A 113,589-nucleotide genomic window follows, 5' to 3' on the forward strand; every position below is an offset into this window, starting at 1 on the left:
TCGGGAATGTGTCGCTGATCCATGTCACCGATATCCATGCGCAGCTCAAGCCGATCTATTTCCGCGAGCCGGAAATCAACATCGGCGTCGGCGGCAACAAGGGCGCGGTGCCGCATGTCACAGGCGCGGATTTCCGCAAGCTCTACGGCGTCGAGGACAACTCTCCCTCCGCCTATGCGCTGACCTACAATGACTTCACCGCCCTGGGCAAAGCCTATGGCAAGGTCGGCGGGCTCGACCGCGTCTCGACCGTGATCAACTCGATCCGCGCGGCGCGGCCCGATGCGCTCTTGCTTGACGGTGGCGACACTTGGCACGGCTCCTACACCTGCTATCACACCGAGGGCCAGGACATGGTCAATGTGATGAACGCGCTCAAGCCCGATGCCATGACCTTCCACTGGGAATTCACCCTGGGGTCTGAGCGTGTGCGCGAGATCGTCGGCGATCTGCCCTTTGCGGCTTTGGGCGCCAATATCTACGACGCGGAATGGGATGAACCGGCGGAGGATTTCGCGCCCTATAAATTCTTTGAGCGCGGTGGCGTGAAAATCGCCGTCATCGGTCAGGCCTTCCCCTATATGCCGATCGCCAACCCGGGCTGGATGTTCCCGGAATACTCTTTTGGCATTCGCACCGAGCGGATGCAGGAGGTGGTCGACGAAGTGAAGGGGCAGGGCGCCGAGCTCGTGGTGCTGCTGTCGCATAACGGCTTCGACGTGGACAAGAAGATGGCGTCGCTCGTCAAGGGCATTGATGTCGTCCTCTCGGGCCACACCCATGACGCGCTGCCGGAACCGGTGCTGGTCGGCGAGACCATCATCATCGCCTCCGGCTCCAACGGCAAATTCGTTTCCCGTGTCGATCTCGACGTGCGCGACGGCCGGATGATGGGGTTCCGTCACAAGCTCATTCCGATCTTCTCCGACGTGATCGAGCCCGACAAGGCGGTGAGTGCGCTCATCGATGAGCAACGCGCCCCCTATGAGGACACCATGTCCGAGGTGATCGGCGAGACCGACAGCCTCTTGTACCGTCGCGGCAATTTCAACGGCACCTGGGACGATCTGATCTGTGACGCGCTGATGTCCGAACGTGATGCCGAGATCGCCATGTCTCCCGGCGTGCGCTGGGGTCCCTCGATCATGCCGGGTGACAAGATCACCCGCGAGGACATCTGGAACGCCACCTCGATGACCTATGGCAAGGCCTACCGCACCGAGATGACCGGCGAATACATCCATACGATCATGGAGGACGTGGCCGACAACCTGTTCAACCCCGATCCCTATTACCAGCAGGGCGGCGACATGGTGCGCATGGGCGGGCTTGGCTACGCCATCGACGTGACCAAGCCGCAGGGCGAGCGGATCACCGATATCGTGATGCTCAAGACCGGCGAGAAACTCGATCCGGCCAAGACCTATTCGGTCGCCGGATGGGCCTCGGTCAACGAGGGCACCGAAGGGCCGCAGATCTGGGACGTGGTCGAGGATCACATCCGCAAACAGGGCACGGTGCATATCGAGCCGAACACCTCGGTGAAAGTGACGGGCGCCTGAGTTGCGGCGCCTGCAATTGAAAGAGACTTGGGCCGACAGGCCTGGAACGCACAACCTCAAAAGGGAGACACAAGAATGAGTGACACCCCCAATGACATCTCGCAAGGGCAGGGCGAAGGCCCCTCCCGCCGCGCTTTCCTGCGCGGGGCGGCGGCCACGGGCGTCGGGCTGGCAGCCTCGGGTGCCGCAGCACAGAGCGGCCCCGATCCGCTGATCACCGAGAAACAGGACTGGGCCATGTCCACCGGCGCCGGCGTCGATGAGACACCCTATGGTCTGCCGATCAAATACGAAGGCGACGTGATCCGTCGCAACGTGCCCTGGCTGACCGCAGATCCGATCTCCTCGATCAACTTCACGCCGATCCATGCTCTGGACGGCACGATCACGCCGCAGGGCTGCGCGTTCGAACGTCACCACTCCGGTGCCATCGAGCTGAAGAAAGAAGACTACCGCCTGATGATCAACGGCCTCGTCGATCAGCCGCTGGTCTTCACCTATGAGGATCTCGAACGCTTCCCGCGTGTGAACCACACCTATTTCCTGGAATGTGCTGCGAACACCGGCATGGAATGGGCCGGCGCCCAGCTCAACGGGTCGCAATTCACCCATGGCATGATCCACAACATGGAATATTCCGGGGTGACCCTGCGCACGCTTCTCGAAGAGGCGGGTCTCGATGCCGCGGGCGAGTTGAAGGACAAATGGGTCTACGTTGAGGGCGCGGATGCCTCCTCGAACGGTCGCTCGATCCCGATGGAGAAAGCGCTCGACGATTGTATCGTCGCGTTCAAGGCCAACGGCGAAGCCCTGCGCATGGAGCATGGCTACCCGGTGCGTCTCGTCGTGCCCGGTTGGGAAGGCAACATGTGGGTGAAATGGCTGCGTCGCATCGAAGTGACGGCCCAGGCCGTGCAGTCTCGCGAGGAAACCTCGAAATACACCGACACGCTCGCCGACGGCACCTCGCGCAAATGGACCTGGGTCATGGATGCGAAATCCGTGGTCACCTCGCCCAGCCCGCAAATGCCGATCACCCATGGCAAGGGCCCGCTGGTGATCACCGGTCTCGCCTGGTCCGGTCGCGGCGCCATCACCGGTGTCGATGTGTCGAAAGACGGCGGCAAGACCTGGGAAAAGGCCCGTCTCGCCAAGCCCGGCGAGAAAATGGCGCTCACGCGTTTCTATCTCGACACCGAGTGGAATGGCGAAGAGATGCTGCTGCAATCGCGCGCTCATGACGAGACCGGCTATGTCCAGCCGACCAAGGCGCAGCTGCGCGAAGTGCGCGGCGAGAACTCGGTCTATCACAACAACTGTATCCAGACCTGGCATGTCAACACGAACGGGGAGGCAGAGAATGTCGAAGTTTCTTCCTAAACTGATGACGGCGACGGCGCTCGTCGCAACGCTCACCGCCCCGGCTTTCGCCGAGAAACTCGGCCTTGGTCGTCCGGCCCTGCCGGAAGAGATCGCGGCCTGGAACCTCGACGTGTCGCCGAATGGCGATGGTCTGCCGGTCGGCTCCGGTTCTGTCGAAGATGGCGAGATGATCTTTTCGGAAAACTGTGCCGTCTGTCACGGCGAGTTTGCCGAAGGCGTGGGCAACTGGCCGAAACTCGCAGGCGGCGACGGCACCTTGGCCGACAAGGACCCGCTGAAGACCGTGGGCTCCTACTGGCCGTATCTTTCGACCGTCTATGACTATGTCCGCCGCTCCATGCCGTTTGGCAATGCCCAGACCATGACGGATGACGACGTCTATGCGATCACCGCCTATATTCTCTATTCGAACTATATCGTCGAAGACGATTTCGTGCTTTCGAACGAGAATTTCCTCGACGTCGAAATGCCCAACGCCGGCGGCTTCGTCGTCGATGACCGGGGGGAGTCGGAATACGGGATCTTCACCGAGGCGAACGCCTGTTATCACGACTGCAAGGACACGGTCGAGATCACCAAGCGTGCGACCGTTCTCGACGTGACGCCGGAAGAGGAGGGCACCGATCAGGCCGCCGCCGAACCCGCCGCTGCGACCGAGACCGAAGTCGCCGCTGTCGCCGAGACACCGGCTGAGGCCCCGGCCGCGGTCGAGGACGCCCCCGCCGAGGTGGTGACCGCCATGGCCTTCGATGCCGATCTCGCCGCCGAAGGCGAAAAGGTCTTCAAGAAGTGCAAGGCCTGCCACCAGGTCGGCGATGGTGCCAAGAACCGCACCGGTCCGGTGCTGAACGGTGTCTTCGGTGCTCCGGTCGCCCATGTCGGGGATTTCAAATATTCCTCTGACATGATGGGTGCGCATGATGCCGGCACGGTCTGGGATGAGGCGCATCTGGCCGAATTCCTCGCCAAGCCGAAAGGCGTCTACAAGAAGACCAAGATGACCTTTGCCGGTCTGAAGAAAGACGATGAGATCGCTGCGGTGATCGAATATCTGAAATCGGTCTCGCAATAAGCGAACCGGATGTGCGAAAGGGCGGCTTTGGGGCCGCCCTTTTTCTATGCTACCGTCGGGAGACACTCTCGGGTAGAGTGAATTCAGGGAGGATTTTCACATGAAAACAACGTTCAAAGCGACGGTTCTCTGGGCCTTTCTGGCTGCGCCCGCGTTTGCCAATGAGGCTGCGATCACCTTCGACTATGATGGCTCATTCGAGGATGCGGCCTTTGCCGTCGAGGATGCGATCATCTCGAAAGGGCTGGTGATCGACTATCGCAGCCATACGGGTGAGATGCTCGAGCGCACCCGCTCAGATGTCGGCTCCGATGTGGTGCTGTTCGATGCGGCGGATGTCTTCCTGTTCTGTTCGGCCACCGTGTCGCGTCAGGTGATGGAAGCCGATCCGGGGAATATCGTGCATTGCCCCTATTCGATCTACGTCGCCGATCAGGCGGGCAAGGTCACCATCGGTTTCCACGATTATCCCGACGGTCCGATGCAGGCGGTGGAAGATTTGCTGACAGAGATTGTCGAAGAGGCCACAAGCTTCTAAATAGTCCCCTTGCACCCCGAGCGCGAAGGGAAAAGGGATGGATTGGATCGAACGGTTTGAAGGGCTGGCAAATCTGGAGCCCAGGGTGCGCGAGCGGCTCGTCGCGCAGTCCCAGATCGTCCATCTGACGCCCGGCACGCTCCTGTTCGGACCGGGCAAACGCCCCGAGAATCTCCTGATGCTCCTGGAAGGCACGGTGCGGGTGCAGCAGACCACCGAGGGCGGGCGCGAGATCGTGCTCTACCGGGTGCATGCCGGCGAAAGCTGCGTGATGACCACCGCCTGCCTGTTGGCCTATGAGGATTACGCGGCCGAAGGCGTGGCCGAGACCGATGTCGAAGCGGTTGCCATTCCGCGTCGGGTGTTCGATGATCTGGTGGCGAAATCCCAGAGTTTCCGGACCTTTGTCTTCTCTGCCTATTCGCGCCGGATCACCGATCTGTTCCATGTGATCGAGGAAATCGCCTTTCAGAAGGTTGATATCCGTCTGGCACAGAAGATTCTGCAATTGTCTCTGGGGGCGGGCGAGCTCAAGGCGACGCATGCGCAATTGGCGGCCGAGCTGGGCACGGCGCGCGAGGTGATCTCACGGCAATTGCAGGAGTTTCAGCGCCGGGGCTGGGTGGAAACCGGACGCGGGCTGGTGCGTCTCACCGATCGCGAGGCGCTTGATGCGCTGGCGCATTCCGGCTGAACGTGGCTTCGATCCCTTACTAGATATTGGTCACGAGGGCGTGCGCTGGACCGTGGGCTGGCGCAGCAACGCTTGAACGCTGCGCTTTATGTCTGCCACACCCAAAAGAGATCCGAGCGTTGCACGAAGATGGCAATGCGCCTGACCGCCGGGACGGTCCGGCGCACGCCCGGGCAACTACGTTGCTATTCCGGGCGGTGGTGCAAAGTTCGAAGGTCCCCTTCGTCCCGCAAAGGGGACAAAACATGCCTCGCGGGGAGGCGGGCCCTGAGGCCCGCGCGTTCGCTTATTTCTTGCAGGTGTTGATCCCGAGGATCGTATAGAGCAGGCACGAGGACATCAGGCCGGTGGCCAGCGGGATGATCCCGAGCAGGTAGAGCCAGCGCATCGAGGCCTCGGTGTTGACAAAGAAACCGGCGATCAGGGCGAGGCCCACAACGATGCGCAGGATGCGGTCCAGCCCGCCGACATTTTTCTTGAGCATGGGAATTCCCTTCAGGATAGAATTGTTAACCACCCTCAGATTAGGCGCTTCCGGACGGCCTGTCAGTGACAAACTCACCGCTTGCCGAATTGCCGCAGCGCGGAGATCGCCATGGAGATTACTGCGGGCTCTGGACCCAAAGCTCCATCTCGCCAAGAGGGTCGAGGAGCGATGCCGCGACGGTTTCGACCTCTTCGATCCGATGCGACCAGTTTGGTGCGCCGTCCTTGTCGATCACGCGGGCGCGGATGCCTTCGAGGAAATCGCTCTGCCCGATGGCACGGGCGGTATAGCGGAATTCGCCGGCCAAGGCCTCTCTCAGGCTGTCATGCTGGCGCGCCTCCGCAATCAGCCTCCGTGAGGCGGCCATTGCGAGCGGGTCGTTCTTGTCGATCAGGCGCAGGGCTTTGGCGGCCAGCTCTCCGGGCGCCTCGGAAAGTGCGGTGCGGAGCTCTGCCAGGCTGTCTTGCGCGAGCGCCGGAGAGAGGGCCTCGACCGCATCGAGGAGCTCTGGCCGGGTGAAAGGTTTGGCAAAGGCGTCGATCACACAGAGATTGCCGCTTTCGCACAGGCGCGTCAGCATCGGCTCCCACAGGTCCTGCGGCACATAGCGGTCGGCGAACCCGGCGCTGATCGCCTCAAATGGCCCCATGCGCCAGGCGGTCAGCGCGAGAAAATCGCCCAAGCGTCCCGGGGCGCGGGCCAGAAGCAATGTGCCGCCGACATCGGTCACAAGCCCGATGGTGCATTCCGGCAGGCCGATCTGGCTGGTCTCGCAGACCACGCGTTTGTGCGCATGCCCGCCGATACCGACCCCGCCGCCAAGCGTGAACCCGTGCATGAGGGCGACAACCGGTTTTGGGAACTCGGCCAGTGCCAGATTCAGGTGATATTCGTCGCGCCAGAAATTCTGGGCGAAGGAGGCGTCGCCACGGGTGCCATGGGCGTAGACCTCGGCAATATCGCCGCCGGCGCAAAAGGCGCGCGGCCCCGCGCCGTCGATCACCAGGCAATGCACCTCGGGATCATCGCGCCACAATGCGAGCGCGTCGCGGATGCCTTTGCACATGCCGGGGGTGAGCGCGTTCAGGGCCTCGGGGCGGTTGAGCGTGATCCGTCCGGCCACGCCCTGTTTGCGGAGAATAAGCTCTGTCATGGGGCCAGTCTCGCCAGCTTGTGCGCCCGGTCAAGGGGGAAGGCGGAATTGCTTGAAATGTATAAGAAAGCGGGGCCCAGAAACTGGACCCCGCTCGATATTGTTCGAAAACCCTGTGCCGTCGGCGACACGGGCAGGGGGATCAGTCGATCGACTTGAAGTTCAGCGCTACGCCGTCCTTGATGCCGGAGAACCAGCGGGCCGAGACCTTCTTGGTCTTGGTGTAGAATTTGAACGCATCGGGACCGTATTGGTCGAGATCGCCGAAGGCCGATTTCTTCCAGCCGCCGAAGGAGTAATAGGAGAGCGGCACCGGGATCGGGAAGTTGACGCCGACCATGCCGACCTCGACCTTGTTGACGAAATCGCGGGCGACATCGCCATCGGCGGTGTAGATCGCCGTACCATTGCCATATTGGTTGTCCTGGATCAGCTCGAGAGCATCCTCGTAGCTGTCCTTGCGCACCACCGAGAGCACCGGGCCGAAGATCTCCTGTTTGTAGATCTCCATGTCCGGGGTGACATTGTCGAACAGGGTCGGGCCGACGAAATAGCCATCCTCATAGCCCTGAATGCTGAGGCCGCGCCCGTCGGTGACCAGCGTCGCACCGGCGTCTTCGCCGGAGCTGATCAGCCCTTCGATCCGTTCTTTTGCCTGGGCGGTGATCACCGGGCCGTAATCGACATCGTCGCCGGCGGTGTAGGGCGCCACTTTCAGTTTCTCGATCTTCGGCACGAGACGTTCGATCAGCGCCTCTGCAGTGTCAGCGCCGACCGGGACGGCGACCGAAATCGCCATGCAGCGTTCGCCCGCCGCGCCAAAGCCGGCGCCGACCAGCGCGTCAGCGGCCTTGTCCATATCGGCATCGGGCATGATCACCATATGGTTCTTGGCGCCGCCGAAACATTGCGCGCGTTTGCCATTGGTGGCGGCGCGGCCATAGATGTACTGGGCGATCGGGGTGGAGCCGACGAAGCCGACGGCCTGAATGGTGTCATTGTCGAGGATTGCGTCCACGGCGTCCTTGTCGCCATGCACCACCTGCAACACACCGTCCGGCAGACCGGCTTCCTTGAAGATCTCGGCGAGCATCAAGGAGGTCATCGGCGTGCGCTCGGAGGGTTTCAGGATCATGGCATTGCCGGAGGCGATCGCCGGCGACATTTTCCACAGCGGGATCATCGCCGGGAAGTTGAACGGGGTGATGCCAGCGACGACGCCAAGCGGCTGGCGCATGGAATAGAGATCGATGCCGGTGCCGGCATCCGAGGTGAACTCGCCCTTGATCAGCGACGGCGTGCCCATGCAGACCTCGACCACTTCGAGGCCGCGCTGCACATCGCCCTTGGCGTCCGGGATGGTCTTGCCATGTTCGCGCGAGAGGCATTCGGCGAGGCGGTCCATGTTCTCGTTGATCAATGCGCCGAATTTCATGAAGATGCGAGCCCGGCGCTGCGGGTTCACCTGAGCCCATTCTTTCTGAGCGGCGGCGGCTTTTTCGACGGCGGCGTCGAGCTCGGCCGGGGTCGCAAGCGGCACTTTGGCGATGACCTCGCCGGTGGCCGGGTTGCGCACTTCGGAGAAGCGCCCGGAGGTGCCGGCGACATAGGCACCGTTGATGAAATGTTTCAGCTCTTGCATGGAATTCTCCCCGAGATTCTGACCGAAATTTACGTCTTGCCCTCAGTCTAGTCTTGCGAAATTTTGTCAAACAGAGCGAAGATTTCAAAAACGTTTTGCATTCATGCAAAGCCCTGGAACTGGATCGAAAGCGAGCATGGCGATGAACTGGGATGATCTGCGGGTGTTTCTGGCGGTGGCGCGGACCGAAAGCCTGTCGGGGGCCGGGCGACAGCTCAAGATCGACCCGGCCACGGTCGGGCGTCGTATCGCCCGGCTGGAAGAGGGGCTCGGTGTGACCCTGTTCGCCAAATCGCCCCAGGGCTACGAGCTGACGCGCGACGGCGGGCGGCTTCTGGCCCATGCCGAAGCGGCGGAACAGGCCGTGTCGCTGGGGGCCGAGGACGTCTCGGGCGAAGGTGACGAAGGGCTCAAGGGGGTGATCCGCATCGGTGCCCCGGATGGCTGTGCCAATTACGTGCTGCCCAGGGTGGTGGCGCGAATCGCGCAGCAGCATCCGCAGCTCGAAGTGCAGATCATTGCCCATCCGCGGCTGTTCAACCTGTCGAAACGCGAGGTGGACCTGGCGGTGAGCGTCTCGGCGCCGACATCCGGGCGGTTTCTGGTGCAGCGGATCACCGATTATCACCTCTCGCTGGCGGCGATGCGCTGGTATCTGCGCCAACATGCGCCGATCGAAACGCCCGGGGGGCTCAAGGGCCACAAGATGGTCGGCTATGTGCCGGATCTGATATTCGACAAGGAGCTCGATTATATCGAGGAGATCGGGCTGGGCCGTGTGGATTTTTCCTCCAACTCGGTTTCGGTGCAGCTCAACATGATCCGCGCCGGGCTCGGCCTCGGGGTCATCCATGATTTCTGCCTGCCCTTCGTGCCGGGTCTGCAGCGGGTTCTGCCCGAGACCATCCGGCTCAAACGTGCCTTTTGGCTGGTGCGTCACGCCGATGATCGCAAGGTCGAGCGCCTGTCGCGGTTTTCCGAGCTTCTGGTGCAGATCATGCGCGAGGAGGTCGCCGGGCTCGAGAGCGGGGAGTAACCGAGACTTATAGGGAGCTTGACAGATTGTCGCAGTCAGTGAACGCTAACAGTCAGGGAGACGCGTAACTGCTGGAAACGGCATTGATCATTTAGGGAGGAACTATGATTGTTGGACAAATCCTGAAAGCCAAGGCCATTGAGGAAACCATCACCATTCGGCCGGATATGACGGTCGGCGAGGCGGCAGAGCTTCTGTCGTCGCGCAAGATCGGTGCGGTGATCGTCGCGACAGATCCGAAGAAACCCGAGGGCATCCTGTCCGAACGCGACATTGTGCGCGAGCTGGGCAAGATCGGCAGCGAGGTTCTGGTGCATAAAGTGTCCGACTTCATGACCTCCAAACTGACCAGCTGCAAATCCGATGATACCGCCTTGGCGGTGCTCGAGCGGATGAGCACGGGACGGTTCCGCCATATGCCGGTGATCGAGAATGGCGAGATGATCGGCCTTGTCTCGATCGGCGATGTGGTCAAGGCCCGGCTCGATGAGCTGGCGATGGAAAACAATGCGCTCGAAGGCATGATCATGGGGCATTGAGCCCGGGTGTCACCACCGCTGCATTTGTGCAGGCGAGGAAGGCCCCGGGGCCTTTCTCCAATTCGGGTGACGCATTTATGACGGATGACGGAGCGTTTGCGCCGCAAGCCCCTTGATTTCGCAGTCGCAATATTGTTGCGTGCACTGCAGAAAGAGGAGGAGCCGCCACCATGCAATCAAAGATGCGCATCGGATTGTACCCTGGGACGTTTGACCCGGTGACCCATGGCCATGGCGACATCATTCGCCGGGCCTGTGCCCTGGTGGACCGTCTGGTGATCGGGGTGGCGATCAACCGCGACAAGGGGCCGATGTTCACCCTCGAAGAGCGGGTCGAGATGCTCAAGGATTACACCGCCGGTCTTGCCGAGGACACCGGCTGCGAGATCGTGGTGCATCCGTTCGAGAACCTGCTCATCCAATGCGCCCGCGACGTCAATGCCACGATCATCATCCGGGGTCTGCGCGCGGTGGCGGATTTCGAATATGAATATCAGATGGTGGGCATGAACCGGGCGCTCGACAATACGATCGAGACCGTGTTCCTGATGGCCGATGCCCGGCATCAGGCGATTGCTTCGAAACTGGTCAAAGAGATTGCCCGGCTCGATGGCGATATCTCGAAATTCGTCGCTCCCGAAGTGGAGAAACGGCTTTTGGAAAAGTTCACCGGCTGACCTCTTGGGGCCTTAGGGAGCCTAGGGCCGTCCTTAGGGCGGTCTCATCACAGGGCGTTCCCGCAAATGGCTGCTGCAAAATGAAAAGCCCCGCCGGGAGGAGAGGCGGGGCTTTGTGCGTGAAGCCGGTCGCGGTGCGCGGGTGCCGATCAGCCGTAGATCGCATCCCGGGCCAGCGCACAGGCGCGGTCGTGATCGAGATCGAGGTCTGCCTTGACCTTGGCGGGCAGGGCGTCGAGTTCGGCGAGTGTGCGGCGGTATTCGGCCCGTTTGCGGGCGGCGGAGGCGAGGGAGACGAGGGTTTTCATCGTGCCGATCCTTTCGGGGCTTGAGCGTTTCGATGCCCCGGTTATGCGCCTGTATGGGCGCTAACACCAATGCCGGTTCGCCAGATTGGATATGCGTTCAGCGCATGGGGGGGGCGAAAGGCGCATGGGCGCATTGCGCCCGGCCCGGATTGATCAAAACTCCGGGATAACTCCGATGGCGACAAAGCCTTTGAGCACCGCATCGACGGCGACGGCGGCGAGGATCATGCCCATGACGCGTGACACGATGGCGGCCCCGGTTTCTTTCAGCACTCTGAGGATTGGTTGCGCAGCGATCAGGATCATCAGCGTGATCAGGAGAACGACCGTCATCATGGAAGCCGTCATGGCCTGATGGGTGATGGAGAAGCGATCATTGTCGGTGAGCATCACCACCGCCAGCATCGCGCCGGGCGAGGCGATCGACGGCATGGCCAGCGGAAATACGGCGACGCGCCGCGCCTGCATCTGTTGGTCGCGGAGCGGTTTCTCGACTTGGGCCGTCTCGTGCGAGGGTTTGCCGTCGCCGAAGATCATGGTGAGCGCGAACAGGAAGAGGACGAGCCCGCCCGCGATCTGGAAGGACGGCAGTCCGAGACCGAGCGCGTCAAGCACGATCTGGCCCAGCAGAATAAAGGCCAGAAGGATGAAAAAGGCGATCAACACCGCCCGTGCCGCGACCATGCGGGCGTATTTCGGCGACAAGCTCGCGGTGGCACCGATAAAGACGGGCAGGGTGCCGATCGGGTCGATGACCACCCACAGGGTGATGAATTCGCTCAGGAGTGTCGAGAGGTTGGGCATGGGGGAACCGGGTGTGTTGGGCTCTTCTGTGTTGAGAGGGCCTTTGTGAATAGCGCGTGGTGAAGAGGAAATGCGGGACAGGGATGTCTTTCACATATCATTCCCGATACGGGTCACAAGCCTGATGGTGCGTCTTCACATCAAAACGCCCCGAAGCGTGAGCTCCGGGGCGTCCTTCTCCCGTTCGCGCGGGATAACTGCGTTTCGTGCGCGAGCGTATCAGGTTCGGCCTTGCAAGGCCAGATGAGCGCAGGCGGGATATGGTCCCGCCCGATCCGTGTCAGAGGAATTTCGCCATGGCGACAGCGGTATCGCCCATGCGGTTCGAGAAGCCCCATTCGTTGTCGTACCAGGTCAGGATACGGACCATGGTGCCTTCCATGACCTTGGTCTGGTCGGTGTGGAAGATCGAGCTGTGGCTGTCATGGTTGAAGTCCGAGGACACCAGCTTGCGGTCGGTATAGCCCAGAACGCCCTTGAGCGGGCCATCGGCGGCCTTGCGGATCGCATCGTTGATCTCTTCCACGGTGGTCTCGCGCGCGGCCTCAAAAGTCAGGTCGACCACCGAGACATTCGGGGTCGGCACGCGGATCGCGACACCGTCGAGCTTGCCGGCGAGTTCCGGCAGCACCAGCCCCACGGCTTTCGCAGCACCGGTGGAGGTCGGGATCATCGACAGGGCAGCGGCGCGGGCGCGATACAGATCCTTGTGCATCGTATCCAGGGTGGGCTGGTCGCCGGTGTAGCTGTGGATCGTGGTCATGAAGCCTTTGACGATACCGATCTCGTCATTGAGGACTTTCACCACCGGCGACAGGCAGTTGGTGGTGCAAGACGCGTTGGAGACGATGATGTCATCGGCGGTGAGCACGTCATCGTTGACGCCGAAGACCACGGTCTTGTCGGCACCGGCGGCAGGGGCCGAGACCAGCACGCGCTTGGAACCGTTCTTCAGGTGCAGCGCGGCTTTTTCCTTGGCGGTGAAGATGCCGGTGCACTCGAGCGCGATATCGACATCGCCCCAGGGCAGTTCCTCGGGGTTGCGGATGGCGGTCACCTTGATCGGGCCGCGACCGGCGTCGATCGTGTCTTCGGTGAATTTCACCTCGGACGGGAAACGGCCATGCACCGAGTCGAATTGCAGCAGATGGGCATTGGTCTCGACCGGGCCCAGATCGTTGATTGCGACCACTTCGATATCGGTGCGACCCGACTCGATAATGGCACGCAAGACATTGCGTCCGATCCGACCAAATCCATTGATTGCGACTTTCACGGCCATAACAGCACCTCCTTGACGCGTTGGCAGGAGAGGGAACGGAGGATGTCCCCCCTTTATATGACCCGTGCAGCTCCAGGGAGACGCACGGTTGAAACAAGCATGTCGCCCGATGATCTAGCGCGATGTTAGCGTAAACACCATCAAAATTCGCGCCGAATTGCCGACAGTCTTGCCGGCGGGCAAAATGAAAATGTCAGCGCCAGAACGCGACCCAGTGGATCAGCCTGAGAATTTTCCGGGCGAGGAACAAAGTGCCTTCTCCCCCGGTCATCCCAAAATCGAGGCCGAGTGCAATCGCAATAACTATGGCGAGCCCGACGGCGATTTTGTCAGTCATGTTCCGTGCCAACACCTATCTTGGCCGCACAATGCGTCAGAGGGGGCGAGAAAAAAAGGGGGCAGATCAAAAAAAACACAAAAGGATCCGAAGGCTGGCCTCCGGATCTCGGTTTTCGTGAGAAATGAACAAGGCGGGGGTCCTCCGCCCCCGCCCTGAAAGGCGCGCCTGGGACTGGCTTAGTTCAAACGCCCCATTGCGGCGGCGACATCGGCCATGCGCGCCGAGAATCCCCATTCGTTGTCATACCAGGCCAAGACCCGCACGGTGCGGCCGACGACCTTGGTCTGATCCGGGGCAAAGATCGAGGATTCGGTGGTGTGGTTGAAGTCGATCGAGACTTTCGGTTCCGGGTCATAGCCCAGCACCGCGCCCATGTGACCGGCGGCGGCTTCGCGCACCACCTCGTTCACGTCCTCGACGGTGACGTCTTTCGAGGCCTGGAAGGTCAGATCGACACAGGAGACGTTCGGTGTCGGGACGCGAATGGAAGTGCCGTCGAGCTTGCCCTTGAGTTCCGGCAGCACCAGACCCAGCGCTTTCGCGGCGCCGGTCGAGGTCGGGATCATCGCCATCGAGGCGGCACGCGCCCGGTAGAGATCCTTGTGACGACGGTCATGGGTCGACTGATCGCCGGTGTAGCTGTGGATCGTGGTCATGATGCCGCTCTCGATGCCGATGCCGTCATTGAGCACCTTGGCCAGCGGAGCGAGGCAGTTGGTGGTGCAGGAGCCGTTGGAGATGATCTTGTCCTCGGCCAGAATGTCGCGGTGGTTGACGCCGAAGACCACGGTGCGCGCGACATTGGTGGCGGGCGCAGAGATCAGCACCTTTTTGGCGCCATTGCGCAGGTGCACCGAGGATTTCTCACCGTCGTTGAACTTGCCGGAACATTCGAGCACCACGTCGACACCTTCCCAATCCAGCTCTTCGGGATTGTAGGTGGACATGACCTCGATCGGACCCTGGCCGAGATCCATGGTGTTGCCGGCGACCTTCACATTGCCGGAGAAGCGCCCATGCACCGAGTCGTATTTGAACAGGTGCGCGTTGGTCTCGATCGGGCCGGTGGCGTTGATCTTGACGACCTCGACCTCGTTGAGGCCGGCCTCGGCGATATGGGCAAGGGTACAGCGTCCGATCCGGCCGAAACCGTTGATACCGAGTTTGATGGTCATGTGCGTCTCCAGGCTCTCTATAGGTCAGGAATGGGAGTCCGGGCCGGTATACAAATGTGTGCTATGGCGGAAAAGCATTTAACGCCAACATGTTAGCGAAAACATGCCTGTTAGCGCCAACATTGCGCAGCATTCAACATCAGCTCCAAATACTGCCGCATTTACGGAGCTTGCACGTCTTCCTAATCGCGCGGAGACGCCTTCAAGCGTCACGCCTTTAAGCCTTCCTCATCAGATAAAGGCGAGGCGCGTGCAAGGCTTAGACTTCGTACTGCGCTCCGCCAAAAGCTGTGTCTCAGTTTTTTGGCGGAACGCTTTAGATCCTAGAGACCCGTCACCGGTAGAACACAGTCGTTCGAGGACATATCCTGCACCGGGTCACCCGGCGCACAGGTCTCTTCGGAGAGCGGATATTCTGTCGGGGTCATGGTCTCGCAGCCGATCAACAGCCCGAGGCTCAAAAGAACGAGAAACAGTCGCATGACATCCTCCTTTCAGTCTTCGCAAAGGAGTATCGCACGGGGCGGGCCAGCGCGCCATGATCGGTGTCAGGACGGGAGCTTTTGCGGCATCCGGGGCGCGGACAAAGAAAAACGCCCGCCGAAACGGCGGGCGTTCAAAATGCGCTCGGTCGGGGCTTAGCCCAGCAGCGCCTTGACCTGTGCCACGACATTCGTCGCGGTGATGCCGAATTTCTCGTAGAGCTCCTCGGCCGGGGCTGAGGCGCCGAAACGATCCATGCCGACGAAAGCCTGCTTGGCCTCGCGACCGCGCTCGCCCAGGAGCCAGCGATCCCAGCCGCCGGCGCGCATGGCGGCCTCGATGCCGACGCGCACCGGACCGGCCGGCAGCACCTTGCGGCGATAGGCCTCGTCCTGTTCGGCGAAAAGCTCCATCGACGGCATGGAGACGACGCGGGTGCCGATGCCGTTTTCCTGCAAGAGCGCGCGGGCCTCCATGGCAATCGCCACTTCGGAGCCGGTGGCGATCAAGATGGCTTCGCGTTTGCCCTCGGCCTCGGCCAGCACGTAAGCGCCTTTCGACACGAGGTTGGAGTTCTTGTGCTCGGTGCGCAGCGTCGGCACGCCCTGACGGGTCAGCACCAGAACGGTCGGGGTCTGTTGCGCGGTGAGCGCGATTTCCCAGGCCTCGGCCGTTTCCACCGTATCCGCCGGGCGGATGGTCAGCGTGTTGGGCGTGGCGCGGCAGATCGCCAGATGTTCGACCGGCTGGTGGGTCGGACCGTCTTCGCCAAGACCGATCGAATCGTGGGTCATGACATAGGTGGTCGGGATCTTCATCAGCGCCGACAGACGCATCGCCGGGCGGGCGTAATCGGTGAAGCAGAAGAAGGTGCCGCCATAGGGGCGGATACCGCCATGCAGCGCCATACCGTTCATCGCCGCGGCCATGCCGTGTTCGCGGATGCCGTAGTAAACGTAGCGGCCCTTGCGGTTGGTCTCGTCAAACACGCCCATGTCGCCGGTGAGCGTGTTGTTCGAGCCGGTGAGATCGGCGGAGCCGCCGATGGTCTCGGGCATGATCGGGTTGATCACTTCGAGCACCTTCTGCGAGGAGGCGCGGGTGGCCATTTTCGGCTGCTCGTCCGAGATCTGTTTCTTGAACGCCTTGATCGTGGCGGAGAGTTTCTTCGGGGCTTCGCCGGCGAAGACGCGGTTGAATTCGGCCTGACGGCGCTCGCTTTGTTCTTCGAACCGGGCTTCCCAGGCGGCACGCTCTTCGCGGCCTTTGGCACCGATCTCTTCCCACTGGGCCTTGACGTCGGCGGCGACCTCATAGGCGCCCCAGTTGACGCCGTAAGCGGCCTTGGCGGCGGCGAGCTGATCGGCGTTGGTCAGAGCACCATGGCCTTTCGAGGTGTCCTGCGCCGCGTGGCCGAGAGCGATATGGGTCTTGCAGGCGATCATCGACGGTTTCTTGGATTTCTTCGCGGCCGCGATGGCGGCGTCGATCTGGTCCGGGTCATGGCCGTCGATTTCCTGCACATGCCAGCCGGCGGCCTTGAAGCGCATCGGTTGGTTCGTACGGTCGGCGATGTCCACGGTGCCGTCGATGGTGATGTTGTTGTTGTCCCAGAAGACGATGAGCTTGCCGAGCTTCTGACGCCCGGCCAGCGCGATGGCTTCCTGAGACACGCCTTCCATGAGACAGCCGTCACCGGCCATCACATAGGTGTGGTGGTTCTGCAGCTTGGCACCGAAACGGGCGCGCAGCGCCTCTTCGGCCATGGCGAAACCGACGGCGTTGGAAATGCCCTGACCCAGCGGGCCGGTGGTGGTCTCGACACCATCGAGGAGGAAGTTTTCCGGGTGACCGGCGGTCTTGGCGCCCATCTGACGGAAGTTCTTGATCTGCTCGAGCGGCATTTCCTTGTAGCCGGTGAGATACAAGAGCGAATAGATCAGCATGGAGCCATGGCCCGCCGACAGGATGAACCGGTCACGGTCCGGCCATGTGGGCGCGGAGGCGTCGAACTTCAGGTGTTTCTCGAACAGCACGGTGGCGACGTCGGCCATGCCCATCGGCATGCCGGAGTGACCGGAATTCGCACCGGCGACAGCATCGAGCGTCAGGGTACGGATGGCGGCAGCACGCAGCCAGTGATCGGGGTGCGCCTCGCGCAGGGTAGCGATATCCACGAGCAGGTCTCCTCTAGGCTCCCATAGTCGGCCAAACCCCCGGGTGTTTCTCAACGCCTTGCGGGGGACGGCTTTCGGGACCCTGATAACGATGTCAGGGAAATGTGCAAGCCATGCGGGGCCCGCCGACCCCTCCGAAATGGCGCTTGATGGCGGTTTTCCCGCGTAAATGCGTCGCATGTTGGACATTCCCGCGCCATCGGGTAGGCTCTCGAATCAAGATGCATAGCATGAGGTCTGTACGCTTCGCCCTTGAGGACAAAGGAAGTTTCGGCTTTCATGTCGGATACGGGGCGCCGGCGGCGGGGCTCATGAACACCTAACGCTGTATAAAGCTGTATAAACCTGTCTGTGACAAAGCAGGCCAGAGAGAAAACAGCGAGAAACAGAGCAGAATGTGAGAACACGGCGATGAGCGAGATTTCAGATTTCGAAGCCCGGATCACGGCGGCCTTGGAGCGGATCGGGCGCGCGGTTGCGGTGGCCGAAGAACGGGCCGAGACGGCACAGCCCGCAGAGGACGCCACGGAGGCCGCGGCGGAGGCGGAAATCAGCCGTCTGACCGCCGAGCTTGAGGTGCAACAAGCGACCAATTCCCAGCTCGAAGCCCGGGTCAAGGCCATTCATGATCGTCAGGAGGGGCATGTCGCCTCGCTCGAGGAAGAGATCGAAACCCTGCGTCGGCAATTGATGGATCACGACCAGGAGATGCAGAAGCTGCGCCATGTGACGGCTCAGCTGCGCGATAACAATGCCGCCCTGCGCGCGGCCAATGCCGAAGGGCTCGCGGATGCCGGGCTGATCGATGCCGGGATGAAGGTCGAGCTGGACTCGCTGCGGGTGGCGCGCGAGGCCGAGAAGACCGAGCTCGACGCCATTGTCACAGAGCTCAGAGCGGTGATGGCGCGCAATGGCGCCCTGCCGTCGACCGCAGGGGAGGTATAAGAGATGCCCGAAGTGAAAATCTCCATCGGCGGACGCGAGTTTGAAGTCGCCTGTCAGGCGGGCGAGGAACATTTCCTGAAATCGGCGGCGCAGCTTCTCGACAATGAGGCCTCGGTGCTGGCGAGCCAGATCGGGCGTCTGCCCTCCGAACGGATGCTGTTGATGGCCGGGCTGATGCTGGCCGACAAGACCGCCGGCATGGAAGAGCAAATGCAGGCGCTCGAAAGCAAGCTGGCAGCGCAGGAAGCCCTGATCGAAGAGCTGCGTGCGCGCCCCGAACCGGAGCCGCAGAAGCTCGAAGTGCCTGTCGTGCCCGCCGAGATCACCGACACGCTGGCGGAAATGGCGGCGCGGGCCGAAAGCATGGCGGCCGCCTTCGAAGAGCGTCTGGGCGTCACGACAAGCTGACGACCCGGCGAGGGGAAGGGGAGGTCCATATGACGGGACGGTTCACGCGCTTGGCCGCGGCCGCAGCTCTGATTGCTACCGGCTCTGCGGCGCTTGCCGAAGATATCGTCGAGGGGCGCTATGTCTGCGAAGACGGGGTGGTCCTGCCGCGGGTCTACCTGCCGATCGAGGAGACCGGCGACAGTTTCGTGATCCTTTATGCCGAGGACAAGCTGATGGTGTTCTATCCGCAAGGCGCGGGGCCGGACGGATCGTCGTTTTACACCCATTACGTCGGCGAGGAAGAAGAATACCTCTATTTCGAAGCCCCGGGCGATCAGACCCGGCTGATCCTGCAAAAAGGCGCCGATCAGCGTGTGCTGGCAAAGGGCTGCATGTTCATGCCGGAGAATTTCGGGACGGAATAGACCGTTCCAGGCCATTGGAAATGCAAAAGGCGCGCCCGGATGGGACGCGCCTTCTTAACTTTCGTGCCAGAGAGGCTCAGACGTTCGCGGCGCGGATCTGGTCGGCTTTTTCCTGATCGAAAGCGACGCCCTTGTCGGACAGCATCTGGTCAAGCTCGCCCGAGAGCGTCATTTCGATCACGATGTCGCAGCCACCGACGAATTCGCCTTTGACGTAGAGCTGCGGGATGGTCGGCCAGTCGGAGAATTCCTTGATCCCCTGACGGATTTCCTCATCGGCGAGCACGTCGACATCGGCGTAATCGACGCCCATGAAATTGAGGATGCCGGCAACTTTCGACGAGAAACCGCAACGCGGCATCATTTTCGTGCCTTTCATGTAAAGCACGACATCGTTGTCATTGACGATGGTCTGGATGGTATCTTTGGCGGACATATGTCTGTTCCTTTCGGTTGTCTTCGGCGGGCTGCTCCCTGAGCCCGCGAAGCCCGTATCTGAAAAGCCGGGGCAGGCGGTTGAGCACAATATAGAGTGCTTCGGCGGCTCCGGCCAGAAATTCCACGGGTTTCCGCGTTTACTCGGGGGCGCGGGTGGTCAGCGCCAGCGCGTGCAGCTCGCCGCTGGCAAGCTTTTCCTTGAGGGCGGCATTGACGGCGCGCTGCTGTTGCACCCGGTTCTGGCCGGCGAAGGAGGCGTCGACCACCTCGGCGGCGAAATGTTGACCGTCATCGCCTTGCACGATGATATGGGCGTCGGGGAAAGCCTCGCGGATCAGATGTTCGATATCGGCGGCGGTAATGGCCATTTAGGGCGCTCCTTGGCGTCGTGTCGGTATTCGGTGGAGAATGTAGGGCTTGGCGCGGAGTGCTGCAAGCGCTCAGGTGGGGCTCAGGCCTCTGAGAGCGGGACAATCGCGTCCAGAAACGCCTCGAAATCCCGGGCGAGCGCCGGTGTGTCGGCCCAGAGCCGGGCGCATTTCCGGAGGAGCCTTTGGCGTTCGGTCTCAAGCGCAGGGGGCAGGGCGAGCGCCCCGGCCTCGGTGAGCTGTTTCATCCGCTCGTGCAGCGGTTTCATTTGCTCGAAATCGCGGAGCATGGCGGGGAGCAGCGTCGGGTCGTCGCGCCAGCTCTCACCGTTGAAGCGCATCTGCACCACCCGCTGCCCGGCGCCGGCGCAATCATAGAGGACGCAGCCGCGATTGCCGATCTCTTCAAGCTGGCTGTGGCAGGCACACAGGTGACCCGACAGGTTGGGGCAGGGCGTGCCCGCCGGTTTGTCGAAGGAAAACAGATCGCCCTTGTCCAGGGTCAGCCCGACACAGCACAGGGCGGCGCATTGGGCGCAATCGGAGGTGAGGGTGGGCAGATCGGTCATGGAGACGTGATGCCGTGTGACGTGCAAGATGACAAGGGCGCAAAGAGGCCTTTGCGGACATTGGCCCTTTCGGCGCGGAACAAGGCCAAAGGCCGCCGCGCCTGCGCCTGCCCGTGTCACGCCGGAGGCGTGCTTCCAGCACGACCGGGCTGGCGCATTGTCATCCGCGCGCAAGAGATTGAGCTCTTGAGGATTTGGCTGGGATAAAGCTTAGACCGCCGTTGTCTAAGCGCCAGCCCACGGGCAGGCTTGTCACGGCGCGCGTCGGTAAGTGCAAAGGCCCCCTCCATCCACAAAGCCGACTTTACACCAAAGCAAAAGGCCCGCCGATGCGCGGGCCTTTCGGATGAGTGTTTCCGACAAAAAGGAAGATCAGCCGAAGATCTCGCCGAAAGAGCCACGGTAGATGGCGGAAAGATCGGCGAGCGGGGCTTCCGAGGCGCCGAACTTCACCGTGTCGCCGGAGAACTTGCCCACCGTGGTGATGGTGACCCCGGCCTGCGCGGCGGCGGCCATCAGCGCTTCGGCCTGATCAAAGGTGCAGGCGACGAGGTAACGCGCCTGATCCTCGCCAAAGAGCGTTGCGGTGTCGTCACTGTCGAGATGCACGGCCACACCGGCCTCGTCGGCCATTTCAAAGGCGGCGAGTGCCAGACCGCCGTCGGACAGATCGGTCACGGCGTTGAACAGCGCGCCGTTGCCGCGGATGAAGTCGCCGTTGCGCTTTTCCTCGGCCAGGTTGACATGCGGCGCATCGCCGTCCTGACGGTTGAACACTTCGTACAAGAGCGCGGATTGGCCCAGAAGGCCCTGGGTCTCGCCGATGAGCAGGGCGATGTCGCCCTCCTGTGCCAGACCGGAGATCAGATCCTCTTCCGAGGCGATGAGCCCCACGGCGCCGATGGTCGGGGTCGGCAGGATGCCCTCACCGTCAGTCTCGTTGTAGAGCGAGACGTTGCCCGAAACGATCGGCATATCGAGGAAGGCGACAGCCTGACCGATGCCATCGAGCGCGCCAACGAATTGACCCATGATCTCGGGCTTTTCCGGGTTGCCGAAGTTCAGGTTGTCGGTGGTCGCAAGAGGTTTCGCGCCGACGGCGGAGAGGTTGCGGTAAGCTTCCGCCACCGCCTGTTTGCCGCCCTCGACCGGGTTGGCCTTGACGTAGCGCGGCGTCACATCCGAGGTAAACGCCAGCATCTTGCCGGTGTCATGGACGCGGATCACACCGGCGCCCAGGCCCGGCGCACGCACCGTGTCGGCCATGACCTGGGTGTCATACTGTTCGTAGACCCAGGCCTTGGAGGCGTAGTTCGGCGAGGAAATCAGCCCCTTGAGACCGTCGATCGGATCGATCTGCGGCACATCGGCGACCTGTTCGGCCTCGGGGGTCGGCACCCAGGGACGGTCGTATTCCGGCGCCGAGGAGGCCAGCGTCGAGAGCGGCAGATCCCCCATGCAGGTGCCGTTGTGCATAATCAGGAATCGGTCTTCGGCGATGGTCTCGCCGACGATGGCGAAATCCAGATCCCATTTCTCGAACACGGCGCGGGCTTCGGCCTCTTTCTCGGGCTTCAGCACCATCAGCATGCGTTCCTGGGATTCGGAGAGCATCATCTCATAGGCGGTCATGTTCTCTTCGCGCTGCGGCACGTTTTCCAAGTCCAGTCGGATGCCGAGCTTGCCCTTGTCGCCCATCTCGACCGCGGAACAGGTCAGCCCGGCGGCGCCCATGTCCTGAATCGAGATCACCGCGCCGGTCTGCATCAGCTCGAGCGTGGCTTCCATCAGGCATTTCTCGGTGAACGGGTCGCCGACCTGCACGGTGGGACGCTTGTCCTCGATCGTGTCGTCGAATTCCGCCGAGGCCATGGTGGCGCCACCGACGCCATCGCGACCGGTCTTGGCGCCCAGATAGACGACGGGCATGCCGACGCCGGAGGCGGCCGAATAGAAGATCTTGTCGGTATCGGCGAGACCGGCGGCAAAGGCGTTCACCAGACAGTTGCCGTTATAGGCTTCGTGGAACCGCACCTCGCCGCCCACGGTGGGCACGCCGAAACAGTTGCCGTAGCCGCCGACGCCCTCGACCACACCATGCACCAGCTGTTTGGTCTTCTTGTGATCCTTGACGCCGAAGGACAGCGAGTTCATCGCCGCGATCGGACGCGCGCCCATGGTGAACACGTCGCGCAGGATGCCGCCGACACCGGTGGCCGCGCCCTGATAGGGCTCGATATAGGAGGGGTGGTTGTGGCTTTCCATCTTGAACACCACGCATTGCCCGTCGCCGATATCGACGATGCCGGCATTCTCGCCCGGGCCACAGATCACTTGCGGACCAGAGGTCGGCAGACCGCGCAGGTGTTTCTTGGAGGATTTGTAGGAGCAATGCTCGTTCCACATCGCCGAGAAAATGCCAAGCTCCGTGAACGTCGGCTCCCGGTTCAGAATGCGCAGGATTTCGGCGTATTCCTCGGGTTTGAGACCATGGGCGGCAATGATTTCCTCGGTGATGGCAGGCTCGGTCATGTGGGTCCCCTAAGCGGCAGCTTTGTCTTTCGCGTCCTATTAGGCTGTTTGTGCCCGTGGGGGAAGGGGGAATGGCGGTTTCCGGCCGGGATCAGAAGGGTTTTGAGAGGCTTTCTGCGCCCGCAAAACGCCCGCCCTGTCGTGCCCCGGGTGAAAAATCGGCGGTTTATACGCGAGAACAAAAAAAAGGCCGAGCAAAGCTCGGCCCAAGTCCAACAGGGAGGTAAAACCGCCAAGAGTTTCCTCTAATGGCAGCTTCAATGCTGCATTTAGGGGCAGTTTATGAATCGTTCAAGGTGTATTTCGCGCATGCGGCGCAATGCCGCCATGCAGAAAGTGCATAGCTTTCTGGCTGAATGCGCCCCTGGGATGCAGGGCTCACCTGCCGGATGGCCCGAGCTGCTGGTTCGGGGTTCCGCTTCGAACCTCTGTTCGAGCCTCTGGCCCGGGCCGCGGCGCGCGGCGGCGGTCCCAGGGTGTCTTGTGGTGGGGTGGGGAAGGGCGGAGAGAGCCGGCGTCCGGGGTTACTCGGTCTCTTCCTCTTCGCGCATGTTGCGGCGGTGGGCGTTGATTTCTTCGGTGATGAAGTCGCGGAACACCTCGATCCGCTTGGAATGGCGCAGCTCTTCGGGATAGGCGAGGAACACCGGCACTTCGCCCGATTGCAGATCCGGCAGCACCCGCACCAGATCCGGTGCGCTTTCCACCAGATAGTCCGGCAGCACGCCGATCCCGAGATCGTTCAGCACCGCCTGCAACACGCCGAAATAGTTGTTCACGAAGAGCTTCGAGCGAATGTCATATTCGTTCAACTCCTCGATCAGCCGGGCGCCGGCCGAGACCTGGTTGGCATTCGGGCTTTGGCAGATCAGCCGGTGGCTGGACAGATCGTCCATGGTCTGCGGCGTGCCATGTTCGTCGAGATAGCTGCGGGTCGCAAAGAGCCGCATGCGGATGTTCATCAGCCGTTTGCGGATCAGATCGGCTTGCGACGGCTCTTTCATCCGGATCGCCACATCGGCCTCGCGCATCGGCAGGTCGAGGACACGTTCCTCAAGCATCAGATCGATCTTCAGCTCGGGATATTTGTCGTAGAGCTTGGACAGGCGCGGCGCCAGCCAAAGCGTGCCGAAACCGGTGGCGGTGGTCACCCGCAACTCGCCATAGACCTCTTCCTCGCTGTCGCGGATGCGGGCGGCGGCGGCATCGAGCCGTTTCGCCATGGCGCGGGTGGCCTCGAACAGGAGCTCGCCCTGTTCGGTCAGAATCAGCCCGCGGGCATGGCGGTGGAACAGCGTGGTGGAAAGTGATTCTTCAAGTGCACGGATCTGACGGGAGACGGCAGACTGGCTCAAATGCAGCGTATCGCCAGCATGGGTGAGCGATCCGGCATCCGCAACCGCGTGAAAAATTCTCAGTTTGTCCCAGTCCATACCCGATACCTGCTGCGTTACTCGTGGCAATCATACCCCAAGATAAGGGCGCCGCGAGGGATTTTGGCCGCTTCATTCTCTTTTTATGCACAGATCGCAAGGGAAATGCTTTGCGCTAACACAAATTGGCAGGGTGACGTGAAGGATATGCAAAATTTTCAGGCAACATGCCAATTGACCGGCGGACAGCTGCCGTTGGAACGGCGCGTTTCGGCGCAAAACAACGTCTCAGGGATCTGCAATCCCCTTGCCGATCCCTGTGTGATCCGGGGTGCCTGGCTTGCGGATGGGGCAACGCCGAGCGGCCGGAGGGATTGGCGGAATTTCGAGAGGATGTCAAAAAGGTGATGGATTTTCGGACCATTGAGACCTATTCCCTATCCTCATCTTCGCAATCCCGGCATAGTCTGGAACACGCGTTCGAGATAAAACGATGCTCGAGGCAGGAAACGCCGTTTGGCGCGAAGCAGAATGAGACAGGTGGGATGCGATATCCCCGAAAGGGTCTGAAGGACCGGTATTGAGATGGCAGTCGGTATTTTTGACAGTGGATTGGGCGGGTTGACGGTGTTGGACGCGGTCACGAAGCGTCTTCCGGATGTGCCTTTCGTCTATTTCGGCGACAATGCGCATGCGCCTTACGGGGTGCGCGATGCGGATGATGTCTATAATCTCACCACCGCTGCCGTGGAGCGGCTCTGGGAGGCGGGCTGCGATCTGGTGATCCTGGCCTGTAACACCGCCTCCGCCGCGGCCTTGCGCCGGATGCAGGAAAGCTGGATCCCGCCGGAGAAACGCGTGCTGGGTGTCTTCGTGCCGCTGATTGAGGCGCTGACCGAACGGCAATGGGGCGACAATTCCCCGCCGCGCGAGGTCGAGGTGAAACATGTGGCGCTCTTTGCCACCCCCGCCACGGTTGCCAGCCGGGCGTTCCAGCGTGAACTGGCGTTTCGCGCCATCGGGGTGGATGTCGAGGCCCAGGCCTGCGGCGGTGTCGTCGATGCCATCGAAGAGGGCGACATGATCCTCGCCGATGCGTTGGTGCGCTCGCATGTCGATGCTTTGAAACGCAAGATGCCGACGCCGGACGCCGCCATTCTGGGCTGTACCCATTACCCGATCATGGAGCGCGAGTTCCAGGAGGCGCTGGGTGCGGATGTGAAAGTGTTTTCCCAGGCCAATCTGGTGGCCGAGAGCCTCGCCGATTATCTGACGCGGCACCCGAAGATGATCGGGCCGGGCACGCAGAGCCTGTTCCTGACCACCGGTGATCCGGCGAAAGTGTCGCGTGGGGCGACGCAATTTCTGCGACGAAAAGTCGAGTTCATCAAAGCGTGATCGCATTCGGCGCCCCTTCGAGGCCCTGCGCGCCCCTGCGCCGAGTGGTCGCAATTGCGATAGATCCAGAATTCTTCTAAATTGATGGTTCCCGCGCCTGATCCGTTGACCCGGATCAAGGGCAGAGCGGGGCCGATGTGAGAGACGACGACCATGAGCTATAAAATCGCCATTCTTGGAGCTTCCGGCTATACCGGGGCCGAACTTGTCCGCCTGATCGCGACCCATCCGTCGATGGAGATCGTCGCGCTCTCCGGTGATCGCAAGGCCGGCATGGAGATGCATGAGGTCTATCCGCATCTGCGTCACATGGATCTGCCGGCGCTGTGCAAGATCGAGGATATCGATTTCGCCACCGTCGATCTGGCCTTCTGCGCCCTGCCGCATGCCACCTCGCAGGCGGTGATCAAGGAGCTGCCGCCGACGACCAAGGTGGTGGATCTCTCCGCCGATTTCCGGCTGCGCGATCCGGCCGAATACGAGAAATGGTATGGCAAGCCGCATTCTGCCGTCGAGATCCAGAAAGAGGCCGTCTATGGCCTGACCGAATTCTATCGTGACGAGATCAAGACCGCGCGGCTCGTGGCCGGGACCGGCTGCAACGCCGCCACCGGGCAATTCATCCTGCGGCCTCTCATTGCCGCCGGGGTGATCGATCTCGACCAGATCATTCTCGATCTGAAGGTCGCCGTGTCCGGCGCCGGGCGCTCGCTCAAGGAACATCTGCTTTACGGCGAGCTCGAGGACAATGCCTTTGGCTATTCCGTCGGCGGCAAGCACCGGCATCTGGGCGAGTTCGATCAGGAATTCTCCAAAATCGCCGGTCGCGATGTGAAGATCCAGTTCACCCCACACCTCGTACCCGCCACCCGCGGCATTCTCGCCACCGCTTACGTGCAGGGCGAGGCCGCGGCCGTGCATTACGCGCTGGCCGACGCTTACATGAATGAGCCGTTCATTCAGGTGCTGCCCCTGGGGCAGGTCCCCGCGATGAAACATGTGCGCGGTTCGAATTTCTGCCATATCGGCGTGGTGGAGGACCGCATCCCGGGCCGCACCATCGTCATCGGCACGCTCGACAACCTGACCAAGGGCTCGTCCGGTCAGGCCATCCAAAACGCCAACCTGATGCTGGGCCTTTCTGAGACCGAGGGTCTTATGAATGTGCCCATGTATCCCTAAGTATCCGTAACGTCCCCGTATGCAATTGCGGTTCTCGGAGGAGGAGATCCCATGGCCGGCTTGAAGAACCTGAAGAAGAAGCGCCGCGTGCAGGTGCTCGCGCTCACCACGGTGGCGCTTGTCCTGTCGGTGTCGCTCATTGGCTACGCCTTCCGCGATGGCATCAACCTGTTCCGGGCGCCGGCGCAGGTGATGGAAGATCCGCCGCGTGCCGGTGAGATTTTCCGCCTGGGCGGGCTGGTCGAGGACGGCACTCTGGTGCGCGGCGAAGGCACCCATGTGACCTTTTCCGTGACCGACGGTGCGGCGACCATCCCGGTGACCTTCGAAGGTGTGCTGCCGGATCTCTTCGGCGAGAACCAGGGCATGATTGGCACCGGCTCGATGGTCGAGGGCACCTTCGTCGCCACCGAGATCCTCGCCAAGCACGACGAGACCTATATGCCGAAAGAGGTGATGGACGCGCTGAAAGAGCAGGGTGTCTATCAGGAACCCGGGAGCTGAGGCCGCGCGGCGTCGGGACGGTCATGCCGGAGGCATGCTTTCAGCCTGACCGCACGCCCGGGCAACTGCGTTGTTATTCCGGGCGGTTGTGCGATGTTCCCAATGTCCGCAAAGAGCTCAAACCGGTCTTTCGCCGCGACATGCAAACGCGATCACTTTCGGAGACCGCAGGACCGCGCCGATGCGGCCTTACCGCCCCTCGTAGCGCGGTTTGCGCTTCTCAAGGAAAGCCAGCACGCCTTCCTTGAAATCGCGGGTCTGGCCGCAGCGGTTCTGCAGCCTGGCCTCGAGCGCCAATTGATCCTTGAGAGAATTGTCATAGGAGGCGTGCATGGCCTCCTTGAGATGGTGGTATGACACCGTCGGCCCCTTGGCGAGATAGGCGGCCCGGGCCTGCCAATGCGCCGCGAAATCCGCGTCCGGCACCGCCTCGTAGATCATCCCCCATTGCATCGCCTGCGCCGCCGTAATCTCGTCGGCAAAGAGCGAAGCGCCCATGGCGCGGGCGAGCCCGACGAGACGCGGCAGCACATAGGTGCCCCCGGCATCGGGAATGAGGCCGATCCGGGAGAAGGCCTGCAGAAACACCGCCGATTGCGTCGCGATCACCACGTCGCAATTGAGCGCCAGCGACGCCCCAGCCCCCGCTGCCGTGCCATTGACCGCGGCAATGATCGGCACCGGGCTGTCATGGATGGCATGCACCATCGGCTCATATTCATCGCGCAGCGTGCGTTCGAGATCGGCGGTGGCGGCATCGACCCCGTCGCCGAGATCCTGACCGGAGCAAAAGGCCCGGCCCTCGCCGGTCAGGACGATCACCCGGGCAGATTTCGCGGCATCGCGCACCGCATGGGTGATCTCGGCCCGCATCTGGGTGTTGAGCGCATTCATCACCTCGGGGCGATTGAGCGTCACCGTCGCGATGTCGTTTTCAAGCGTGAAGCGGATCGTCTCGTAATGCATATGCGTCTCTCTCCCGATGTGCCTCCCCAAGATAGGGAGGCCCGCCGAGAAAGGAAGAGAGACGCTCCGTCAAAAGGCGATTTCTCCCGCGCTTGCCGCGTGCTTTCGGTGCCCTCACTGCGCCGGCGTACGGCCCGCCGCTTCGGCAGCGGCTTCCCGGCGCCGGGTCACTTCGCGGATGATCGCCTGTGCCGTGGCGTCGGGTCTGGCCTCGACCCGGGTATAGACCGAGCCATCGCGATTGCGGCTCAGCAGCCCGTCCTCGGCCAGAGAGCGCCGGATCTGTGCCGGGTCGCGAAAGCGGGTCATCGTGTCGAAGAGATCGGAAATCTCCCGTTCGGTGAAGTTTTTTCGCGGCGGCACCTGGGCCCAGAGCGCCCAGAGACAGAGCTGACGGATCTTGCGCTTGGTCGACCAGCTGTCCAGCAACCCGTCTTGCGTAAACCGCGCCAGCACCCGCGACAGGGCCCGGCCTTCGACCGGCGCCACCGGTTCGATCCCGACCTGGGTGGCCTTGAGATGCTGGAAATTGCGATAACCGCCGGCGCGGGCCACGGCATTCAGGATGGTCTGGTGACCAGGCGTCTGATCGCCCAGATCAGAAGCCAGATCGGTTTTGAGCGCCCGCGCAAAGGCGGACACATCGGGAAGGGTGAGTGAAATGATCTCACGGGTCATCGGGTTTCTCCGTTGATCGCGTCTGGCATATCATGCCTGTATCGTGCGGGGAGCTGCCCTTGGCCCACGCGGAAATTTGACGCGCGGAAGTCCGAAATGATGCGTATTTCAAAGCAGGTTCAGCATGGCCCTCGCGGGCTGGCAGCGACTCGGTGAACTGCGGACCGTGCCCGAGATATAGGAAACCCGCCGCTTTCTGTCCAGTGATGGGGAAAACGACGGGCTTACATGCTTTACCCAGAGAGGGCTCAGTCCTTCATGATCGCGGCCAGGCGCTTTTCCTCATCCTCGGACAGCGCATCGAGTTCCGGCTCGCTCTGGCGCCGACGGATAAAGCTGATGCCGATGCCCAAGGCGAGGATCAGCATCACCGGCCCGGCGATCCAGAGGATCTTGTTCGATCCGGTGAGCGTCGGTTTCAACAGCACGTATTCGCCGTAACGATCGACGATATAGGCCACGGTCTCGTTGTTGCTGTCGCCAGCCACGAGGCGTTCGCGCACCAGAAGCCGCAGGTCCTTGGCGAGTTTCGCATTGCTCTCGTCGATATTCTCGTTGCGACAGACGAGACAGCGCAGACCCTGCGAAATCTCCCGGGCGCGGGATTCCATCGCCGGATCGGGCAGGACCTCGTCGGGCTGCACGGCCACCGCGGGGACGGCAATGAGCAGTGCCAGGACCAGAAACAGGGGTTTCAGAAGCGCTTTCATTCCGCCGGCACTCCCTTATGCGCCTCTTTCGGCGACACCTTGGCTTTGCGCGCGCCCGCAGCGACGCGGTAGCGACGGTCCGACAGCGACAGCAGCCCGCCAAAGGCCATGATGATCGTGCCACCCCAGATCCAGTTCGCCAGCGGCTTGATATAGGTGCGCACGGCCCAGCCCCCATTCGACTGGATATCGCCGATCACCAGATAGACGTCACGCAGGAAACCGTTGTCGATCCCGGCCTCGGTGGTCGGCATCTGCGCCACCGGGTAGGAGCGTTTCTCGGGGTGCAAGGTGCCGACCTTCTTGTCGCCGTCGAACACCGTCATGGTGGCCATGGTGGTGATATAGTTCGGCCCCTGCCCGCGCTCGACATTGTCGAGCGAGATCGTGTAGCCCGCGACATCGAACATCTCGCCAACCTGCACCACGCGGATATCCTCGACGGTCCAGGCGGTCAGCCCGGCAATGCCGGCGATGGTGACACCGAGGCCGCCATGGGCAAAGAGCCGGCCCCAATCGGCCCGCGGCAAGCGCGCAAGACGCGACAGGTCGCGTTTCTGACCAAGGCGCAAAAGGATGTCCTGTACCGCCCCGGCGATGAGCCAGGTGCCCAGAGCCAGTCCGATCGGACCGAGGAGCGTGCGCTCCGTCTGGATCGACCAGATCAGGCCCAGCACCGCCAGAGCGAGCAGCATCGACGGCACGAGCTTTTTCACCGCCACGCCCAGACGCGCGCGTTTCCACGGCAGGATCGCCCCCACCGGCAGGATCACCGCCAGAGCGGTGAAGAACGGCGTGAAGGCGGCATTGAAGAACGGCGCCCCGACCGAGAGCTTGCGCGCCCAGAAGGCTTCGGCCACCAGCGGCCAGATCGTACCGGTGAAGACGACGAGTGCGGCGACGGCCAGCAGGATATTGTTCATCACCAGCGCGCTTTCACGCGACACCATGGAGAAGACGCCCTTGGCGGTCATCACCGAAGCCCGCGCGGTAAAAAGCGTCAGCGCCCCGCCCATGAAGAAGGCGAGGATCAACAGGATGAACACACCACGTTCCGGGTCATTGGCAAAGGCATGCACCGAGGTGATCACGCCGGAACGCACCAGGAAAGTGCCAATCAGAGAGAAACCGAAAGCCATGATCGCCAGAAGGATGGTCCAGCTTTTCAGCGTCTCGCGTTTCTCGACCACGATGGCGGAATGCAGAAGGGCTGCGGCAAAGAGCCAGGGCATGAAAGACGCGTTCTCGACCGGGTCCCAGAACCAGAACCCGCCCCAGCCCAGCTCGTAATAGGCCCACCAGGAGCCAAGCCCGATGCCGATGGTCAGGAACAGCCAGGCGGCGAGCGTCCAGGGCCGCACCCAGCGCCCCCATGCGGCATCGACCCGGCCCTCGAGAAGCGCGGCCACGGCGAAGGAGAAGGTCATCGAGAGACCGACATAGCCGAGGTAGAGAAATGGCGGATGGAAGGCCAGCCCCGGGTCCTGCAACAGCGGGTTCAGGTCATCGCCATTCATCGGCGGCATCGCCAGACGGGCAAACGGGTTCGAGGTGAACAGGATGAAGGCCAGGAAGGCCACGCCGATCGAGCCCTGCACCCCGATCACCCGAGCGCGCAAGGTTTCCGGCAGGTTGGAACCGAACAGCGCGGCAGCCGCCCCAAAGAGCGCCAGAATCAGCACCCAGAGGAGCATCGAGCCCTCATGGTTGCCCCAGACGCCCGAGACCTTGTAGAGCATCGGCTTGAGGGTGTGAGAGTTCTCCACCACCACTTTCAGCGAGAAATCCGAGGTAACGAACGCATAGGTCAGCGCGCCGAAGGAAAAGGCGATCAACACCAGCTGCACCATTGCCGCCGGGTCGCCCACCGCCATCAGGCTGCGATTGCGGGTCTGCGCCCCCCAAAGCGGCAAGATCGTCTGCGCGATGGCGACAAAAAACGCCATCACGAGGGCAAAATGTCCAAGTTCTACGAGCATGCGTGGCCTCCCTTTTAAAATCGTTCTACCCGCTCCGGGCAGTTCCGCCAATGGGCTGCGCGCGCATGTCGCAAGGAAAACCGGGCCGCCGGCGTCGCGCCCCGGGCGCGGTCGCTCCGAGCGATCCGGCGAAAACCGGAGAAACACATGCGTTTTATCGCATTTTTCCCGGATTTTGCCGCTTCACAGCAGGAAAACCGCCGCGAAAGACAGGAAAAACGCCCCCATGACCGGCCAGAGAAAGCTCAGCCCCGTGAGGCCGAATGTGCCCTGAATCACCGAAAAGTGAAGCACGGCTCCGGCGATCAACAGCGCGAGCGCGAGCAAAAGCAGGATGGTTTCACCGCCGGAGGCGTTGGAAATCCGCGCCACGCGGGCCCAGCACCCGCTCGCCCAGAATGCCATGGTGAGCCCCGATCCGGCCCAGGACAGCGCCATGCCCAGCGCCAGCGGTGTCGCGCGCTGCGACCAGAGCCACAGGAAGGTGGCGGAGATCATCAGGGCCATCAGGGCGATGGCGCCATAGCTCAACGCAAGCACCTGATGCGGCCCGAGGAGCAGGAGCATGAGACAGAGTGCGCCCGCCACGAGGGCATAAAGACCGAAGACCTGTTTCATGGTTTCAACATCTCCTTGACCGCCGCGTCGAGCGCATCGGCCGCCGCCTGATGGCGTTTGAGCGCGACCGTGAGATCCCGACTCATCCGTAGCCCGCGCAACTTTGCCCAAATCCAACCTGCGCGTTTCCCCGAGATCTTGCCCATCCCCCTCACCCGTGCGGCAGGCGTTCGCGGATCATCGTGGTCAGTTCCACGAGGATCTGGGTGTTCTTGTCGAGCACCGCGCGCGTCGCCTGATCCTTTTGCAGATCGCGATACAGCAGGTAGAACACCATGAGCACCCAGGGCCCGTGTTCCGCCAGAGCGGCAATCAACGTCTCACTCATCGCGCCCTCCCGCCCCGCTGGCCCGCCACTCCGCCAGAGCCGGGTTTAGCGCATCGCTCCCCGGCACGGAGGCCGGGGGGGCGGGCAGATCCGGCCCCTCTGCCGTCGCGCCGGCGCGCAAGGCCTCAAGCGCCCGGATATTCGTCGTCACGGTCGAGGCCCGGGCCATGGTGGAGGCGACAGAGCGCTGAAACTCCTGCGATTTCACCTGATAGCGGGCACCGAAATAGAACGAGACGATGGTGCCCAACAGCCACCAGAGCGGTTCCGGGATCAGAGCGACCCCCTGCATCCGCGCGGCAAACCAGACCGGATCGACCATGGCCGCGACACAAAGCCCGATGGTGCCAAAGGCCATCAGCGGCCGCGGCACCCGGTTGAGCGCATCCATGAACCGATCAAAATCCCCCTGACGCGGGGCGGCGAATTCGGTGGCGAATTGCTGCATCGCCGCTGCCCGCATCGCCGCCTCACGCGCGCCGGCGTTTTCCGAGTTTTCGAAAAAGACCTCCGCCGTGTCTTTGATCACATTTTGGCCGGAGCCAAACAGCAGCGCGAAAACCCGTTCGATCACCCCCATGTCGCCACCCGGGCGGCATGCTCGGCCTCCGTCAGGTGATAGCGCAGCGAGATGAACTCTTCGGCACGGGTGATCCAACCGCCCTTGCCGCCATCGCGACGGCGGGCGTATTTGCGGGCACTCGGACGACGATCCGCCAAAGCGTAATAGTAATTGCGCCGGGCAATGCCATAAGCATCGGCGAGATAGGCCGGCGCCAGAGATTGCGCGATGAATGCCGCCTCGATGGTCTGCGGCCCGATGGCGCCGTCGATCGCGATCCTTTGTCCCATGTCAGTCAAGAGACGTTGCAAGATCCGCACCGCATTGGCGCCGGCATTGACATACATGTCAAAGACCGACGGCTGAAGCACCGGCGGCAATTCATCGATCCGGGGCCGGTGGAAATACTGTTCGACATAGAGGTCGCACACCTGTTTGCGGCTGAGCCTCCGGATATCGCGGTTCTCGATCCGGCCATTGCCGTCGAGATCGAGGCCGAGGCGTTTCAGCGTCGCAAGGCTCAGCCCGTATTTCGTCGCGCCGCCCGGATCGTCCGGATCGTTCACGTAACCGCCCTCGCGGGTGATGATCTCCATGGCGAGTTGCTGAACTGATTTCATAGGCCCCACTCCCGAAAGGTGACGGGAGAGAGGGTCCTAGAAAGAGGTTAAGCCTGCCCGATCAGAGCGTGCGATGGGGAGAGGTGGAAGACGGAGGGGGACATGAGCCCATGTCGGACATTCGGAACATCGCGCAACCGCCGGGAACAGCAACGCAGTTGCCCGGGCGTGCGGTCAGGCTGAAAGCATGCCTCCGGCATGACCCGTCCCGGCGGTCAGGCGCATTTGTCATCCCCGTGCAACGGATTGATCTTTATCGGATTTGGCTGACATAAAGCGCGGACCTCCGAGAGCAGATGCGCCAGCCCACGGTCCGGCGCATGCCCTCATGTCAGTGCGGTAACCAATGTCCGCTCCGCCCGCATTTCTGCCTGACCTGCGCCCAGCTCAGCTCTCGGAGAGGTTGTCGATGGCCCGGGTGATCAGGGACATCAGTGTGGCGCGCTCAGCTGCGCTCATGCCACGTGTTGCCGCGATATTGACCTCCTGGGCGGCCTGAATGGCCGGGGCCTGCAACTGCCGGGCCTGTTCTGTGAGCCAGACGGTCTGCACCCGGGCGTCCCGGTCATGGGCGCGGCGGGTGATCAGCCCGTCACGTTCCATCCGTGCCAATGTATTGGCCATGGTCGCCTGTTCGACGCCAAGCTCGGCCACCAGTTCGCGCTGCGTACGCCCCTCCTTTTCCCACAGGGCCAGCATCACCGGAAATGTGCCGGTGGAGAGGCCCAGCGGTTTGATCCCGTCCTGAATGGCGCGGGCGAAGAGCCGGGCCATGTGGTTGACCAGATAGCCTTCGGAGCGGCTGCGATGAAATTGCGGGTCTGTGTCTGTCGGCGTCATGGGACTTGTCTTTCATAATATAGCTTGCTATGCAAATATATATAGCAAGCTATTTAAAAATGGAGATCCGCTATGCTGCCCAAATTCCATGCCGCCGCAGGGGCGGTGGCGCTTTTGACCATCGCCGGGTTCTGGACCGCCACGGTGACGACGCTTCTGATTGGCGACAAATATCTGATCGCCATGGTGAAACTGACCATTGCCTGGGGGCTTTTGGGGGTGATCCCGATGCTCCTGCTGGCCGGGCTGAGCGGCAACCGGCTGGCCCGGGCGATGCGCGGTCCGGTGATCGCCGCGAAACAGAGGCGGATGAAAATCATCGCCATCAACGGTGTCGTTTTTCTCGTGCCTTCGGCGCTCACGCTTCTGCCGCTGGCGATGCAGGGGCAGGGCGGGCTGGTCTATTATGGCATCCAACTCATCGAACTGGCCGCCGGCGCGACCAATATTACGCTTTTGGCGCTGAACATGCGCGACGGGATGCGACTGGCGCGACGGCGCGCCATGGTCGCCTGATCCGGTCGCGCCAGACAGGATCAGACAGACCAGACAAAAGACCCCGCCAGCCTGGCGGGGTCTGTCTCTCTAGGGGATCGTGAGAGGAAAGGCTCAGCCGATGCCGATGCCGCCACCGCCGATGTCGCCCGGATCGGCCAGCCCGATCACGGTGACGTCGACCGTGCCGGTGACGCCATTCTCGATCTCGTAGGTGAAGCTGGTGATGGTTTCCTCAAAGGCGCCCAGCGTGTCGAAATCGCCTCCGGCGTTGAAATCCACGGTGCCATCCGGGTAGATCGTCAGCGTGCCGCCATTGCTGCCGGCGACGGTGATCGCCTCGGTGATCTCCACCCCGTCCTGATAGATGCCCCCGTCATAGGCCGTGCCATCGGTGGTGTCATTGGCCAGAACAGACTCGGCGCCGCCGTCGATAAACTCGAAGCCGTCGGCATTGTCGGAGAACACCAGGATGCTGTCATCGACGGCTTCGATGACGGCGCTTGCGGGTGCTTCCGGCGCGGTGGCGCCGAGTTTGAGCGAGTCGTCGCGGGTCCCGTCTTCGGTGCCGACCGAGGTCAGGCGCACGCCGAAATCCTGCAGCGCAATGGTCTCGAGGCTGAGATCGAGACTGTCATGGCTCAGGGTGAAGGAGGTCTGGCGAATATCATCCTCGCCGATGCCCTGGGTGCCGAATTGCACGCCGCCGTCGAATTTGCCGTATTCCTGGACCACCTCACCGTTCATATTGGTGTAGCTGTCCACCTTGGTCACCGAATTGGCGTCGAAATTGTCATCGGTGATCATGTCGCCGGTGACCGAGAGGCCGCTGACCAGGCTGTCATCGAGCACGTCGAAGAACAGTGCATTCAGATCGCCGATCGATCCGGTGTCGTCGAGCACCAGAAGGTCAAAGACCAGATCTCCGTTCACCTCGGTGACCGTGACCTGCACATTCACCTCGCCCTCAATCACAAAGCTCATCGTCGCCATATTTTGTCCTCCTGCGGATTCTGCGAGTGTCTTTCAAAGTCGGAGCACAGAACCAAGACACCGGGGCGGAAACGGGGCAGGGGCACGGCAGAGGCGGGGCGCAAAGGCTTAATTTTCGAAAAACATCCCGTGGGTTGCCCAAAACGCACAAAAAACCCGCCGTTGCCGGCGGGTTTTGTCATTTCAGAGATCGAAAAGGCGCTTAGCCGCGGTCTTCGACATTCACATAGTCGCGCTCGGTGGCGCCGGTGTAAAGCTGACGCGGACGGCCGATTTTCATTGCCGGATCCTCGATCATCTCTTTCCACTGCGAAATCCAGCCGACGGTGCGCGACAGCGCGAAGATCGGCGTGAACATCGAGGTCGGGAAGCCCATGGCCTCGAGGATGATGCCGGAATAGAAATCGACATTCGGGAAGAGCTTCTTGTCGGCGAAATACGGGTCTTGCAGCGCCTGTTTTTCGAGCTCTTTCGCGACCTGAAGCGTCGGGTTGTTCTCGATGCCCAGCAGTTCGAGCACCTCGTCGGCCGACTGTTTCATCACTTTCGCGCGCGGGTCGAAGTTCTTGTAGACGCGGTGACCAAAGCCCATCAGGCGGAACGGATCGTTCTTGTCCTTGGCGCGGGCGATGAATTCCGGGATGCGATCCACGGTGCCAATCTCGCGCAGCATCTCGAGACAGGCCTGGTTGGCACCGCCGTGTGCCGGGCCCCAGAGACAGGCGATACCCGCGGCGATACAGGCGAACGGGTTGGCGCCCGAGGAGGACGCCAGGCGCACGGTCGAGGTCGAGGCGTTCTGCTCGTGGTCGGCGTGCAGCGTGAAGATCCGGTCCATGGCGCGCGACAGGATCGGGTTGACCTCGTATTTCTCGGCCGGAACGGAGAAGCACATGTTCAAGAAGTTCGACGCATAGTCGAGATCGTTGCGCGGATACACGAAAGGCTGGCCGATCGTGTATTTGTAAGCCATGGCGGCAATCGTCGGCATTTTCGCGATCAGGCGAATGGTCGCCACTTCGCGCTGATGCGCATCGTTGATGTCGATGGAGTCGTGATAGAAGGCGGACATGGCGCCGACCACACCGACCATGATCGCCATCGGGTGCGCGTCACGACGGAAACCGGTGAAGAATTTGAGCATCTGCTCGTGCACCATGGTGTGACGGGTCACCAGGCCCTCGAATTTTTCCATCTGTGCGGCGGTCGGCAGTTCCCCGTAGAGCAGCAGGAAGCAGACCTCGAGGAAATGCGATTTCTCGGCCAGATCGCCGATCGTGTAGCCACGGTGCAAGAGCACGCCTTCGCCGCCGTCGATATAGGTGATGGCGCTGTCGCAGGAGGCGGTGGAGGTGAAACCCGGGTCATAGGTGAAGACGCCAGCCTGGCCGTAAAGCTTGCGGATGTCGAGCACATCCGGGCCTGCGGTCGGAGAATAGACGGGAAGCTCGTAAGTCTGTCCGTCAAGCGTCAGAGACGCGGTCTTCTGAGTATCTGCCATGGTGGTTCCTTCGGTTGACAGCGTCCCTCTCACCACGTGGTGGGCACGTGAGGGGCCAAGGGCCGCTGATGGTCAAAGCGGGCGCCCGGGCGGTTCCCGGACACCTTTGGGGCTCGGGACCCAGTTTGACACGGGTCCAAATCTGGCCCGCACAAGACCACAGGACCGCACCGGGGATTGCCCCCGTGCGCATCAGCCTGTGACCCCTTTTACGGGCCTGTCCGCAACGTCGCCGCCGCGGTGAAATTCCTGTTGTGACCGTCAGGTGTCCTGGTCACTGCCTGGCCGTATCTCTCACCCGAGTGACCGGCCCTTATCCCTCTAGCTCTTTGACCATCGCCCGGAAATCTTCGATCCGGGCCAGGCTTTCCTCGCGTCCGAGGACGAGCATCATGTCGAGCACACTGGGGGTTGCAGCCCGGCCTGCGAGCGCCGATCTCAAAGGTCCGGCAACTTTCCCGAACCCGAGTTCCATGGCTTCCATCACCTGGCCGACCGCCTGCTCCAATGCGTCGCGCTCCCAGCTAGCATTTTGCAGGTGCGGCGTCAATTCTTCCAGTATACCATTGGATACAGAAACCAGCTGTTTTTGCGCTTTTTCATCCATGTCCACAGGCCGGGAAACCAGCGCAAACCGTGCTTTTTCAAGAAGTTGAGGGTAGGTCTTGGCCGAGCCTTTGAGGCAGGGCAGAGCCGCTGCGAGCCGGGTTTTTTGTCCCGGTTCGAGTGCCGTACCACCGGAAGCTGCAAGATATCCGTCAATTTCGCTCAAGATTTCATCATCCGCCAGGATCGCAATATGCTGACCACAGATATTCTCAAGTTTCTTGGTGTCAAATCGTGCCGGTGCCTTGTTGATTCCATCGAGATCGAACCATTCCTGAGCCTGTGCATCGGTAAAGAATTCGTCATCGCCATGCGACCAGCCGAGACGCGCGAGATAATTGCGCATGCCCGCGGCCGGATAGCCCATGGCCTGATATTCCTTGACGCCCACCGCGCCGTGACGTTTCGACATTTTCTTGCCGTCGGGTCCGAAGATCAGCGGGATATGGGCATAGACCGGCAGCGGCCAGCCCATCGCCTCGTAGATGGTCATTTGACGCGCGGCATTGGCCAGATGGTCATCCCCCCGGATCACATGGGTCACGCCCATGTCATGGTCATCGACAACAACGGCCAGCATGTAGGTCGGTGTGCCATCCGAGCGTAACAGGATCATGTCATCGAGCTGATCGTTCTTGAAGGTCACATCGCCCTGCACCTTGTCCTGCACCACCGTGGCGCCTTCGCGCGGGGCCTTGACGCGGATCACATAGGGCAGGTCCGGATGGTCCGCCTCGGCGACATCGCGCCAGGGCGAGCGATAAAGCGTGCTTTCCTTCCTGGCGCGGGCCTCTTCGCGGAAGGATTCGATCTCGTCCTGGGTGGCGAAGCACTTATAGGCCTTGCCCGCCGCCAACATCTCGCGCGCCACCTCGGCGTGGCGATCGGCGCGCTCAAACTGGCTCACCGCCTCGCCATCGTAATCGAGGCCGAGCCATTCCATGCCGTCGAGAATCCCCTGGGTCGCCTCCGGGGTCGAGCGCGCCCGGTCGGTGTCCTCGATGCGCAGGAGGAATTTGCCGCCGCGGCCGCGGGCGTAGAGCCAGGAGAACAGCGCCGTGCGGGCGGTGCCGATATGCATGTCGCCGGTGGGCGAGGGAGCGATGCGGGTGACGACAGGCGTGTTGGCGATCTCGGACATGGAGCAATTAACCCTTTGGTAACCATGATGGCGGAAGTCTTGTTGCTGAGGGGCATACGGGAAGGCGGAAAAGGACTCAAGGGTGCGGCCGCTCTCATCTCTGGCCATCTCCATGGCGCGGACCGGTGTCGATGTGATCGACGGTCAACGCGGGCGGCTGTTCCTGTGGTTGCCCGTGGGGTTCGGTACGGGCATCGGCAGCTATTTCGCTCTGCCGTTGGAACCCGGCCCGATCATCTGGATCGGGATTGCACTCATGGCCCTCGCGCTGCTGATCTCCCTGACGCGGCTGCCACCATTACTTGCCCCGCCTGCGGTCGCTGCGCTGGTCATTCTGATGGGCTTCGGCGCCGCCGGGTTGCGCGCCCATCTGGTGGCTGCGCCGGTGCTCGGTTTTCGCTATTACGGCCCGGTCGAGGGCCGGGTGATCAGGATCGACCGCTCCGCCAGTGACGCGCGGCGGCTGACGCTCGATCGGGTGGTGCTGACGGATTTCTCACTGGAGCGCACGCCGGCGCGGGTGCGTGTCTCGCTCCATGCCGCGCAGGAGTTCATCACGCCCGAACCGGGCATGCGGCTCGCCGTCACCGCGCATCTCTCGCCGCCGCCGGGGCCCGCGGAACCCGGCGGGTTCGATTTCAAGCGCATGGCCTGGTTCGACCGGCTGGGCGCCGTTGGCTATAGCCGCAGCCCGGCGCTTCGCGCGGGTGCGGCGGAGCCCTATGCGCTGCTCGGCGTGCATCGGCTGCGCCAGACCATGTCGGACGCGTTACAGACCCGGCTGCCCGGTCAACGTGGCGCCTTCGCCGCTGCCATTCTCACCGGCGACCGCACCGGGATCTCGCCCGCGACCTCAGAGGCGCTCAGAGGTGCCAACCTGTCGCATCTGCTGGCGATTTCCGGGCTGCATATGGGATTGCTGACCGGCGTGGTCTTCTACGCGCTGCGTCTGGTTCTCGCGCTCATTCCCGGTGCGGCGCTGAAATACCCGATCAAGAAAATCGCCGCCATGGGCGCCTTGATGGCCGGGGGCTTCTATCTCGCGCTCTCGGGGTTCAATGTCGCCACGGAGCGGGCTTTCACCATGATCTCGGTGATGTTCATTGCCGTGCTGCTGGATCGTCGGGCGATCTCGCTTCGAACCGTCGCCATCGCGGCGCTGATCATCCTCGCCTTTCAACCCGAGGTGCTGCCCGAACCCGGGTTCCAGATGTCCTTTGCCGCCACCACGGCGTTGGTCGCGGTGTTCTCGATCCTGCGCCGGATGCGGCTGATGGTGCGCTGGCCCCCCGCGGCCCGTGTCATCGTCAGCGTTGTCATCTCCTCGGCCGTGGCCGGGATCGCGACGGCGCCGGTCGCCGCCGCGCATTTCAACCGCATCGCCGATTACGGGTTGCTGGCCAATGTTCTGGCGGTGCCGCTGATGGGGGCCGTGGTGATCCCGGCGGCGGTCTTTGCCCTGCTTCTCCTGCCGATCGGGGCCGAAGGCGTCGCGCTCTGGGCAATGGGGCAGGGCATTGGCTGGATACTCGGGGTGGCCGGGACCGTCTCCTCCTGGCAGGGGGCTGTGACGCATATCGCCTCGCCTCCGGGGGCGAGCCTGCCGCTGATCGCGTTTGGCGGGCTGTTCGTGATCCTCTGGCGCGGGCGCTGGCAGGGGATCGGGATTGCGCCGGTGGCTCTGGGTTTCATGCTCTGGGCGATGGCGGAGCGCCCGGCGCTGTTGATCGCCGACGATGGCAGCCTGACCGGGCGGATGACGGCACAGGGGCGCTGGCTGTCCAAGGACAAGGGCTCGGGCTTTGCCGCCGGGGTCTGGCTTGAGAATGACGGCGATCTCCCGGATCAGGCCCGTGCCGCCGCACGTCCGCCCGTGCCGCTGGATCTGGGCGGGCTTCGCATCCGTCAGGTGACGGGGCGCGGCTGGCAGGAGGCGGCGCGTGCGGCCTGTGCCGAGGCCGACCTGGTCATTCTCAACCAACTCTGGGAGGAGGCGCCGCTCACGGACTGCCTGTTGATCGATCTGGGCTTTCTGTGCAAGAGCGGGTCGCTGGCCCTGAGCGCCTCGAGCGCAGGGGGCGGGGCCCTGCGCCTGACCAGCGCCTATGGTGCTTCGGGGCTGCGCCTGTGGAACACGCCGGCCTTGCGTTGGGACCCGCCGCGCAGGGCAGGTGAAGTGAAAGAAAAACTGCCCCCATATGTCATGGGGACAGTTTTCAATATCAGATGAGGCCTGCCAGATGAGGCATCTCAGATGAGAAATCTGGCTGTCAGTAGCTGCGGATCAGCCCGACGAGACGGCCCTGAATTTCCACCTGATCGGCGGGCAGGATGCGGGTCTCATAGGCGGGGTTGGCCGCCTCGAGCGCGACCATATTGCCGTGGCGCTGATAGCGCTTGAGCGTGGTCTCATAGCCCTCGACCATGGCCACGACGATATCGCCGTCCTTGGCCTGGCTGGTCTCGCGGATGACCACGATATCGCCGCTGTTGATCCCGGCGTTGATCATGGAATCGCCTTTGACCTCAAGCGCATAGTGATTGCCGTGACCGGAGAGCATGGAGCCCGGAACGGCGACGTTCATCGCCCCGTCCTGCACCGCCTCGATCGGGATGCCGGCGGCGATCTTGCCCATGATCGGCAGGTTGGTGGCGATCACCGCCTCGACGCCCATGGCCTCGGCCGGCTGTGGCGCATTGGGGCGATCGCCCTCGATCACCTTCGGGGCAAATCCGGTGGTCGGTGCAGTGGGCGCACCGCCGAGGCTTTCGGGCAGTTTGACGATCTCGATGGCGCGGGCACGATGCGCCAGACGGCGGATGAAGCCGCGCTCTTCCAGCGCGGTGATCAGCCGGTGAATGCCGGATTTGGAGCGCAGGTCCAGCGCTTCCTTCATCTCGTCGAAAGAGGGCGGCACGCCATCCCTTTGCATCCGGGTGTTGATGAAGTCCAACAGCTGAAGTTGTTTCTTGGTCAGCATCCGTTCGGTCCTCTTCCTGTCTTGTTTTCTCGCGCCGTTCACGCGCGTTATCGGCGTGATTGAAAGCGAATAAGACTAAAATGTTCCGAAAATGTTCTACCTGCGTTCCCGGTATGTGTCAACAGGGGGCTGCAGCAAAGCTCGAAGCTGTGGTTTTCTCGACTTAACGGGCAGCGTTTTGAGCCTCAGAGCCGGATCACCTCGACCGTGTCGCCGGCCTCGCGGGCCGGGTCCTGGGGGGCGCGCACCAGAAGGGCATTGGCACGCGACAGGATCGACATGAGCGAGCTGTCTTGCCGCTCAAACGGCGTGACGCCCTCCTCGGTCAGCTCGGCGCGCATGTAATGTTCGCGCGGGCCGTTGGCGGAAACGGGGGCCAGAAGCGTGGTGGTGATGCGCGCTGCCGGGGCAGGGGCGAGACCTTGCAACGCGGCCAGAGCCGGCAGGAGGAACAGCCGCGCCGTGACCATGGCGGAGACCGGATTGCCCGGCAGGCCGAGCATGATGGAGCCGCCGAGTTTGCCGGCCATCAGCGGTTTGCCGGGGCGCATGGCGACCTTGTAAAAGGCGCGATCGAGGCCGAGATCCGTGGCCACCTTGCCCACGAGGTCATGATCGCCCACGGAGGCCCCGCCGATCGAGAGGATCACATCGGCGCCCTCGGCCAGGGCAAAGGTCTGGCGCAGCATCTCTTCATCGTCGGGAGCGATGGGCAGCATCCGGGCCACACCGCCGGCCTCTTCGATCATTGCGGCAAGGCCGAAAGAGTTCGACGCGATGATTTGCGACGGGCCGGGTGTCTCGCCCGGCATGACCAGCTCGTCGCCGGTGGCGATGAGCGCCACCACGGGACGGCGATGGACCGTGACCTCGGGGATGTTCATCGCCGCCAGAAGGTTGATATCCTGCGGGCTGAGGCGACGCGGCGCCGTGATCCGGTCGCCGATTTTGAAATCGCCGCCCAGAGGCCGGATGTTACGGTTCTCCGAGAGATCTTCGCTGACGGTGATCGTATCGCCGTCGCGGGTGACATCTTCCTGAATGATCACCCTTGTGACGCCATTGGGCACCGGCGCACCGGTGAAAATCCGCACCGCCTCGCCCGCACCAATCGGGCCATCATAGCCATGACCGGCGGCACTTTCACCGATCACGCTGAAGCTGTCGCCGATCTGCGGGTGATCCGCCGCGACGCCATAGCCATCCATGGCGGAGGAGGCAAAGGGCGGTTGATCGCGCTTGGCCACCGCATCCTCGGCCAGGGTCCGACCCGAAGATTCGCGCAGCGGCACGGTCTCGGTGTCCAGTGGGGAGCAGAGCGAAAAGACGTTCTCGAGGGCCTCAGCGACGGAAATCATGACTGGGCCTCACCGGAAATATCGTACACCCCGGATTTGCCGCCTTCCTTGCGCAACAGCCGGGTCTGGACGATCTCCATGCCCTTTTCGGCGGCTTTCAGCATGTCATAGACGGTGAGCGCGGCGACCGAGGCGGCGGTGAGCGCTTCCATCTCGACCCCGGTCTGACCCGATGTCTTGACGGTGGCGCGAATGCGGATGCCGGGCAGGCTTGCGTCCGGGGTGAGATCGAGCGTCACCTTGGTGATCGGCAGCGGATGGCAGAGCGGGATGAGATCGGAGGTCTTTTTCGACCCCATGATCCCGGCCAGACGCGCGACGCCCAGAACATCGCCCTTTTTTGCCGTGCCTTCGGTGACGAGTGCCAGGGTCTCCGGCGTCATTTTCACCGCGCTCTCGGCGGTGGCGAGACGGTCGGTGACCGCTTTGCCGGACACATCGACCATATGGGCGTTGCCGCCCTCGTCGAAATGGGTGAGCTCTGCCATGTCGTCTCCTCCCGACTGGATAGGGTTAGGCCGGAATCAGGCCAAAATCAGGCTGGCACCGGGTTGGCCAGAAGCGCTTTCGTGGCCGCCTCGACATCGTCCTGACGCATCAGGCTCTCGCCAATGAGGAAGCTGCGCGCACCGTAAGTGGCCATGTCGGCGAGATCTTCGGGTGTGAACAGCCCGCTTTCGCAGACCAGTGTCCGATCCGAGGGCACCCGTTTCGACAGCACCCGGGTGGTGTCGAGCGTGGTCTCGAACGTCTTCAGGTTGCGGTTGTTGATGCCCATGAGCGGGGATTTGAGCTTGAGCGCGCGCTCCAGCTCCTCGGCATCGTGAATTTCAATGAGCACATCCATGCCCAACTCGAAGGCGGCGGCTTCCAACTCGGCGGCTTGACCGTCCTCGACAGAGGCCATGATGATCAGGATCGCATCCGCGCCCCAGGCCCGGGCCTCGGCCATCTGATAGGTGTCATACATGAAATCCTTGCGCAGAACCGGCAGGCTCACCTCGGCACGGGCCGCTTTCAGGAACTCCGGCGAGCCCTGAAACGACGGCGTGTCGGTCAAGACGGAGAGACAGGTCGCCCCGCCGGCCTCATAGGCCCGGGCGATGCGGGGCGGATCGAAATCCGGACGGATCAGGCCCTTCGAGGGCGAAGCCTTCTTGACCTCGGCGATGAGCCCGTAGCCGGTCTGAGAGGCCGATTGCAGCGCCGAAGCAAAGCCGCGGGTCGGGCTTTGAGCGGCGGCAAGGGAGGCAAGCTCAGACAGCGATACGGTCTGTTTCGCCGCGGCGATCTCTTCGAGCTTATAGGCTTTGATTTTATCGAGAACATTGGACATGACGGCAGTGATACAGGGGGTTGGCGGTCAAGGGAAGATGGGAATGTGCCGGGACAAACCCGTATTTGCAGACACCATTGGCGCGGAACAAGGCGAAGCCGCCGCGCCTGCGCCTGCCTGTCCCCGCAGGCTGGCGCATTTGGGGCCGCGCTATGGGGTCAGGCGATGGATGTATTTTGCGTGATAAAGCGCACCACACAATCGTGACAGCGCCACCCTACAGACAGGCGCAGGCGCGGCTCTCTCCCTAATTTCAGACCGACACCTTCAACCGTTCCAGCCCATGAAAATGCCAGGTGTCGGCATAGGGCGGCGTCTCGGTGAGGCGCAGCTCGGGGTAGCGGGCGAAAAGCCGGGGCAGGGCAACGCGCATTTCGAGCCGCGCCAGCGGCGCGCCGACGCAGAAATGGATGCCGGCGCCAAAGGCGGTGTTCTGTTTCACCTTGCGAGTGGGGTCGAAGGTATTCGGATCGTCCCAGGCATCGTCATCGCGATTGGCGGCGCCGAGCAGAAGCCCGATCTTGTCGCCGCGTTTCAGCTCCTGACCGAGAAAGGTGGTATCTTCATAGACCCAGCGCTGAAACAGGTGCAGCGGCGGATCAAAGCGCAGAAGCTCCTCGATCAGCCCGTCGATCTTGTCCTCTTCAAGGAAATCACGCGGCACGTCCTGTTCGAGCACGGTTTTCACCGCGATTCCAAGACTGTGCACGGTGGCCTCATGGCCCGCGTTGAGCAAAAGGATACAGGTCGAGATCAGCTCATCGGTGGTGAGTTTTTCACCATCGGCCTCTGCGGCGATCAGGCTGGTGATCAGATCGTCGGCAGGTTGGCTGCGCCGGGTCTCGACATAGGATCGCATGAAATCGGAGAACTCGGTGGCGGCCTTTGACGCGGCCTCTTCGATCTCGCGGGTGCGCCCGGGTGTGTAGACCGCGACCATGGCGTTGGACCAGGTGAGAAGCTGTTCCGACATCGCCTCTGGCACGCCCAGAAGCCGACAGATGATCCGCACCGGCACCATTTTGCAGAAGGTGGGCAGGAGATCGAACTCTCCCTCCGGGAACTGATCCAGAAGATCGTCCACGATCTCTTCCAGATCCGGCACCAGCGCCCTGATCCGTCGCGAGGTGAAGGCGCGCAGCACCAAGGACCGCAGCCGGTGATGGCGATCTTCCTCAAGCTCGAGCATGGAATGCGCCTCGATGTCGTAGAAGGCTTTCAGATGCTCCGGGATCTCCGGGGCGAACCCGTCGGGCGCCTCGCGGCCAAAGCGCGCATCGCGCAGTGCCATCGACACGCCATCGTAGCCGGCGATCACCGGCAGGTTCAGCTCCTCCCACCAGACCATCGGCCCGCCGGCGCGCAGCCGGTCGTAGAAGGCATAGGGGCTCTGGATAAAGGCGGGGTCGCTCGGGGGGCAGGAAAATCTTTTCATGGCCCCTGTTTGAGCGTGAAGTGCTTTCCTTTGCAAGCGGGGTTTTCTACGCTGGGACGCGAAGAGAGGGGCGATGAAATTGCACAGCGAGACTTTGCACAGCGACACAGAGAAGGGGGCTGACGCGCCTCACGACCGCCACCGGCTGATCTGGCTGTTGGGCGGGCTTCTGGCCGTGGCGCTCTTTGGCCTCGGGGTGTTTGTGCTGAGCTTTCGCGCCGAGTTGGATCAGGCGTCCGAGCGCGGGCGCTCCGATCTGACGCTGGCCTCCGACCGGCTGACCACCGGGTTGCAACGCTACCGCGAGCTGGCGGTGCTGCTCTCCGATCACCCGACCGTGCTGGCACTGGCGCTGGTGCAAGATACCGATGCGGCGACGGTCGAGGCGGCGTCCGATCTGCTGCAAAGCATGGCCGACAAGACCGGGGCCTCCTCGGTCATGCTGGTGGCGCGGGACGGGCGGGTGCTGGCGGCGGCCGCGGAACAGCGGCTGCCCAAGGGCGTGCAGGCCGGGTTTGCCCGCGCCATGGACGGGGCGCTGGGCGTGAGCCATTTCGTCGACCAGGATGGCCGGCGACGTTATGTCTTTGCCGCACCGGTCTTTGCCCCGCAGGGCGCGCCACAGGCGGCGGTGCTGGTCAGCGTCGATATCGGGGCGCTGGAATGGGGCTGGCCGACCGAGGCGTCGGCGATCTATTTCACCGACGATTACGGCGTGGTGTTCATTGCCAACCGCTCCGAACTGGTGCTGCGCGGCGGGCTCGCCGGGCCGATGCCGGTGGCGGCACGCTACGAAATTTCCGGGCTCGACATCTGGCGCCCCGATGCCGGGCCTTACATCCCGTCTCCGGCGCTGCACCTGACCCAGCCGTTGCCGGTGATCGGGCTGGAGGCGGAGCTCCTGATGAATCTCAGGCCGGTGATTGCGATTGCCGGGCTACAGGCCGGGATGGCGGCGGCGCTGGCGCTGGTGTTTGCGGCCTTCTGGGCCTTTGCCATGGAGCGGCGGCGGACATTGGCGCTGGCGAACGTGCGGCTGGAGGCGCGGGTGGCGGCCCGGACCGAGGCCCTAGAAGCGGCCAACCGTGAGCTGCAACATGAGGTGCATGAGCGTCAGGAGGCGGAAGCGCGGCTGAAACGCGCCCAGGCGGATCTGGTGCAGGCCGGCAAGCTTTCGGCGCTGGGCGAAATGTCGGCCGGCATCAGCCATGAACTCAATCAGCCGCTGATGGCGATCCGTTCCTTTGCCGAGAATGCCCAGGCCTTCATTTCCCGCGACAAGCCGGAGCGCGCCGCCGAGAATCTCGGGCGAATTTCCGAGCTGGCGCGGCGCATGGGGCGGATCATCAAGAACTTGCGTGCCTTTGCCAAACAGGAGCCGGAGACCATCGTCGATGTCGAACTCACGGGCGTGATCGAGGCGGCGCTTGAGATGACCCAGGGCAAGATCGCCGCCCATGGGGTCACTGTGGCGTGGAAGCCCGGGGCCGAGATCTGGGTGCGCGGTGGCGAGGTGCGGCTGCAACAGGTGGTGATGAATCTCCTGTCCAATGCGGTCGATGCGATGAAAGAAAGCGAAGGGGACAAGCGGATCGGGATCGCGATCCTGTCCGGTGAGACCCCCGCCGATCCGGTGCGGCTCACGGTGAGCGACAGCGGGCCGGGGATTGCCGAGCCGGAAAAGATCTTTGATCCGTTCTACACCACCAAGGCGCAGGGTGCCGCCGAGGGCATGGGGCTCGGCCTGTCGATTTCCTATGGCTTGATCCAGAGTTTCGGCGGGCGTATCCGAGGCGAGAATATCCCGGGGCAGGGCGCGCGGTTCACGATCGAGCTGCAACGGGCACAGATGCGGCCCGGACAGGCTGCGGAATAGGGCGGCGGAATAGCGCGCGGAACGTGGTGCGCAATGAGGGCGAAGACAGATGGCACATATTGAACGGGTTTTGCTGGTCGATGACGACGCATCGGTGCGCGAGGCGCTGGGCCAGACCTTGGAGCTTGCCGATCTGACGCCGACGCTGGCGGCGAGTTATATCGAGGCCAAGGATCATATCTCGCGCGATTTTGCAGGCGTTGTGGTCTCGGACATTCGCATGCCGGGCAAGGATGGCTTCGCGCTTCTGGACTATGCCCGCTCCGTCGATCCCGAGCTGCCGGTGATCTTGCTCACCGGCGAGGGCGATGTGCCGATGGCGGTGCGGGGAATTTCCGCCGGTGCTTTCGACTTTCTCGAAAAACCCTGTGCGCCCAAGGAGTTCCTAGCCGTGGTGGAAAAGGCACTGAAAACCCGCGCCCTAGTGGTGGAGAACCGGCGCCTCAAGCGTCAGGTGCAACAGGGCGACGCGGCCGCACGGCTGTTGCGCGGCAGCTCGGATCTGTCCCGCAAGATGCGCGAAGAGGCCCGCGCGCTGGCGCGCTCCGCCGCCGATGTGCTGGTCACCGGCGAGCCGGGCGTGGGCACCGCGAAAATGGCCGAGGTAGTGCATCTCCTGTCGGCGGGCTCGATGGCGCCGTTTCTGAAATTCTCCGCCTCGGCGATGAGCCCGGAGGCGCTGACCACGGCCTTTGAGGAGGCGCGTGGCGGCTCGGTGTTTCTCGACGAGATCGCGGGTCTGTCGCGCCCGGCGCAATTCGCGCTTCTCGAGCTGTTGGAGACCCATGACCGGCCCCGGCTCATCGCCGGCACCTATGCCGATCTGCGCGGAAAAGCCGAGGAGGGCGGGTTTTCCCCCGATCTGTTTTACCGGCTCGAGGCGGCGGTGATCCGCATTCCGCCCCTGCGTGAGCGGCGCGAGGACATCCCGGTGCTGTTCCGGCATTACGTCAATATCGCCTGCGAGCAATCGGACCTGCCGGTGCCGGAGATCACCCCCGATGTGATCTCGCGCCTGATGGCACAGGACTGGCCGGGCAATGCCCGCTCGCTGATGAACGCGGCGATGCGCTTTGCCATGGGGCTGACCGAGGGCGAGGCGCAGGAGGAACTGGGACTGGCCGAGCAATTGGCGCAGGTCGAACGCTCGCTCCTCATCGCAGCACTTCAGCGCCATGGAGGCAATGCCACCGAGGCGGCGAAGGGGCTGAAGCTGCCGCGCAAGACCTTTTACGACAAGCTGACACGGCACGGGGTGAAGGCGGAATTGTATCGTGCCTGAGGCCCGTGTCTGGTCCAAGGTTTGATCCGGTGTTTGGGAAAGAGAACGGACAATATTATGGTGAATTTCAAGGCATATACTCTCGCGGCACTCACATGTTTCGCAGCTTTTTCAGCGCAAGCGACAGAGAGGCGGAGCTTTGCATACACCCAGCCGATGGAGGGTGTGTACGAACAATATTGGACGGCGCAAGAGCTGACCGCGCAGGACACTTACGCGGGGCAACCGCGCCGCCTCTATGTCGAAGGTCAGGGCAAACTCGGCGCGTTTCATGGGGTTCTGAACCTCGACTGTGACACGCCCCGGTTCTCAACCTGGCTCGCCCAGTCGGAATACCTGAGCTCTGATGCCGTGCCCGTTGAGGTGATCAATGGTTTGCGCGCGACATGGTGTGACGACTGACAGGGTGGGAGAACGAGGCGGGCGAGTCGCGTCTGTGCGACTTTTCACACAGGCGCAATTTTCTTGCGTGCGGGAAATCGCACACCATGCAAATGCAGCATGGCAGGCATGCGTTCGGGGTTCGGCTTATCATTCTGAAATCGCAATGTAATTCGGAAATTGTCACAAAATCATCACCTCCCCTTGATGGCGCGTGAGGGCTTTTGTTTCTTCTCCCTCGAGTGAGATGGGCGGCGTTTTGCCCCCTCTCCTTGGACAATTCGATTTCATGATGGGAGGACAGACATGAAATTTCTCGCGACCACCGCCGCCGCCCTGGCGCTTACCGCAACCGGCGCTTTCGCTGATCCGGCGGGCTGTGATGACGGCGAAATGGTGATCAAGTTCAGCCATGTCACCAACACCGACAAACATCCGAAGGGCATCGCCGCCAACCTGTTCATGGAGCGCGTCAACGCCGAGATGGACGGCAAGGCCTGTGTCGAGGTCTATCCGAACTCGACGCTCTACAACGATGACCAGGTGTTGGAGGCCATGCTGCAGGGCGATGTGCAGATGGCGGCGCCGTCGCTGTCCAAGTTCGAGACCTTCACCAAGATCTACCGCATCTTCGATCTGCCCTTCATGTTCAAGAACATGGACGCCGTGGAAGAGTTCCAGAACTCCGAAGTTGGTCAGAACATGAAAGAGGCCATGGTGCGCCGCGGTCTTCTGGGGCTGGGCTTCTGGCACAACGGGCTCAAGCAATTCTCTGCCAACAAGCCGCTTCTGGAGCCGGGTGACGCCGCAGGCCTGAAATTCCGCGTGCAGCCCTCCGACGTGCTCGTCGCCCAGATGAACGCGCTCAAGGCCAGCCCGCAGCCGATGGCCTTCTCCGAGGTCTACGGCGCCTTGCAGACCGGCGTTGTCGATGGTCAGGAAAACACCTGGTCCAACATCTATGGCAAGAAATTCTTCGAAGTGCAGGATGGCACCACCGAGACCAACCACGGGCTTCTCGACTACATGGTCGTGACCTCTGTCGACTGGTGGGAAGGGCTCGATGCCGATGTCCGCGACCAACTCGCCACGATCATGGATGAGGTGACCAAGGAGCGCAACGCCGCGATCGCCGAGGTCGACGCACAGAACCGTCAGGCCGTTCTCGATGCCGGCGGCGTGATCCGCGAGCTGACCGCAGAGCAGCGTGCCCATTGGGTCGATGTGATGAAACCGGTCTGGGCGCAGTTCGAAGGCGACGTGGGCGCCGACAACATCGCTCTGGCACAGGAAATCAACGCCAAACACTGACCCCTTTGCAGGGGTGAAACCGGCCGGTCCCGCCGATCTCTGGCGGGGCCGCGCCTGCATCCGCCGCCGGGGGGAACCGGGACGGAGGGTGTTTCGGTCCGGCCCCCGTGTGAGGGGACGACCGCAAGAGGGGCAAAAGGGGTCACTCACCATGACACAATATCAAGACAATCTGCCGAAATCGGCCTTCGCGCGGTTTCTGGACGCGTTCGAGGAAAATCTGATCGCGCTCCTGCTCGGGCTGATGACGATGATCACCTTCGTCAACGTGGTGATGCGCTACATGTTCAACCATTCCCTGATCTGGGGATTGGAAGTGACGCTGATCCTGTTTGCCTGGCTGGTGCTTCTGGGCATTTCCTACGGCTTCAAGAAGACCGCGCATCTCGGCGTGGATGCGCTGATCAACGTGCTGCCGTCGCGTGGACAACGGATCATGGCGGTGCTCTCGGCGCTGGCCTGTCTTCTCTATGCGTTTCTGTTGATGAAAGGCTCCTGGGACTATTGGGCGCCCTTTGCCGGGTTTCAGCCGACCGAGGGCCGCTGGTTCCCTCTGGGCTTTGCCGAGGGCGTGCGCGACCGGGCCTTCTATGTCACCGATCAGGTGCCGATGCTGGGCATGTTCCGCTGGCTCGAGGACGCGATCAACTATGGCGACAGCTATGACAAGCTGCCCCGGGTGATCCCCTATGCCATCATTCCGTTTTCTGCAGCGCTATTGCTCCTGCGGGTGTCACAGGCCTTGGTCCGCATCCTTCGCGGCAAACAGGCGCTTTTGATTGTCTCGCATGAGGCCGAAGACGAGGTCGAGCGCGTGGCGCACGGCGAATACGAGGAATAAATTCAATGGATGTCGTGCTTCTTTTCGCCATGGTCGTGGGCCTGCTGTTGATCGGTGTGCCGATCGCGGTCTCTCTCGGCCTGTCCTCGATGATCTTCCTGCTGGTCTTCTCGGACACCTCGCTGGCATCGATCGCGCAGTCGCTCTATCAGGCCATGGCCGGTCATTATACGCTTCTCGCGATCCCGTTCTTCATTCTCGCCTCGTCCTTCATGTCCACGGGTGGCGTGGCCAAACGCATCGTGCGGTTTTCCATCGCCTGCGTCGGGCATTTCCGCGGCGGTCTGGCCATCGCAGGCGTCTTTGCCTGCATGATCTTCGCGGCGCTGTCCGGGTCTTCGCCCGCGACCGTGGTGGCCATCGGTTCCATCGTCATCGCGGCGATGCGTCAGATGGGCTATACCAAGGATTTCGCCGCCGGCGTGATCTGTAACGCCGGGACGCTGGGCATTCTCATCCCGCCCTCGATCGTGATGGTGGTCTATGCCTCCACGGTCGATGTCTCGGTCGGGCGGATGTTCCTCGCGGGTGTGATCCCGGGCATTCTCGCCGGCACCATGCTGATGATCGCGATCTATGTCATCGCCCGGATCAAGAACCTGCCGAAGGGCGAATGGGCCGGCTGGGGCGAGATTTCCTCGTCCTTCCGCGAGGCCTTCTGGGGGCTGATGCTGATCGTCATCATCATGGTCGGGATCTATGGTATTCCGGGGGTGACCGGCGCGATCTTCACGCCGACGGAAGCCGCTGCCGTGGCCTCGGTCTATGCCTTCCTCGTGGCGTCTTTCATCTATCGTGACATGGGGCCGCTGGCCGCCACCGATGGCACGGCGCCGAGCTCGCTCTTGCAGAAACCCCATGCGCTCGTGACCGCGTTCTTTCACCGCGACACCCGTCACACGCTGTTCGAGGCGGGCAAGCTGACGATCATGCTGATGTTCATCATCGCCAATGCGTTGATCCTCAAACACGTGCTGACCGACGAGCAGATCCCGCAGCAGATCGCGGAAGCCATGCTGTCGGCCGGTTTCGGCAAGGTGATGTTTCTGGTCATGGTCAACCTGATCCTGCTCATTGGCGGCCAGTTCATGGAACCCTCGGGGCTCATTGTCATCGTTGCGCCGCTGGTCTTCCCGATTGCCATCGAACTGGGCGTCGATCCGATCCACCTCGGTGTCATCATGGTGGTGAACATGGAGATTGGGATGATCACCCCGCCGGTCGGGCTGAATCTCTTCGTCACCTCGGGCGTGGCGGGCATGCCGATGATGGCCGTGGTCCGCGCGGCACTGCCCTTCCTCGCGATCCTGTTCCTCTTCCTGATCCTGATCACCTATATTCCGGCGATTTCGACGATCCTGCCGAATGCGCTGATGGGGCCGGAGATTATCACGAACTAGGCGCGTCGCAGAGCGTTATGGGAAGGGCCTCCGATCGGGGGCCCTTTTTATGTCGGCTGTGTCGGTGTTGCGGACGGAGCGGACATCGACGATTTGACCGGCATGAGGGCGTGCGCCGGACCGTGGGCTGGCGCATCTGCTCTCGGTGGTCCGCGCTTTATGTTAGCCAAATCCGATAAAGATCAATCCGTTGCGCGGGGATGACAAATGCGCCTAACCGCCGGGACGGGTCATGCCGAAGGCATGCTTTCAGCATGACCGCACGCCCGGGCAACTGCGTTGCTGTTCCGGGCGGGTGCACGAAGTTCTGAACGTCCGACATGGGCTCGAAATGGCCCGCTCCGCCACGCTTACCCGGCGCGCCGCGTGACCGCTGCCTTCTGAAGGGCCGCAATGAGCGTGCGCAGCAGCGCTTCCTTGTTCACCGGCTTGGCGAGAAAGTCATCCATGCCGGCGGCGAGACAGGCCTCGCGGTCGCTGGCATAGGCATTGGCGGTGAGCGCCACGATCGGGACCTGCGGCCGGGGCAGGGCGCGGATCGTCCGGGCGGCCTGCAGCCCGTCCATTTCCGGCATCGACATGTCCATCAGGATCAGATCGGGACGGTGTTCGCGGAACAGGTCCACCGCGCGCAGCCCGTTTTCCGCCTCGATGATTTCCACCGAGAGACCCGAGAGGTATTTGCGAATGAGCAGGCGGTTGGTGCGGTTGTCCTCGGCGATCAGCACCCTCATCCCGTGGATCGCAGCCGTGTCGACCTCCTCCGGGCTGTCGCCTTGGGGGGCGGGGCGGGCCTCGGCCGGACGGACATGGATGTCGAGGGTGAACTGGCTGCCTTTGCCCGGCTCGGAAGCCAGCGAGATGCTGCCGCCCATCTGCTCGGCCAAAAGGCTCGAGATGGTCAAGCCAAGCCCGGTGCCGCCGTAGGAGCGGGTGATTGCGGCATCGGCCTGTGAGAACCGGTCGAAAATATGCTTGGCCTGGGCCTCGTTCAGCCCGATCCCGGTATCCGTGACCTCGAAGAACAGGTGATAGGGATCGCCATCGGCATGCCAAACCCGCAGAGAGACCTTGCCCTCTTCGGTGAATTTCACCGCATTGCCCAAGAGGTTCAACAGGATCTGGCGCAACCGCCCGTCATCGGCGCGCACGGTCTCCGGCAGATTGGCAGCATAATCGATCTTCAGCGAGAGCGCCTTTTCCATGGCGACCGGCCGCAACACCCTGAGCACCGCATCGACACAATGCCGAAGGTTGAAATCGCTATCCTCCACGGTCAGCTTGCCGGCCTCGAGCCGGGACAGATCGAGAATGTCATTGATGATTTTCAACAGCGCTTTCGACGAGGATTGAATGGTCTCGACACATTGCTGCTCTTCGTCATCGAGATCGCCCTCGGCCAGAAGATCCGCCATGCCGATGATACCGTTCATCGGGGTGCGGATCTCGTGACTCATATTGGCGAGGAAATCGGATTTGGCGCGATCCGCTGTTTCGGCAGCGATCTTGGCGCGTGCCAGTTCCAGCTCATGCTGTTTCTTTTCGGTGATGTCGCGCTCGATGCCGATGGTCATGGTGACCGCGCCATTCTCGTCTTTCACCGGAACCAGCCGGATATCGACCCAGATTTCCTCACCCGCCTTGTTGACGTTGCAAATCTCGCCCCGGTAGGGCGCGCCATTGTCGCGATGGGCGTTGATCTCTTCATTGGTTTCCATGCTGGTCTGCGGCCCGTTGAGCAAATCCCCGGGGATCTTGCCGACCGCCTCCTCGAGCGTGTACCCGGTCATCTTGGTGAACGCATGGTTGACCCAGATGATCCGGGCCTCGTTGTCGGTCAGCACGATACTGTCGGACGCGTGCTGGGCGACGGCAGAGAGGCGCTGCAATTCCATCTGATGCGCGGCGAGGTTCTTTTCCTGACGCGCGAGCTTGTCGATCACCTGACGCCGTATGGCGGAGAGATGGCAGGTGGCGAAGGTCGGAATGACAATGAGAACGCCGGCAGCAAGCAGCATCGCCTTGAGCGGCCAGGGCGAATCCGATCCGCTGGGCCAGCCGCCGCGCGGGATCGCCGCCATGTGCCAACGGCCCGCTGGCAAGGCAATTTCCATTTCCACCGGATCCTGGCCAACCACATCCGGATTGCCAAAAAAGGCCGGCCCGTGCAGGCCCTGACCGTCATGGCCGATCAGCGCGATGTCGAGCGGCAGATCCGGATCGTTGAGCCCGGTCGCGGCATAGATTTCATCGGTGTCGAGCACCGCCGAGACGATGCCCCAGAACCGTTTGCCAGACTCTGTGTCGACAAAGATCGGAAAGCGGCCGATAAAACCGCGCCCGCCCTGGATCAGCTCGACAGGTCCCGCCAGCACCGGCTCACCAGTGTCGCGGGTCTGCAAGGCAGCGGCACGCTGGGCCTGGTTCCTGTTGTAATCGAGCCCGATCACCGCGGCATTGGGCGCATAGGGATGTACCATATCGACCACGAGATCGGGAGCGACGGCGATGTTGATGATCTCGGTCTTGTCGCCGATCACATGCCCGGCGACCGCGCTGAATTCCTGTTGGGTCATGTCGGGATTGATGGACAGCACAGCCACCAGACCCTGGATCAACTGCATATCGGCGTTGATCACGCCTTCGAGCCGGGCCCGGATGATGCCGGCATCATTTTGCACCTGAGCGCGCGCGCTCTGGACGTTGATCACCTCCTGTTGCCGGTCGGCATAAAACAGGGCGATCAATACCCCCAGAAGCGCGAACCAGACCGGGAGGTAGGTGCGGGAAAAAAATCGGCTCTTTGATCCTGAGGACCGGGGCATGGCGCAGCTTTCTCGGGGCGGTTCGAACATGTTCCGCCCAATTCTGAGGCAGATATTCTCAAGAACCCTTTAACATGTCGCCTTTGCGCGGCAATCTGTCCCGTTTTGCGAAGAAAAATGGAACCTGCGCCGGGACCGGGCCGGCGCGTGGCGTCCGCGATGGGAAGCCACGCCTTTAGGGCCGTGGCCTCAATGCCGCGAGGTGAGTTCCGCCAGAGCGACGAGTTTCTTGAACGCAGCGCCGCTGTCGAGGCTCTCGGCGGCCATGGCGACCCCGTCTTTCAAGGTCTCGACCTGCTCCGCGATCAGCAGCGCGGCGGCGGAGTTCAAAAGCACCGCATCGCGGTAAGCGCCTTTTTCCTCGCCCGCCAGAACCGCGCGTAGCCGTTTGCCGTTGCTTTCCGGGCTGCCGCCTTCGATCTCCTCATAAGGGTAGCAGGACAGGCCCGCGTCTTCCGGGTGCACAACCTCTTCATGCAGGTGATCGTTGTGCAGGGCGACGACATTCGAGGTGCCGGTGATGGTGAGCTCATCGGTGCCGTCCGAGCCATGCACCAGCCAGGCGCGTTCAGAGCCCAGTTTTTGCAATGTCTCGGCCATCGGCATCAGAAGTTCGTTCGAAAAGGCGCCGGTGAGCTGGCGTTTGACGCCGGCCGGGTTGGTCAGCGGTCCGAGGATGTTGAACACGGTGCGGGTGCCCAGGTCGATCCTGACCGGCATGACATGTTTCATCGCCGGATGATGCATCGGCGCCATCATGAAGCCGATGCCGATCTCGGAAAGCGCCTCCTCGACCACATCGCGGCCAACCATGACATTGATGCCGTTGACGCCGAGACTGTCGGCGGCGCCGGAGTTGGACGAGAGCTTGCGGTTGCCGTGTTTGGCGACCGGCACGCCGGCGCCCGCGACGCAAAAGGCGGTGGCCGTCGAGATTTGCAGCGTCGCCTTGCCGGTGCCGCCGGTGCCGACGATGTCGATGGCGCCTTCGGGGGCCTTTACCGGCACGCAATGGGCGCGCATCGAGGCGGCGGCGGCGGCAATTTCATCGACGGTCTCGCCACGGGTGCGCAGGGCCACCAGAAGTCCCGCGATCTGCACCGGCGTCGCTTCGCCCTTGAACAGGATGTCGAAAGCCGCCTCGGCCTCCTCGCGGGTGAGCGGCCGGTCGGCGGCCTTGCCCACGTATTCCTTCAGCGCGGTAAATTGCACGTCACTCATGGCTCAGGCCTCCTCTGTCTCGGCGACTGGAAGTTGTTTGAGGAAATTGCGCAGCATCTCGTGCCCGTGTTCCGAACGGATGCTTTCCGGGTGGAATTGCACGCCTTCGATCGGCAATGTCTTGTGGCGCATGCCCATGATCGTGCCGTCTTTGAGCTCGGCCGTCACTTCGAGACAGTCGGGCAGGGTGGCGCGATCCACCACGAGCGAGTGATACCGCGTGCCTTGCAACGGGCTGGGCAGGCCTTCGAACACGCCTTTGCCGTGATGGAAAATCTCGCCCATCTTGCCATGGACGATCTCGTGGCAGCGCACCACATCGCCGCCAAAGGCCTCGCCGATCGACTGATGACCGAGACAGACACCAAAGAGCGGGATGCCCGCATCGGCGGCGGCATGCACCAGCGGCACACAGATGCCGGCCTCGGACGGGGTACAGGGCCCGGGCGAGAGCACGATGCCCGAGGGTTTGAGCGCCATGGCTTCCTGCACGTTCAGCGCATCATTGCGCACGACCTCGGCTTGCCACCCCAGTTCGCCGATATAATGGACGAGATTATAGGTGAAACTGTCGTAATTATCGATCAGGAGCAGCATTGTTTGGTCCTCTTGCACGCAGGTCTGCGCTGGAAATTTCCGCTGCCACCGGCAGATTTCACCGGTCGGGCAGCAAAGTCTTCAAAGGGGGATGATCCCGCCTTGAAGCCGGGTTATACATGTTCACAAGGGCCCTTAGGGGTCAAGGGGCGCGTTGACGCCCCGCCATAGGAAAATGCCCTGCGGCAGACGGGGCTGACGACAGATGCACAGGCTCGGAACCGGCGATCCTGGCAAGAGCAAGGCAGCCTGGTGACAGGTAAGGGCAAAGGAGCACCGAATGGGGCGCGGAATTCTCACAGGGTTGATCTGGGGTACGATCGTCGGCTTTGGCATCTTGACCGTGGCCAATGAAATTGTCGCGCCGGTGAAGGTCTCGTCGGGGCTTGCGCCTGAGACGGTGATGCCCGAAGCCGAGAGTGCCGCAACCGCCCCCGAACCGACGGCCCCCGAACTCACGGCGCCAGACGCCGGAACCACGGGCGCCGAGGCACCTGACGCGGAGATGGCCGAGGCCGCTCCCGAAGTGCCGGGGGCGCCGCAAGCTCCGGCGATCCCGGAGGCGGAGGCCCCGACCGCGGGTGTGACGGCCGAGACGCCGGCGGCAGAGCCCGACCGCGCCGGGGCGATGGAAGAGGTCGCCGCCCCCGAGGCCGAGACGGAAACCATGCCTGAGACCGATATGGCCGCCGCCACCGCGCCGCAGATCGAGCTTCCCCTGGCGCCTGCGGCCCCGGCACCCGAGGCGCCGATGGGCGAGCTGAATACGCCGGAGACCAGCCCGGTCCTGACCCCGCCGCTGGCGATGGCGCCGGAAGCCGGAGCGTCGGACGAGATGCCCGAGGCGGAACAGAGCCTGCCGGTCCCGGCACCGCTGCCCGAGGGGGCGGATCTGGCGCCGGAGGCCCCAGCCTTGCCGAAAGTGACCAAGGGTCTGCCCAGAGCGTCGGAAGACCCGCAGCCCGGCAGTGCCGAGATGGACGCCGCACCCGGCGAGACCCTCGAAGAGGGCCCCGTGGCGGAGACCATGCCGGGCCAGAAAGTCGGCTCTTTCACCGATCGCGCCGACGCGCGCCTGTCCTCGCGCCTGCCCACCGCCGGGTCGGGCTCGGATCTGGCGGGGGATGCGGCGGCGCCGATGGTCGCGGCCGATGATCTGCCGGCGCTCCTGGCCTATTCCGCCGATTTCGACAGGACGCCCGCCGGACCGGTGATGAGCGTGATCCTCGTCGATATCGCCCGGCTTTCCCCCGAGGATGCCGCGCTTGCCAATCTGCCCTTCCCGGTGACCTTCGCCGTCGATGCGCTGGCCACGAAAGCGGGGGAGCGCGCCATGGCCTATCGCGACAAGGGGCTCGAAGTCCTGTCGATGATTTCCCTGCCCGAAGGCGCAACGCCGCAGGATGCCGCCGTCACGCTTGAGCAAGCTGAGACGCTGGTGCCGGTCTCGATCGGGTTTCTCGATGTGCCCTCGGGCTCCTTCCAGGTCTCGCGCCAGGTGGCGGCCCAGGTCGTGGCCACGGCGCAGGAAAGCGGTCGCGGACTGGTCTCCTTCCCGCGCGGGCTCAACGCGATGGAACAGGAAGCGCAGCGGGCCAAGGCGCCGGCGGCGCTGGTGTTTCGGGATTTCGATGGCCGTGATCAGGATGTCTCTGCGATGAAGCGCTTCCTCGATCAGGCCGCGTTCCAGGCCGGCACGGGCAAGACCGTGGTTCTTCTTGGACGGTCGAAACCCGATACGATTCAGGCCCTTGCCGAATGGTCCCTGGGAAATCGCGCGGCCACGGTCACCATGGTGCCGCTGTCCTATCTGCTGAGCCGTTCGCAGCTCTAATCGTCCGCTCCAACGGCGTCGAGATGCGCGAAAGCCCATGAAATAAGGGCGTTCGACGCTGCGCTGCGGCATGTTTTGCCTGCGCGCCAAGCTTGACAGGGTGCGACATTTTGTCATCCAATTCTCTTCACGGACCGGCAGAAGACCGGCAGGGAGGATATGGATGACGGAAATAACGGCGGCTGCGGCGGCGCCGTTGCCCGATGTGGCACGGCTGACGCTTTCGGATCTCAAGGACGCATTGGCGCTCGGATGGCGCGATTTTCGCAAGGCGCCAAGCTTTGGGATCTTCTTTTCAGCGGTCTATGTGCTGATCGGCTTCGGCTTTCTGATCTTCCATGCCGGCACGGTGATGTGGACCTTTGCCTTCTCTCTGGCCTTCCCGCTGTTCGCGCCCTTCGCCGCCGTCGGTCTCTACGAGGTGTCGCGGCGTCTGGATCGCGGCGGCGCGATGGACTGGTACAAGGTGCTCGGCGTGGTCATGGCCGAAAAGGACCGGCAGATCCCTTGGATGGGGGCGATCATCGTGATCTACGTGCTGTTCTGGTCGTTCCTGGCGCATATGATCTTCGCGCTGTTCATGGGGCTCTCGGTGATGACCAATGTCAGCTCGTCCTATGACGTCTTCCTGACCACCAACGGGCTGTCGATGATTGCGGTCGAGCTCTGCGTCGGTGGCATCCTGGCCTTCATCCTGTTCTCACTGACGGTGACGGCGCTGCCGCATCTTTTGGACAAGGAGGTGGATTTCGTCACCGCCATGCTGCTCTCGACCCAGGTGGTGCGGCAGAACCTGTTGGTCATGCTGGTCTGGGCCGGGCTGATTGCCGGGCTGTCGCTGATTGCCATGGTTCCTCTGTTTCTCGGGCTGTTCATCGCCCTGCCGGTTCTGGGCCATGCGACCTGGCATCTGTACCGGCGGGCGCTTCATTGAGCGCCGCCTCGGGCCGCTTCAGAGCATCTCAGACCGCCGGGCGCTGCACTGAGGCTTAGCGCCGCCGCGCGGTGAGCATCAGCAGCACGCCGGCTCCGACGATCACCGCGCCGCCCGCGAGTTCCAGCGCATCCGGGCGTTCGCCAAAGACCAGCGCCCCGAGCGCCATGGCAAACAGCAACCGGATATAGCGAAACGGTGTGACCACGGAGAGCTCGCCCATGCGCATCGCCATGGTCAGCGCGGTATAGGCGCTGACACCGACGATGACCGCCAGAGCGACGAACCCGAGATCGGGCGCGGAGGGCCAGATCCAACCGCCGTACAACAGCGTGAGCAGCAGGCCAGAGGCGACCAGCGCGGCAAAACCGGTCACGCCAAGCTGGGCGTAGGACAGCACGGTCGGCGCGGCACGGGTGGTGAGATCGCGCCCGGCAAAGCCGATCATGCCCAGGACGGCGAGGATCGACAGCGGGGTGAACCCGTCGAGCCCGGGACGGATGACCAGCAAGACGCCGAGAAAGCCAAGCGCGATCAATGCCCAGCGGGTCAGGGTGACACGTTCATGGAAAAACACCACACCGGCGGCGGCCACCATCAGCGGCGTCGCCTGCAGAATCGCCGAGGTGGTGGAAAGCGCGGTGAGTGCGAGCGACAGGGTGAAGAACACCCGGCCCATGATCTCGAATCCGGCGCGCAGGATCATTACCTTTTCGGCCATCACCGGATGGATGATCCGTTCCCGTCGGCGCAGCGTCAGGATCGAAAAGACCGCCATGCCGCCGAGTCCGAACAGCACCAGAACCTCGCCCACCGGCAGATGCGCCGTGGCGCGTTTGATCGCCATGTCCTCGAGCGCGAAACACCCCATGGCGAGCACCATCAGGAGCGCGCCCTTGAGGTTGCCCGCGCGCAGCGTGGCGAGATCTGGGGAAGATGTCATGGGGCCTCCGGGCGGATTGAGCCGTGACCATGGCGGAGAGCAGGGGCTTCGGCAAGAGCGGATCGCGCAAGCCGGGTGTGAGGCCAAAGGGGATATTGGGGACTTCGTGTGACCGCCCGGAATAGCAACGCAGTTGCCCGGGCGTGCGGTCATGCTGAAAGCATGCCTCCGGCATGACCCGTCCCGGCGGTCAGGCGCACGCCCTCACGTCCGGCAAATCGCCAATGTCCGCTCCGTTACGCAAAGCGGACCTTCCCCTCACTCTTCGAAATCTGCCTCGGTCAGCACCTGCATCTCGACCAGCGGCGGCACGGTGGTGACCACTTCGAGCACATGGTTCAGGGCCGCGACGCAATAGTGATGCATCTTGTCGGGATGGTAATCCTCATAGACCGTCCATTCTTTCACATGGCGCAGGAACACCGCCGAAGGGTTTTCGCGAAACAGGCTGGCGGGCGTTGCCTTATCGAGCGGCTTGACCTCTTCGGGTTTCGAAAAGGTCTCGTCGGTGATCTTGAAGGAGACGTAATCCTCGAAGCGCAGGGTGAAGCGTTTGGATCCCGGGCGGACCTCGATCACTTTGGCCTTGCCCAGAAGGCTGTCGATCACCGAGCTGCCGGTCTTGAGCTGATCGGCCTCGCCCTCGATCCCCTCGTCGAAGATTACCGTCAGCCGGCGCTCGTTCATCCGCCCCATGCGGAAATCGGACAGGTAGAGATTCTTGACTTTCTCAAGCTGGCGCAGGGCGTCGGCGGGCATGGCAGGCTCCGGATGTTACGCGCTCACGATGGCCGGGAAACGGGGCGGGTTCAAGCGTGAATGATCAGCGTGGCCCCCACCGCGAGGCCAAGGCTCCAGAGATCGAAGAGCCAGAGCGGGTAAGGGACAGAGAGGCCGTTGAGCAGCACAAGCGTGCGATCGCGGCCCTCGCGTATCAGTGCCCGCCGGAGGGTCTGGCCACCAAGGAACGCCAGCGGCAGGGCGAGCCAGGGCAGGAGCGGGATGCGGGTCAGAGCGAAGAGGAGCAGGAGGGCAAAGATCGCCCCGACGGCGACAAAGGCCTTGCCCGGGACCGGCGGGCCCTCATGCAGGAGGAGACCGCGTGGCCGCAACAGCGCAGATTTCCCATAGAAGGGCGGCAGACCCAGATAGAGCTGAAAGCAGAGGATGAGATAGACAAAGCTCAGGGTGATCGGGGCCATCGGTCGTCTCCAATGAAAAAGGCGGCCCGAAGACCGCCTTTCGAAATCAGATTGCCATGGGGGTGGCTTATTCACCCTTGGCGGCAGCGGTCGCTTTCGACACGGCGGCCGAGCTCTGTGCCGCGGCAGGGGCGGCCGGGGCGGCTTTGCCGGTGGCCAGCGGATCGTCGGCACGCTGCACGGAGCCTTCGAAATGGGCGCCGCTTTCGATGGCGATGGTCTTGTGGATGATGTCGCCTTCGACCTTGGCGGTCGAGGTCAGGCGGACTTTCAGGCCACGGACACAGCCGACGATACGGCCATTGACCACCACGTCATCGGCGATCACCTCGCCGCGGATCATCGCGGTCTCGCCGACGGTCAGAAGATGCGCGCGGATGTCGCCCTCGACGGTGCCCTCGATCTGGATGTCGCCGGTGGTCTTGAGATTGCCGGTGATGGTCAGGTCGGAAGAGAGCACGGAGGCCGGCGGTTTCGGCTTCGGTGCGGAGGCCGCGAAATCGGGGGCCGGGCTCTTCGGCATGGCGGGCTTGGCGGCCGCAGCTTCGGGTTTCTTGACGTCCTCGCCCTGTTTCGGGCCCGGTTCATTGATCCTGCTTTTAGAAAACATCGCGTCCAGCCTTAATGTAGATCATCGGATTGACGGCCTCGCCACCTACACGAACTTCGTAGTGAAGATGTGTGCCGGTGGAGCGGCCAGAATTCCCCATAGCACCGATTTGCTCGCCGCGCGAGACCCTTTGCCCGACTTTCACCATTAATTGCGATTGGTGGGCGTAGCGGGTTTCGATGCCGAACTCGTGCTGGATTTTCACCAGCCGTCCATAGCCGGATTGCCATCCGGCAAAGGTCACGACACCATCAGCGGTGGCGTAAATCGGGGTGCCATAGGCAGAGGCAAAGTCCTGCCCTTTATGCATCCGGCCCCAGCGCGGGCCAAAACCGGAAGTCATGCGGAAACTGTCTTTGATCGGCAGCGAGAAGGGGGCCTTCTGTGCCGCGATCCGGTAGAGGTTCAAGCGGTCCATCTTGTCGATGATCGCATTGGCGCGCATCGAATCCGGATCGATCATGCCGCCCTTGGTCGAGAATGTGATCGGGGTGAGCGGGCCACCCTGACCGGAATAGGCTTTTTTCACCGTGGAAATCAGCTGTTGCGGGTCGAGGTTGGCCGCCTTGAACATCTTGTCGAGCGGAGCCACCGAAATGGTGAGCGCATCTTCGAGCTGCGAGAACACCCGGTCGTTCTTCTCTTCCATCAGCTTCAGATCTGTCTCGAGCGTGTCGGCCATCTGCAGCGCCTGATGGGCGGAGACCACCATGTCGTCGCGCTCCGACGCGGTGTCGGCCAGCGCCAGGGTCAGCACATCGACCGTCGCCTTGATTTCTTCCGCGCTCATGCCGCCGGCGCCGTCTGCGGTGCCTTCGAGCTGGGCCAGAAGCCGTTCCTTGTCGCCCCGGGCCGCGTCGCGGGCCTTCAAGGCATCGCGCAGGTTGGCCTGCACCACGTCGACGCCTTTTTCCAATTCGCGGACGCGTTCCTCGGAGGCCAGAAGCTGGCTCTGCATTTGCGAGATCTGCGTCAGGGCGGTGGTGAAGCGTTCCTGCGCGGCGGCGGCCTCTTCGGCCCGCATGTCGCGCTCATGCGCCAGTTCGGAGAGCCGGTTCTCGAACAACACCAGATCGCGCCCGGCCTGATCGCGCAGATTGCCGGATCCGATGCTGTCCATCAGAATGATCGCGGTGGCGATGATCATCCAGGCGGCAAAGACCGTGGTGCCGGTAAAGGCGACAAGCTGGGTGAGCGGGCTGATCCGCAGATAACGCGTATCGGTATCTGACCGCAGAAACACCCGACGCTCGGGGAATCTGCGCTCAAGCATATGGTTGAGCTTTTTTAACATGGCTGAGCCAAAACCGTCCTCAATTCCGTCCCTCGATCCGCTTTGCGATCCTGCGCAGAGCACGCGCCCAATCGGGCCTGAGCTGCTGCGGTCATCTTTACCCCTTTCGGAGGTTTCCGTCTGGAGCGGAGCTTTGTCCGAGACCTGCAAGCGGTTGCAAACCTGTTAGCGAAGCTTGCCTGCCGGGGCAATCGCTTTGCACGGTTTCGACCCGTTTCGGCCGGGGGCAGGCGGGAAATCACTGTTTATGGGCGGTTTTCTGCCTATTTTGAACGGGATTTTCCGCCCCCGAGGGCTGGCCCGCGACCGCCTGCCGCAGGCAAGGGAAAGGGGGGGCACGGCGCCCTTCGGGAGGCTGGGGCGCTGCGCCCCGGTTTCGCTCCCGGTTCAACTCCAGGCCACCGGCACCTCATCGGCGAGCGGCCAGTAGAAATCCGGCGGCATGCCGGCCTCGGCGCGTTTCTCCTCGTTGAACGGCGGCTTGGTGCCGCCCGGGAAATAGCGCCGCACGAGGCTGTGAAATTCCTCTTTCGGATCGATGCCGTCGCGGCCGCAGAGGAAATTGAACCATTTGGCGCCATAGGCCACATGTCCGACCTCTTCGGCATAGATCACCTCGAGTGCCGAAACCGTCTCAGGGTCCTTGGCGCTCTGGAAGATCTTGATCATGCCGGGGGTGACATCGAGGCCGCGCGCCTCCAGCACCATCGGCACCACGGCCAGGCGCCCCATGATGTCCTCTGCGGTATCCTCGGCGGCGCGCCACATGCCGGCATGGGCCGGCAGATCGCCATAGAACGAGCCCAGAGCCTCCAGCCGGTCACAGACCAGGTTGAAATGCTTGCTCTCCTCATCGGCGGATTTCACCCAGTCGTCGTAAAAGCCCATGGGCATTTTGACATCGGTAAACCGCGCGATGATGTCCCAATGCAGGTCCACCGCATTCAGCTCGATATGGGCGATGGCGTGCAGGATCGCCTTGCGCCCCTCGGGCGAGCCGGGTTTGCGGCGCGGCACGTCGCGCGGGTTCAGGAGTTCGGGGCGCGCCGGGCGGGCGGGCTGCATCGGTGGCGTTGCCGTGCCGATCTCGATCGGCGCGCCCCCTGCGCGGCTGTCGCGCCACAGGGCGGCATAGCGATGCGACAGCGCGGTCTTTTCACGTCCGTCGGCCGTGCGCAGCACGGCCTCCGCCATCCCGGCAAGCGTCAGCTCTGCAGCGGCGTGGCTCATGCCTTGGCAGCCTCCAGCACCTCTGCCGCATGGCCCGCGACTTTCACCTTCGGCCAGACCTGTGCAATCGTCCCGTCTTCGGCGATCAGGAATGTCGCGCGCACGATGCCCATATAGGTCTTGCCGTAGTTCTTCTTTTCCTGCCAGACACCGTAGTCTTCGCAGACCGTGCCCTCGGCATCCGACAAAAGCGGAATGCCGAGATCGTGCTTGGCGCAGAAATTCTCGTGTTTCTTCACGCTGTCCTTGGAAATGCCGAAGACCGCGACACCGGCGGCGGCAAATTCGTCCTTCAGAGCGGTGAAATCCAGCGCCTCGGTGGTGCAACCGGGTGTGTTGTCCTTCGGGTAGAAATACAACACGACTTTCTGACCGCGCAGGTCCGAGAGCGTGACCGTCTCGCCGCCATCGCGCGGCAGGGTGAAATCTGGGGCAGGGGTGCCAATCTCGAGCATCGGGATCTCCTTCTCGTCACGTCTGATCAACGTATTCGTCAGTTGCATCGGCTTTCGGTTTTGTTTTAGGGCGCTTTGCGGCAAGATGAAACCAAACAAACGGACCGAAGACTCCGCGCGCTCCACGACAAGGGCGCGACAAGGGGCTGGCCGGGAAGACCTGAAAAGCTGAGCAGCAAAAGATGAACGCGCCGACGCCAGAGCAAGACAGCCGCGATCCCGCGACCGGGGAGGAGCAGGCTCGCGCGCACCAGAGCTTGCCAGAGAGCCCGTCCGAGAACGAGCCAGAGAGCGCGACCCCGGCGGCGCCTGAGGCCGCCGCGCCGCGCCAGCGCATGAAGACCCATCACCGGATCGGGCTCTGGACGCTGGCGCTGATCCTGTTGCTGGCGCTGTTTTCGGGCATGGCGGCCCTGGCCATCACCGGGCGGGTGATCACCTTCCCGGAGCTGGTGTCGGAGCGGATCGAAGCGCAGATCAACGGCAAGCTCGACGGGCCACGCATTTCCATCGGCGAGATCGATCTTTTCGTCGACCGGCATTTCGTGCCGCGTGTCACCGCCCGCAATGTCGGTCTGATCGATGCATCGGGGGCCGAGATTGCCCGTTTCAACACCTTGCGCGCGGTGCTCTCGAAAGAGGCTCTGAAAGCCTGGCGATTGCAGCCCGACACGCTCCGGCTCTCGGGTGCCCAGATCACCGTGCGGCGCCGTGCGGACGGGTCATTCGCGCTCGATTTCGGCGGCGATCAGAGGCTCGCGGGTTCCGGCGCCGATGTGCTCAAGGCGATTGATCATACTTTTTCCGTCCCTCCGCTCTCCGGCATCACCAAGGTCGAGGCGCGCGAGATCACCATCTCGCTCGAAGATGCCCGCTCGGACCGGATCTGGCAGGCGACCGAGGCCGTAGTCACTCTGAAAAACAGTGCGGATCTGCTTGATATCGCGATGAATTTCGAACTGTTCAACGGTACGGAAAACCTGTCGCAGATCGAGCTGGGCTTTGCCTCGACCAAGGGCTCTCCGGCGACCACGATTTCGCTCAATATGACGGATGCGCCGACCCGGGATTTCGCGCTGCAAAGCCCGGTGCTGTCCTTTCTCTCGGTGGTCGATGCGCCGATCTCGGCGGCGATGCGGGCCGAGATCGATGGCAATGGCCAATTGGCGCAATATACCGGCACGCTGTCGATCGATCCCGGACAGATCGTCGCCGGCGAGGGGGCAAAGCCAATCGCATTCGAAGGGGCGAAAGGCTATTTCGATTACGATCCCGGTCATAATCGCATCACATTCCCGGAGATCAGCCTGGCGACCGATGCGCTGGAGATGAAGGGCCGCGGTCAGGTGCTCCTGGGCGATTTCGAAGGCAGCTGGCCGCAAAGCTACACCGCGCAATGGCAATTTTCCGAATTGCGGGCCGACCCGGAGGGCATGTTTGATGCGCCGGTGCTGTTCGATCAGGCGCTGGTCTCCGCCAAGCTCAGGCTGGCGCCTTTCGCGCTCGAGATCGGTCAGCTCGATCTCAGACAAGGCGACCTCTGGCTGCGCGGCAAGGGCCGGGCGCGCGCCACGGCAGAGGGCTGGGACGCCGGGCTGGATCTCTCGGTGAACGCGTTGAGCAACGATCAGCTGATGGCGCTCTGGCCGCCGGCGGCGGTGACCAAATCGCGGAGCTGGATGGCGACGAATATTTCCGAGGCGACCTATCGCGATCTCGATCTGGCGCTCCGGCTGCATCCCGGTCAGAGCCAACCGGTGCTGGCGCTCGACTGGAGTTTCGACGATCTCGACATGCGCTTCATGAAAACGCAACCGCCGGTGACCGGTGGGCGTGGATACGGGGCGATTTTCGGCAATGCCATGACGGTGAGCCTCACGGGCGGCACGATCACGGCGCCGCAGGGCGGTGATGTCGATGTCACCGGCACGGTGCTGCGTATTCCCGATATCACGCTGAAACCGGCCCGGCTCGAGATCGGCCTGAAGACCGAGTCCTCGATCGAGGCGGGTCTGGCGCTGATGGCGGAAAAGCCCTTTGACGTGCTCAAGGCGGCGAGCTTCGGTGCGGATGTCGCCCGGGGGCGGGCCGCGCTCACCGGCCAGATCGGCTTTCCGCTGATCAAGAAGGTGATGTTCGAGGATGTGAATTTCCTGCTGACCGGCGCGCTGAGTGCGGTCTCTTCGGACCAACTCATGCCGGGGCAGGTGCTCTCTGCCGATCAGCTCCGGCTGACCGTCGATCCGTCCGGTCTTTCGATCGCCGGGGCGGCGAAGATCGGCACCGCGGAAATGTCCGGGCAATGGCGCAAGAATTTCGGCCCGGAGCATCGCGGCATGTCCGATATCACCGGGCGGGCGAAGATCAATCAGGCGCTGTTGGACACGTTCCATATTGCCCTGCCGGATGGCATGCTGGCCGGTGAGGCCACGGGGGCGCTCAGCGTCGCCCTGCGCGCCGGCAAGCCGCCGGCGTTCGATCTGAGCTCCGATCTTACCGGGTTGCGGCTGGCCTTCGCGCCTCTGGGCTGGCGCAAACCGGCGGCGACGCGCGGCGGGCTGATCCTCAGAGGCACTGCAGGGGCGCAGCCCGAGATCACCACATTCGAGATGTCCGGCGCGGGGATGCATGCGCAGGAGGGGCGGCTGAGCCTGACGCCGGGCGGCGCGTTTGACCGGCTCAGCTTTGCCCGGGTGCAGCTCTCGGACTGGCTCGACGTGCCGGTCACACTGATCGGGCAGGGCGCGGGCCAGCCGGTCAAGATCGAGGTGGGGGGCGGAACGCTCGATCTGGCGCGGGCGACATTTGGCGGTTCTGACGGGGGGGCTGATGGTGGCGCGCGGGCCGGGACGGCAGTGCCGCTCGAGGTCCAGCTGGACCGGCTGTCGATCACCGACACGCTCTATCTGAGCGGCTTTTCGGCGCGGCTCTCCGCCGGTTCCGACGGGGTGACCGGATCGTTTGGCGGGCGGTTAAACGGCTCCGGGCCGCTGACCGGCACCATCCGGCCGGGCCCCTTTGGCCCGACCATCTCAGCCAGCTCGGACAGGGCGGGGGACGTGGTCACCGCCTCGGGCGTTTTGCAGAAAGCCAGCGGCGGGGTGCTCAACCTCGCGCTGACGGCGCGGCCGGAGGAGGGTGGCTTTGACGGGCGGGTGATGATCGATGATCTGCGGGTGCTCTCCGCGCCGTCGCTGGCAGAATTGCTTTCGGCCATGTCCGTGGTCGGACTGATCGAACAGATCACCGGCGGCGGTGGCATCCTGTTCAGCCATGTGCAGGGGGATTTCACCCTCAAGCCCGGCCGTCTGACGGTCAAGGGCGGCACGGCCGAAGGCCCGTCTCTTGGCATTACCATGGAAGGGCTCTATGACAGCGCCGCCGGGACGGTGGATATGCAGGGCGTGATCTCGCCGGTCTATTTCATCAACGCGCTGGGACAGGTGGTGTCGCGCCGCGGCGAGGGCTTGTTCGGCGTCACCTATACGCTCACCGGAGCGGCGGATGACCCGTCGGTCGGGGTCAACCCGCTGTCGATCCTGACCCCCGGCGCGCTGCGGGATATTTTCCGCAAGAAGCCGGCGGGCGACCAATAAGGGTGTCGCACAGGCGCCAAACGAGAATGGAACGCAACGCATGAAACTGTCTGATTTCGATTTCGACCTGCCCGAGGCGCTGATTGCGACGCGGCCCGCCAAGCCGCGCTCCTCCGCACGGCTCCTGGTGGCGACGCCATCGCGGATTGTCGACGGGCATGTCACTGATCTTCTGGACTGGTTTCAGCCGGGGGATCGGCTGGTTCTCAATGACACCAAGGTTCTGCCGGCGCGGCTGACCGGCAAACGCGGTCGCGACACGGCGCAGGGCTGGCAGGAAGCCAGGATCGAGGTGACGCTCCTGGAGCCGCTGTCGGTTGCTGGCCAATGGCGCGCCTTGATCAAGCCGTTGAAAAAGATCAGGGAAGGCGAAGAGGTGCGGTTTTCCGACGATCTCTCCGCCAAGCTAATCGCCAAGGAAGACGGCGAAGCCATCGTGGAATTCAACCTCACCGGTGCGGATTTCGACAAGGCATTGGCCGAGGCCGGCTCCATGCCGCTGCCGCCCTATATCGAGGCCAAGCGCAAGGCCGATGCGCAGGACAAGGAAGATTACCAAACCGTCTGGGCCCGCAACATGGGCGCCGTCGCCGCCCCGACCGCGTCCTTGCATTTCGACGCGCCGCTCCTGAAGGCGCTGTCGGAGAAAGGTGTCGAATTCACCTATGTGACGCTGCATGTGGGGGCAGGGACCTTCCTGCCGGTCAAGGTCGACAATGTCGACGAGCACAAGATGCATGCGGAATGGGGCGAGGTCTCCGAAGGTGCCGCGATCGAGATCAACGCCACCAAGCAACGCGGCGGCCGGGTGATCCCGGTGGGCACCACGGCGCTGCGGCTGATCGAGAGCGCAGCGCCGGCGGCGGGCGTGATTGCGCCCTTCCTCGGAGAGACCGACATTTTCATCAAACCGGGCTATGAGTTCCGCATCGCAGACGCGCTGATGACCAATTTCCACCTGCCCAAGAGCACGTTGTTGATGCTGGTCTCAGCCCTGATGGGGCGCGAACGGATGCGCGAGGTCTACGCGCACGCGGTGAGCGAAGGCTATCGCTTCTTCTCTTACGGTGATGCCTCGCTGCTCTTACCGGGAGAGGCCTGACACCCATCTCCCCGGATTGGGCCAGCGGGCCGGATCAGCGGGCCGCAAGCTCCGCCGCGATCTCCCGCGCGGCTGCATCGAGCGCTGCTGCGCTCATGTCGCAGAGATCGACGCTCTTGATCACCTCGGCGCCGTGCCGGGCCCGTGATTTCTCGTAGCGCGGATCGTAATGCAGCGCCATCAGCGCACCCGCGAGATCGACGAAATCACCGCGCCTGGCCATGTCGGACCAGGCGTCGACCCGTTCGTAGCCCTGAAGCGGAATGAGCTGCTGCAACAGCGCTTCGGTCATCGAGAGATCCTCGACCAGATCGGAATAGGCCTCTGAGAGATAGCGGGCGCGACAGCTGAGCTGGGCCGTCACCTCGATCCGTGGGGCGGCACACATGGCTTCCCAGAGCCGCGCCGGCACGCTCACAGAGCCGATGCGAGAGCTTTCCGCTTCGACCAGCACCGGGCGGGCCGGGTCGAGCCGGCTGAGCGCCACGGCCAGACGGCTCTCGAAGCCTTTCTGCGCCGGCTGATCGCCCATGCCGCCAAAAATTGATCCGCGGTGATTGGCCAGCCCTTCGAGGTCGAGCACCTGTGCGCCCCGGGCCGCCGCGCGTTTGAGGATATCGGTCTTGGCCGTGCCGGTGTTGCCGTCGATCAGCACCAGCCGATGCGGCAGGGCCGTGTCATGCAGCATGTCGATGACCATCCGGCGCCAGGACTTGTAGCCGCCGTCGAGCACCTCGACCCGCCAGCCGATCTGCTTGAGGATCACGGCAAAGGAATTCGACCGTTGCCCGCCGCGCCAGCAATAGACCAGAGGCCGCCAGCCGCCTTCCTTGTCGGCCAAAGGCCCCTCGATATGGCTGGCGGCATTGCGCGCCACCAGCGCGGCACCGAGTTTGCGGGCCAGAAACGGCGACTGCTGCGTGTAAATCGTGCCGACCCGGGCGCGTTCCTCGTCATCGAGCACCGGCAGGTTGATCGCCCCGGGCAGGTGATCCTCGGCGAATTCGGAGGGTGCGCGCACGTCGATGATCGTGTCGAAAGGGGCGGAGAGAAGGTCGGAGACCGTGGGGAAAGAGATGCTCATGGCGATAATTTATCCACGGGCGCTGCCAAGGAACAGCGGTTTCTCACACCGCGGGAGATATGCCGCAGCGTGGATCAGGCTCTCAGACCCGCCCAGCAAAATCGCCCTGTGAACTCACCCTGCAAACCCGCCTTGTAAACCCGGCCAGCAAACCCGCTCAGGTCCGATTTTTTGATCATGAAGGATCATAGGCGACAAATGCCGGGAAGAGATCGCCCTCATGAGCCGTGCCCTGAGTAGGCCATCACCCGGGTGCTGTTGATGACCCATGTCCTGATGCCGAAAGTGACGAAGCTGTTACGCAGCCGGCTTTTCGCCAAGTTCACGGGATTGCCTCTGCAGGACGTCGCAGTGTCACCGGCGGCGAAGTCATGCTCGGCGAAAAATCTCGAGGTTTGAGAAAATCTTAGGCCTCACCAAAAATAATCGTTTTTTATTTGACGTATCGTTTTTGAGAGGTAAGCTCCCTGTCACGAGGAGGAGTCGCTTACGGCAAAACCGGCCGAAGCGGTTCGACAGTGGAGGAGACTATTATGAAATACTGGCTTGCCGGTGCCCTTGGTGCTGCGCTTTTGAGTACTTCCGCTTTTGCGGAAGACAAGGTCGTGGAAATGACGTTCTCTCACGATCTTCCCACGCAACACCCGCTGCATTCGCAGGGGTTCCAAGTCTGGGCCGACAGCATCCGTGAGGCGTCGAACGGAACGGTCGATATCAACTTCTTCCCGGCTGGCCAGCTGGGCAAAGCCGAAGACGAATATGACATTGCCAAATTCGGCATTGCCGATTTCGTCTGGGCCAACCCCGGCCATACCCCGGGCCGTTTCCCGATCATGGCTCTGGGTGAATTGCCATTCTTCATCAAATCCGGCCTCGGTGGCACGGAGGCCATGAATGAATGGTATGCCGCGTATAAAGATCAGGAGATGGGCGACGTGAAATTCTGTGTCGTGCATTTGCACGATCCGGGCACGCTGCATTCCCGCGAAGAGATCCGCACCCCCGCCGAGATGAAAGGCAAGACCATTCGCCCCGCCAATGGCACCATCGGCCGTTTGGTGCAGAGCATGGGCGGGTCTTCGGTTCAGGTTGGCCCGTCGGAAGCGCGCGAAGTGCTGGAACGCGGTGCGGCGGACGGGATTACCTTCCCCTGGCGGTCGATCTCGATCTTCGGCATGGATGATGTCGTGCATTATCACCCCGACATGCCGCTCTATGTGACCAATTTCATCATCGCGATGAACAAGGATCGCTACGAGTCCCTGTCGGAGAACCAGCAGCAGGTGATCGACGATCACTGCTCCCCCGAATGGGGGGCCAAGATCGCGTCTGGCTGGGTTGAATTCGATGCCGAAGGGAAACGTCTGTTCCAGGAGAGCCCTGATCACCATGTGCTCGAGCTCACGGATGATGAGCTCCAGCAGTGGAAAGACGCTTCCGCATTCCTCCTCGAGGACTGGAAAGCCAACGTGACCGCGAAAGGTCTCGATGCGGATGCGATCTACGATGCCTTTGTCGAACGGCTCGAAGCTCATGACGCAAAATTCTGATACATCTGTTGGTGGAGCCTTCGGGCTCCGCCGCTTCGCCGTTTGGGTTGAATTCGCAGCCGCCTTCCTGATGGGGCTCGTCACACTGCTCGCCTTTGTTTCGGCCGTCATGCGCTACGCCTTTTCAGCGCCGATCCCGGACAGTCATGACATCGGGCGCCTGGCGCTCGGCGTGGCGATCTTCTGGGGGGTGGCAACGGTGAATTACACCGGAACGCATATTTCCGTCGATCTGCTCTACGAGCTGCTGGGCAAGACCTGGCGACGGGTGATGGATTTCATATCTACCGCGCTGGTGCTGGTGTCCTTTGCCGTGCTGACCGTGATGATGTCGAAGAACGCGCAGGATGTGTTCGCAACGGGCGAGCATTCCTACGATCTGCGTTTTGAAATCTGGCCGGCCTATTGGCTGATGGTGATCGGTGCCGGATTGGCAACGCTGACCACCGCATTGCGGCTCTGGCTCATCATCAAGAACGAAACCCCACATGCGCATGAGGAGCCATCGGCCCTCGTGACCGAAGAATAAGATTAAAGAGGGTAAAATGGACCGGGAAACGGTTATGCTGGTGGGCTTTATCGCCCTGTTCCTCATGATGGCCATCCGCGTGCCGATCGCGATTGCCATGAGCCTTGTCGGCATCGGCGGATTTGCCGCCGTGGTCGGCCCGACGCAGGCGTTGCGCCTCGTCTCGCTCTCGCCCTTGTCGACCGCGACCACCTACCATCTCGGGATGATCCCGATGTTCATCCTGATGGGATCTTTCGCGACACGTTCTGGCATGAGCCACGAACTCTTCCGCGCGGCCGGGGCCTGGCTGGGTCACCGGCGCGGCGGGCTGGCGCTGGCGACCATCGCCTCATGTGCTGGCTTCGCCGCCATCTCCGGGTCCTCCATCGCCACGGCTGCTACGCTGACGAAGGTGGCGTTGCCGGAGATGCGCCGGGTGGGATATTCCGATTCCGTGTCCTCCGGCGTGATCGCGGCCGGCGGCACGGTCGGGATCCTGATCCCGCCCTCCATTGTCTTGGCCGTCTACGGTATCATCACCGAGCAGGACATCGGCAAACTGTTCATTGCCGGTCTGGTGCCCGGCATCCTGGCCGTGGCGCTCTATATGCTGACTGTGACGGCGATTTCCTATCTTCGTCCGCAGGAAATGCCGGTCGGCGAGAAACAGGGCTGGGCGGAGCGGTTCAAATCGCTGCGCGAGGTCTGGGCGATTGCGCTTCTGTTCCTCCTCGTGGTCGGCGGGATCTACGCCGGTGTCGTGACCCCGACCGAAGCGGCGGCGCTGGGCGCGGTCGGGGCCCTGGTCATCGGGCTCGCCCGCAGACGCCTGAGCTGGGAAGATATCAAATATTGCCTGGTCGACAGCCTTCGGATCTCGATCTCGATCTTCTTCGTATTCATCGGCGCATTGCTGTTTTCTTATTTCCTCGCGATCACCCGCGCGCCGCAACAGGTGGCGGAATACCTGACGGCTCTGCCGCTCACGCCGATGATGATCATGGTGCTGATCCTTCTGCTCTATCTGGTGCTGGGCTGTGTGCTCGATTCCATGGCGATGGTGGTGCTGACCGTGCCGATCCTGTTCCCGGTGGTCACCGGTCTCGGTTTCGATCCGATCTGGTTCGGGGTGATGGTGGTCATGGCCATCGAGTTGGGGTTGATCACGCCGCCGATCGGGATGAACGTCTTTGTCATCAATTCGGTCGAACGCAACATCGGGTTGACGACGATTTACCGCGGATTGGTGCCGTTCATCGCCATCGATCTGGTGCGTGTGGCGCTGCTCCTGTTCTTCCCCGGCATCGCGCTGTTCCTGCCGAACATGATGTGAGGTGAACGCCATGAGCAACAATCCCGAAATCGGTAAGACGGTCGAGATCGACGGCATCAAGACCAATTACCATGACATGGGGGAGGGCGCCCCCGTGCTCTTCATCCATGGCTCCGGCCCCGGCGTATCGGCCTGGGCGAATTGGCGGCTGAACATGCCGGTGCTGGCAGAGCGCGGGTCGCGCTGTATCGCCCCCGACATGATGGGTTTCGGCTATACCGATGCGCCCGAGGGGCTGAACTTCAGCCTCGATGGCTGGGTCGCGCACCTGTCCGGGTTCACCCAGGCCCTGGGGCTCGAGCGCTTCTCGATCGTCGGCAATTCCTTTGGCGGGGCGCTGGCGCTGGCCTATGCGATCCGCCACCCCGATCAGATCGACAAGATTGTGCTGATGGGCGCGGTCGGGATCGATTTTCCGATCACCGAAGGGCTCGATCTGGTCTGGGGCTACGAGGCCAGCCTGGACAATATGCGCAAGCTTCTGGGCGTCTTTGCCTATGACACCGGTTTCGTGAATGACGATCTCGCCGAGATGCGCCACCGCGCCACGCTGCGCGACGGCGTGATGGAGAAATTCTCCGCCATGTTCCCGGTCCCGCGTCAGGACAGCGTGCGGATGATGGCCTCGCCGGAGCAGGATATCGCCAGGATCGCCGCGCCTGCGCTGATCATCCACGGGCGAGAGGATCAGGTCATCCCGGTCGAGAATTCGATACGCTTTTTCGAACTCATGCCCAATGCCGAGCTGCACCTGTTCCGAAATTGCGGTCACTGGACCCAGATCGAAAAGACCGAACGTTTCAACGATCTGGTCACCGACTTTCTGATCTGACGCGCCGGCTCCTTCCGCAGGTAGGGAGCAGGTGGATTGGGCGAGGGGCAGGGGGGCGGCATGCTGCCCGGCCCACGCGCAGGACCTCCTGAGCGACGGGCAAATGGGGCATGACCTTCGGGAAAAATGGTGCCCCCACACGGACTCGAACCGCGGACCTACTGATTACAAATCAGTTGCTCTACCAGCTGAGCTATAGGGGCACTCCGGGGTCATTTACGCGTTGGGATGGGTGTGCGCAAGCAATTTTCGCCACGTTCAAGACGGCCGTTCAACTCAGATCCGCGGCATTTTCGGAGCGGGCCATCAGGAGCACGGCGAGGAGGCCGACGGCGATCACCAGAAGGGCTGCCGGCGAGGCCTGTTCGAGATGTTCGAGCGAGGCCTTCTCATAGACCCGGGTCGCCAAGGTGTTGTAATTGAACGGCCGGAGCAGCAGGGTCGCGGGCAATTCCTTGACGCAATCGACGAAGACCAGCAACAGCGCCGTGCCGACCGAGCCGCGGATCAGCGGCACGTAGACGCGGCGCAGGGTGCCGCCGAGCGTTTGTCCCAGCGAGCGCGCCGCCATCGGCAGAGACGGTGCGACACGGCCCATGGCGGCATCGGTCGCGCCCTGGGCGATGGCAAAGAAGCGCACCATATAGGCAAGGATGATCGCCACGGCGGAGCCGGTGAGCAGGAGGCCCGGATCGTGGCCGGTGAGCGCCGCGATCCCATCGGCGAGCCAATGGTCGAGGCCTGCCAGCGGAAACAGGATGCCGATGCCCAAAACGGCGCCGGGGGCGGCATAGCCCAGGGTGGTGAAGGGCAGGATCAGACGCGGCAATCTGCGCCCGGTGAGCCGCACGCCATAGACCATGAACAGGGCTGCCAGCACGGTCAGGACCGCAGCCGTGCCCGCCACGGTCAGCGTGTTGGTGAGCGCGGTCACCAGCCCCGGCGCGAGCCATTGTTCCGGCTCACCGATCGCATGATGGGTGATCACCCCGACCGGCAGGACGAAACCGACCAAGAAGGGCAGGGCACAGAGCGCCATGGCGAGAAGTCCCTGCCAGCCGGTGAGGCGGATTGCCGTCACCGGGCGGGCCTGACGTGCGCCCTGGTAAAAACGGCCGCGGCCGCGCGAACCTTTCTCGAACGCCACGAGGGCAAAGACCACGATCAGCACGACCGAGGCGATCTGCGCCGCACCGCCGGCGTTGCCGCCCTCGAGCCAGGTCGAAAAGATACCGGTGGTCAGGGTCTGGACCGAAAAATAGGAGACCGTGCCGAAATCCGACACGGTCTCCATCATCACGATGGCGGTGCCGGCGGCGATGGCCGGGCGCGCCAAGGGCAGGCCGACACGGAAGAAGCGCGCAAACGGGCCGGCGCCCAATGCCCGCGCGGTCTCATAGACAGAGCCGGATTGCTCGCGAAATGCGGCGCGGGTCAGCAGGAAGACATAGGGGGTGAGGGCGGCGGCCAAGACGATGATCGCGGAGCCCAGAGAGCGGATCTCCGGGAACCAGTAGTCGCGCGCGCTCTGCCAGCCGAACAGCTGCCGCAGCGTGCCTTGCACCGGACCGGCATATTCAAAGAAATCGACCAGCGCATAGGCCCCGACGTAGGCCGGGATCGCCAGGGGCAGGAGCAGCAGCCATTCGAGCGCTTTCGACAGCGGAAAGCGATACATGGTGACAAGCCAGGCCGCGCCGGTGCCGACACAGGCCGCCAGAGCGGCCACGCCGAGCGCCAGAACGGCGGTGCTGCGCAGGTAGCGCGGCAGGGTCGTCGAGATCAGATGCGGCCAGATATTGTCGCTCGGGTGAAAGGCGATCCAGACCACGGCGAGGAGCGGCATCAGCACGATGGCCGCGATCAGCGCGGCGCCGGCCGACCAGGGCGACAGGCGCGCAACACGCGACAGCCCGCGATGGGGCACGGGCGTGGCGGAACATGCCTGTGTCATGGGGGCCTGTGCCGTGGGGGCCTGTACTGTGGCGCCCTGTGTTGTGGCGGATGGTCCGGCAGGTGTCTGAGTCATTTGGTCGGTCATTCTTTCCGCATAGGCGAAATCGGTTTCCCTGTCCAGAAAAGCGCTTATATTGTATGGCAAAGGCAAGCCCCGCATCAGACGGGGTCAAAGCGGTGCTCGGGAATATCCCGATGATCGAAACCGGGACACGGCGCGTTCGGGCAAAAGTGCGGCGCTCCGGATCATGATCGGGTCGGTCGGCGCCGCGGAGCGATTGAGGGATTGAATGAGGCAGGACAGGGCAGAGCCATGATCATTTCCATGCATATCGGCGCGCATGCGACCTATGGTGCGCAGCTGATGCGCGGGCTGTTGAAGAACAAGACCGTGCTCGCCGAACAGGGCGTGGCGATCCCGGCGCCGACACATTACCGCGACCTGTTGCCCAAGGTGATGAAAAAGGTGACGAGCTCGCGCGCCACCCCGGACACCCAGGAAATGCTGCTCGACCAGATGCTCGACATGGATGATTGCAATCGCATGATCCTGAGCTACGAGGACGTGATCTGTATGAACCCGCGGATTTTTGAGAAGACCGAATTCTACAGCAAGGTGAATTTCAAACTGCCCTGGCTGCGCAATGTCTTTGCCGATTATCCGATGGAATTCTTCATCGGTATGCGCAACCCGGCCACCTTCATCCCCGAGACCTTCGGCAATTGCGGCCCGAATATTTCCTACAGCGAGTTTCTCAACGGCATGGATGTCGAGGCGATCCGCTGGTCGGAATTGCTGGGCCGGATCCGGCAGGCCTGTCCGGATGTCGGGATCACCTGTTTCGCCTTCGAGGACACGCCGATCACCTGGGCGCAGATCATGCGCGAGATGGCCGGCGTCGGGCCGATGGTGCCGCTCTCGGGCGGGCTCGATATCCTTGCCACGATCATGAAGCGCGAAGGCATGAAGCGGCTGCGCACCTATCTTCATACCCACCAGCCGCAAAACGAGATGCAGAGGCGCAAGATCCTACAGGCTTTTCTCGACAAATACGTCGATGAAGCAGCTTTGGAAGAGGAGATCGATCTGCCGGGCTGGGACGCGGACCTGGTGGATCGCCTGACCGAGGCTTATGAGGAGGACCTGCTGCGGATCGAGGCGATGGAAGATGTGCATTTCATCGCGCCCTAGGTGAGATCGTCGCGGGAGCGTGGCGAGAGCGTGGCGGGGTGCGGCAGAAACGCGAGGCGCACGGGGCAGGGCGAGGAGGTCGGGCGTGACCCGGGGCCTGACGTGGGCCCGCCGGCCTATTGCGGCAGATGCGCCGCGACCAGATCGTCGAACCCCGAGATCGGATGCGCCTTGACCCAGCGCGCGACGCGGCAGCCGGCATAGGCATAGGAGCTGGCATTGCGCGCGCCTTCGGAATGGCGCCAGTCCGCGGCGGCAAAGGGCAGATCGCCCGATCCCGGATCGCAGCTTTTCGGATCGAGATCGAACCGTGGATCGCGCGACACATAGGTGGCGATGCCCTCGTCGATCCAGGCCGGAAAACCCCGCAGCGCCTTGAGGCCGATCTGACGGTGAAACGCCACATGGGCGAGCTCATGGGCGATGATTTCCGTGTCATGGCCCCGTGGTGTCAGGTAGAACAGGTGCTGGCCATAGGTCATGGCACGCACATCCTTGCCGCCCATCACCCCGTTGCAGGTCTCGGTATAACAGATCAGGATCTTGGGCCGCTCCTGCGGTCCGAAGGCCATGGCAACCCGGGCCTCGGCGCGCACCAGCCGGCGCAGCATGTCCTCGGAGGTGGAGGGACCGGTGAGTTCGGAATAGACGTTCGGCGCGATCTGCTTGAAGCCGAAACAGCCCGGACAGGCGCCGGCGAGGACCGGGGAATAGCCCAGGGCCAGAAGCCCCAGGCCGAAACCCGCAAAAAGCGCGATCAGCGAGACGCCAATCCGGTGACCCCAGCGCCGGGCCATGGCCTCTCAGGACATGCGCTCAGCGCATGCCCAGAGCTTCCTTGTACATGTCGAGAATGGCCTCTTCCTCGGCGATCTCATCGGCGCTCTTCTTGCGCAGGGCGATCAGCTTGCGCATCGCCTTGGTGTCATAGCCGCGCCCCTTGGCCTCGGCCATCACCTCTTTCTGCTGGTCGGCGATGTCTTTTTTCTCCAGCTCAAGCCGCTCGAAACGTTCGACAAACTGGCGCAGCTCATCGGCGGTGACGCGGTAGGAATCGGCGGGGCCGGAATTGTTTTCTTCGTCCATCATCGGGAAACCTTCCTCGGTAATTCTTGCTCTTCTCAAGCCACGATCCCTAGCGGGCGGAGCGCGGCATGGCAAGCCTGAGAGTGCGCGAGTTTCTGCCTCCGGGGGGCGTGGCGGAGCGGCCCCGGGGCGGGTCGGGCGCGATGCGTCGAGACAGCATCCCGGGCGCCATCTCTGGCGCCGCTGTGAGATTTCAGGCCGGGCCGCCGGAATGGGCTGGCGCGGCGTGCGCCCGGTCGCCCGCTTTTCAACAGGGGAAGTCGGGGCGACTGGCGCTTTCTTCTGTCTTCGAATCCCCCTAGGGTCCCGGCCATGCGCTCTGTACTCTCGTCTTCCTCGCCGCTTCTTCTGGGCATCATGTTGTTGATGATCGGCAACGGTCTTCAGGGCACGCTTCTCGGTGTGCGCGGTGTCGCCGAAGGCTTTTCCACCTGGCAGATCTCCATCGTCATGTCCGGCTATTTCGCGGGGTTTCTGGGCGGGTCCCAGGCCGCCCCGCTGCTCATTCGCCGGGTCGGCCATGTGCGGGTCTTTGCGGCCCTGGCCTCGTTCATCTCGGCGGCGCTGATCCTGTTTCCGGTGGTCACCGACCCCTGGGTCTGGACCGCGCTTCGGGTGATGCTCGGGTTCTGTTTCTCGGGCGTTTATGTGACGGCGGAAAGCTGGCTCAACAATTCCACCACCAATGAGATGCGCGGCAAGGTGCTCTCGGCCTATATGCTGGTGCAGACCGTCGGGATCATCGTGGCGCAATGGATCCTGTCGCAGGGCGACCCGTCGGGTTATGTGTTGTTCATCATCCCCTCGGTGCTGGTGTCGGTGTCCTTCGCCCCGATCCTGCTGTCGATCTCGCCGACGCCGGCGTTTGACACGTCAAAACCGCTGAGCCTCGTGGCGCTTTTCCGGATCTCGCCCCTGGGCTGTATTGGCATGTTCCTGATGGGCGGGGTCTTTGCCTCGCAAATGGCCATGGCTGCGGTCTATGGCGGGCAGGCGGGGTTCTCTCTCGGCCAGATCTCTGCCTTTGTTGCCGCGATCTATGTCGGCGCTCTGGTGTTCCAATTGCCGATCGGGTGGATTTCCGATCATTCCGACCGGCGTCTGGTGATCCTCGGTGCCGCCGGCGTCGGCGCTCTGGCCTGTCTTCTCGGCACGATGTTCGCCCAGAATTACCTTTTGGTGCTGAGCGCCGGATTCGTTGCCGGCGGCATGGCCAGCCCGCTCTATTCTCTGCTCATCGCCCATACCAACGACTATCTCGATCCCGAAGACATGGCCGCCTCCTCGGGCGGGCTGATCTTCATCAACGGTGTCGGCGCCGTCGGTGGCCCGCTGATCGCCGGTTGGCTGATGGGGGTGACGGGGGCGCGTGGCTATTGGCTGTTTCAGGTCTTCCTGCTGGGTGGGGTGGCGCTCTATGCGCTCTGGCGGATGACCCGGCGTGCCGCGATCTCGGTCGAGGATACCGCCTCTTATGTCGCCGTGATGCCGTCCTCCACCCCGGTGGCGGCCGAGGTGGCGCAGGAAGTGGCGATCGAAATGGCCGAGGAAGAGGCACAGGACGCCGCAAGTCAGGAGGGCTGACACGCGGAATATGACGGAAAACCCGGTAGAATGACCGGTTTTTCATCCGATTTTCACCTGCGATGTGTTGAATATGAGCAATAAATGAAAAATATTGCAGCTTGTCGAATAATTAACTTGCGTGGCGGACTTTGATTTGTGACGTTTCTGTAAAGTTCTGCCGTCAAGAGGAGCATTGAGAGATGGCGCACAGCAACACGGTCCCGGAGACAAACGCGGAGAAGACGCCGGAGGAGATTCTGAGCTTCTGGCTCGACGAGCTGAGCCCGTCGCAATGGTATGTGGCGGATGAGGCGCTCGATCAGCGTATTCGCGATGAATTCCTGACGACCTGGGAAAGGGCACAGGAGGGGGCCTATTCGCTCTGGCTGACCTATCCGACCGGGGCGCTCGCTTATATCATCCTCATGGATCAGATGCCGCGCAACATGTTCCGTGGCGAAGGCCGGGCCTTTGCCTCCGATCTGGCGGCGCTCTCGGCGGCCAAGGCGGCGGTCGACAAGGGCTGGGATCTGCGCATCGATGCACCGGCGCGGCAGTTCTTCTACCTGCCGATGATGCATTCCGAGAATCTCTACGATCAGGAGCGCTGTGTGCGGCTGATGTTCGAGCGCCTCAAAGGCGCCGACAACAACCTCTTGCACGCGCGCGCGCATCGCGAAGTGATCCGCCTGTTCGGGCGTTTTCCCTATCGCAATGATGCGCTCGCCCGGGCCACAACCGGGCACGAAGCCGACTTTCTCAGCGGCGGCGGCTATGCCTCCGTGCTGAAGGAAATGCAGGCTGTGGCCGCCTGACGGCTGTGCAATCTGCATCTAAGGGATTGTAATCCCGCCTGAAAACCGAGTGCCATGCATCCCGCGCGCGAGCTATGCGCCTGGCGGGATGCAGCCTTTCGCCCTTTGGGTGCGGCGGATCGTTGCTCAGTTTTTCCAGATAGTTTAGTATCAAACTAAAGTGTTTTGCCGATCTCGACCGAGATCGCGGAACGTCAGTTTTCCAGACGCGTTGACGGCGCGCTGCACCGTCCCATCATTGGGAGGAGCGCGCTGGCAGCGTTTCACTTTGGTTTCGGGAGGACCCTTGATGTCTGATACTCAATTCGATCTTGTTGTGATCGGTGCTGGCCCTGGCGGGTATGTTGCGGCGATCCGGGCGTCTCAGCTGGGGCTGAAGGTGGCCTGTGTCGAGCGCGAACACCTGGGCGGGATCTGTCTCAACTGGGGCTGCATTCCGACCAAGGCGCTGCTGCGTTCCTCTGAGATCTTCCATCAGATGCATCGCGCCAAGGAATTCGGGCTCTCCGCCGAAAAGATCGATTTCGATCTCGACGCCATCGTCAAACGCTCGCGCGGCGTGGCGGCGCAGATGAACGGCGGCATCAAGGGCCTGTTCAAGAAGAACAAGGTCACGTCGATCATGGGCGAGGCCAAGCTGGCCGGCAAGGGCAAGGTCGAGGTCAAGACTGACAAGGGCACCGAGGTGCTCACCGCCAAAAACATCATCGTCGCCACCGGCGCGCGGGCGCGGGAATTGCCGGGGCTCGAGGCCGATGGCGATCTGGTGTGGACCTATCGCCACGCGCTGGCGCCGGTTCGGATGCCGAAGAAACTTCTGGTCATCGGATCGGGCGCGATCGGCATCGAATTCGCGAGCTTCTACAATACTTTGGGCGCCGATACGACCGTGGTCGAGGTGATGGACCGGGTGCTGCCGGTGGAGGACAAGGACATCTCCGCCTTCGCCAAGAAACAGTTCGAAAAGCAGGGGATGAAGATCCTGCAAAAGGCCATGGTCAAACAGCTCGACCGCACCCCGGGCAAGGGCGTCGTGGCGCATATCGAGATGGGCGGCAAGACCGAGACGATGGAATTCGACACGGTGATTTCCGCCGTCGGCATCGTCGGCAATGTCGAAGGGCTCGGGCTCGAGGAGGCGGGCGTGAAACTCGACCGCACGCATGTGGTGACCGACGAATATTGCCGCACCGGCGTGGATGGCCTGTTTGCCATCGGCGACATCGCCGGCGCGCCCTGGCTGGCGCATAAGGCCTCGCATGAGGGCGTGATGGTGGCGGAGCTGATCGCCGGTCAGAAGCCGCATCCGATCAAGCCCAATTCCATCGCCGGCTGCACCTATTGCCAGCCCCAGGTGGCCTCTGTGGGCCTCACCGAGGAGAAGGCACGCGAGGCGGGCTTTGAGATCAAGGTCGGCAAATTTCCCTTTATCGGCAATGGCAAGGCCGTCGCCCTGGGCGAGGCCGAAGGGCTGGTGAAAACCGTATTCGACGCCAAGACCGGCGAGCTTCTGGGCGCGCATATGGTCGGTGCGGAGGTGACCGAACTGATCCAGGGCTACGTGATCTCGCGCCAGCTCGAGACCACGGAAGAGGACCTGATGGAGACCGTCTTCCCGCATCCGACCCTGTCGGAAATGATGCACGAGGCGGTGCTCGCCGCCTACGGTCGCGCGCTCCATATCTGAGGCGAGTCTCGTGAAGTTCTGGGAAAGGCCGCCGAGAGGGTGGCCTTTTCCGTGTCGGGATGTGGCATGCCACCTATCAAGGCCGCCTATCAAGCAAGGCCGCCTATCGATCCCTGAAATCTGTGTGAGCTGACATATCAATATGTGTGATGACTGCTATAAAACGCGAGGCTCTTGTGCGGAAATGAAGGTCATGTATTTTGACCGACATGACTGATTGGGATTCTCTGAGATATATTCTGGCCGTAGCGCGCGAGGGCGGGCTCTCCGGCGCTGCGCGGGTGCTGGGTGTCAACCATGCCACCGTGTCGCGACAATTGGCCAAGGCCGAAGATGCCGCCGGCGTGCGTTTCTTCACCCGTCTCGCGTCGGGCCTGCAACCGACCGAGGCCGGGCAGGTGGCGATCGCCCATGCCGAAGAGGTCGAAGCCCGGATGGTGGCTTTGGACATGGCGCTCGCCGCGCGTGACGAGACCGAGGAAGGTGAGCTGAAGATCACCATCCCGCCGCTTCTGGCCGACGATCATTTCGCCGAGGACATCAAGGAGTTCAAATCCCTGCACCCGGGGATCGATATCCAGCTCCTGGGCGCGACCGAGGTCTTGAACCTGCACCGTCGCGAGGCCGATGTCGCCATTCGCGTCACCCAGTCGCCGGAGGAGAGTCTCTGGGGGCGGATGGTGACGCCGCAACGTGCCGGCTGGTTCGCCACGCCGGAATTCGTCGAGCGTTACCGTGAGGTGCTCGAAGGCCGCGACAATGAGACGGCGCTGCCCTATATCGCCTTTTCGACCTGGTTCACCGCCACGCCCGCCGGGCTGTTCTCGGAATTGCCGCCGTGCCGCGCGGCGATCAAGACCGACGATATGGTCTCCGCCATGGCTCTGGCACGGCAAGGGGTTGGCATGGTGCGCAGCTCGCATCTGTTGGGCAGCTCCGATCCGGCGCTGGTGCGGGTGCCGGGGATCGCGCTGGCCGATCATATCCCGATCTGGGTGCTGACCCATCCGGACCTGCGCCATGTGCCGCGGGTGACGGAGTTCATGCGCTTCATCGCCGGGCGGTTCACCGCGCGCCGGTCGCTCTATATGGGGCCGGACAAGAGCTCGGCCAATACCGCGACGCGGGCCGACGGGGCCAAGCTCGAAGGCACGGTGACCCAAGTCGCCGAATAGAGGCCGCCGCATGAGTGCCGCTGAATAAGATCCGTCGCGTGAAGTTTAGTCACAGCATGAAAAAAAGCGGCCTCTCGGGGCCGCTTTTGTCGTCTCGGTCGTGAGCGGGGGCTCACACGTTGTGCAGCTCACCGCCACCCGACACCCAATTGTGCAACCCGCCGAGGTTCTGGACATCTTCATGGCCCAGACGCTTCAACAGGTTCACCCCGCCGGCGGAACGCGCACCGGAGGCACAGAACAGCACTTTCGTGGTCTTGGTGTCCTTGAATTCCGGCAGGCAGGAGGGCGATTTCGGATCGCATTTCGCCTGCAGCTCCTGCAGCGGCACATGCAGCGCGCCCTTGGCCGTGCCTGACATGTGCAATTCCATCTTGTCGCGCACGTCGACCAGCACCAGAGTGCCCTTGGCCAGCCCGGCCTTTACGTCCTCGACGGAGATTTTCGGGCCGCCCCCAAACAATCCAAACATGTCAGTTCACCTTCGCAGTCTTGGTTCGATATGCCGATCTACATGATGCCGCGGTGCAGAGTCTGTGATGAAATCACCAAAAAGGGAAGGGGGGCTGTCCCAAAATCGTGATTGCTGAAAAAACCGGCGGAAAATCGACCGGGATTGGCGGGTAACGCCTCTAGTTCTTGTTATGTTCTCATTTTCTTGTTGGAACCCGGAAAGTGATCCACTAGATATGATCGGGTAATTCCAGCGGGTGGGTGAGGTCTCATGGCCGAGTTGAAGTCGATCGAGGTGCGCGGCGCGCGCGAGCACAATCTCAAGGGCGTGGATGTCGACATCCCGCGCGACGAATTGGTGGTGATCACCGGGCTCTCGGGCTCGGGCAAGTCCTCTCTGGCCTTTGACACGATCTATGCCGAGGGCCAGCGCCGCTATGTCGAAAGCCTGTCGGCTTACGCCCGGCAGTTTCTCGACATGATGGGCAAGCCGGATGTGGATCACATCTCCGGCCTCAGCCCGGCGATTTCCATCGAGCAGAAGACCACCTCGAAAAACCCGCGCTCGACCGTCGGCACGGTGACCGAGATCTACGACTATCTGCGTCTCTTGTTTGCCCGTGCCGGCACGCCGTACTCGCCCGCCACCGGTGATCCGATCGAGGCGCAGCAGGTGCAGGATATGGTCGATATCACCATGCGGCTCGAAGAGGGCACGCGGGGATACCTTTTGGCGCCGATCGTGCGCGACCGCAAAGGTGAATATCGCAAGGAATTTCTTGAGCTTAGGAAGCAGGGCTTCCAGCGGGTGAAGGTCGACGGCGAATTTTATGAACTCGACGAGCCTCCCGCCTTGGACAAGAAATTCCGCCATAATATCGATGTGGTGGTGGACCGGATCGTGGTGCGCGAGGGCTTGGAGACCCGTCTGGCGGATTCGATGCGCACAGCGCTCGACCTGGCCGAAGGCATCGCCATTCTCGAGACGGCGCCGCGCGAGGGCGAGGGGGAGCCGAAACGCATCACGTTTTCCGAGAATTTCGCCTGTCCGGTGTCGGGTTTCACCATTCCTGAGATCGAGCCACGGCTGTTTTCCTTCAACGCGCCTTTCGGGGCCTGTCCGCATTGCGACGGGTTGGGGGTTGAGCTGTTCTTTGACGAACGTCTCGTGGTGCCCGATGCGACATTGAAAGTGGCGGACGGGGCCATCGCGCCCTGGCGCAAGGGCAAGACGCCGTATTTCCTCCAGACCATCGAGGCGCTGGCGAAACATTACGGATTCAAACCCTCGACGCCATGGAAAAGCCTACCGGCCAAGGTGCAGAAGATGTTCCTCTATGGCTCCGGCGACGAGGAGATCCTGTTCCGCTATGATGACGGTGGCCGGGTCTATCAGGTCGAGCGCAGCTTCGAAGGGGTGATCCCGAATATGGAGCGGCGCTATCGCGAGACCGACAGCAACTGGGTGCGCGAGGAATTCGAGCGCTATCAGAACAACCGGCCCTGTGGTCACTGCGGCGGCTATCGTCTTCGGGACGAGGCGCTGGCGGTGAAGATCGGCTCCGCGCAGGATGGCGAGCTCTTGCATGTCGGCCAGGTGGTCGAGAAATCGATCAAGGAAGCCTTCCAGTGGATCGACGGGGTGATGGACGCGCTCAGCCCACAGAAACAGGAGATCGCCCGCGCCATCGTCAAGGAGATCCGAGAGCGTCTGGGGTTCCTCAACAATGTCGGGCTCGAGTACCTGACCATGTCGCGCAATGCCGGCACGTTGTCGGGCGGGGAGAGCCAGCGTATTCGCCTTGCCTCGCAAATCGGCTCTGGCCTTCAGGGCGTGCTCTATGTGCTCGACGAACCCTCCATCGGGCTGCACCAGCGCGACAATGACCGGCTGATCGGCACGCTGAAGAACCTGCGCGATCAGGGCAACACCGTCATCGTGGTGGAACATGACGAGGACATGATCCGCGAGGCGGATTACGTGTTCGACATGGGGCCGGGGGCCGGTGTCCATGGCGGTCAGGTGGTCTCAAAAGGCACCCCGCAGGAGATCGAGCACGACGCGGCTTCGCTCACCGGGCAATATCTCTCGGGGGGGCGCGAAATCGCCGTGCCCGCGGAGCGTCGCAAGGGCAATGGCAAAAAGCTCACCGTGGTCAAGGCCACCGGCAACAATCTCAAAGAGGTCACGGCGGAATTTCCGCTCGGCAAGTTCATCTGTGTCTCAGGCGTGTCGGGCGGCGGCAAGTCGACGCTCACCATCGAGACGCTTTACAAGAACGCGGCGATGAAACTCAACGGCGCACGCGAGACGCCGGCGCCCTGCGAGACCATCAAAGGCTTCGAGCATCTCGACAAGGTGATCGACATCGACCAGCGCCCGATCGGTCGTACGCCTCGATCGAACCCCGCGACTTATACGGGCGCCTTCACGCCCATTCGCGACTGGTTCGCCGGTCTGCCGGAAGCGAAAGCGCGGGGCTACAAGCCGGGCAGGTTTAGCTTCAACGTCAAGGGCGGGCGTTGCGAGGCCTGTCAGGGCGACGGGGTGATCAAGATCGAGATGCATTTCCTGCCCGATGTCTATGTCGAATGCGAAACCTGCAAGGGCAAGCGCTACAATCGTGAGACATTGGAAATTCAGTTCAAAGGCAAGAGTATAGCCGACGTTCTTGATATGACGGTTGAAGATGCGCAGGAGTTCTTCAAGGCGGTGCCTTCGATCCGGGAAAAGATGGACGCGCTGATGCGTGTCGGCCTTGGCTATATCAAGGTCGGGCAACAGGCGACCACGCTTTCGGGCGGTGAGGCACAGCGGGTGAAGCTCTCGAAAGAGCTGTCGAAACGCTCGACCGGACGCACGCTCTATATTCTCGACGAACCCACCACGGGTCTGCATTTCGAGGATGTGAAAAAACTCCTCGAAGTGCTGCACGAACTCGTGGATCAGGGCAATTCGATGATCGTGATCGAGCACAATCTCGACGTGATCAAGACCGCCGATCATATCATCGATATCGGTCCCGAGGGCGGCGATGGCGGCGGTACGATCGTCGCCACTGGCACGCCCGAAGAGGTGGCTGAGGTCGCGGGGTCGCACACCGGGCGCTATCTCAAGCCGATGCTCGAGAAGGCCGCCAAACGGAGCGCGGCGGAGTGAGCCAGCTTCCGAAACTCGCGGTTCTGGCGGTCTGTCGCAAAGGCGACCGGCTGTTGCTGGTGCAACGGCGTAACCCGCCGGATGCCGGTCTCTGGGGCTTTCCGGGCGGTCATGTCGAGCTGGGCGAGCGGCTGAGCGACGCCGTGGTGCGCGAGCTCTTGGAAGAGACCGGGGTGACGGCGCGGGCGGGTGCTGTGCTCGATCATGTCGAGTTGATCGAGCGGGACGGGGACGCCGTGGCGCATCATTTCCTTTTGGTCGCGCTGGCCTGTCTCGAGCCGCGAGGCCTGGCCAAGGCCGATGACGACGCCATGGATGTGCGTTGGGCGACATTGGCCGAGATGGCCGGCTTGTCGCTGTCGGATCATGTCATGGATCTGGCTGAGAAAGCCCTGAAACATGCGTGACGGCAAACAAGGTTAACGAATTCGTGACTCTCGCCTGAGCTGTGCGACCCTTTCCCGGATAGATTTTTGCTTTCAGATTTTCCGGGTCAAATTTTCAGGGGTGAGAGATGTTTGGACTTATTCTTCTCGGGCTGGTTGCGCCGACACTGGTCGGACTGGCGATTTACGACGCCTTCGATGACGATGACAGCACGCATGACGAGGAGCGGTCGGAGCAGGCGGGGCAGGCGGCGGAGGCTGAGCCTGGCTCTGATGCACTCGCTGATGCGCCGGTGCCCGATGATGCCGATCCTGCCGAGATTGCGACAGCCGAGGGGGAAACGCTGTTGTTTGATGGCTCGGAGGTGCTGACCGGCAGCGAGGGAGACGACAGTCTGGCCGCGGGGCAGGAGGGTGCTCTGGCCCCGTCGGAGATCCATCTTCTGGGGGGCGATGATGAGGCGGAGCTCGATCTGCCCTATGATATCACCCTCTACGGCGGCGCGGGCAATGACACCCTGACCGGCACCATTGGCAACACGCTTGATGGCGGCGAGGGCGATGACACCCTGGTCGGGATCGATGCCACCAATCTTTATGGCGGCGCGGGCAATGATGACATCACCTGGAACAGCGATACCGAACTCAACGACATGACCGCCCGCATCGATGGTGGCGCGGGCGATGACCGGATCGAGATCCGCGCCGAAGCCGGAACCGATCAGCCGGATCGCGGTGGCGCCTCTGTCACCGGCGGCGAGGGGAGCGACGATTTCGAGGTTGTGCTGGAATTGCAAAACAGCGAACTGGCCTTGGAAGCGGATGATCATCTCGAAAGCCGGATCGCCACGATCGGCGATTTCGACCCGGCGCAAGATCGGCTCAGCATCGAGATCGAACGCGGACCCGGGACCGAGGATCGGGATACCTCCGTCGAGATGGCGCAGGAAGAGACCGAAGCGGGCGGTTATGTCACCACGCTCACGCTGAGCTATGCCGAGACGGAGGAAGCGCTCGCCGCGACCAGTGTCCTGACGATCTACAGCGATACGCCTTTTGGCCTCGGAGACATCGAATTCACCGGGCTCGCAACGGTTTGAACCCTTGCCGGATGCCGCGGTTTTCAAGGCGGAGCGGATGTTTTTGAAAGACTTTTTGACTCTCGCGTGGCCCTGTCCAAGGATATCCCGGGCATGATGCGGCGAAGCTTCGGAGGGGCGAATGGCGAAACGACCCAGGATCGGATTGGCACTGGGCTCCGGCGGGGCGCGGGGCTACTGCCATATCGGCGTGCTGCGGGCGCTTGACGAGATGGGCATCCGCCCGGATGTGATCGCGGGCTGTTCTATGGGGGCGCTGGTCGGCGCGGCCTATGCCGGCGGTCGGCTCGCCCAGCTTGAAAAATGGGCCCGCGCCCTGACCCCGCGGAGTTTTCTGGCTCTGGTCGATCTGCGTTTTTCCGGCGGTGGCCTTGTGGAGGGGCGTGAGATTTTCACCCTGATGGAAAAGCTCGGTCTGCCGAAAACCATCGCGGAACTGGATCTGCCCTTTGCCACCGTGGCCACGGATCTGGAAACCGGGCGCGAGGTCTGGCTCCGTGACGGGCCTTTGAATATGGCGGTGCGCGCCTCGGCGGCGCTGCCGGGGATCATTTCGCCGCTTTATCATGGGGAGCAATGGCTCCTGGACGGCGGTATGGTGAACCCGGTGCCGGTGTCGCTGGCGCGTGCCATGGGGGCGGATGTGATCATCGCGGTTAACCCGAATGCCAAGCTCGACGGCGCGCTCTGGCAGGCGCCGGATCTTCAGAAATCCTCCGGTCTCACCAGCCTGCAGGCGCGTCTGCCCGAGGCGCTTCAGGGGCTCTGGCCGGGCAAGACGAGCGCAGATACCCCGGCCGCCCCGGGCTATCTCGAGGTGCTCTCGACCTCGATCAACATCATGACCGAACATATTCGTCGCGCCCGTATGGCCGGCGAGCCGCCACAGGTGATGCTTTCGGCGGATCTGTCGGACCTGTCCATTCTTGATTTCCATGAGGCAGACAAGGCCATTGCCGACGGCGAACGGATGGTCGAGGAACAGAAAGCCGCGCTTCAACGCCTGTTGTAAGCTCTGATGCGTGTGACCCCAGATCCCGGACAGCAAAAAGGCGCCCGGAGGCGCCTTTTCGATCTCTGTTCTGTTTTGGGACCTGTTTTCGGGTCTATCCTCGGACCTCGGTCCCTCAGGCAAGTTGCCCGTCAGCCGTGAGCGTGAGCTTGCCGCCCAGATAGCGCGACAGCGCGTCGGGCAGGGTGACGGACCCGTCTTCGTTCTGACCGTTTTCCAGCACCGCGATCAGGGTGCGGCCGACCGCAAGGCCGGAGCCGTTGAGCGTATGCACGAACTCCGGCTTGCCACCGTCCTTCGGTTTGAACCGGGCGTTCATCCGGCGCGCCTGATAATCGCCGGCGGTCGAGACCGAGGAGATCTCGCGATATTTGTCCTGACCGGGCAGCCAGACCTCGAGATCATGGGTGCGCTTCATGCCGAAACCCTGATCGCCGGAGCAGAGTTTCACCGTGCGATAGGGCAGGTCGAGGGCTTCGAGAATATTCTGCGCCTGTTCGGTCATCCGGGCATGTTCCGCCTCGCTCTCGTCCGGGTGGACGATCGAGACCATTTCGACCTTTTCGAACTGGTGCTGACGCAGCATGCCGGCGGTGTCGCGCCCGGCGGACCCGGCCTCCGAGCGGAAACATTGCGTGTGTGCGGCATAGCGGAAGGGCAGATCGGCCTCGTCCACCACCTCACCGTTCACCAGATTGGTAAGCGTCACCTCGGCGGTGGGGATGAGCCACCAGCCATTGGTGGTCTGATAGCTGTCCTCGCCGAATTTCGGCAATTGCCCGGTGCCGTACATCATCTCTTCGCGCACCATCACCGGGGTGATCGCCTCGGTCAGACCATGGCTGTCGACATGGGTGTCGAGCATGAATTGCGCCAGCGCGCGGTGGATGCGGGCCACGGCGCCCTTGAGCACGACGAAACGCGCGCCCGCGAGCTTGGCGCCGGATTCGAAATCCATGCCATCGATGACACCGGCGAGCTCGTAATGCTCTTTCGGGGTGAAATCGAAGCTTCTGGGCGTGCCCCAGCGGTGAATCTCGACATTGTCGTCCTCATCCGCGCCATCGGGCACATCATCATACATGACGTTCGGCAGGGACATCAGCATCTCGGTGAGACGCGCGTCCTCCTCTTTTGCCTCGTCATTGAGACGGGCGATCTCGGCCTTCTTGTCTGCGACCAGCGCGCGCAGGCGTTCGAATTCGGCCTCATCGCCCTTGGCTTTCGCGGCGCCGACGAGTTTCGAGGCCTTGTTCTGTTCGGCCTTGGCCTCTTCCGCGGCGGCAATCTTGGCGCGACGGTCGGCATCGAGGGCCAGCAACTCGGAGGAGACCCCGGACAATCCGCGGCGCGCCATGGCGGCGTCGAAAGCGTCGGGGTTTTCGCGAATGGCCTTGATGTCATGCATCTCTTTGGTCCCTCGAATATGGGTGGGTTGCAGCTGTTTGATCGTGAAGAGGCTTATGCCTTAGGGCGCGGGGGGGATCAACGGGGAGTTAGTCGGAAGCCGCGCGATGTTGCGGCGGGACGTAGGATGAGGGGTCTTCTTTGAAGAGGTTCCATTCCTCGAAATAGATATCGATATTGAGAATCCGGTCCGGCCATCTGTCGGCGACGAGCGGTTTGATCGCGTCGGGCAGGGTCACGGAGGCGTCACCAAAGCTCTCGCTGATAAGATTTTCCAAATCCCGGACCATGGAAAGATCGACAGATCTCAGGGCCGTTGCCCATGCATACACCGTGCGGAGATCTGTTTGTGCGTTCAGCTCCGCCCCGAGTAGCATTGCGTGGTTCAGCCACGCCAATTTTAGCCTTGCTCCGTTCAATTCCGTCCGGTTCAGCTCCGCCATGCCCAGATTTGCTTCGTTCAGATCCGCCTCGTTTAGCTCCGCCTCGTTCAGCTCTGCCATGCCCAGATCCGCATGGATCAGCTGAGCCCAGTTCAGTTGTACCCGGTTCAGCTGTGCCCAGTTCAGCTGTGCCCAGTTTAGCTGTGCCCAGTTCAGCTTCGCGCCGTTCAATTTGGCCCCATCCATTTTGGCCGAGGTCAACATGGCCCGGTCAAAATTCAGCCCCTCGAGTCTCATCGCTTGCAGGTTGGTGCCGGACAGGTCGATGGCCAGCTCTTTCGGGGCCACGCCAGTCTTGTCGTGCATTCGGCCGAGCACCTGTGCGGCGTTTTCCATGTCTGAGCGTTTCACGATCAGGCCTTGGGCCCAATCCTCGGTTTTCCCGAGATCTTCCGGTGCTTCTTCCGCCTGAAACTCCCGCGACATTTCTTTGAGATAGACACAGAGCATGCGCGCGATCCGGGGCGCCATCAAAGGCCGTTCAACGGCCAGGGCCTCCAGCCGGTCGATGGCGCCGTTGCGGCGGATGATGTCGTCTTCCCATTTTCCGTCCGACAGTTGACGGCGGGAGTGCAGATCGTAGAGGGCGTTGTGCAGCTTGTCGTTGTAGAGCACGTCTTCGCTGTGGCGGTTCTGTTCCGTGGTCAGCTTCAAGCGCAGCGCGGTGAAGGGCAGGGCGACCAGCGCGCCGAGCACGGCGGTGAGCGCGGTGGTCTTGGCCAGCAGGAAGCGGAAATCGCTTTCTTCTTTGCGGGCCTCTTCCAACGTTATGCCCCAGACGATCTCGTAGATCAGGATGAACAGCCCGGTGACGAGCACCGCGACCAGGGCGCACCAGAGCGCGGCGATCAGAAAGGCGAAGCCGTGCGGGACATTCCCAACGCCGAACAGCCGCTTCATCCGGTCAATCGGGTCGTCCGGGGCGAGTTTCCCCACCTGTCCAAGCAGCACGCCGGTGATGATCACACCAAGGATCAGCCATGGCACGAGGGGCTGTGAGAGAAACGCGGACAATCGGCTTGCAAATTCGGTCATGGGCAATCAATCGTGGAAAGGCTCTGTGAAAACGCGGTAGCCTGTGCATAAGAGCGGCAAATGCCCTCGTTTGAAACCCCAAACACCATCCACAAGACGGAGCGCCCCATGGCCAAAGCCATTCATTCCTGCATTCGTGTGCTGAACCCGGATCATTCCATCGCCTTTTACGAGAAGGCCTTTGGGCTTTCGGTGAAGGATCATCTGGATTTCGAAGGCTTTGCCTTGATCTACATGTCGAATGCCGAGTCAGACTTCGAGCTGGAGCTGACGGTGAACAAGGATCGCGCGGCGCCCTATGAACTGGGCGATGGCTACGGTCATTTCGCTGTGTCGGTCGAGAACCTCGAAGAGGCGCATGCCTGTATGGAGAAAGAGGGGCTCGAGCCCGGCAAGATCGTCGAATTTGCCCCCGGGGGTACGCTTCTGGCGAAGTTCTTTTTCATCTCCGATCCGGATGGCTACAAGATCGAGGTGATCGAGCGCGGTGGCCGGTTCTTGTGAGCGCTCTCGGGAATGAGGCCGATCGGGTCTTGTAAAGCTCTCGTGAGTGCGTAAATCAGCCTCAGCCGTTTGCTTGCCAAGGGGGGAGACCCGCTATAGGGTGCGCGGCGACTTGGGGGTGGCGAGGGGCTGCCCCGGCTGACCCAATTTAGACCATAAAGGACGACCCAATGCTCGTGACCCCCGCTTATGCGCAGGCCGCCGGTGGCGCCGCCGCAGGCAACCCGATCATGCAATTCCTGCCGCTGATCCTGATCTTCGCGATCATGTATTTCCTGATGATCCGGCCGCAGCAGAAGAAAATGAAAGAGCACCGGGCGATGATCTCCGCCGTGCGTCGGGGCGACGAAGTGGTGACCGCGGGCGGCATCATGGGCAAGGTTGCCAAGGTGCGCGAAGACGGGTTCGTCGAGGTCGAGATCGCCGAGGGCGTCAAGGTCAAGGTCCAGAAAGAGACGCTCGCCAACGTGGTGTCCAAGACCGAACCTGCCGCCTCCTGATCGGCGCATGATCCTAGGCCCGGGCGGATGCGCGGGCCTTTCGCTTTTCTGACTACACTTTCGCGCAGGCTCCCGACATGTTGCAAATGCCTCTTTGGAAACGGATCGTTATCTGGGGTCTCGTGGCCCTTGGCCTTCTGGCCGCGCTCCCAAACGCTTTTTACCCGAGGGTCGAAGGCCATAACGATGCGATCGCCGCGATCGAGAAAGCCGGTGAGACCCCCGAACGGGCCGCCGCGCGCGACGCCTGGCCGGGGTTCCTGCCATCTTCGCTGGTGAACCTCGGTCTCGATCTGCGCGGTGGCGCGCATTTGCTGGGCGAGGTGCAGGTCGCCGATGTCTATGCCGCGCGCATGGATGCCTATTGGCCGGAGGTGCGCGACGCGCTGCGCGATGAGCGGGACACGGTCGGCACGATCCGCCGGATCGACGCGCCGGCGGGGGAGCTGCGGGTGCGGATTTCCGAACCCGCGGGCATGGAAACCGCTCTGGCCGCCGTGCGCAAACTCGGCACCGCCGTTGTGTCGCTGACCGCCGCGGGCGAGAAGGACATCGCGGTCTCCGGCAATAATGACGTGATCACCGTGCAGCTTTCGGAGGCCGAGAAAGCCGCCACCGACGATCGTACCATGCAGCAGTCGCTGGAAATCATCCGCCGCCGGGTCGACGAGGTCGGCACCCGCGAGCCGACGATCCAGCGTCAGGGCGCGGATCGCATTCTCATTCAGGTGCCGGGGATCGGCTCGGCCGCCGAGCTGAAATCGCTGATCGGCACCACCGCCAAGCTGACCTTCAACCCGGTTGTGGGCCGGACCACGAACCCGGATGAAAACCCCGGCGCGCGCAACATGATCGCGCCCTCTCTCAATGAGCCGGGGATCTATTACATTCTGGAACAGACCGCCGTGGTGTCGGGCGATGAGCTGACCGACAGCCAGCCGGCTTTCGATCAGAACGGCCGGCCGTCGGTGACCTTCCGGTTCAACCCGACGGGGGCGCGCAAATTCGGCGATTACACCGCCGCCAATGTCGGCGCGCTGTTTGCCATCGTCCTGGACAATGAAGTGATTTCCGCCCCGCGCATCAACGAGGCGATCCGCGGCGGGTCCGGTCAGATCACCGGTTCCTTCAGCGTCGATGAATCGACCGAACTGGCGGTGCTGCTGCGCGCTGGTGCCCTGCCGGCCAAGATCAACTTCCTCGAAGAACGCACCATCGGGCCGGAGCTCGGGGCGGATTCGATCGAGGCGGGCCGGATCGCCACCATGGTGGCTTTCGTCGCGGTGCTGGTCTTTATGGGCGCGGCCTACGGGCTCTTTGGCATGTTTGCCAATATCGCGCTGATCATCAACGTCGGGCTGCTCTTTGGGCTTCTCTCGGCCATCGGTGCCACGCTGACGCTGCCGGGCATCGCCGGGATCGTGCTCACCGTCGGTATGGCGGTGGATGCCAATGTGCTGATTTTCGAGCGCATCCGCGAGGAGCTGAAAAACGCCAAATCCACTGGCCGTGCCATCGAGCTCGGCTATGAAAAGGCGCTGTCGGCGATCATCGACGCCAATATCACCACCTTCATCACCGCCGCGATCCTGTTTGTCATGGGCTCCGGCCCGGTCAAGGGCTTTGCCGTGACGCTGGCGCTCGGTCTGATCACCTCGGTGTTCAGCGCGATCTACGTGACCCGCGCCATGGTGGTGCTCTGGTACGGCCGCAAGAACCGCAAGGGCTGGACACTCAAGGGCGTGCATCTTGTGCCCGCCGAGACCGCCATCGATTTCTTCAAACGCGCCAAGATCACCTTTGGCTTCTCCGCCGTGATGGTCACCGTGGCGCTCGTGGCCTTCTTCTCCCTCGGGCTGAATTTCGGCATCGATTTCAAAGGCGGCACCACCATCCGCACGCAATCCGAGGCGGCAGTGGATGTGGGCGAGTATCGTGATGCGCTGTCGACACTGGGGCTTGGCGATATCACGATCACCGAAGTCTTTGATCCGAATTTCGCCGAAAACCAGCATGTCGCCATGGTCCGCATTCAGGCCCAGGACGAGGTCGAGGCGATCACCCCGGAGACCATCAACACGGTCGAGGCGGCGCTCAAGACCGTCGATCCGACGATCACCTTCCCCTCCGTGGAAAGCGTCGGGCCGAAGGTTTCGGGCGAGCTGATCTGGACCGCGGTCGAAGCCGTGGCCGCCGCCATCGCCGCCGTGCTGTTCTACATCTGGCTGCGTTTCGAATGGCAATTCGCCCTGGGCGCGGTGATCGCGCTGGTCCATGACGTGGCGATCACCATCGGGGTGTTCGCGCTCTTCGGCATCCAGTTCGACCTGACGATCATCGCCGCGCTTCTGACCATCGTCGGTTACTCGCTCAACGACACCGTGGTGGTGTTCGACCGGGTGCGTGAGAACCTGCGCAAATACAAGAAGCTGGAGCTTGCCGGCGTCTTGAACATGTCGATCAACGAGACCCTGTCGCGGACCGTGATGACCTCGGGCACCACCCTGATCGCGCTGATCGCGCTGCTGGTTCTGGGCGGAGACGTGATCCGCGGCTTCGTCTTTGCGATGACGCTGGGCGTCGTGGTCGGCACCTGGTCCTCGGTGTTTGTCGCCTCCAACATCCTGTTGTGGCTCGGCGTCAAGCGTGACTGGGAAAAGAAAGAGCCCGCCAAGGGCATTCAGGCCGACGGCAGCGCGGTGTGAGCCACGCCACGTCCTGAGGGAAACAGACGAAAGGGCCTGCGCGATGCGGGCCTTTTCCATAGAAAGGAGAGCCCGCGATGCAGTTCAACGAAATGCCATTCGAAGATGCCGTGCCGGTCGACGGTTACGGGCCGAACATGTTCCGTATTGCTGGCAAAGCCTATGAGGGCGCGGTGCTGGTCTGTGGCGAGCGGGTGATCCCCTGGGGTGGCTATACCGACACCGAGGCCCTGGTCGAGATTCGCGACAAGATCGATTTCATCATCATCGGCACCGGGCCGGAGATGGCCCATCTGCCGAAGAGCTTCCGCGACCCTCTCGAGGCCGCAGAAATCGGGCTCGAACCGATGGCCACGCCGACCGCCGCCCGTACCTATAACGTGCTGGCCTCCGAGGGCCGTCGCGTCGCCGTGGCGCTCTTGCCGATTTGATCAGACGATCTGATGGGCCGATCTGATGTCTCCAGATTGATACGGATCAGTTTGCCTGAGACCCATCCCCTTGTAGAGTGGCGCGCATGAGCTTGATTTCCGTGAAAGATCTGACCGTCTCCCGGGGCGGTATGCCAGTCCTCGAAGGGCTGAACCTCGCCGTGTCAAAAGGCGAGATCCTCGTGCTGCGCGGCCCCAATGGCGCGGGCAAGACCACGCTGTTGCGCACCTTGGCCGGGTTGCAGCCCGCCTATGCCGGCGGGGTCGTGGCAGACCCCGAGACAGTGGCCTATGCCGGTCACGCGGACGGGCTCAAGGCGACGCTCACCGTCACCGAGAATCTCGCGTTCTGGGCCGGGGTCTATGGCGGGCACGACATCACCCCGGCGCTTGCGCATTTCAACCTCGAAAGTCTGAAGTCCCGCCCGGCGGGCAATCTCTCGGCGGGGCAGAAGCGGCGACTGGGACTGGCGCGTCTGATGGTCACCGGTCGCCCGGTCTGGGTGCTCGATGAACCCACCGTGTCGCTGGACAAGGCTTCCGTGGCGATCTTTGCCGAGGCGGTGAAGACCCATGTCGGGGCAGGGGGCGCGGCCATCATCGCCACCCATATCGATCTCGGTTTCGAAGAAACCGTGTTCGACGTGACGCCTTACAAGGCGCGCCATGATGTGGTGCGCAACGATTTCGATGAAAGTTTCGATGAGGCCTTCCGATGATCCGGTTGTTCTGGCGTGACATCACGCTGTCCTTTCGCTCCGGCGGCGGCTTCGGGCTTGGCCTCGCCTTCTTCCTGATCCTTGTGACCCTCATTCCTTTCGGGGTCGGGCCGGAGAGCGAGCTGTTGCAGGTCATCGCCCCGGGCATCCTCTGGATTGGCGCGCTTTTGGCCTGCTTGCTGTCTCTGGACCGCATCTTTGCGCTCGATTTCGAGGATGGCTCGCTCGATCTTCTGGCCACGGCGCCGATCCCCTTGGAAGGGGTGGTGGCGGTGAAAGCGCTGGCGCATTGGATCACCACCGGCCTGCCGCTGGTGATCGCCGCACCGGCACTGGGTTTCCTGCTGCATCTCGATTCTGCCGCCTATCGTTGGCTGATCATCACGCTCCTGGTCGGCACGCCGGCCCTGTCCTTCATCGGTGCATTCGGCGCGGCGCTGACCGTGGGGCTGAAACGTGGCGGGCTGCTCATGAGCCTCCTGATCCTGCCGCTTTACATCCCGACGCTGATCTTCGGTGCTGAAGTGGTGCGTCGCGGGGCCGGCGGCTTTCTCGTCGGCACACCTCTGGCGATGCAGGCCGGGATCACCATGGGGGCGGTGGCCTTGCTGCCCTTTGCCGCAGCCGCTGCCATCCGGGTCGCTTTAAGGTGAGTTGAGATCACGTGCGCTTGCCCCTAAGGTGGCCGGCGTTGATAGGGAGAGAGACGCGAATGGCGATCAACTGGAATGCCCTCTGGGAATGGGCAAACCCGCGCAAATTCATGAGCTGGACCGACCGGGCGCTGCCCGTCTTCGCGGTTCTGGCCGCTTTGATGTTCGTGGCCGGGCTGGTCTGGGGCTTTTTCTTCACGCCGGATGACTATCGTCAGGGCGCGACGGTGAAGATCTTCTACCTGCATGTGCCCTCCGCCATGATGGCGATCAACATCTGGGCGATGATGCTGGTGACCTCACTGATCTGGATCGTGCGGCGGCACCATGTCTCTGTTCTGGCGGCGAAATCCGCCGCCGGGATCGGTGCCACGATGACGCTGATCGCGCTGATCACCGGCGCGATCTGGGGCAAGCCGATGTGGGGGACCTATTGGGAATGGGACCCGCGGCTGACCTCGTTTCTGATCCTTTTGCTGTTCTACATCGGCTATATGGCGCTTTGGGAAGCGATCGATAACCCGGACACGGCGGCCGATCTGACCTCGGTGCTGTGCCTTGTCGGCTCGGTCTTTGCGATCCTGTCGCGCTATGCGGTTCTGTTCTGGAATCAAGGGCTTCATCAGGGCGCCTCGCTGTCGATGGATGCCGAGGAAAACGTCGCCGATGTCTATTGGTATCCGGCGCTGGTGGCGATCGCGGGCTTTGTGCTCCTGTTCATCACGCTGGTGCTGCTCAGGACCCGCACGGAGATCCGGGCACGGCGACTTCATGCGCTCGAGATGCGCGAAAGGGTGGCGGAACAATGATGCCGGATCTCGGAAAATACGCGGGCGACGTGCTCATGGCCTATGGCATCACCATCGCGCTTTTGGTGCTGCTGATCTGGCGCTCGCTGGCGCGCTCTGCCAAGGTGAAACGCCAACTCAAGGACGCAGAGGAGCGCCGCAAGACCCATGGCTAAGATCAATCCGCTTATCGCCCTGCCGCCGATCCTGTTCGCCGGTCTTGCCGGGCTCTTCATCTTCGGCATGGGGCGCGAGGACGCCCAGCAGTTGCCGAGCTCGCAAATCGGCCGAGATGCGCCGTCCCTAGCGGCGGTGACGCCGCTCGGCGATCTGGCGCCGCTCAGTGACGAGATGCTCCGGACCGGCGGTGTGAAGCTGGTGAATTACTGGGCCTCGTGGTGCGCGCCCTGTCGTGTCGAACACCCGCAGCTCGAGACGCTGGCGCAAGAGGGTGTCACCATCTATGGCGTCAATTACAAGGACGAGGCCCCGGCGGCGCAGAAATTCCTCGCCGAGATGGGCAACCCCTACGCCGCCATCGGCCAGGACGAGCCGGGCCGCACCGCGCTCGAATGGGGCGTCTACGGCGTGCCGGAGACCTATATCCTCACCTCTGACGGCAAGATCGCCTACCGTTTCGCCGGGCCGATCACCGTGGAGATCATGGAGAAATATATCAAGCCGGAGATCGCCAAGGCGGGTGAGTGAGTGCTTCAGCCGCTGTTTCGAGAGTGGTATCGAAAAGAGAGTGCGTTAAAAAGCCCGCCGGATTTGGCGGGCTTTTCTGTGTTTGTGGATCAGCTCAGCTCAGCGCCTGATCCAGATCGGCAATCAGGTCGTTGGCGTCTTCGATGCCGATCGAGAGGCGCAGGATGTTGGGGCCGGCACCGGCTTTGACCTGTTCCTCAGGCGCGAGCTGGCGGTGCGTGGTGGAGGCCGGGTGGATCACCAGCGAGCGCGTATCGCCGAGGTTCGCCACATGGGAGAACAGCTCGAGTTTCGAAACAGTCTCGACGCAGGCGTCATAGCCACCTTTCAGCGCCACGGTGAACAGCGCGCCGGCGCCGCGCGGGCAGATCCGGGTCATCCGGTCGTAATAGGAGGACGAGGGCAGGCCAGAATAGGTCACCGCCTCGATCCGGTCGTCGCCTTCGAGCCAATTGGCGATCTCGCGGGCGTTCTGCACATGTTTCTGCATGCGCAGGCTGAGCGTCTCGATCCCCATCAGCGTGTAATGCGCCGCCTGCGGGTTGAGCGTCATGCCGAGATCGCGCAGCCCCACGGCGATGGAGTGGAAGGTGAAGGCCGCCGGTCCGAAGGTCTCGTGGAAATCCAGCCCGTGATAGGCGGGTTCCGGCTCGGAGAGCGACGGGAATTTGCCGGAGGCGGACCAGTCGAACGTACCGCTGTCGATGACGCAGCCACCGGTGACCGTGCCATTGCCGGTGAGGTATTTGGTCATCGAATGCACCACCAGCGTGGCCCCGTGGGCAATCGGGTTGCAGAGGTACGGTGTGGCCGAGGTGTTGTCGACGATGAGCGGAATACCGGCGCCATTGGCGATTTCTGAGAGCGCGTCGAGATCCATGATCGCGCCCGACGGGTTGGCGAGGCTCTCGCAGAAGATTGCCTGGGTGTTCTCGTCGATGGCATCGCGCACCGCGTCGAAATCGTCGAAATCGATGAATTTTGCCGACCAGCCGAAACGTTTGAAGGTCTGGGAGAATTGCGTCAGCGTGCCGCCGTAGAGCCGCGTCGAGGCAACGACATTCTTGCCCGGCGCCATCAGCGGAAAGAGCGCCATGATCTGCGCCGCGTGGCCCGAAGAACAGCAGACAGCGCCGGCGCCGCCTTCGAGCGCGGCCATACGGTTTTGCAGCGCCGCCACGGTCGGGTTGGTCAGTCGCGAGTAGATATAGCCGACCTCTTCGAGGTTGAAGAGCCTTGCCGCGTGATCGGCATCTTTGAACACATAGGCGGTGGTCTGGTAGATCGGCACCTGACGCGCACCGGTGGCCGGATCGGGTTCCGTGCCCGCGTGCACTTGCAGAGTATCAAAGCCTTGTTTTTTCTCGGACATGCTGTCCTCCCATTCGCTAAGTCACGCAGACAGTACGGGCGGGAGGCGCGGCAATCAACCGCGAGATATTCATCAAGATGATGAGCCGGAGCCGGATCGGCTCGGGCCGCGAGGGTTTCAGCCCTTGAGCGCCAGAAGCGCGAAGAACGGCAGCAGGAGCGCGAGTTCGGTGACGGGCAGCGGGATATATGCGAGCAGCTTTTTCATGACTCTGAGAGCTAGGGGCGAAGGGTTAACGCTTGCTGACCCAATCCGGGCAAAATCAAGAAACCTGCGGATTTCGCTCTGTTTTCTCTGCCTGTCCGCTGATATTTTCCACGGCGGTCGGATCGACCAAGGGAATGCCTGAAAAGGGGACGGAATTGGCCACAATCTATCACAATCCGCGCTGCTCCAAATCGCGTGAGACGCTGAAGCTTCTGGAGGAGGCGGGAATCACCCCCGAGGTGGTGCTCTACCTCGAAACCCCTGTGTCGCGCGATAAGCTCGCCGAATTGGTGGCACGCTCCGGCCAGCCGGCCGCGGCCTTTCTGCGGGCGAAAGAGGCCGAGGCGAAAGAACTGGGCCTCACCGCAAACTCCGATCCAGAGGCGATCCTCGACGCCATCGCCACGCATCCGCGGCTGATGGAACGACCGGTGGTCGAGACCGAGAAGGGCGTGGCCCTGGGCCGTCCGCCGGAAGCGGTGAAAGCGGTGCTGTGAATGCCCGGGATGCGGTCATGCCGGTGGCATGCTTTCAGCATGACGATGTGCGGCGGCCTTTGGCCTTGATTCCGCACGAGGTGCTGAGTTCTGAACGTCCCCCAAAGGCTCAAAACCGATCTATCCCGCTTGCGTCTCCAGCGCTTCCTGTTCCATGATCCGCCGCCCGTCTTCACAGGCCGGCGACAGGGTATAGCGCTTTCTCAACTCGGCGATATGGGCCCGCAGCATCGGCACGCGACGGGGGCGGAAACTCTCCTGCAACAGCTCCATCTCTTCGATCGAGGCAGTGACGAAATTGCGATAGTCTCCGCGGAGCGTGCAATGGGCCAGGAGCATCAGGTCGTGGTCGAGATAGACGAGCGCCAGCGGCCAGATCACGCGCTCGGTCACCTGTCCCGCGCGATCCCGATAGCGGATGCGCAGGGCGCGTTCTTGCCAACAGGCCTCACGGATCTCTGAGAGATCGATTTTATGCAAGTTTTTCTGTGAATTCCGGTGCACCAAGCCAATGGAATGCCGGATTTGTGCTTGTTTTCTTTCGGGCAGGCTGGCGGTGATCTTGGCCAGCGCATCCTGCGCGGCACGGGCGAGCGCCGGGTCGCCCCGCTGTTGCACCTCTTTGAGACCCAGTACCAGCGCCTCGATTTCCAGTTGCGTCAGCGATTGCGGCGGCAGGGCGAAATCCTCGACCAGCGTATAGCCAAAGCCGGCTTCGCCCTCGATCCGCGCGCCCGCCGCCCTCAGTGCCTCGATGTCGCGATAGAGCGTGCGTTGTGACACGGCGAGGTCCCGCGCCAGTTCTCCCGCGGTGATCGGCGGCGAGAGGCTGCGCATCAGATGCATCAGGCGCAAGAGGCGGTCGGATTTGGCCATGGGGTGCCTTTGAGTTGGATGTTCCCTGCCGACAGGGTCGCACAGATCTGCTGACGGAAACTGTCAGCAGGAGCTTGCCATGGTCGCCGCCGAAGACAAAGCGCAAAGGAGAGACCATGCTGACGCTTTACCACGCCCCGAACACCCGCAGTTCGCGGATCATCACCCAGCTGATCGCCCTGGGCAAGCTCGATCAGGTCGATATTCGCCTCACCGACATTCCGCGTCAGGACGGCAGGGGCGGGCACGATCCGCAGAACCCGCATCCCGAGGGCAAGGTGCCGTTGCTGGTCACCGAGAGCGGCGAGGAGATCCGCGAGAGCACGGCCATCATGCTCTATCTGAGCGAGATTTTCCCGAGTGCTCTGGCTCCCGCCGCGGGGGAGAGCGGGCGCGGCGCCTTCCTGTCCTGGATGAGCTGGTATGGCAATGTGATGGAACCCGTCTATCTGCATCATGTGGCGGGTGTGTCGCATCCGGTCCTCACTGCCACCTTCCGGCAATGGCCGGAGGCCGTGGCCTATCTCGCTGCCGGTCTCACGGGGCGGGACTATCTGTTGGGCGACCGCTACAGCCTGGCCGATCTGCTGATCTCCTCGCCCTTTCTGATCCTCCCCGATGCGGTGCCCGAGGTGCCGGAGATCCAGGCCTGGGTGGCGCGCTGTGCCGCCCGGCCGGAAGTCGCCGCGACGCTGGCGTATGACGCAAGGGCATCGGCGGAGCTGGGACTGACGGCGGCCTGATACTGAGCTGATACTACTGGCCAGATCCCGGCTTGACACCGGTCTGAACACGCCCTCTCATCTGGCCCTATCGTTGCGCGCTTGTGGCCCCTTTCAGGGGCGGCCGGAACGGCGCAGCATCCGGGCCGGATGAGAGTTGAGACGACGGGCGTTATGAAAGAGATTCTGCAATCGAAACTGAGCTTTGCCCCCTGGGCCGACCCGCGCACCAACCGCCTGCCAGGGGTGGTGCCTCTGGATATGGCGGGCTGGTTGGAAGTCGATACGGCCTATAATGCGCAGATGGCGCTGCGCGACCATCTGATCGCCACACAGCCTGAGGAGGTGATGGGGCTCGACGAGAGTGCCCGGCCCGCCGCCGAGGAGCTTTTTGACATGGTCATGGAGCTGCTGCCGGATCTCGGGTTTCGTGTCGGGCCGACAGAGGTGCTGCGGCCCGACGGCGTGACCGTAGAGCGCAATCGTAAAGAGCCGATCAAGACCCTGGGGCGTCTGTTGCAATGCGATATCTGCCTGATGCAGCCCGATCCCTCGGGTGCCGGAGCAGGGGCGGGTGAAGAGAGCGTGCTCACCGGCGGGGTGCTGTGTTTTCCCTCGGGCTGGCGCCTGCCGGAGAAATTCATGCGGCCGATGATGCGCATTCACAAACCGATCGAGGTCTATACCCCGGAGCTTGGCCGCCGGGTGCAGAGGCTTCTCGATGGGGTGCAGCCGGGCCGGGGGCTGATGCGCGGCACCGCCTCGCGGTCTGATGCGCATTTGGCCGATCCGCGCTCCGAGGGCGACTATCGTCATGGCACCTCGGCGTCGAAATATATCCGCGTCGAACGGCAAAGCCTCGTGCGCCTGCCGGAGAGCCGCGCCGTGGTCTTTACCATCCACACCCAGGTGGTGACGCCGGAGGCGCTCAGCCCGGAACAGGCGCAGGCCTTGGCCGAGAACCCGATCCGTCTGGCAGATTGAAATTCTGAGCGTCAAGATTACCGACAGGTATCTGTCAGTTACTCCCTGGCAGACTCTCTCCTGAAAAGGAGAGCGGAATGACAAAATACTGGATCGGCGTGGCGGCACGGGCCCATGTCATGAAAGGCAAGGCCGAGGGTTTCGCGCAATTGGGCCACGGCAAACCCGCGCTGGTGAAACGGCTCGGCATCGGTGATTGGATCGCCTATTACGCGCCCCGAGAGCGCCTGGATGCGGGTGCGCCGGTTCAGGCGTTTGTCGCGCTCGGACAGGTGACGAGCGAGGTCTATCAGGTCGAACAGGCCCCGGGGTTCTGCCCGTATCGTCGGGACGTGGCCTATCTCGGTGAGGCGCACGACGCGTCGATCCGGCCGATGCTTGCTGAGCTGAGCTTTATCCCCGATGCGCGGCATTGGGGCATGGTGTTTCGCCGTGGCGCCTTTGCCGTGCCGGAGCCGGATTTCACCATGATTGCCCGGGCGATGGGGCTCGATTGGGCTGAAGTGTCAGCGCGTGGAGCGCGGCAGGAAGATCTGTTCCGACCGCGTCAGATCCTCTGAAACAGGCTGTATTGAAACGCTTGTTGCAGGCCCGATGGGGTTTCGTGGGTTTCGCGAATATCCGAGAGCAAGAGGAAATCCTCCCCCAATTCACTGGCCAGAGATTGCGGGCTGTAGCGCTGGACCGGCAGGCCGGAACAGCGCTCCGGCCCGTGCAGGTCGAATGTGGCGATGATGGCATGGGCGCCGGAGGGCAGGGCCTCGGTCATGCGCGCAACATAGCGGGCACGGTCGCTGGGCTCGGTGAGGAAGTGAAACGCGGCGCGGTCGTGCCAGAGGGCAAAGGGATGCGGCACGGTCCAGCCGAGCACGTTCGTGGCGACGGTCTCGATATGGATGGCCAGCGGGCCGATCCGATCCAGAAGCGCCTCGAGGGCGCGGGCGGAGAGATCGAGCGCGGTGAGATTGGTGAAGCCCCGCTGCAGCAGCGCATCGATCAGAAACCCGGCCCCGGCGCCGATGTCGATGATGGCGGCTTCCCTGGGCACTCCGACCCGGTCAATGAGCGCCAGCGAGGCCCGCGGTTCCGCTTGATACCAGCTCACCTGTCTGGGGTCTTTCTCGCCGTAGATTCTGTCCCAGTGCTGAGGGTCTCCCATGTGCGCCTCCTCCCTTGCTCACATTCGGGAGATGGAATGTAGCATGGTGGGGCCGCGCCGCAAAAGAAAAAACTGTGCGGTGGTGATCTCAGGACGGGTCGAGCACGCTCAGGAGCTTCTGAAACCCTTGTTCGGAGGGAAAGCGTTTGGCCTGTTTGCGGCTATAGTCGCGTGTCGCCTCGATCTCGCCCATGAGCGCCAGGGCCATGGCCTTGTTGAGATGCAGTCTCGCGCTGTCATCGTGATGGGCGAGCCCGGCCTCGCTCACCGAGAGCGCTTCCATGGGGCGGTCGAGCCGGATCAGCGCCAGTGAGCCGAAATAGGCGGCATCCTCGCTCTCGGGATCGCGGGTGAGGGCTTCGCGGCAATCCTCGATGGCCTGCGCCTCCTTGTCGAGCCCGAGCCGCACAACGCAGCGTGACAGCCAGCCCTGAGCGGCGTCATCGTCTTTGAGCACCCGAGTATAGAGCCATTCGGCGGTCTTGTCATAGCCCAGCTCATGCCAGGTCCAAGCCAGCATGCGCCGTGTGTTCGGCGTGGCGTCGAGATGACGGGCGGCGCGCAGGTCACGAAGCGATTTGCCGTTTTCGCCGATCTGGCGATAGGCCACGCCGCGCGAGCTCAGCGCATCGGCGCGTTGCCAATCGGCCAGAGTGCGATTTTGCAACGCTGTGGAACAGGTCGCAATGGTTTCCCGAGGCTGTGCGTTGGCGTTGAGCGCGGCACAGGCGGTGTAATCCGCGGATGCCGCTTGGGCCGAGACGGCTTGGGCTGAGATGAGGGTTCCGGCGAAAACCGCGCAGAAAGACATAAATTTCAAATGCATAGGATCTCCTCGGTTGCCCGATCCTAGCCCGCTTTGAGCCAGAGGCCAAAGCAAAAAAAAGCCCCGCGTCTTCGCGGGGCTTTCGTGATGTGTTTGCGTCTGTTGCGCTTAGACCCGGGGTCAGGCGGCCTTGTTTTTGCGGCGGCGTGCAAAACCCAGACCGCCAAGAGCGGCCAGGAGCAGCGGCGCAGCGGCCGGAAGCGGGACGGCAGACACCGAGTCGAGGCGGGTGTAGAAACCAGCCGGAAGACCGCCGGCGCCATCGCCCTGGACGGTGATCGAGTAGTCGCCCGCGGCGAGAAGGTATTCGCCCGAGGAATAGGAGGCCGAGGTCCAGGCCGAATCCGCGGTGGGATTGTCGCCGAAGCCGCTGCCGAAAGCGGTGAACGTGGTCGAGAACGCCAGAACACCATCGATGAAGATGTCAAAGACGTCGCCGGTGATGAAAGCATCGGTGATGCGGAAATATGCGCTGTCCGTCAGGCTGACGGCGTAAGGCGATCCGGAGGACGGCGTCCCGGCGTCGCTGATGGTGTCGCTCTCCCAGCCACCGTCGAGTGTCAGCGCCGAGGCCGAAGACGACAGCAGCGCGACCGAGACGGCGCTCGCTGCGAGCAGTTTTTCAAATTTCATTGTGCATTCCCTTCACTAGTTATCCATGTTTCGCGCAACATCGCACGTGACGGCACATTAACATAAAATTTACCAATTGATGAACGCTCCGATGGCGCAGCTTAGGATATTCTTCGGGAAAGCTGTCGTATGTCTTGAAATACCCTTTTTGCAATAAGGAGTTGCGAGGATTCGCATCCTGCCGTTTTTCGGTCGTATTTGTTTCTCTTTGGACACGGAAAACACCCAATCTTTGCATTATGCAAGAGAATCGATTCGATTTTTCGAATCGGCTGTGGTGGGCGCGTCGGGTCTGGTTCTGCGAACACTGGCGATATGCGTGTCGCTATGCATGGCGATGCGGGGGCCATCGAGAGCGGGTCTGCAACATCGGACGCGCCCAAATAAGAGGGCTCCGTCGCGCGGCGGACCAGACAGGCCAACAGCAAAACGGCCTCCCCCGAGGGGAGGCCGTAGAAAGATCTGTTCGATCCCGGTGTCTTTGAGACCTTACGCTTTCGCCAGATCGCGCAGCACGTAATGCAACACGCCGCCGTTTTCGACATATTCGATCTCCGGCGCGGTATCGATGCGGCATTTGACTTTGATCACCTTCGTGCTGCCATCGTCATAGGTGATCGCACAGTCGAGGATCTCGAGCGGCTTGACCGTGTCGAGCCCGGTGATGGACACTGTCTCATCGCCGGTGAGGCCGAGGCTCTTGCGATTGTCCTCGCCGGTGAACTCGAAGGGCACGACGCCCATGCCCACGAGATTGGAGCGGTGGATACGTTCGAAACTCTCGGCGATCACCGCCTTGACGCCCAGAAGCGCGGTGCCTTTCGCGGCCCAGTCGCGGCTTGAGCCCGCGCCATATTGTTCGCCGCCAAAGACCACGAGAGGCGTGCCTTGCTCCTGATAGGCCATGGAGGCCTCATAGATCGAGGTCTGTTCGCCATCCGGCCCCTTGGTATAGCCGCCCTCGACCCCATCGAGCATTTCGTTCTTGATGCGGATATTGGCGAATGTGCCGCGCATCATGATCTCATGGTTGCCGCGGCGCGACCCGTAGGAGTTGAACTCGCGCGGCGCCACCTGATGTTCGATCAGATATTTGCCGGCAGGAGTCGATTCCTTGAACGAACCGGCCGGAGAAATGTGGTCGGTGGTGACCATGTCCCCAAGGATCAGCAGCACTTTTGCGCCTTCGATATTGTGGATCGTGCCCGGTTCCGCGCCCATGCCCTGGAAATAGGGCGGGTTCTGGATATAGGTCGAGGCCGGCGGCCAATCATAGGTCTCGCCGCCCGAGACCTCGACGCCGCGCCATTTCTCGTCGCCTTTGAACACATCGGCATATTTGCTGAGGAAGGCTTCCCGCGTCACGGTCTTTTCGACCAGCTCGGCAATCTCCTCATTGGTCGGCCAGATGTCGCGCAGGTAGACGTCATTGCCATCCTTGTCCTGGCCCAGAGGCTCGGAGGTCAGATCGATGCTCATGTCGCCCGCCAGCGCATAGGCCACGACCAGCGGCGGCGAGGCGAGATAGTTGGCGCGCACGTCGGGCGAGATCCGGCCCTCGAAGTTGCGGTTGCCGGACAGGACGGCGGTGGCGACGAGGTCCCCCTCGGCGATGGCCTCCGAGATCTCCTTCTGGATCGGGCCGGAGTTGCCGATACAGGTGGTGCAGCCATAGCCCACGAGGTTGAACCCGATGGCGTCGAGATCGTCCTGAAGCCCCGCGGCCTCGAGATATTCGGTCACCACCTGCGAGCCGGGGGCCAGCGAGGTCTTGACCCAGGGCTTGCGGGTCAGGCCCAGCTCATTGGCCTTGCGGGCGACAAGCCCGGCGCCGATCATCACGTAAGGGTTCGAGGTGTTGGTGCAGGACGTGATCGAGGCGATCACCACCTTGCCGGAGCACATCTCGTAATCTTCGCCCTCGACCGGGACGCATTTGCGCCATTCGCGTTTAAAAGTCTCGTCCATTTCACGGGCAAAGGCCTCACGCGCTTCGGTGAGCGGTACATAGTCCTGCGGCCGTTTCGGGCCGGAGATCGCCGGCACGATCGTGCCCATGTCGAGTTCGAGCCTGGAGGAATAGATCGGGTCATAGTCCGCGCCGCGCCAGAAACCGTTTTCCTTGGCATAGGCTTCGACCAGGGCGATCCGGTCTTCGTCCCGGCCGGTCTGGCGCAGGTAGCGCAGCGTCTCATTGTCGATCGGGAAGAAACCGCAGGTCGCGCCATATTCCGGCGCCATGTTGGCGATGGTGGCCCGTTGCGCCAGCGGCAGCTTGTCGAGCCCATCGCCGTAGAATTCGACGAATTTGCCGACGACCCCATGTTCGCGGAGCATCTCGACGACCTTGAGCACCAGATCTGTGCCGGTGGTGCCTTCGACCATCTCGCCGGTGAGTTTGAAACCGACGACCTCGGGGATCAGCATGGAGATCGGCTGACCGAGCATGGCGGCCTCCGCCTCGATCCCGCCGACGCCCCAGCCAAGGACCGCGAGCCCGTTGACCATGGTGGTGTGGCTGTCGGTGCCCACCAGCGTATCCGGGTAGGCGACCTCTTCACCGGTCTGATCGGTGTCGGACCAGACGGTCTGTGCAAGGTATTCGACGTTGACCTGGTGACAGATGCCGGTGCCCGGCGGCACGACGCGGAAATTCTCGAACGCGGTCTGGCCCCATTTCAGGAACTGATAGCGTTCCATGTTGCGCTCGTATTCGCGGTCCACGTTCATCTGGAAGGCACGCGGGTTGCCGAATTCGTCGATCATCACCGAGTGGTCGATCACCAGATCGACCGGCACCAGCGGGTTGATCTTTTTCGCGTCCCCCCCCAAGGCCTTGATGCCGTCGCGCATGGCGGCAAGGTCCACCACGGCGGGCACGCCGGTGAAATCCTGCATCAACACGCGGGCCGGGCGATAGGCGATCTCGCGCGGGTTCTGGCCGCCATTGGCGCCCCAGTCTGCGAAGGCCTTGATGTCATCGGTGGAGACCGAGAACCCGCCATCCTCGAACCGCAGGATATTCTCGAGCACCACTTTCAAGGAGGCGGGCAGATTGGCGAAATCGCCAAACCCGGCCGCCTGGGCCGCGGGAATGGAGTAATAGGCGATGCTTTTATCGCCCACCGTCAGCGTTTTGCGGGTTTTGGCTGTGTCGATGCCAACAGTGATGGTCATGGAAAAGGCCTCCGGATTGAGTTCATCTGCGCGGCGAAGAGAGGAGAGTCTCGGCTGCGTGGCTCCTGTCGAATCTTAGTACATTCCAGACCTTTGTCCATCATCTCTCCATCATCTCTCTGCCGTCTTGCGGCCGCGCCCGGCGATTTCGGATTTCCGGGGCGGGAACGGTGATGGCGAGGGCTGTGCGAGTGGACAGCCGGGGGCGGCGTGGCTAGAAGAATGCCAGCAACGGCCGCCGAATATCTTGCAACTGGGATGCGTCTGGTATACGACGGCATACAACAGCCCTGAGACTCGGATCGTCGCCTCTGAGAGCGGTCCGGATTTCGGGCGTTTTAGTCACTCAAATGTAGGGATCGTCATGAGCTTGTACACCGACTACCTAACCGAAATCGAAACGCGCAAAGGTGAGGGGCTGCACCCCAAGCCCATCGATGATGGCGCGCTTGTCGCAGAGCTGATTTCCCTGATCGAAGACGCGGGCAGCGCGCACCGCAAGGATGCGCTGAACTTCTTCATCTACAACACCCTCCCGGGCACCACCTCGGCGGCTGGTGTGAAAGCCGCCTTCCTGAAGAAGATCGTCTTGGGCGAAGTCACCGTGGCCGAAATCACCCCGGATTTCGCCTTTGAGCTCTTGTCCCACATGAAGGGCGGCCCGTCGATCGAAGTGCTCCTGGACATCGCGCTTGGCGATGACGCCGCTCTGGCCGCGAAGGCCGCCGAAGTGCTGAAGACCCAGGTCTTTCTGTACGAAGCCGATATGGAGCGTCTCTCGTCTGCCT

108 protein-coding genes and 1 tRNA gene (2 of these 109 cut by a window edge) are annotated in these 113,589 nt (G+C 62.6%); 53 read left to right on the plus strand and 56 right to left on the minus strand.

Going from position 1 to position 113,589, the window contains the following annotated elements:
• The 5 genes from soxB to BM151_RS01810 all read left to right on the plus strand — a co-directional run.
• On the plus strand, window positions 1–1,562 hold the 3' portion of the coding sequence (gene soxB, locus BM151_RS01790; protein WP_090056348.1) for a thiosulfohydrolase SoxB. The gene continues 136 nt to the left of window position 1, outside the view; the window shows 1,562 of its 1,698 coding nt (coding positions 137–1,698); the start codon falls outside the window, past its left edge; its stop codon occupies window positions 1,560–1,562.
• Between the two features lie 75 nt (window positions 1,563–1,637).
• A complete protein-coding gene (soxC, locus tag BM151_RS01795; protein ID WP_090056352.1) occupies window positions 1,638–2,942 on the plus strand; it encodes a sulfite dehydrogenase in 1,305 nt (434 codons plus the stop codon).
• Entirely contained in the window at window positions 2,923–4,017 is a 1,095-nt protein-coding gene (locus tag BM151_RS01800; protein ID WP_090056355.1) for a c-type cytochrome, read from the plus strand. The genes soxC and BM151_RS01800 overlap by 20 nt, the downstream gene beginning before the upstream one ends.
• Window positions 4,018–4,117: 100 nt before the next feature.
• Entirely contained in the window at window positions 4,118–4,555 is a 438-nt protein-coding gene (locus BM151_RS01805; protein ID WP_090056359.1) for a DUF302 domain-containing protein, read from the plus strand.
• Between the two features lie 37 nt (window positions 4,556–4,592).
• A complete protein-coding gene (locus BM151_RS01810) occupies window positions 4,593–5,249 on the plus strand; it encodes a Crp/Fnr family transcriptional regulator (protein ID WP_090056362.1) in 657 nt (218 codons plus the stop codon).
• Between the two features lie 286 nt (window positions 5,250–5,535).
• Here BM151_RS01810 and BM151_RS01815 read toward each other — a convergent pair whose 3' ends face one another.
• The 3 genes from BM151_RS01815 to BM151_RS01825 all read right to left on the minus strand — a co-directional run bounded on the left by BM151_RS01815 (window position 5,536) and on the right by BM151_RS01825 (window position 8,531).
• The gene (locus BM151_RS01815; protein ID WP_090056364.1) at window positions 5,536–5,733 is read right to left on the minus strand and encodes a YgaP family membrane protein; all 198 of its coding nucleotides are present in this window, start codon (window positions 5,731–5,733) and stop codon (window positions 5,536–5,538) included.
• A 118-nt stretch (window positions 5,734–5,851) separates the two neighbouring features.
• The gene (locus BM151_RS01820) at window positions 5,852–6,889 is read right to left on the minus strand and encodes an enoyl-CoA hydratase/isomerase family protein (RefSeq protein ID WP_090056366.1); all 1,038 of its coding nucleotides are present in this window, start codon (window positions 6,887–6,889) and stop codon (window positions 5,852–5,854) included.
• A gap of 142 nt (window positions 6,890–7,031) precedes the next feature.
• The gene (locus tag BM151_RS01825; protein WP_090056369.1) at window positions 7,032–8,531 is read right to left on the minus strand and encodes a CoA-acylating methylmalonate-semialdehyde dehydrogenase; all 1,500 of its coding nucleotides are present in this window, start codon (window positions 8,529–8,531) and stop codon (window positions 7,032–7,034) included.
• Between the two features lie 142 nt (window positions 8,532–8,673).
• Between BM151_RS01825 and BM151_RS01830 the strand changes: the two genes are divergently transcribed.
• The 3 genes from BM151_RS01830 to coaD all read left to right on the plus strand — a co-directional run bounded on the left by BM151_RS01830 (window position 8,674) and on the right by coaD (window position 10,783).
• Entirely contained in the window at window positions 8,674–9,567 is an 894-nt protein-coding gene (locus tag BM151_RS01830) for a LysR family transcriptional regulator (protein ID WP_177212993.1), read from the plus strand.
• 104 nt (window positions 9,568–9,671) lie between these two features.
• Window positions 9,672–10,106 carry a CBS domain-containing protein gene (locus BM151_RS01835; RefSeq protein ID WP_090056374.1) on the plus strand — a complete coding sequence of 145 codons (435 nt, stop codon included), beginning with the start codon at window positions 9,672–9,674 and terminating at the stop codon, window positions 10,104–10,106.
• 182 nt (window positions 10,107–10,288) lie between these two features.
• Window positions 10,289–10,783 carry a pantetheine-phosphate adenylyltransferase gene (gene coaD, locus BM151_RS01840; RefSeq protein WP_090059098.1) on the plus strand — a complete coding sequence of 165 codons (495 nt, stop codon included), beginning with the start codon at window positions 10,289–10,291 and terminating at the stop codon, window positions 10,781–10,783.
• A gap of 149 nt (window positions 10,784–10,932) precedes the next feature.
• Here coaD and BM151_RS21530 read toward each other — a convergent pair whose 3' ends face one another.
• The 7 genes from BM151_RS21530 to tkt all read right to left on the minus strand — a co-directional run bounded on the left by BM151_RS21530 (window position 10,933) and on the right by tkt (window position 17,352).
• Window positions 10,933–11,091: a hypothetical protein gene (locus BM151_RS21530; protein ID WP_177212994.1), complete on the minus strand. Its 159-nt coding sequence runs from the start codon at window positions 11,089–11,091 to the stop codon at window positions 10,933–10,935.
• A 153-nt stretch (window positions 11,092–11,244) separates the two neighbouring features.
• Window positions 11,245–11,895 (minus strand): MarC family protein, encoded by a 651-nt coding sequence (locus BM151_RS01845; RefSeq protein ID WP_090056377.1) that lies wholly within the window; start codon window positions 11,893–11,895, stop codon window positions 11,245–11,247.
• 280 nt (window positions 11,896–12,175) lie between these two features.
• Window positions 12,176–13,177, minus strand: coding sequence for a type I glyceraldehyde-3-phosphate dehydrogenase (gene gap, locus BM151_RS01850; RefSeq protein WP_090056380.1), 1,002 nt, complete (start codon window positions 13,175–13,177; stop codon window positions 12,176–12,178).
• Window positions 13,178–13,370: 193 nt separating this feature from the next.
• On the minus strand, window positions 13,371–13,514 hold the full coding sequence (locus BM151_RS01855; protein WP_090056381.1) for a glyceraldehyde-3-phosphate dehydrogenase: 144 nt from the start codon (window positions 13,512–13,514) through the stop codon (window positions 13,371–13,373).
• Between the two features lie 179 nt (window positions 13,515–13,693).
• Window positions 13,694–14,692, minus strand: coding sequence for a type I glyceraldehyde-3-phosphate dehydrogenase (gene gap, locus BM151_RS01860; RefSeq protein WP_090056384.1), 999 nt, complete (start codon window positions 14,690–14,692; stop codon window positions 13,694–13,696).
• Window positions 14,693–15,015: 323 nt separating this feature from the next.
• Window positions 15,016–15,174, minus strand: a complete 159-nt coding sequence (locus BM151_RS21535) for a hypothetical protein (RefSeq protein WP_177212995.1) — start codon at window positions 15,172–15,174, stop codon at window positions 15,016–15,018.
• Window positions 15,175–15,330: 156 nt separating this feature from the next.
• The gene (tkt, locus tag BM151_RS01865) at window positions 15,331–17,352 is read right to left on the minus strand and encodes a transketolase (protein WP_090056387.1); all 2,022 of its coding nucleotides are present in this window, start codon (window positions 17,350–17,352) and stop codon (window positions 15,331–15,333) included.
• Window positions 17,353–17,763: 411 nt separating this feature from the next.
• On the opposite strand from tkt, the gene BM151_RS01870 reads away from it, so the two are divergent.
• From BM151_RS01870 to BM151_RS01880, 3 genes are read left to right on the plus strand one after another with little or no spacing between them, the layout of a single operon-like run.
• A complete protein-coding gene (locus tag BM151_RS01870; RefSeq protein ID WP_090056390.1) occupies window positions 17,764–18,297 on the plus strand; it encodes a hypothetical protein in 534 nt (177 codons plus the stop codon).
• Between the two features lie 3 nt (window positions 18,298–18,300).
• Window positions 18,301–18,705 carry a cell division protein ZapA gene (locus tag BM151_RS01875; RefSeq protein WP_090056392.1) on the plus strand — a complete coding sequence of 135 codons (405 nt, stop codon included), beginning with the start codon at window positions 18,301–18,303 and terminating at the stop codon, window positions 18,703–18,705.
• Between the two features lie 29 nt (window positions 18,706–18,734).
• A complete protein-coding gene (locus tag BM151_RS01880; RefSeq protein WP_090056395.1) occupies window positions 18,735–19,112 on the plus strand; it encodes a hypothetical protein in 378 nt (125 codons plus the stop codon).
• A 76-nt stretch (window positions 19,113–19,188) separates the two neighbouring features.
• On the opposite strand, the gene grxD is transcribed toward BM151_RS01880, so the two are convergent.
• The 5 genes from grxD to BM151_RS01905 all read right to left on the minus strand — a co-directional run bounded on the left by grxD (window position 19,189) and on the right by BM151_RS01905 (window position 24,452).
• The gene (grxD, locus tag BM151_RS01885) at window positions 19,189–19,548 is read right to left on the minus strand and encodes a Grx4 family monothiol glutaredoxin (protein WP_090056397.1); all 360 of its coding nucleotides are present in this window, start codon (window positions 19,546–19,548) and stop codon (window positions 19,189–19,191) included.
• A 139-nt stretch (window positions 19,549–19,687) separates the two neighbouring features.
• On the minus strand, window positions 19,688–19,918 hold the full coding sequence (locus BM151_RS01890) for a BolA family protein (RefSeq protein ID WP_090056400.1): 231 nt from the start codon (window positions 19,916–19,918) through the stop codon (window positions 19,688–19,690).
• Between the two features lie 83 nt (window positions 19,919–20,001).
• Entirely contained in the window at window positions 20,002–20,487 is a 486-nt protein-coding gene (locus BM151_RS01895; RefSeq protein WP_090056402.1) for a hypothetical protein, read from the minus strand.
• A gap of 372 nt (window positions 20,488–20,859) precedes the next feature.
• The gene (gene purL / locus BM151_RS01900; RefSeq protein WP_090056404.1) at window positions 20,860–23,019 is read right to left on the minus strand and encodes a phosphoribosylformylglycinamidine synthase subunit PurL; all 2,160 of its coding nucleotides are present in this window, start codon (window positions 23,017–23,019) and stop codon (window positions 20,860–20,862) included.
• Between the two features lie 524 nt (window positions 23,020–23,543).
• Window positions 23,544–24,452 carry a LysR family transcriptional regulator gene (locus BM151_RS01905; protein ID WP_090056406.1) on the minus strand — a complete coding sequence of 303 codons (909 nt, stop codon included), beginning with the start codon at window positions 24,450–24,452 and terminating at the stop codon, window positions 23,544–23,546.
• A gap of 525 nt (window positions 24,453–24,977) precedes the next feature.
• On the opposite strand from BM151_RS01905, the gene murI reads away from it, so the two are divergent.
• From murI to ccmE, 3 genes are all read left to right on the plus strand, one after another.
• The gene (gene murI, locus BM151_RS01910) at window positions 24,978–25,790 is read left to right on the plus strand and encodes a glutamate racemase (protein ID WP_090056408.1); all 813 of its coding nucleotides are present in this window, start codon (window positions 24,978–24,980) and stop codon (window positions 25,788–25,790) included.
• Between the two features lie 153 nt (window positions 25,791–25,943).
• Window positions 25,944–26,972, plus strand: a complete 1,029-nt coding sequence (gene argC, locus BM151_RS01915; protein WP_090056410.1) for an N-acetyl-gamma-glutamyl-phosphate reductase — start codon at window positions 25,944–25,946, stop codon at window positions 26,970–26,972.
• 60 nt (window positions 26,973–27,032) lie between these two features.
• A complete protein-coding gene (ccmE, locus tag BM151_RS01920) occupies window positions 27,033–27,476 on the plus strand; it encodes a cytochrome c maturation protein CcmE (protein ID WP_177213038.1) in 444 nt (147 codons plus the stop codon).
• A gap of 189 nt (window positions 27,477–27,665) precedes the next feature.
• On the opposite strand, the gene BM151_RS01925 is transcribed toward ccmE, so the two are convergent.
• The 9 genes from BM151_RS01925 to BM151_RS01960 form a co-directional block, all read right to left on the minus strand.
• Entirely contained in the window at window positions 27,666–28,442 is a 777-nt protein-coding gene (locus tag BM151_RS01925) for an enoyl-CoA hydratase-related protein (protein WP_090056414.1), read from the minus strand.
• A gap of 114 nt (window positions 28,443–28,556) precedes the next feature.
• Window positions 28,557–29,120, minus strand: coding sequence for a DUF2087 domain-containing protein (locus BM151_RS01930; protein WP_090056417.1), 564 nt, complete (start codon window positions 29,118–29,120; stop codon window positions 28,557–28,559).
• Between the two features lie 248 nt (window positions 29,121–29,368).
• Window positions 29,369–29,818, minus strand: coding sequence for a cytochrome c-type biogenesis protein (locus BM151_RS01935; protein ID WP_090059101.1), 450 nt, complete (start codon window positions 29,816–29,818; stop codon window positions 29,369–29,371).
• A gap of 8 nt (window positions 29,819–29,826) precedes the next feature.
• Window positions 29,827–31,809 (minus strand): heme lyase CcmF/NrfE family subunit, encoded by a 1,983-nt coding sequence (locus BM151_RS01940; RefSeq protein ID WP_090056419.1) that lies wholly within the window; start codon window positions 31,807–31,809, stop codon window positions 29,827–29,829.
• Window positions 31,810–31,992: 183 nt separating this feature from the next.
• Window positions 31,993–32,427 (minus strand): hypothetical protein, encoded by a 435-nt coding sequence (locus BM151_RS01945; RefSeq protein ID WP_090056421.1) that lies wholly within the window; start codon window positions 32,425–32,427, stop codon window positions 31,993–31,995.
• Window positions 32,428–32,578: 151 nt separating this feature from the next.
• Window positions 32,579–32,755: a hypothetical protein gene (locus tag BM151_RS21540; protein ID WP_177212996.1), complete on the minus strand. Its 177-nt coding sequence runs from the start codon at window positions 32,753–32,755 to the stop codon at window positions 32,579–32,581.
• Window positions 32,748–33,335: a holin family protein gene (locus tag BM151_RS01950; RefSeq protein ID WP_090056424.1), complete on the minus strand. Its 588-nt coding sequence runs from the start codon at window positions 33,333–33,335 to the stop codon at window positions 32,748–32,750. Before BM151_RS01950 ends, BM151_RS21540 begins: the two co-directional genes overlap by 8 nt.
• Window positions 33,326–33,937 carry a holin-associated N-acetylmuramidase gene (locus BM151_RS01955; protein ID WP_090056426.1) on the minus strand — a complete coding sequence of 204 codons (612 nt, stop codon included), beginning with the start codon at window positions 33,935–33,937 and terminating at the stop codon, window positions 33,326–33,328. Before BM151_RS01955 ends, BM151_RS01950 begins: the two co-directional genes overlap by 10 nt.
• Window positions 33,938–34,324: 387 nt before the next feature.
• Window positions 34,325–34,777, minus strand: a complete 453-nt coding sequence (locus BM151_RS01960) for a MarR family winged helix-turn-helix transcriptional regulator (protein ID WP_090056429.1) — start codon at window positions 34,775–34,777, stop codon at window positions 34,325–34,327.
• A 72-nt stretch (window positions 34,778–34,849) separates the two neighbouring features.
• Here BM151_RS01960 and BM151_RS01965 point away from each other — a divergent pair, with 72 nt between their 5' ends.
• Window positions 34,850–35,293: a hypothetical protein gene (locus tag BM151_RS01965; protein WP_090056432.1), complete on the plus strand. Its 444-nt coding sequence runs from the start codon at window positions 34,850–34,852 to the stop codon at window positions 35,291–35,293.
• Between the two features lie 93 nt (window positions 35,294–35,386).
• Here the strand turns inward: BM151_RS01965 and BM151_RS01970 are convergent, their stop codons facing one another.
• The 3 genes from BM151_RS01970 to gltX all read right to left on the minus strand — a co-directional run bounded on the left by BM151_RS01970 (window position 35,387) and on the right by gltX (window position 39,513).
• Window positions 35,387–36,265 carry a hypothetical protein gene (locus BM151_RS01970; RefSeq protein ID WP_090056434.1) on the minus strand — a complete coding sequence of 293 codons (879 nt, stop codon included), beginning with the start codon at window positions 36,263–36,265 and terminating at the stop codon, window positions 35,387–35,389.
• Window positions 36,266–36,467: 202 nt separating this feature from the next.
• Entirely contained in the window at window positions 36,468–37,766 is a 1,299-nt protein-coding gene (gene gltA / locus BM151_RS01975) for a citrate synthase (RefSeq protein ID WP_090056436.1), read from the minus strand.
• Between the two features lie 313 nt (window positions 37,767–38,079).
• A complete protein-coding gene (gene gltX / locus BM151_RS01980; RefSeq protein ID WP_090056439.1) occupies window positions 38,080–39,513 on the minus strand; it encodes a glutamate--tRNA ligase in 1,434 nt (477 codons plus the stop codon).
• A gap of 82 nt (window positions 39,514–39,595) precedes the next feature.
• Between gltX and BM151_RS01985 the strand changes: the two genes are divergently transcribed.
• Complete coding sequence (locus BM151_RS01985) at window positions 39,596–41,743, plus strand: ComEC/Rec2 family competence protein (protein ID WP_342714530.1); 2,148 nt, start codon at window positions 39,596–39,598, stop codon at window positions 41,741–41,743.
• Between the two features lie 40 nt (window positions 41,744–41,783).
• Here BM151_RS01985 and lexA read toward each other — a convergent pair whose 3' ends face one another.
• The 5 genes from lexA to BM151_RS02010 form a co-directional block, all read right to left on the minus strand.
• Complete coding sequence (gene lexA / locus BM151_RS01990; RefSeq protein WP_090056442.1) at window positions 41,784–42,494, minus strand: transcriptional repressor LexA; 711 nt, start codon at window positions 42,492–42,494, stop codon at window positions 41,784–41,786.
• Window positions 42,495–42,679: 185 nt separating this feature from the next.
• Window positions 42,680–43,852 (minus strand): molybdopterin molybdotransferase MoeA, encoded by a 1,173-nt coding sequence (locus BM151_RS01995; protein WP_090056444.1) that lies wholly within the window; start codon window positions 43,850–43,852, stop codon window positions 42,680–42,682.
• Window positions 43,849–44,340 carry a cyclic pyranopterin monophosphate synthase MoaC gene (gene moaC, locus BM151_RS02000; protein ID WP_090056447.1) on the minus strand — a complete coding sequence of 164 codons (492 nt, stop codon included), beginning with the start codon at window positions 44,338–44,340 and terminating at the stop codon, window positions 43,849–43,851. Before moaC ends, BM151_RS01995 begins: the two co-directional genes overlap by 4 nt.
• Window positions 44,341–44,387: 47 nt before the next feature.
• Window positions 44,388–45,188, minus strand: coding sequence for an indole-3-glycerol phosphate synthase TrpC (trpC, locus tag BM151_RS02005; RefSeq protein WP_090056449.1), 801 nt, complete (start codon window positions 45,186–45,188; stop codon window positions 44,388–44,390).
• 253 nt (window positions 45,189–45,441) lie between these two features.
• Window positions 45,442–46,623, minus strand: coding sequence for a cytochrome P450 (locus tag BM151_RS02010; protein WP_090056451.1), 1,182 nt, complete (start codon window positions 46,621–46,623; stop codon window positions 45,442–45,444).
• 73 nt (window positions 46,624–46,696) lie between these two features.
• Here BM151_RS02010 and BM151_RS02015 point away from each other — a divergent pair, with 73 nt between their 5' ends.
• The 6 genes from BM151_RS02015 to BM151_RS02040 all read left to right on the plus strand — a co-directional run bounded on the left by BM151_RS02015 (window position 46,697) and on the right by BM151_RS02040 (window position 53,714).
• Window positions 46,697–48,499: an ATP-binding protein gene (locus BM151_RS02015; protein WP_090056455.1), complete on the plus strand. Its 1,803-nt coding sequence runs from the start codon at window positions 46,697–46,699 to the stop codon at window positions 48,497–48,499.
• A gap of 49 nt (window positions 48,500–48,548) precedes the next feature.
• Window positions 48,549–49,781 (plus strand): sigma-54-dependent transcriptional regulator, encoded by a 1,233-nt coding sequence (locus tag BM151_RS02020; RefSeq protein ID WP_090056458.1) that lies wholly within the window; start codon window positions 48,549–48,551, stop codon window positions 49,779–49,781.
• 165 nt (window positions 49,782–49,946) lie between these two features.
• Window positions 49,947–50,183, plus strand: a complete 237-nt coding sequence (locus tag BM151_RS02025; RefSeq protein ID WP_143093018.1) for a hypothetical protein — start codon at window positions 49,947–49,949, stop codon at window positions 50,181–50,183.
• A gap of 285 nt (window positions 50,184–50,468) precedes the next feature.
• On the plus strand, window positions 50,469–51,473 hold the full coding sequence (locus BM151_RS02030) for a DctP family TRAP transporter solute-binding subunit (protein WP_090056466.1): 1,005 nt from the start codon (window positions 50,469–50,471) through the stop codon (window positions 51,471–51,473).
• A 151-nt stretch (window positions 51,474–51,624) separates the two neighbouring features.
• Window positions 51,625–52,314: a TRAP transporter small permease gene (locus tag BM151_RS02035; protein ID WP_090056470.1), complete on the plus strand. Its 690-nt coding sequence runs from the start codon at window positions 51,625–51,627 to the stop codon at window positions 52,312–52,314.
• 5 nt (window positions 52,315–52,319) lie between these two features.
• Complete coding sequence (locus BM151_RS02040) at window positions 52,320–53,714, plus strand: TRAP transporter large permease (protein ID WP_090056476.1); 1,395 nt, start codon at window positions 52,320–52,322, stop codon at window positions 53,712–53,714.
• Window positions 53,715–54,064: 350 nt separating this feature from the next.
• Here BM151_RS02040 and BM151_RS02045 read toward each other — a convergent pair whose 3' ends face one another.
• The 3 genes from BM151_RS02045 to BM151_RS02055 form a co-directional block, all read right to left on the minus strand.
• Window positions 54,065–56,539 (minus strand): response regulator, encoded by a 2,475-nt coding sequence (locus BM151_RS02045; protein WP_090059108.1) that lies wholly within the window; start codon window positions 56,537–56,539, stop codon window positions 54,065–54,067.
• A gap of 189 nt (window positions 56,540–56,728) precedes the next feature.
• Entirely contained in the window at window positions 56,729–57,760 is a 1,032-nt protein-coding gene (gene trpD / locus BM151_RS02050) for an anthranilate phosphoribosyltransferase (RefSeq protein ID WP_090056480.1), read from the minus strand.
• 3 nt (window positions 57,761–57,763) lie between these two features.
• Window positions 57,764–58,357, minus strand: a complete 594-nt coding sequence (locus BM151_RS02055) for an anthranilate synthase component II (protein WP_090056484.1) — start codon at window positions 58,355–58,357, stop codon at window positions 57,764–57,766.
• Window positions 58,358–58,637: 280 nt separating this feature from the next.
• On the opposite strand from BM151_RS02055, the gene BM151_RS02060 reads away from it, so the two are divergent.
• The gene (locus BM151_RS02060) at window positions 58,638–60,191 is read left to right on the plus strand and encodes a divergent polysaccharide deacetylase family protein (RefSeq protein ID WP_090056488.1); all 1,554 of its coding nucleotides are present in this window, start codon (window positions 58,638–58,640) and stop codon (window positions 60,189–60,191) included.
• A 163-nt stretch (window positions 60,192–60,354) separates the two neighbouring features.
• A complete protein-coding gene (locus BM151_RS02065) occupies window positions 60,355–61,125 on the plus strand; it encodes a DUF2189 domain-containing protein (RefSeq protein WP_090056492.1) in 771 nt (256 codons plus the stop codon).
• A gap of 55 nt (window positions 61,126–61,180) precedes the next feature.
• On the opposite strand, the gene BM151_RS02070 is transcribed toward BM151_RS02065, so the two are convergent.
• The 7 genes from BM151_RS02070 to bcp form a co-directional block, all read right to left on the minus strand.
• A complete protein-coding gene (locus BM151_RS02070; protein ID WP_090056496.1) occupies window positions 61,181–62,068 on the minus strand; it encodes a DMT family transporter in 888 nt (295 codons plus the stop codon).
• Window positions 62,069–62,326: 258 nt separating this feature from the next.
• Window positions 62,327–62,827 carry a hypothetical protein gene (locus tag BM151_RS02075; protein ID WP_090056499.1) on the minus strand — a complete coding sequence of 167 codons (501 nt, stop codon included), beginning with the start codon at window positions 62,825–62,827 and terminating at the stop codon, window positions 62,327–62,329.
• Window positions 62,828–62,877: 50 nt separating this feature from the next.
• Window positions 62,878–63,270: a hypothetical protein gene (locus BM151_RS02080; RefSeq protein ID WP_090056503.1), complete on the minus strand. Its 393-nt coding sequence runs from the start codon at window positions 63,268–63,270 to the stop codon at window positions 62,878–62,880.
• A gap of 67 nt (window positions 63,271–63,337) precedes the next feature.
• Window positions 63,338–63,880, minus strand: a complete 543-nt coding sequence (locus tag BM151_RS02085; protein ID WP_090056507.1) for a bactofilin family protein — start codon at window positions 63,878–63,880, stop codon at window positions 63,338–63,340.
• The gene (locus BM151_RS02090; protein ID WP_090056511.1) at window positions 63,870–65,174 is read right to left on the minus strand and encodes a M23 family metallopeptidase; all 1,305 of its coding nucleotides are present in this window, start codon (window positions 65,172–65,174) and stop codon (window positions 63,870–63,872) included. Before BM151_RS02090 ends, BM151_RS02085 begins: the two co-directional genes overlap by 11 nt.
• A 387-nt stretch (window positions 65,175–65,561) precedes the next feature.
• Window positions 65,562–66,404: a ferritin-like domain-containing protein gene (locus tag BM151_RS02095; RefSeq protein ID WP_090056514.1), complete on the minus strand. Its 843-nt coding sequence runs from the start codon at window positions 66,402–66,404 to the stop codon at window positions 65,562–65,564.
• The gene (bcp, locus tag BM151_RS02100; RefSeq protein ID WP_090059112.1) at window positions 66,401–66,859 is read right to left on the minus strand and encodes a thioredoxin-dependent thiol peroxidase; all 459 of its coding nucleotides are present in this window, start codon (window positions 66,857–66,859) and stop codon (window positions 66,401–66,403) included. Before bcp ends, BM151_RS02095 begins: the two co-directional genes overlap by 4 nt.
• Window positions 66,860–67,041: 182 nt before the next feature.
• Here bcp and BM151_RS02105 point away from each other — a divergent pair, with 182 nt between their 5' ends.
• Entirely contained in the window at window positions 67,042–70,455 is a 3,414-nt protein-coding gene (locus BM151_RS02105; RefSeq protein WP_090056518.1) for a YhdP family protein, read from the plus strand.
• A gap of 40 nt (window positions 70,456–70,495) precedes the next feature.
• Window positions 70,496–71,557, plus strand: a complete 1,062-nt coding sequence (gene queA / locus BM151_RS02110; protein ID WP_090056522.1) for a tRNA preQ1(34) S-adenosylmethionine ribosyltransferase-isomerase QueA — start codon at window positions 70,496–70,498, stop codon at window positions 71,555–71,557.
• 34 nt (window positions 71,558–71,591) lie between these two features.
• Here queA and mnmH read toward each other — a convergent pair whose 3' ends face one another.
• On the minus strand, window positions 71,592–72,641 hold the full coding sequence (gene mnmH / locus BM151_RS02115) for a tRNA 2-selenouridine(34) synthase MnmH (protein ID WP_090056526.1): 1,050 nt from the start codon (window positions 72,639–72,641) through the stop codon (window positions 71,592–71,594).
• Window positions 72,642–73,174: 533 nt separating this feature from the next.
• Between mnmH and BM151_RS02120 the strand changes: the two genes are divergently transcribed.
• From BM151_RS02120 to BM151_RS02135, 4 genes are read left to right on the plus strand one after another with little or no spacing between them, the layout of a single operon-like run.
• Window positions 73,175–74,191: a TRAP transporter substrate-binding protein gene (locus BM151_RS02120; protein WP_090056529.1), complete on the plus strand. Its 1,017-nt coding sequence runs from the start codon at window positions 73,175–73,177 to the stop codon at window positions 74,189–74,191.
• Complete coding sequence (locus BM151_RS02125) at window positions 74,175–74,720, plus strand: TRAP transporter small permease (protein ID WP_177212997.1); 546 nt, start codon at window positions 74,175–74,177, stop codon at window positions 74,718–74,720. Before BM151_RS02120 ends, BM151_RS02125 begins: the two co-directional genes overlap by 17 nt.
• 16 nt (window positions 74,721–74,736) lie before the next feature.
• Window positions 74,737–76,035 carry a TRAP transporter large permease gene (locus BM151_RS02130; RefSeq protein ID WP_090056534.1) on the plus strand — a complete coding sequence of 433 codons (1,299 nt, stop codon included), beginning with the start codon at window positions 74,737–74,739 and terminating at the stop codon, window positions 76,033–76,035.
• Between the two features lie 10 nt (window positions 76,036–76,045).
• Window positions 76,046–76,867, plus strand: a complete 822-nt coding sequence (locus BM151_RS02135; protein ID WP_090056538.1) for an alpha/beta fold hydrolase — start codon at window positions 76,046–76,048, stop codon at window positions 76,865–76,867.
• Window positions 76,868–76,994: 127 nt separating this feature from the next.
• Here the strand turns inward: BM151_RS02135 and BM151_RS02140 are convergent.
• A tRNA-Thr gene (locus BM151_RS02140) sits at window positions 76,995–77,070 on the minus strand.
• A 68-nt stretch (window positions 77,071–77,138) separates the two neighbouring features.
• On the minus strand, window positions 77,139–78,821 hold the full coding sequence (locus tag BM151_RS02145; RefSeq protein WP_090056541.1) for an ABC transporter permease: 1,683 nt from the start codon (window positions 78,819–78,821) through the stop codon (window positions 77,139–77,141).
• Between the two features lie 315 nt (window positions 78,822–79,136).
• Between BM151_RS02145 and BM151_RS02150 the strand changes: the two genes are divergently transcribed.
• Window positions 79,137–80,015, plus strand: coding sequence for a hypothetical protein (locus BM151_RS02150; protein WP_090056545.1), 879 nt, complete (start codon window positions 79,137–79,139; stop codon window positions 80,013–80,015).
• 116 nt (window positions 80,016–80,131) lie between these two features.
• Here the strand turns inward: BM151_RS02150 and BM151_RS02155 are convergent, their stop codons facing one another.
• Window positions 80,132–80,812: an eCIS core domain-containing protein gene (locus BM151_RS02155; RefSeq protein WP_090056548.1), complete on the minus strand. Its 681-nt coding sequence runs from the start codon at window positions 80,810–80,812 to the stop codon at window positions 80,132–80,134.
• A gap of 19 nt (window positions 80,813–80,831) precedes the next feature.
• Complete coding sequence (locus BM151_RS02160; RefSeq protein ID WP_090056552.1) at window positions 80,832–81,104, minus strand: DUF2312 domain-containing protein; 273 nt, start codon at window positions 81,102–81,104, stop codon at window positions 80,832–80,834.
• 309 nt (window positions 81,105–81,413) lie between these two features.
• On the opposite strand from BM151_RS02160, the gene BM151_RS02165 reads away from it, so the two are divergent.
• From BM151_RS02165 to BM151_RS02180, 4 genes are all read left to right on the plus strand, one after another.
• The gene (locus BM151_RS02165) at window positions 81,414–82,685 is read left to right on the plus strand and encodes an MFS transporter (RefSeq protein ID WP_090056556.1); all 1,272 of its coding nucleotides are present in this window, start codon (window positions 81,414–81,416) and stop codon (window positions 82,683–82,685) included.
• 182 nt (window positions 82,686–82,867) lie between these two features.
• Complete coding sequence (locus BM151_RS02170) at window positions 82,868–83,482, plus strand: DUF924 family protein (RefSeq protein ID WP_090056560.1); 615 nt, start codon at window positions 82,868–82,870, stop codon at window positions 83,480–83,482.
• Window positions 83,483–83,771: 289 nt separating this feature from the next.
• Window positions 83,772–85,169 carry a dihydrolipoyl dehydrogenase gene (gene lpdA / locus BM151_RS02175; protein WP_090056564.1) on the plus strand — a complete coding sequence of 466 codons (1,398 nt, stop codon included), beginning with the start codon at window positions 83,772–83,774 and terminating at the stop codon, window positions 85,167–85,169.
• A gap of 209 nt (window positions 85,170–85,378) precedes the next feature.
• Window positions 85,379–86,344: a LysR family transcriptional regulator gene (locus tag BM151_RS02180; RefSeq protein ID WP_090056567.1), complete on the plus strand. Its 966-nt coding sequence runs from the start codon at window positions 85,379–85,381 to the stop codon at window positions 86,342–86,344.
• Between the two features lie 112 nt (window positions 86,345–86,456).
• Here BM151_RS02180 and BM151_RS02185 read toward each other — a convergent pair whose 3' ends face one another.
• Window positions 86,457–86,816 carry a rhodanese-like domain-containing protein gene (locus BM151_RS02185; protein WP_090056571.1) on the minus strand — a complete coding sequence of 120 codons (360 nt, stop codon included), beginning with the start codon at window positions 86,814–86,816 and terminating at the stop codon, window positions 86,457–86,459.
• Window positions 86,817–87,068: 252 nt separating this feature from the next.
• On the opposite strand from BM151_RS02185, the gene uvrA reads away from it, so the two are divergent.
• From uvrA to rssA, 4 genes are all read left to right on the plus strand, one after another.
• Complete coding sequence (gene uvrA, locus BM151_RS02190) at window positions 87,069–89,957, plus strand: excinuclease ABC subunit UvrA (RefSeq protein ID WP_090056574.1); 2,889 nt, start codon at window positions 87,069–87,071, stop codon at window positions 89,955–89,957.
• Window positions 89,954–90,364, plus strand: a complete 411-nt coding sequence (locus BM151_RS02195) for an NUDIX hydrolase (RefSeq protein ID WP_090056577.1) — start codon at window positions 89,954–89,956, stop codon at window positions 90,362–90,364. The genes uvrA and BM151_RS02195 overlap by 4 nt, the downstream gene beginning before the upstream one ends.
• A gap of 107 nt (window positions 90,365–90,471) precedes the next feature.
• Window positions 90,472–91,443: a calcium-binding protein gene (locus tag BM151_RS02200; protein WP_090056581.1), complete on the plus strand. Its 972-nt coding sequence runs from the start codon at window positions 90,472–90,474 to the stop codon at window positions 91,441–91,443.
• 121 nt (window positions 91,444–91,564) lie between these two features.
• Window positions 91,565–92,455 (plus strand): patatin-like phospholipase RssA, encoded by an 891-nt coding sequence (gene rssA / locus BM151_RS02205; protein WP_090056585.1) that lies wholly within the window; start codon window positions 91,565–91,567, stop codon window positions 92,453–92,455.
• Between the two features lie 115 nt (window positions 92,456–92,570).
• Here the strand turns inward: rssA and serS are convergent, their stop codons facing one another.
• Window positions 92,571–93,863: a serine--tRNA ligase gene (serS, locus tag BM151_RS02210; RefSeq protein WP_090056589.1), complete on the minus strand. Its 1,293-nt coding sequence runs from the start codon at window positions 93,861–93,863 to the stop codon at window positions 92,571–92,573.
• A gap of 88 nt (window positions 93,864–93,951) precedes the next feature.
• On the minus strand, window positions 93,952–95,340 hold the full coding sequence (locus BM151_RS02215) for a pentapeptide repeat-containing protein (protein WP_090056593.1): 1,389 nt from the start codon (window positions 95,338–95,340) through the stop codon (window positions 93,952–93,954).
• Between the two features lie 108 nt (window positions 95,341–95,448).
• Here BM151_RS02215 and BM151_RS02220 point away from each other — a divergent pair, with 108 nt between their 5' ends.
• The 9 genes from BM151_RS02220 to BM151_RS02260 all read left to right on the plus strand — a co-directional run bounded on the left by BM151_RS02220 (window position 95,449) and on the right by BM151_RS02260 (window position 102,348).
• On the plus strand, window positions 95,449–95,844 hold the full coding sequence (locus BM151_RS02220) for a VOC family protein (protein WP_090056596.1): 396 nt from the start codon (window positions 95,449–95,451) through the stop codon (window positions 95,842–95,844).
• 170 nt (window positions 95,845–96,014) lie between these two features.
• The gene (gene yajC / locus BM151_RS02225) at window positions 96,015–96,344 is read left to right on the plus strand and encodes a preprotein translocase subunit YajC (protein ID WP_090056599.1); all 330 of its coding nucleotides are present in this window, start codon (window positions 96,015–96,017) and stop codon (window positions 96,342–96,344) included.
• Between the two features lie 77 nt (window positions 96,345–96,421).
• Window positions 96,422–99,049, plus strand: a complete 2,628-nt coding sequence (secD, locus tag BM151_RS02230) for a protein translocase subunit SecD (RefSeq protein WP_090056601.1) — start codon at window positions 96,422–96,424, stop codon at window positions 99,047–99,049.
• Between the two features lie 77 nt (window positions 99,050–99,126).
• A complete protein-coding gene (locus tag BM151_RS02235) occupies window positions 99,127–99,480 on the plus strand; it encodes an Mth938-like domain-containing protein (RefSeq protein WP_090056605.1) in 354 nt (117 codons plus the stop codon).
• Window positions 99,481–99,566: 86 nt separating this feature from the next.
• On the plus strand, window positions 99,567–100,199 hold the full coding sequence (gene ccmA, locus BM151_RS02240) for a heme ABC exporter ATP-binding protein CcmA (RefSeq protein ID WP_090056608.1): 633 nt from the start codon (window positions 99,567–99,569) through the stop codon (window positions 100,197–100,199).
• Window positions 100,196–100,852: a heme exporter protein CcmB gene (ccmB, locus tag BM151_RS02245; protein WP_090056611.1), complete on the plus strand. Its 657-nt coding sequence runs from the start codon at window positions 100,196–100,198 to the stop codon at window positions 100,850–100,852. The genes ccmA and ccmB overlap by 4 nt, the downstream gene beginning before the upstream one ends.
• A 59-nt stretch (window positions 100,853–100,911) precedes the next feature.
• Complete coding sequence (locus tag BM151_RS02250) at window positions 100,912–101,661, plus strand: heme ABC transporter permease (protein WP_090056614.1); 750 nt, start codon at window positions 100,912–100,914, stop codon at window positions 101,659–101,661.
• Complete coding sequence (ccmD, locus tag BM151_RS02255; protein ID WP_090059119.1) at window positions 101,661–101,816, plus strand: heme exporter protein CcmD; 156 nt, start codon at window positions 101,661–101,663, stop codon at window positions 101,814–101,816. Before BM151_RS02250 ends, ccmD begins: the two co-directional genes overlap by 1 nt.
• On the plus strand, window positions 101,809–102,348 hold the full coding sequence (locus BM151_RS02260) for a DsbE family thiol:disulfide interchange protein (RefSeq protein WP_090056617.1): 540 nt from the start codon (window positions 101,809–101,811) through the stop codon (window positions 102,346–102,348). Before ccmD ends, BM151_RS02260 begins: the two co-directional genes overlap by 8 nt.
• A 94-nt stretch (window positions 102,349–102,442) precedes the next feature.
• Here BM151_RS02260 and BM151_RS02265 read toward each other — a convergent pair whose 3' ends face one another.
• Window positions 102,443–103,720, minus strand: a complete 1,278-nt coding sequence (locus BM151_RS02265; protein ID WP_090056621.1) for an O-acetylhomoserine aminocarboxypropyltransferase/cysteine synthase family protein — start codon at window positions 103,718–103,720, stop codon at window positions 102,443–102,445.
• 362 nt (window positions 103,721–104,082) lie between these two features.
• Here BM151_RS02265 and arsC point away from each other — a divergent pair, with 362 nt between their 5' ends.
• Window positions 104,083–104,424 (plus strand): arsenate reductase (glutaredoxin), encoded by a 342-nt coding sequence (gene arsC, locus BM151_RS02270; RefSeq protein WP_218151315.1) that lies wholly within the window; start codon window positions 104,083–104,085, stop codon window positions 104,422–104,424.
• 120 nt (window positions 104,425–104,544) lie between these two features.
• Here arsC and BM151_RS02275 read toward each other — a convergent pair whose 3' ends face one another.
• The gene (locus BM151_RS02275; protein WP_090056625.1) at window positions 104,545–105,300 is read right to left on the minus strand and encodes a helix-turn-helix transcriptional regulator; all 756 of its coding nucleotides are present in this window, start codon (window positions 105,298–105,300) and stop codon (window positions 104,545–104,547) included.
• Between the two features lie 116 nt (window positions 105,301–105,416).
• Here BM151_RS02275 and BM151_RS02280 point away from each other — a divergent pair, with 116 nt between their 5' ends.
• The 3 genes from BM151_RS02280 (at window position 105,417) to BM151_RS02290 (ending at window position 107,566) form a co-directional block, all read left to right on the plus strand.
• Complete coding sequence (locus tag BM151_RS02280; protein WP_090056628.1) at window positions 105,417–106,043, plus strand: glutathione S-transferase family protein; 627 nt, start codon at window positions 105,417–105,419, stop codon at window positions 106,041–106,043.
• A 153-nt stretch (window positions 106,044–106,196) separates the two neighbouring features.
• On the plus strand, window positions 106,197–107,006 hold the full coding sequence (locus BM151_RS02285; RefSeq protein ID WP_090056632.1) for a heme-dependent oxidative N-demethylase family protein: 810 nt from the start codon (window positions 106,197–106,199) through the stop codon (window positions 107,004–107,006).
• A gap of 77 nt (window positions 107,007–107,083) precedes the next feature.
• On the plus strand, window positions 107,084–107,566 hold the full coding sequence (locus BM151_RS02290; protein WP_090056635.1) for an EVE domain-containing protein: 483 nt from the start codon (window positions 107,084–107,086) through the stop codon (window positions 107,564–107,566).
• Here the strand turns inward: BM151_RS02290 and BM151_RS02295 are convergent.
• The 4 genes from BM151_RS02295 to acnA all read right to left on the minus strand — a co-directional run bounded on the left by BM151_RS02295 (window position 107,554) and on the right by acnA (window position 112,801).
• Window positions 107,554–108,165 carry a class I SAM-dependent methyltransferase gene (locus BM151_RS02295; protein ID WP_090056639.1) on the minus strand — a complete coding sequence of 204 codons (612 nt, stop codon included), beginning with the start codon at window positions 108,163–108,165 and terminating at the stop codon, window positions 107,554–107,556. The genes BM151_RS02290 and BM151_RS02295 overlap by 13 nt on opposite strands.
• 88 nt (window positions 108,166–108,253) lie before the next feature.
• Window positions 108,254–108,991: a tetratricopeptide repeat protein gene (locus BM151_RS02300; RefSeq protein WP_090056643.1), complete on the minus strand. Its 738-nt coding sequence runs from the start codon at window positions 108,989–108,991 to the stop codon at window positions 108,254–108,256.
• A gap of 120 nt (window positions 108,992–109,111) precedes the next feature.
• The gene (locus BM151_RS02305; RefSeq protein WP_090056646.1) at window positions 109,112–109,624 is read right to left on the minus strand and encodes a VPLPA-CTERM sorting domain-containing protein; all 513 of its coding nucleotides are present in this window, start codon (window positions 109,622–109,624) and stop codon (window positions 109,112–109,114) included.
• Window positions 109,625–110,113: 489 nt separating this feature from the next.
• On the minus strand, window positions 110,114–112,801 hold the full coding sequence (acnA, locus tag BM151_RS02310) for an aconitate hydratase AcnA (protein ID WP_090056650.1): 2,688 nt from the start codon (window positions 112,799–112,801) through the stop codon (window positions 110,114–110,116).
• Between the two features lie 364 nt (window positions 112,802–113,165).
• Here acnA and BM151_RS02315 point away from each other — a divergent pair, with 364 nt between their 5' ends.
• Window positions 113,166–113,589: the start of a bifunctional aconitate hydratase 2/2-methylisocitrate dehydratase gene (locus BM151_RS02315; RefSeq protein ID WP_090056654.1), read on the plus strand. It continues 2,366 nt past the right edge of the window; only the first 424 of its 2,790 coding nucleotides appear in the window; the start codon lies at window positions 113,166–113,168; its stop codon lies off the right edge, out of view.

It is taken from the genome of Celeribacter neptunius (genome assembly GCF_900113955.1).
Lineage (GTDB): Bacteria > Pseudomonadota > Alphaproteobacteria > Rhodobacterales > Rhodobacteraceae > Celeribacter > Celeribacter neptunius.

Coding starts and splice junctions, on each gene's coding strand:
- soxC (WP_090056352.1), top strand. CDS start 1,638: ATGAGTGACACCCCCAATGACATCTCGCAAGGGCAGGGCGAAGGCCCC.
- BM151_RS01800 (WP_090056355.1), top strand. CDS start 2,923: ATGTCGAAGTTTCTTCCTAAACTGATGACGGCGACGGCGCTCGTCGCA.
- BM151_RS01805 (WP_090056359.1), top strand. CDS start 4,118: ATGAAAACAACGTTCAAAGCGACGGTTCTCTGGGCCTTTCTGGCTGCG.
- BM151_RS01810 (WP_090056362.1), top strand. CDS start 4,593: ATGGATTGGATCGAACGGTTTGAAGGGCTGGCAAATCTGGAGCCCAGG.
- BM151_RS01815 (WP_090056364.1), bottom strand. CDS start 5,733: ATGCTCAAGAAAAATGTCGGCGGGCTGGACCGCATCCTGCGCATCGTT.
- BM151_RS01820 (WP_090056366.1), bottom strand. CDS start 6,889: ATGACAGAGCTTATTCTCCGCAAACAGGGCGTGGCCGGACGGATCACG.
- BM151_RS01825 (WP_090056369.1), bottom strand. CDS start 8,531: ATGCAAGAGCTGAAACATTTCATCAACGGTGCCTATGTCGCCGGCACC.
- BM151_RS01830 (WP_177212993.1), top strand. CDS start 8,674: ATGAACTGGGATGATCTGCGGGTGTTTCTGGCGGTGGCGCGGACCGAA.
- BM151_RS01835 (WP_090056374.1), top strand. CDS start 9,672: ATGATTGTTGGACAAATCCTGAAAGCCAAGGCCATTGAGGAAACCATC.
- coaD (WP_090059098.1), top strand. CDS start 10,289: ATGCGCATCGGATTGTACCCTGGGACGTTTGACCCGGTGACCCATGGC.
- BM151_RS21530 (WP_177212994.1), bottom strand. CDS start 11,091: ATGAAAACCCTCGTCTCCCTCGCCTCCGCCGCCCGCAAACGGGCCGAA.
- BM151_RS01845 (WP_090056377.1), bottom strand. CDS start 11,895: ATGCCCAACCTCTCGACACTCCTGAGCGAATTCATCACCCTGTGGGTG.
- gap (WP_090056380.1), bottom strand. CDS start 13,177: ATGGCCGTGAAAGTCGCAATCAATGGATTTGGTCGGATCGGACGCAAT.
- BM151_RS01855 (WP_090056381.1), bottom strand. CDS start 13,514: ATGACTGACAAAATCGCCGTCGGGCTCGCCATAGTTATTGCGATTGCA.
- gap (WP_090056384.1), bottom strand. CDS start 14,692: ATGACCATCAAACTCGGTATCAACGGTTTCGGCCGGATCGGACGCTGT.
- BM151_RS21535 (WP_177212995.1), bottom strand. CDS start 15,174: ATGCGACTGTTTCTCGTTCTTTTGAGCCTCGGGCTGTTGATCGGCTGC.
- BM151_RS01870 (WP_090056390.1), top strand. CDS start 17,764: ATGAGCGAGATTTCAGATTTCGAAGCCCGGATCACGGCGGCCTTGGAG.
- BM151_RS01875 (WP_090056392.1), top strand. CDS start 18,301: ATGCCCGAAGTGAAAATCTCCATCGGCGGACGCGAGTTTGAAGTCGCC.
- BM151_RS01880 (WP_090056395.1), top strand. CDS start 18,735: ATGACGGGACGGTTCACGCGCTTGGCCGCGGCCGCAGCTCTGATTGCT.
- grxD (WP_090056397.1), bottom strand. CDS start 19,548: ATGTCCGCCAAAGATACCATCCAGACCATCGTCAATGACAACGATGTC.
- BM151_RS01890 (WP_090056400.1), bottom strand. CDS start 19,918: ATGGCCATTACCGCCGCCGATATCGAACATCTGATCCGCGAGGCTTTC.
- BM151_RS01895 (WP_090056402.1), bottom strand. CDS start 20,487: ATGACCGATCTGCCCACCCTCACCTCCGATTGCGCCCAATGCGCCGCC.
- purL (WP_090056404.1), bottom strand. CDS start 23,019: ATGACCGAGCCTGCCATCACCGAGGAAATCATTGCCGCCCATGGTCTC.
- BM151_RS01905 (WP_090056406.1), bottom strand. CDS start 24,452: ATGGACTGGGACAAACTGAGAATTTTTCACGCGGTTGCGGATGCCGGA.
- murI (WP_090056408.1), top strand. CDS start 24,978: ATGGCAGTCGGTATTTTTGACAGTGGATTGGGCGGGTTGACGGTGTTG.
- argC (WP_090056410.1), top strand. CDS start 25,944: ATGAGCTATAAAATCGCCATTCTTGGAGCTTCCGGCTATACCGGGGCC.
- BM151_RS01925 (WP_090056414.1), bottom strand. CDS start 28,442: ATGCATTACGAGACGATCCGCTTCACGCTTGAAAACGACATCGCGACG.
- BM151_RS01930 (WP_090056417.1), bottom strand. CDS start 29,120: ATGACCCGTGAGATCATTTCACTCACCCTTCCCGATGTGTCCGCCTTT.
- BM151_RS01940 (WP_090056419.1), bottom strand. CDS start 31,809: ATGCTCGTAGAACTTGGACATTTTGCCCTCGTGATGGCGTTTTTTGTC.
- BM151_RS01945 (WP_090056421.1), bottom strand. CDS start 32,427: ATGAAACAGGTCTTCGGTCTTTATGCCCTCGTGGCGGGCGCACTCTGT.
- BM151_RS21540 (WP_177212996.1), bottom strand. CDS start 32,755: ATGAGTGAGACGTTGATTGCCGCTCTGGCGGAACACGGGCCCTGGGTG.
- BM151_RS01950 (WP_090056424.1), bottom strand. CDS start 33,335: ATGGGGGTGATCGAACGGGTTTTCGCGCTGCTGTTTGGCTCCGGCCAA.
- BM151_RS01955 (WP_090056426.1), bottom strand. CDS start 33,937: ATGAAATCAGTTCAGCAACTCGCCATGGAGATCATCACCCGCGAGGGC.
- BM151_RS01960 (WP_090056429.1), bottom strand. CDS start 34,777: ATGACGCCGACAGACACAGACCCGCAATTTCATCGCAGCCGCTCCGAA.
- BM151_RS01965 (WP_090056432.1), top strand. CDS start 34,850: ATGCTGCCCAAATTCCATGCCGCCGCAGGGGCGGTGGCGCTTTTGACC.
- BM151_RS01970 (WP_090056434.1), bottom strand. CDS start 36,265: ATGGCGACGATGAGCTTTGTGATTGAGGGCGAGGTGAATGTGCAGGTC.
- gltA (WP_090056436.1), bottom strand. CDS start 37,766: ATGGCAGATACTCAGAAGACCGCGTCTCTGACGCTTGACGGACAGACT.
- gltX (WP_090056439.1), bottom strand. CDS start 39,513: ATGTCCGAGATCGCCAACACGCCTGTCGTCACCCGCATCGCTCCCTCG.
- lexA (WP_090056442.1), bottom strand. CDS start 42,494: ATGCTGACCAAGAAACAACTTCAGCTGTTGGACTTCATCAACACCCGG.
- BM151_RS01995 (WP_090056444.1), bottom strand. CDS start 43,852: ATGATTTCCGTCGCTGAGGCCCTCGAGAACGTCTTTTCGCTCTGCTCC.
- moaC (WP_090056447.1), bottom strand. CDS start 44,340: ATGGCAGAGCTCACCCATTTCGACGAGGGCGGCAACGCCCATATGGTC.
- trpC (WP_090056449.1), bottom strand. CDS start 45,188: ATGTCCAATGTTCTCGATAAAATCAAAGCCTATAAGCTCGAAGAGATC.
- BM151_RS02010 (WP_090056451.1), bottom strand. CDS start 46,623: ATGAAAAGATTTTCCTGCCCCCCGAGCGACCCCGCCTTTATCCAGAGC.
- BM151_RS02015 (WP_090056455.1), top strand. CDS start 46,697: ATGAAATTGCACAGCGAGACTTTGCACAGCGACACAGAGAAGGGGGCT.
- BM151_RS02020 (WP_090056458.1), top strand. CDS start 48,549: ATGGCACATATTGAACGGGTTTTGCTGGTCGATGACGACGCATCGGTG.
- BM151_RS02030 (WP_090056466.1), top strand. CDS start 50,469: ATGAAATTTCTCGCGACCACCGCCGCCGCCCTGGCGCTTACCGCAACC.
- BM151_RS02035 (WP_090056470.1), top strand. CDS start 51,625: ATGACACAATATCAAGACAATCTGCCGAAATCGGCCTTCGCGCGGTTT.
- BM151_RS02040 (WP_090056476.1), top strand. CDS start 52,320: ATGGATGTCGTGCTTCTTTTCGCCATGGTCGTGGGCCTGCTGTTGATC.
- BM151_RS02045 (WP_090059108.1), bottom strand. CDS start 56,539: ATGCCCCGGTCCTCAGGATCAAAGAGCCGATTTTTTTCCCGCACCTAC.
- trpD (WP_090056480.1), bottom strand. CDS start 57,760: ATGAGTGACGTGCAATTTACCGCGCTGAAGGAATACGTGGGCAAGGCC.
- BM151_RS02055 (WP_090056484.1), bottom strand. CDS start 58,357: ATGCTGCTCCTGATCGATAATTACGACAGTTTCACCTATAATCTCGTC.
- BM151_RS02060 (WP_090056488.1), top strand. CDS start 58,638: ATGGGGCGCGGAATTCTCACAGGGTTGATCTGGGGTACGATCGTCGGC.
- BM151_RS02065 (WP_090056492.1), top strand. CDS start 60,355: ATGACGGAAATAACGGCGGCTGCGGCGGCGCCGTTGCCCGATGTGGCA.
- BM151_RS02070 (WP_090056496.1), bottom strand. CDS start 62,068: ATGACATCTTCCCCAGATCTCGCCACGCTGCGCGCGGGCAACCTCAAG.
- BM151_RS02075 (WP_090056499.1), bottom strand. CDS start 62,827: ATGCCCGCCGACGCCCTGCGCCAGCTTGAGAAAGTCAAGAATCTCTAC.
- BM151_RS02080 (WP_090056503.1), bottom strand. CDS start 63,270: ATGGCCCCGATCACCCTGAGCTTTGTCTATCTCATCCTCTGCTTTCAG.
- BM151_RS02085 (WP_090056507.1), bottom strand. CDS start 63,880: ATGTTTTCTAAAAGCAGGATCAATGAACCGGGCCCGAAACAGGGCGAG.
- BM151_RS02090 (WP_090056511.1), bottom strand. CDS start 65,174: ATGTTAAAAAAGCTCAACCATATGCTTGAGCGCAGATTCCCCGAGCGT.
- BM151_RS02095 (WP_090056514.1), bottom strand. CDS start 66,404: ATGAGCCACGCCGCTGCAGAGCTGACGCTTGCCGGGATGGCGGAGGCC.
- bcp (WP_090059112.1), bottom strand. CDS start 66,859: ATGCTCGAGATTGGCACCCCTGCCCCAGATTTCACCCTGCCGCGCGAT.
- BM151_RS02105 (WP_090056518.1), top strand. CDS start 67,042: ATGAACGCGCCGACGCCAGAGCAAGACAGCCGCGATCCCGCGACCGGG.
- queA (WP_090056522.1), top strand. CDS start 70,496: ATGAAACTGTCTGATTTCGATTTCGACCTGCCCGAGGCGCTGATTGCG.
- mnmH (WP_090056526.1), bottom strand. CDS start 72,641: ATGAGCATCTCTTTCCCCACGGTCTCCGACCTTCTCTCCGCCCCTTTC.
- BM151_RS02120 (WP_090056529.1), top strand. CDS start 73,175: ATGAAATACTGGCTTGCCGGTGCCCTTGGTGCTGCGCTTTTGAGTACT.
- BM151_RS02125 (WP_177212997.1), top strand. CDS start 74,175: ATGACGCAAAATTCTGATACATCTGTTGGTGGAGCCTTCGGGCTCCGC.
- BM151_RS02130 (WP_090056534.1), top strand. CDS start 74,737: ATGGACCGGGAAACGGTTATGCTGGTGGGCTTTATCGCCCTGTTCCTC.
- BM151_RS02135 (WP_090056538.1), top strand. CDS start 76,046: ATGAGCAACAATCCCGAAATCGGTAAGACGGTCGAGATCGACGGCATC.
- BM151_RS02145 (WP_090056541.1), bottom strand. CDS start 78,821: ATGACACAGGCATGTTCCGCCACGCCCGTGCCCCATCGCGGGCTGTCG.
- BM151_RS02150 (WP_090056545.1), top strand. CDS start 79,137: ATGATCATTTCCATGCATATCGGCGCGCATGCGACCTATGGTGCGCAG.
- BM151_RS02155 (WP_090056548.1), bottom strand. CDS start 80,812: ATGGCCCGGCGCTGGGGTCACCGGATTGGCGTCTCGCTGATCGCGCTT.
- BM151_RS02160 (WP_090056552.1), bottom strand. CDS start 81,104: ATGATGGACGAAGAAAACAATTCCGGCCCCGCCGATTCCTACCGCGTC.
- BM151_RS02165 (WP_090056556.1), top strand. CDS start 81,414: ATGCGCTCTGTACTCTCGTCTTCCTCGCCGCTTCTTCTGGGCATCATG.
- BM151_RS02170 (WP_090056560.1), top strand. CDS start 82,868: ATGGCGCACAGCAACACGGTCCCGGAGACAAACGCGGAGAAGACGCCG.
- lpdA (WP_090056564.1), top strand. CDS start 83,772: ATGTCTGATACTCAATTCGATCTTGTTGTGATCGGTGCTGGCCCTGGC.
- BM151_RS02180 (WP_090056567.1), top strand. CDS start 85,379: ATGACTGATTGGGATTCTCTGAGATATATTCTGGCCGTAGCGCGCGAG.
- BM151_RS02185 (WP_090056571.1), bottom strand. CDS start 86,816: ATGTTTGGATTGTTTGGGGGCGGCCCGAAAATCTCCGTCGAGGACGTA.
- uvrA (WP_090056574.1), top strand. CDS start 87,069: ATGGCCGAGTTGAAGTCGATCGAGGTGCGCGGCGCGCGCGAGCACAAT.
- BM151_RS02200 (WP_090056581.1), top strand. CDS start 90,472: ATGTTTGGACTTATTCTTCTCGGGCTGGTTGCGCCGACACTGGTCGGA.
- rssA (WP_090056585.1), top strand. CDS start 91,565: ATGGCGAAACGACCCAGGATCGGATTGGCACTGGGCTCCGGCGGGGCG.
- serS (WP_090056589.1), bottom strand. CDS start 93,863: ATGCATGACATCAAGGCCATTCGCGAAAACCCCGACGCTTTCGACGCC.
- BM151_RS02215 (WP_090056593.1), bottom strand. CDS start 95,340: ATGACCGAATTTGCAAGCCGATTGTCCGCGTTTCTCTCACAGCCCCTC.
- BM151_RS02220 (WP_090056596.1), top strand. CDS start 95,449: ATGGCCAAAGCCATTCATTCCTGCATTCGTGTGCTGAACCCGGATCAT.
- yajC (WP_090056599.1), top strand. CDS start 96,015: ATGCTCGTGACCCCCGCTTATGCGCAGGCCGCCGGTGGCGCCGCCGCA.
- secD (WP_090056601.1), top strand. CDS start 96,422: ATGTTGCAAATGCCTCTTTGGAAACGGATCGTTATCTGGGGTCTCGTG.
- BM151_RS02235 (WP_090056605.1), top strand. CDS start 99,127: ATGCAGTTCAACGAAATGCCATTCGAAGATGCCGTGCCGGTCGACGGT.
- ccmA (WP_090056608.1), top strand. CDS start 99,567: ATGAGCTTGATTTCCGTGAAAGATCTGACCGTCTCCCGGGGCGGTATG.
- ccmB (WP_090056611.1), top strand. CDS start 100,196: ATGATCCGGTTGTTCTGGCGTGACATCACGCTGTCCTTTCGCTCCGGC.
- BM151_RS02250 (WP_090056614.1), top strand. CDS start 100,912: ATGGCGATCAACTGGAATGCCCTCTGGGAATGGGCAAACCCGCGCAAA.
- ccmD (WP_090059119.1), top strand. CDS start 101,661: ATGCCGGATCTCGGAAAATACGCGGGCGACGTGCTCATGGCCTATGGC.
- BM151_RS02260 (WP_090056617.1), top strand. CDS start 101,809: ATGGCTAAGATCAATCCGCTTATCGCCCTGCCGCCGATCCTGTTCGCC.
- BM151_RS02265 (WP_090056621.1), bottom strand. CDS start 103,720: ATGTCCGAGAAAAAACAAGGCTTTGATACTCTGCAAGTGCACGCGGGC.
- BM151_RS02275 (WP_090056625.1), bottom strand. CDS start 105,300: ATGGCCAAATCCGACCGCCTCTTGCGCCTGATGCATCTGATGCGCAGC.
- BM151_RS02280 (WP_090056628.1), top strand. CDS start 105,417: ATGCTGACGCTTTACCACGCCCCGAACACCCGCAGTTCGCGGATCATC.
- BM151_RS02285 (WP_090056632.1), top strand. CDS start 106,197: ATGAAAGAGATTCTGCAATCGAAACTGAGCTTTGCCCCCTGGGCCGAC.
- BM151_RS02290 (WP_090056635.1), top strand. CDS start 107,084: ATGACAAAATACTGGATCGGCGTGGCGGCACGGGCCCATGTCATGAAA.
- BM151_RS02295 (WP_090056639.1), bottom strand. CDS start 108,165: ATGGGAGACCCTCAGCACTGGGACAGAATCTACGGCGAGAAAGACCCC.
- BM151_RS02300 (WP_090056643.1), bottom strand. CDS start 108,991: ATGCATTTGAAATTTATGTCTTTCTGCGCGGTTTTCGCCGGAACCCTC.
- BM151_RS02305 (WP_090056646.1), bottom strand. CDS start 109,624: ATGAAATTTGAAAAACTGCTCGCAGCGAGCGCCGTCTCGGTCGCGCTG.
- acnA (WP_090056650.1), bottom strand. CDS start 112,801: ATGACCATCACTGTTGGCATCGACACAGCCAAAACCCGCAAAACGCTG.